The following is a 114,338-nucleotide window of genomic DNA, read 5'->3' as shown; positions in this document are numbered from 1 at the left end:
CACGGCATGATGCGGGACAACGAGGTGTGCGTGCGATGAAGAGCACGTTGCGCCGCTGGGCGGCCATCGCCTTGCCGATCGTTCTGGTGCTGCGCGTCCTGCTGATGATCGTGCAGATGCACGACCGGCACGATGCGCATGACGGGGCGCCGCATGACGAGGCGTCGCATGACGGGGCGAGTCCGATCTCGTTCGCATCGGGCCAGGTGCTGCGTTTCGATCGCGGCGATCCGAACCTCGCGGCGCCGGCTGCTTCCCGGACCTTGACCGTCGCCCTGCTGCGGCAGGACGGGCGCTTCGCCGGCGGGGATGCCGGATGTTCGCTCGACCCTGCCGCCATGGCCGGGGAAGGGGGCGGCACGCTGACGCTGGTGGCCACCGATGGCGACGGGCATTGGGTCGCCGACTGGTCCGGCGGCGCGACCGTTTCGTTGGGGCAGGTGGTGGCCGATCCCGATCCGGACGCGCGATACCGCGCCATGCAGGCGGTGCTGGAGCATGGCGCCGATTGCGGCCGCTCGGCTCAGGTCGAGATGTCGCGCCCCGAACTCGTGGTGTTGTCGGATCTGCTGGCAGGACGGCCGGCGGCGGAGGATGCACCGCCGCCGCGAGAAGGGCTGGGGCTCAGGCTGCCGGGTGCCGCCGCGTCGCCGTGAGGCTCAGCCGCGCCCGCGATAGGTCGGCACGCCCTGGTCCGGCACCCAGACATCCGCCGGCGGGGCGCCCGTCTGCCAGAACACGTCGATCGGGATGCCGCCGCGCGGATACCAGTAGGCGCCGATGCGCAGCCAGACCGGGTCGAGCAGATCGACCAGCGTGGAGGCGATGCGGACGGAGCAATCCTCGTGGAAGGCGCCGTGGTTGCGGAACGAGGTGAGGAACAGCTTGAGCGACTTGCTTTCCACGATCCAGTCGCGGGGGACGTAGTCGATCACCAGATGGGCGAAATCGGGCTGGCCTGTGACCGGGCAGAGCGAGGTGAACTCCGGCGCGGTGAAGCGCACCAGATAGTGCCGCCCCTTATGCGGCGCCGGCACGCGCTCCAGCACCGCCTGTTCCGGGCTGGCCGGCGTTTCCGTATGCCGCCCCAACTGCGTCAGGGCCGAAGAACCATCATCACTCATCGCTTACCCTCGGGGCGCAAACATTCGGGGGTCCAGGGAGCCCAGCTCCCTGGCGGGGTCCGGGGCAGAGCCCCGTTCCCCCTAGCTGATGCTCGAATCCGCCCGCATCCACCACCCCTCCCGCCCCGGCAGCAGCGCCTGCGCCGCTTCCGCCGTGACGGAGACCTCGTTGGTGGGCGTTTCCTCGATGGAAAGTTCGGCACAGCGCAGCAGATCGCCGTCGTCGCGCAGGATCGCCGAGAGCTTGCTCCAGAGCAGGCAGCACATCAGTTCGGTGGTGGGATCGCCCGGCGTCACCACGATGCGCGCGGCGCGTTCGGGTTCGTTGGCACGGAACCAGCCGAGCAGCGGGTCGGCGTCGGACAGCTGGAGCGCGTGGTCGAGCCGGTCGTCCACGAAGCGGTGCCAGCGTCCCTTGGCGCGCTGGAACGAGACCACCATGTTGCCGTGCCCGTCGAGCGGGCGCTGGTCGTTCGCCACCAGGCGCACGCGCACGAACTCGTTGTGGCCGTGCGGCAGGGCGCAGCTTTCCGAGGCGCCGGCGATCAGGCGGTGGCCCATGGAGAAGCGGCGCGTGAAGCGCAGTTCAAGCATCGGAAACGGGACCGGGCGGCAGGGCGCGGGCGGGGCCGCGTTCGGCGCTGTATTGTTCCCAGCCGCGGCGGCGGAGCTCGCAGGCCGGACATTCGCCGCAGCCGCGTCCCCAGTCATGTGCGTGGGTGCGGTCGCCGAGATAGCAGCTATGGCTGTCGTCGCGGATCAGCCCGACCAGATCGTCGCCGCCGAGCCGTTCGGCCAGTCGCCATGTGGCGGCCTTGTCGAGCCACATCAGCGGGGTGTGCAGCACGAAGCGGCTGTCCATGCCGAGATTGAGCGTGGCCTGGAGCGACTTGATGGTGTCGTCGCGGCAATCGGGGTAGCCGGAATAATCGGTCTCACACATGCCGCCGACGATGTGCTTGAGCCCGCGGCGCGTGGCGAGGGCGGCGGCGAAGGTGAGGAACAGCAGGTTGCGGCCGGGCACGAAGGTGTTGGGCAGGCCGCCTTCGGTGAAGGCGATCGCGGCTTCGCGCGTCAGCGCCGTGTCGGATAACTGGCCCAGCACCGGCAGGTCGAGGGTGTGGTCGGGGCCGAGCCGGTCGGTCCAGAGCGTGCGTCGGGCCACCATGCCGGCGCGCAGCGTGTCGCGGCATTCGAGCTCTACGCTGTGCCGTTGGCCGTAATCGAAGCCCAGCGTTTCCACGCGATCGAACCGGTCCAGCGCCCAGGCGAGACAGGTGGCGGAATCCTGTCCGCCGGAGAACAGCACGAGCGCGCCGCCGGGTTGGATCGTCATGTCGGTGCTCATCAGGGGATTCCCAGCAGCTTGTGGGTCTGCAGGCTGAGGCGCCAGCGCGGATGGGCGAGGCAGTAGCGGATCGCCGCCTCGGTGTTGGCCGCCTGCTCCGGCCCGTCCATCGGCTGGAGAAAGAAATGGCTGAAATCGAGCCCTTCCATGTCGGCGGGGTCGATCTCGGTCTGCGGGAAGACGAGCTTCAGCTCGGAACCAGCGCGTTGCTTCAACGGATTGCCGGCCTTGGGGCTGACGCAGATCCAGTCGATGCCGGCAGGGGCGGGCAGGGTGCCGTTGGTTTCCACCGCGACCTCGAAGCCGCGCGCATGCATGGCCTCCAGCAGAGCCGTGTCGAGCTGCAGCAGCGGTTCGCCGCCGGTGAACACCACGTAGCGATGGGCGCGGTTCTCGGGCCAGAGCGCGGCGATGGCGTCGGCCAGGGCTTCGGCGCCGTCGAAGCGTCCGCCGCCTTCACCGTCCATGCCGACGAAATCGGTGTCGCAGAAGCGGCAGACGGCGTCCGCGCGATCCTCCTCGCGCCCGGACCACAGGTTGCAGCCGGCGAACCGGCAGAACACCGAGGCCCGTCCGGCCTGCGCCCCCTCGCCCTGGAGGGTCGCGAACATCTCCTTCACCGCATACGCCATCGTCGTCATGTCGAGCACGGCGGCGGTTTTCGCAACCCCTTCGTTCCGGGGGGCGGCGCTTCGCGCGCGGCATGGATCGTGCAACCGGCTCGATATGACCCGATACGCCATCCCGGAGTTCCCGATGAAACGCCTGCTTCTTTCTGCCGCCCTGCTGCTCTCCGCCGGGGCCGCGCGCGCCGCGCCGATCCCGGTCAAGGTCGTGGTGGTCGCCAACTGGGAGAACGGCGCCGACACGGGCGATGCGCCGGGCGAGTATCAGGACTGGGTCGAACGCGAGCATCTGGACGAGAAAGTGCCGGTGCGCGGCGCGCCCGACGTGGTCCGGCGCAGCAAGGACGGGCTGTACGGGCTGGTTCTGCGCCACGGCGTCACCGATCTCGCCGCCTTCGTGCTCGATCCGCGCTTCGATCTGACCCATGCCTACTGGCTGTTCACCGGCATCTCCGGCGTCGATCCGAACGTGGCGTCGGTGGGCTCGGCGGCCTGGGCGCGCTGGGTTGTGGATGGAGACGAGGCGCGCGAGATCGACGACCGGACCATTCCCGCCGGCTGGCCCTACGGACTCTGGCCGATCGGCGCCAACAAACCGAACCAGCTTCCGTTCGATGCCAACCATTTCGGCTCCGTCACCGACATGAAGCAGCTCGAACGGGCCTATCCGCTCAATCGCAGGCTGGCGCGCTGGGCGTTCGAGCTGACACGCAACGTCCGGCTCGGCGACGACGACGCGGTCCGCGCGGCGCGTGCCCGTTGGGTCGGCTTTCCCGAGGCGCAGAAGCCGCCTTTCGTACTGGAAGGCGAGACGCTCGGTGCGCTGCGCTATTGGCACGGCGCGCCGCGCACGCAATGGGCGCGCGACTGGGTGACGTTGTGGACGCGCGGCCAGGGCCGCTTCGTGATGACCAACATGGAAAGCCAGACCTACCAGAAGGAGATGCGCGCCTTCGCGGCGCAGGGCTTCGTGGATGCCGACCGGATCATGGTGCTGCGCACGGCGTCCAATTTCTCCGAACCGCCGCCGGGGGTGGCCGTCACGGCGTCGATCGGCGACGAAGGGCCGGGACAGGTGCTCGCCTTCGACAGCAACCAGCGCGCCGGGGCCCCGGTGCTGCACGAGCTGTTGGCGCACTGGGATCGGTATCGCGACCGGATTCCGGGGCGGGAGGATACGCCGTAGAGGGGAAGAGATGTTCTTTCTTGAAAGAAAGAACCAAAGAACTTCTGTCCGTTTAGATCGGAAGAGCGGTTCGGTACGGAGCCAAACGGGCAGAAGTCTTTTTGCTTCTTTTTCTTCAGAATAAGGAAGGTTCCTACCGCCCGCGCTCCGGCGAAAACCGCCAGGGCGTCGCGCCGTCCTGGTTCGGATCGATCTCCACGCGGTGCAGCACGGGCGGAAAGGCGCGGTTGCGGCACTGGGGCCGATCGCAAAGCCTGCAGGATAGGCCGATCTCGTTGCGATGGGCGAGATTGAGCTGGTCCACATAGACCAGTTCGGCGGCACGATCGATCGCGCAGCCGATCGTCACCACATGGCGTGGCGGCGGATCGCCGGGGCGTCCGGACGTGCCGGACAACATGCGCGCGATGCAAAGAAAGGCGGCTCCATCGGGCAACTCCGCGACTTCCACGTTCAGCCGGTCGGGCAGGGAGAAGGCGGTGTGCACGATCCAGCGCGGACAGGAGCCGCCGAAGCGCGCGAACGGAAACCCGGCGGCGGAAAAGCATTTGTCGATGTTGCCGGCCGGATCGGTGCGCACGAAGAAGAAGGGGATGCCGGAGGCGCCGGGTCTTTGCAGGGTGGTGAGACGATGCGCCACCTGCTCGAAACTGACGCCGAAGCGTGCCGCCAGAGCATCGACGTCGTAGCGGAGTTCATCCGCCGCCGCGAGCATCGCCGGATACGGCATCAGCAGGGCGCCTGCGGCATAGTTGCAGAGCCCGACACGGATCATTCCGGCGGCTTCGGGTGTGGACGGGCGCGCTTCGGCGATGATCGCATCCACGACCGGCCGGCATTCCAGCAGCATGAGCTGGAAGGCGAGCTGGAAGGCGCGGCTCTCGCGCGGCATGGCTTCGGACAGTTCCAGCAGGCGCGTGTCGGGATCGAAACGGCGCATCATGTCGCTGGCGCCGATCCGTACCCGCACGCCGTGACGCTGTTGCAGCCGGTCCAGGATGAAGCGATCGGTGTCGTCGTTGATCTCTGCGGCGCGCGTCTCCGCGGCTTCCTCGATCGCCGGGAAATGGTTCGAGTATTGCTGGAAGAAATCGCGCGCTTCCTCCAGCGGCAGCAGGATGCGGCGTCCGCTCGGCAGGGCGATGCCGGCGGCGTCCTCGCGGGCCACGCGGAGCGCGCGATACAGCGACACCATGGCGCGCGAGGCGCCGACCAGCCCGGCCATGGTCTGGATATCGCCATCCGGTACCGGCTCGGCGCCGAAGAGCGGGTCGCGCAGCACCTCGCGCAGGGCGGTTTCCGCCTGACGCTCGGTCTCGCCTGAAAGAGCCTGCAGATCGGCATCGAGCGCCGCGCAGAGCTTGATCAGCAGCGAGCCGGTGACGTTGCGCTGCCCGTGCTCGATCAGGTTCAAATAGCTGGCGGAGACGCCCAGGCGGGCGGCCAGACCCTGCTGGGTGATGTTCTTGTCCGTGCGCAAACGCCGCACGGTCCGGCCGATCTGTGATCTCGACACGCTTTTACGACCTTACAACGGGCTCTGTAAAACCTGTGACAGGTTTCGTTCCGATTGACACGATCCCCCCTTTCGGCGGCGGGAGCAAGCGTCCTAACTCGGCGTCACGGATGTTCGCACACGCAGTCATGAAGCGGGCGTCCCAAGGAAACCGGAGATGGCCATGATCCAGATCACCCCGAACCGCGCACCGGATGGCGTTGGCACGACGGCCGCCTGGTCCGGCGTCGATGCCGCCCAGGCCCGGGAACACGGGGCGCAGGCATCGTTCGCCTCCACCGTCGATCCCGAATTCGTGTCGCGGATGCGCAAGCAGAACCGCTTCACCACCGGGCTCGACATCGCGCGCTACACTGCCTCAATCATGCGGGCCGACATGGCGCGCTACGATGCGGATCCGACGCTCTACACCCAGTCGCTCGGCGCCTGGCACGGCTTCATCGCGCAGCAGCAGATGATCGCCGCGCGCAAGCATCTGGGCAGCACCGATCGCCGCTACATCTACCTGTCCGGCTGGATGGTGGCGGCGCTGCGTTCCGAGTTCGGCCCGCTGCCGGACCAGTCCATGCACGAGAAGACCGCGGTGCCGGAACTGATCGGCGAGATCTACACTTTTCTGCGTCAGGCCGATGCGCGCGAGCTGGGCAACCTGTATCGCGCCCTGGATACGGCGCGCGAGTCTGGCGATGCCGAGGAGCAGGACCGTCTCAGCCAGGCGATCGACGGGCATCAGACCCATATCGTGCCGATCATCGCCGATATCGACGCGGGCTTCGGCAATGCGGAAGCGACCTATCTTCTGGCCAAGAAGATGATCGAGGCCGGCGCCTGCGCGCTGCAGATCGAGAACCAGGTCTCCGACGAGAAGCAGTGCGGCCACCAGGACGGCAAGGTCACCGTGCCGCACGAGGATTTCCTGCAGAAGATCCGCGCGATCCGCTACGCCTTCATGGAACTGGGCGTGGAAGATGGCATCATCGTTGCCCGCACGGACTCTCTGGGCGCCGGTCTCACCAAGCAGATCGCCTTCAGCCGCGAGCCGGGCGATCTGGGCGACCGCTACAACAGCTTCCTCGACACGGAGGAGGTGACGGCGGAGACCGCGCGGGACGGCGACGTGCTGATCCGGCGCGACGGCAAGCTGCTGCGTCCGAAGCGTCTGCCGAGCAACCTGTTCCAGTTCCGCTCCGGCACCGGCGCCGAGCGCTGCGTGATGGATTGTATCGCCTCGCTGCAGGGCGGCGCCGATCTGCTCTGGATCGAGACCGAGAAGCCGCATGTGGAACAGATCGCCGGCATGATGGACAAGATCCGCGAGGTGATCCCGAACGCGAAGCTGGTCTACAACAACTCGCCGTCGTTCAACTGGACGCTGAATTTCCGTCAGCAGGTGTTCGATCGCTGGTCGGAGGAAGGCCGCGACGTGTCCGGCTACGATCGCGCCAAGCTGATGGCGGCGAGCTACGACGCGAGCGAGCTGGCGGCGGAAGCGGATCGCTGGATCAGGAACTTCCAGGCGGATGCGTCCAAGCGCGCCGGCATCTTCCACCACCTGATCACCCTGCCGACCTACCACACGGCGGCTTTGTCCACCGACGTTCTGGCGCAGGATTATTTCGGTGCCGACGGCATGCTGGGTTATGTGCGCGACGTGCAGCGCCAGGAGATCCGTCGCGGCGTGGCCTGCGTGAAGCACCAGAACATGGCCGGCTCCGATATCGGCGACGACCACAAGGGCTACTTCGCCGGTGAGGCGGCGCTGAAGGCCGGCGGTGCGCACAACACCATGAACCAGTTCGGCTGAACCGCCGGACACGACCAGGCGGACCGGGCCATTCTTTCGGCCCGGTTTCGCGTTTCTCCCGGTCGGCCATACAGACCGGGCCAGAAGAACGATGGAGGCAACGATGGATACCTTCTCCATGCCGGACCACACCGATCGCGTGCGCCGTTCCGGCCTTTCCGTGGACGCCGCGCTCGCCCGCTTCGTGGAGCACGAGATCCTGCCCGGCACCGCCATCGCGCCGGATGCGCTCTGGGACGGTTTCACCGCTCTGGTCGAGCGCTTCTCGCCCCGGATCGCCGACGCCCTGGCCGAGCGCGATCGCCTTCAGGCGGCGCTGGACGATTATCACCGCGCCGGAAACGGCCGCAGCGGCGCCTCCTCGCTGCCGTTCCTGCGCGAGATCGGCTATCTGGTGCCGGAGCCCGCGCCGTTCTCGGTGGAAACCACCGGGGTGGATGACGAGATCGCCCGCATCGCCGGGCCGCAGCTCGTGGTGCCGGGCTCCAACGCACGTTATGCGCTGAACGCGGCCAACGCGCGCTGGGGTAGCCTCTACGATGCGCTCTATGGCACCGATGCCGTGTCCGAAAGCGATTTTCCGCGCCATGCCGGTCCGGGTCTCGACCCGAAACGCGCGGCGGAGGTGGTGCGTCGCGGCACGCTGATGCTCGACGAATGTTTCCCGCTCGAGGGCGGCAGCCATGCCGACATCGCCCGCTATGCGGTGGAGAGCGGCGCGCTGGTTCTGGACGGCGCGGTGCGCACGGCATTGCGCGATCCGTCGCAGTTCGCGGGCTTCGTCGGCGATTCGGCAGAGCCCAACGCCATTCTTCTGAAGCGCAACGGCCTGCACGTGCATCTGAACTTCGATCGGACGCATCCGGTCGGGCGCGACGCGGCGAGCGGCCTGTCCGACATCGTGCTGGAAAGTGCCGTGTCCACCATCTTCGATTGCGAGGACAGCGTGGCGGCGGTGGATGCGGCCGACAAGATCGCGATCTATCGCAACTGGCTCGGGCTGATGCGCGAAACCCTGACCGCGCGTTTCGAGAAGAACGGCCGCGCGCTCGACCGTCGCCTGTCCGACGAGCGGCATTACACCGCGCCGGATGGCGGCGCGCTGATCCTGCCCGGACGCAGCCTGTTGCTGGTGCGCCATGTCGGCCATCACATGTTCACCGATGCTGTGTCGGGGCCGGACGGCGCGCCGGTGCCGGAAGGGCTGCTCGATGCCGTCGTCACGGTTCTGGCCGCGCTGCATGACCGCGCCCTGCGTCGCAACAGCCGCGAAGGCTCGGTCTATGTGGTCAAGCCGAAGATGCACGGCCCGGCCGAGGTGACGCTGTCGGTCGAGATCATGGGCGCGGTGGAGCAGATGCTCGGCCTGCCCGCGGACACGGTCAAGCTCGGCATCATGGACGAGGAGCGCCGCACCAGCGCCAATCTCGCCGCCTGCATCGCCGCGGCGAAGACGCGTGTTGTGTTCATCAACACCGGCTTCCTCGACCGGACCGGCGACGAGATCCATTCGGCGATGCATCTGGGCCCGGTGGTGGCCAAGGACGCCATGCGCAAGGCGGACTGGATCGGCGCCTACGAGCAGCGCAACGTTGCCATCGGCCTCGCCTGCGGCCTCTCCGGCCGCGGCCAGATCGGCAAGGGCATGTGGGCCGCACCCGACCGCATGGCGGCGATGCTGGCGGAGAAGATCGGCCATCCGCGCTCGGGTGCCAACACCGCCTGGGTGCCGTCGCCGACCGCCGCCACGCTGCACGCGCTGCACTACCTGTCGATTTCCGTGGCCGATCGCCAGCAGGCTCTGGCCGGGGCGGTGCCGGCGCCGCTGGAAACGCTGCTCACCCCGCCGATGCTGGACAACGCCAAGCCGTCGCAAGCGGTGATCGACCGCGAACTGGACCGCAACGTGCAGTCGATCCTCGGCTACGTGGTGCGCTGGGTGGATCTGGGGGTCGGTTGTTCCAAGGTGCCGGACATCGACGATGTCGGGCTGATGGAGGACCGGGCGACGCTGCGCATTTCCTCGCAGTTCCTGGCCAACTGGCTGCTGCACGGGCTGATCGACCGCGACGCGGTGCTCCAGTCGATGCGTCGGGTGATGCGGATCGTGGCGCGTCAGAACGAGGCCGACCCGGAATTCGGCGCCCTGGACACGACGGAGGACGGGCCATCCTTCCGGGCCGCGTGCGATCTGATTTTCGACGGTGCGGAGACCAGCGGCGGCTACACTGAGCCGGCCTTGCATCGCTGGCGCGCGGTGGCGAAACAGCGCACGCCGGTGGCGGCCTGACCCACAGGATCGGGGTGCGGTTGGTCCGCACCCCGGTTCGACATCAGGCCGGCCGGTCTTCCGACACGCCGCGCCACAGATCGATCCCGCCTTCGGTGGCGTGACGGTCGATCTCCTCCAGTTCCTCCTTGCTGAACTCCAGCCGGTCCAGCGCGCCAAGGGAATCGTCGAGCTGCTTGACGTTGCGGGCGCCGATCAGCGCCGAGGTGACGCGCTTGTCGCGCAGCACCCAGGCGATCGCCATCTGCGCCAGGGTCTGGCCGCGCGTCTCGGCGATCGCGTTCAGCGCCCGCACACGCTCGAGATTGTCGCCCGAGATCAGCGACTGGTCGAACGAGGTTCCCTTGGCCGCGCGCGCATCGTCCGGCACGCCCTTGAGATATTTCGAGGTCAGCAGTCCCTGCGCCAACGGGGAGAAGGCGATGCAGCCCGTGCCCAGCTCCTCCAACGTTTGGAGAAGCTCGTCCTCGATCCAGCGGTTCAGCATGGAATAGGACGGCTGGTGGATCAGCAGCGGCACGCCCTCGCTGCGCAGGATCTCCGCCGCCTGACGGGTCCGCTCGGGGCCGTAGGACGAGATGCCGACATAGAGCGCCTTGCCCTGGCGATGGAGCTGCACCAGCGCGCCCATGGTTTCTTCCAGCGGCACGTCCGTGGTCGGGCGGTGCGAATAGAAGATGTCGACGTAATCGAGCCCCATGCGCTTCAGGCTCTGATCGGCCGAGGCGATCAGGTATTTGCGCGAGCCGCCGACGCCGTAGGGGCCGGGCCACATGTCCCATCCGGCCTTGGAGGAGATGATCAGCTCGTCGCGCAGGCCGTTGCCGAAATCCTTGCGCAGGATATGGCCGAAATTCTCTTCCGCCGAGCCGTAGGGCGGTCCGTAGTTATTGGCGAGATCGAAATGGGTCACGCCGCGATCGAAGGCGCGCCGGATCACCGCGCGACCGGTCTCGAACACGTCGTCGCCGCCGAAATTGTGCCACAGCCCGAGCGAGATCGGCGGCAGCACAAGGCCGGACCGGCCGCAGCGGCGGAAGGTGGCGGTCTCGTAGCGGTCGGGGGAGGGGGTGTAGCTCATGGGTGCTCCGAACTTGGTCCGCGGCAACGCCGTTTGGCGATGGGGTGAGTCTGCAACGCCGGTTCATCCGGGCTGTTGCACGATTTGTCCGAGCAACGTGCTTCAGCCTGGCCCGGTGGCGTCGGCGCCGGCGTCATTTTCCAGCATCCAGACGACGCGGCGTTCCTGCGCCGAGGCGATATGGGCACGCATCGCCGCCGCGGCGGCGTCCTGGTCGCGCGTCACAAGGGCCGCGAGCAGAACCAGATGCTCGGCATGGGATTCGGACGCTCTTTCCGGGTCGCCCAGCATGGTCGGCAACAGCGCCATGGTATCGGCCAACTGCGTCACGCCACGCAGCAGATAGCGATTATGCGCGGCGCGGTGGATCAGCGTGTGGATGCTGGCATTGTTGGCCGAGAGCGCCGCTCCGTCGGTCAGCCTGTCCTCTTCCGCGATCAGCCGCTCCAGGGATCGCAATTCGGCGGCGCTGGCATGCTGGGCGGCGAAGCGCGCGGCCGTGCTCTCAAGCACCTCGCGCATGGCGTAGAGTTCGACCACCTGCTGGTGATCCGGCCGCCACACCACCAATCCCCGGCGTGGCTCGTGTGCCAACAACCCCTCGGTTTCGAGCCGGGTCAGGGCCTGGCGCACGGGCGTTCGCGAAACGCCGAGCCGCCCGACCAGCTCCGCCTCCACCACGCGTCCGCCAGGGCTCAGGGCGCCGTCGCGGATCATCGTCCGGATGCGCTCATAGGTTTCGGTTCCGAGGTCGCCCGGCCGGTCGTGGGTTTGCGTCATGGAGCGGCCAGTATCGGCGAAATCCGGGTGTACGGGAACTCGTCGCGGCGTGCCCGCCCAGCCTGGGTGAAGAGCAAATTTCCCGTTCTTGACCACATCGGGACACGATGGGATACTATGGTATCCATTCGAGGTATCCCATGACCGGCGAAGCAGTCCATCTTCTTGTTCTGGAGGGCGACGGGATCGGTCCGGAGATCAGCCGGGCCGCCGTGTCCGTTCTGCGCGAGGCCGCCGTTCGTTTCGGATTCAGGCTCGCGATGTCCCACGCGGATATTGGCTTTGCAGCACTCCGTGCCTCCGGCACCACCTTCCCGGGTCACGTCCTCGATCAGGCGCGCGCGGCGGACGGTGTTCTGCTCGGTCCGGTTTCGCATAACGAGTATCCGCCGGTGGCCGAGGGTGGCCTCAACCCGTCCGGCCAGCTCCGCAAACAACTCGACCTTTTCGCCAACATCCGCCCGGCCCGGTCGCGCGAAGGCTTGCCGCCGCGCTGCGGCCATGGGGTCGATCTGGTGGTGGTGCGCGAGAACACCGAAGGGTTCTACTCGGACCGCACCATGTTCGCCGGCACCGGCGAGATCATGCCGACGCCGGATCTCGCCTTGTCGTTCCGCAAGGTCACGCGCGCGGCGTCCTTTCGCATCGCAGAGGCCGGGTTCGAACTGGCGCGCGAGCGCGGTCGCCACGTCACGGCGGTGCACAAGGCCAACGTGCTGCGCACATCGGACGGCCTGTTTCTCGACTGCGTCCGCGACGTCGCCGCGCGCTACGCGGACGTCCGCTACGATGAGCGCCTGGTGGACGCCATGGCCGCGCATCTGGTGCGCGATGCCAGCGTGTTCGACGTCATCGTCACCACCAACATGTTCGGCGACATCCTGTCCGATCTCGTGTCGGAGATTTCCGGCAGTCTCGGCCTCGCCGCCTCGCTCAATGCCGGACAGGATTACGCGGTCGCGCAGGCGCAGCACGGCTCTGCCCCCGACATCGCCGGGCGAGACGTCGCGAACCCGGCCTCGATGATCGGTTCCGGCGCCATGCTGTTGCGCTGGCTCGGCAAGCGACGCGGCAGCGATGCGCTGGTCGCGGCGGGGAATGCGATCGAGACTGCCATCGACCGCGCCGTCGTCGAGCCCGCCGGACGGACAAGGGATCTCGGCGGCTCACTGGGCACCGAGGCGTTCGCCGCCCGGGTGGCCTCGCTTTTGGCGCAAGGCGACGCTGCGCCGTGACCTCGTTCTGCGACGCGCATCTGCATGTCGTGGCGCCGGTCGGGGAAAGGCCGATGCTGGACGGACGCTCCTATACGCCCCGGCCGGCGGCGCTCGCGCGGTTCCTGTCGCTGGCCCGTCCGCTCGGCATCGATCGCTGCGTGATCGTGCAGCCCAGCTTCTACGGCGACGACAACACCGTGCTGCTGGAAAGCCTTAGTCAGATGGACGGGCACGGGCGCGGCGTCGCGGTGCTCGACCCGCACCGGACCGATCCGTCGCGCCTTCCCTTCCTGCATCGCGCCGGTGTGCGCGGCGTGCGCCTCAATCTTTACAGCCCGGGTGCAGGCATTCCCGCCGCCATCGAACCGGCTTTCGCGGCGCTGGAAGCGCTGGCCGGCACCATGGGCTGGCATGTCGAGGTGCTGGCACCCCTGCCGGTCATCGTCCGTGCCGCCGCGTTGCTGGCGCGCAGCCGGGTGACGGTGGTGATCGACCATTACGGCCTGCCCGGCGACGCGCCGCCGGACGGTCCGGACGGGCGCGCCCTGCTTGCCTTGCTGGGCTTGCCGCATGTCTGGGTGAAACTGTCCGCCCCCTATCGATGCTGGGGCGATTCCGAGACGATCCAGCCGGACCGGCGCTGGCTCCGGGCCCTGCTGGAGGTCGCGCCCGATCGCTGCGTCTGGGGCAGCGACTGGCCGCATACCCCGTCCCATTCCGAACAACGCGCCGAGGAGCAGATCCTCCCGTATCGCCGCATCGATTACGCCCGGCTTCTCGATGCGCTGCGTGCGGCTTTGCCGCGGCATGCCGACTGGGAGCGGATCATGGGACGGCAACCGGCCGCCCTTTACGGCTTCGACGACTGATCTCGATGGCCGGGGAAATCCGCCGCGCCAGCACTGCGAACCCGGCGACAGTTCGGGACCGAAAACATCTCGAGGGAGGAGGCCAGGCATGGCGATCCGTGAACATGCGATCCCGGAGCGGCCGAGACCGGTGGCACCGGATCGGCCCCCGGGCGTCGAGGGCCGATCGCCGGCTGCCGGGATCGGCAGCGTCGCCGGCGATCCCGCGGCGGAGGAGGCGCTGGCCGAACGCGCCTTGCGCTGCGCCGCGTGGCGTTTCGTGCCGATCCTGTTGTTCGCCTATGTCCTGAACTATCTCGATCGCACCAGCCTCGGGTTCGCGGCGCTCACCATGAACAAGGCGCTGGGGTTGTCGCCGGCCCAGCTCGGCCTCGCGGCCGGCCTGTTCTTCGTTGGTTATTGCCTGTGCGAGGTGCCGAGCAATCTGGTGCTGCATGCGGTCGGCGCCCGTCGCTGGCTGGCGCGGATCATGATCAGCTGGGGGCTCGCCTCGGCCGCGACGGCCCTGGTGGTAGGGCCGCGCTCCTTCTACGCGGTCAGGATTCTTCTCGGCGTGGCCGAAGCCGGCTTCTTTCCGGGGGTGGTGTTCTTTCTAGGCTGCTGGTTTCCCCCACGCTATCGCACCCGGATGGTCGCCTGGTTCGTTCTCGGCATTCCGCTGTCTTCCGTTATCGGCGGCCCGATCTGCGGCGCGTTGCTGCAACTGAACGGTCTGCTGGGGCTGCGGGGCTGGAAGTGGCTGTTCCTTGTCGTCAGCCTGCCCTGCGTCGTCATCGGTGTTTTGTTGCCGTTCGTGCTGGCGGACACGCCGCAACAGGCGCGCTGGCTGAGCGCGGAGGAAAAGCAGGCCATCGCCGCGTTGCGCGCGCGAGAAGGCGAGGCGGCAGGGCAGGGGCAGCGCACACGGCTTCGCGACGCAGTGGCCGATGCGCGCGTCTGGCTGCTCGCAGCGGTCCATTTCTGCGTCACCGCAGGCTCCTACGGGATCGGTATTTTCCTGCCGCTGATCATGGCGCAAGGCGGTCTTTCCAGCCTGGCGATCGGCTGGTGGTCTGCAGTGCCCTATCTGGCGGCATCGGCAACGATGCTGCTCTGGGCGTGGCATGTGGACCGCAGCGGCCGGCGCATTCTGAACGTGGGCGTCGGCTGCCTGCTGGGCGCGGCCGGGCTGGCAGGGGCGGTGGTGAAACTGCCCCCCGGTTCCCACGGCTTCGCCTTCGAGATGGTGATGCTGACGATCAGCCTGGTCGGGGTCAGCGGCGCGCGCGCCGTGTTCTGGAGCATTCCGCCCCGCTTCCTCACCGGGCGCGCTTCGGCCGGCGGCCTTGCCCTGATCAACACGATCGGCACCACGGGCGGTTTCGTCGGGCCGCTGCTGATGGGCGGCCTGCGCGGTTGGACCGGGTCGTTCGCGGGCGGCATCGCCGGACTCGGCGTGATGATGCTCCTGGCGAGCTGTTTCGTCGTCGTTCTTTCGGTGCTCGGCCAGCGTGACGCCGCCGCGGCCGGCGGGGGCGGAGTCTGATGCCGGTCGTGGTCTCCGCGCGCCGAACGCCTCCCACCGGATAGGACTCCGGCGCGCCGCCGCCAGCTCAAGACAAAAGAACAGCCCGGTTCCAGCCGTCGGCAAGAACGGCAGGCGAACCCTTCGAGGAATAACGTTCCATGATCGTTACAAGAAGGCGCCGCTGGGGCGCGATCGTTCTCGGCTGCCTGTTTCTTCTCGCCGTTCCGATGCTGGGGGAGGCCCAGACGACCAATGGCGGCGTGGCGATCGGACCATCCTCGCTGGTGGCGACACCTCTGGCGCCGAATCTGCCTTATTTCGCCGTACCGGCCTCGCCGGACCCGGAAACCATCTTCGGCGGCAAGGGCGATTTCCGTCACCGGGTGCGCGATCGCGGCATCGGCTTCGTGGTGGATCTGCGCAACGAGTTTTCCGGCAACGTCGCGGGCGGCACCGCCCGAACGGCGGCGATGGTCAGTCAGCTCGGCGTGGAAAGCGACATCGACTGGCAGAAGCTCGCCGGTCTCAAGGGGTTCTCCACCCATGCCGTGCTGATCAATCTGAGCGGCGGACAAACCAATCGTGGTTTCGGGGACAATCTGGTGCGGTCGCAGGACCTCCTCGTGACCAATGGCGGCGATGTGGCGGTGCATCTGTCCTATGCCTACGGCGAGGAAACCTTTGCCCATGGCCGTTTGGATCTCGCCGCCGGGCGGTTTCCGGTCGGGCTCGATTTCGCGTCGTCGCCGCTCTACTGCCAGTTCATGAGCAAAGGGTTCTGCGGCAATCCCAGGGCATTCAGCGTGGCCCTTAGCGGGTTCACCATCGCGCCGATCTCGAGTTGGGGAGCGCGTCTGCGCATTCGTCCGACCAGGACGTTGTATCTACAATTCGGCCTGTTCTCCTACGAGAACGGAACCAACCAGCTCAAATTCTACCGGTCAGGTTTCAAATTCGACGCATCCGACATCGTGGGGCTGGAATTTCCGCTGGAGGCAGGCTGGGAACCGAGTTTCGGCCGCACCGATCTCGCCGGTCACTACCGGGCCGGCTTCACCTACAACGATGTGCCGCGCCCCGATCTCTACACGGCGGTGACCGGGGCGCCGATCGCGACCAGCGGCAAACCCGCATTGATCCGTCACGGTGCATCGCAATGGTGGGTGCTGTTCGATCAGATGCTGGTGCGGCGCGGCGCCGGACTCAACAACGGTCTCGTCCTGTTCGGCGGTTTCGTCGGCGGCACGCGCAACGTCGATCTGATCGACCGCAACGCCTTCATCGGGCTGGTGGATCGCGGCCTGCTGTCCGGACGCCCGCGCGACGCGGCTGGCCTCGCTTTCACCTATGTCGGTATCAGCCCGCAGCAGACGGCGACGGAGGAACTCGACATTCTTGCCCGCAAGCGGCTTCCCAGCGGCGTCACGGGCATCCGCACGCATGAGCAGGTGCTCGAGGCGTTCTACAACGTCCACCTGTTCACCGGCTTCAACTTCCTGCCGGACGTCCAGTATTTCATACGGCCGAATGGCCAGGGCAACATCCCGGACGCCGCCGTGCTGGGCTTCAAGACCAGGATCACGTTCTGACTGCCCGACCGGAGGGAAGCGAATAACGAAACATCGTGCAGATGTCACTGGAGTGTCGAACAGCACAGCTCCGATCACGGTGGAGGCAGTCTCGCACCATTCCGCTGTCGGGATCGACGATCGGTGACAGCATCCTGGCCGGAACCGCGATCAACGCACCGGGGCCGGGATCGGCGATCGCCATGCACCAGCCCGATGGCGACGAAACGGTTCTCGTTCTGCACGGCCGGGCCTTCGTCGAAATGGACGAAGACCGTCGAACCTCTCTGACGCACCGGTTTCTCGATACCGGTGCGGAGAAGCTACTGCCCATGTACCGGATCGACGAGAAGGCAGATGTCAGTCGCATGCTGATCGCAACTGGAGAAACAGGTCCGGCTTACGCCGAAACCGCGCGGTCAGGACCGTAGGAAGGAGAAGAACGTCGGCGATCTCCGTCACCGACGCTTCCTCCTCGCGTATCTAGAATTTCTGCGCGATCCCGGCCAGGATCGAGCGGCGCAGGCCGTACTGCGGTGCGCCGACGCCGATGCCCGTCCCGTCGCGGATGATGTAGCGGCGATCGAGCAGGTTGAGCACGTCGAGGCGCAGTTCCGTGCCGCGTCCGATCGTGTGTTTCAACGTCTGCACCAGCGAGAAATTCACCACATAGTAGCCGGGCAGGGCGCGTCCGTTGGGAACGTCACCGTCGGCGCGCAGGCCGGAGCCCACCACCAGATCGGCCGATGCGCGCAGCGGATGCGTGCTGCCGTAGAAGAACGAGTAGGCGGCGCCGCCCGAACCGGTCCAGCGCTGGTCGTGATCCAGATGCACCCAGCGATCGGAGATGTAGGACAGGTCGTCGGCGGCGAAGTCGAATTGCGACGAGGTGATGCGCTTGCCGATCGCGCGCGACCAGGCGAGGTTCGCATAAAGCGAGACCGGCCCATGATCGTAGGTGACGCTGGCCTCATAGCCATGCACCTGACCCTTGGCGTAGTTGAAGGCGGAGAGGATGATCGGTGCGCCGGACTGGCCTTCGTCGATCAGGTTGGTCGCCTGCTTGTAGTAGCCGTCGAAACTCACATGCAGGCCGGGCAGGACGATCTGGTCGATTCCTGCATCGAAATAATGGTCGCGTTCCGGTTGCACCTTGGAGTTCTGCGTGACTGCGGACGCGGCGCTGGTGCCCTGGAAGAAGGCGATGCTGTTGTTGGTGACTTCCTCGAACGGCGGCGGCGTGAAGTAGCGCGAGTAGCCGGCATGCAGCGTGGTGGTCCGTGTCGGCCGCCACACGATGTTCACGCGCGGGCTGAACTGCGTTGCCGACACGAACTCGCTGACGCCGTCGAAGCGCGCGCCGTAATTGATCGTGAGCGACGGCAGGATGCGCCATTCGTCCTGAAGATAGGCGCCATAGACCATGCCGGTCTTGCCGGTGCCTTCGTGCAGACCGATCGGCTGGTCGCCGAAGATCGCGTTGCCGTCGTCGTCGGTGCCGATCTGCGGCGACACCACGGAGTCCACCTTGGAAATGGTGCGCTCGACGAAGACCTGCTCGCCGAAACGGATCGTGTGCGTGTCGGATACGTGCCATGCCGCATCGGTCTGCGATCCGCTCGACATCACCGAACGCGCCGCCGTCTGGCTGATGCCGTCGAACAGAAGATCGCCGATCGGATCCGGCGAATAATGCAGAGACGAGTAGCGCGTGAACAGCGAGCTTTGCAGATCCAGTGTGCCGACCGTCTTCTGCAGAGACAGGATCGCGAAATCCGTGATCTCCTTCTGGTGCTCGGTCAGATCGGCGCTGTTGTAGTTGGTGATGCCGTCATACGACAGGCCGAGCGACGGCACCTGCGCCGGATTGTTGGGGATCTGGTATTCCGCGTTCGAGATGCCGCCGATCAGGCTGATGCGCGTGTTCGCGTCCGCCGTGTAGCTCAGTTTCGCCAGGCCGTGATACTGATTGCTGAGATCATGGATGGCGTTGAAGTTGCTGGTCGGGTTCTCGATGCCGACGCGCGTGTGCAGCATGTCGCCGGTCGCGAACAGGTCCCATTTCCCGCTCGACACGCCGTAGGAGAAGGACGGCTGGAAATAGTCGCGCGCACCGCCGTAGAGGGAGATCTCTCCGCCCGGATCGGTGCGGCCGGTCTTGGTGTCGATGTTGATCACCGCGGCCTGCAGAAAGCCGAACTGCGCCGGAAGCGCACCCGTGGTCAGGGACATGTCGTGCGCGATGCGCGTTTGCAGGCTTTGCCCGAACACGGCCAGACCTTCGGGAAGCTGCACGCCGTCGATGCGGAACTGGATCTCGTTATGGTCGCCGCGCACGTGGATCTGGCCGTAGCTGTCCTGCGCCACGCCCGGCGCCTGCAGCAGCGCCTGGTTCAGCGGCACGTTGTCGCCTTGCGGCAAGGTGCTGAGCACGCTGCGCGTCAGACGATAGGTTTCCGCGCCCAGACTCGGCTGCAGGCCCGCGCGCGCCTGATCCAGGCGCACGGTGATCACCTCCGGCTTGTCGGCCACGCCGGACGGCGGCAATGCGGGCGGATTGGCGTTCTCGCGCACCAGACCGCCGCTCTGGGTCGACACCGTCGCGGGCACGGTCTGCGCCAAGGCGAGGCCCGGCACGGCGAGTGTGGCCGCGACTCCGGCAAGGCCGCACAGCGGAACGCGGGAAAGGGCGCGCATGGGCGTCGATCCATGAAATGTTATATTATCCGTTCGTTTACGCACCCGCCCTGCTTCTGTCCACCCCATGCGGTAGCCCTTGCCAGCGGCACGGGGGAATGAAACGACGGGGGCAGATGTCGCGAAAGACCGCTCCCATGCGCCGAACCGGCTCCAGCCTCCTTGCCGTTCTGCTGGCCACCGCCACCGTTCCCGCCCTCGCCCAGACAGCGCAGACCGCGCCGCCGCTCCCGAACGCGCCCGAGGACTGCTTCGCCCAGCTCGCCGCCACGCGCAGCGACACGCTCGGCCTGCCGGTCCATGCCGTGCCGACGCCGGACGGGCGCTCCGTGCTGTTTCTCCGCTCCGGCCCGCGCGACACCACCCTGCATCTGTTCCGCTTCGACGTCGCGGGCGGCGCGCTGACCGAGCTCGCCAAGCCCGCGGACGGAGCGGAGCAGCTTTCCGTGGCCGAGAAGGCGCGTCGCGAGCGCGCCCGCATGACGCTCACCGGCATCACCGATTTCGCCTTGTCGAAGGATGGCCACACGCTTCTCGCCGCGGAGGCCGACCATCTGCTGCGCATCGATCCCGCGACCGGCCGGCGGCAGCAGGTGCCGGGCAACGGCTGGATCGCTCCGCGCCTGTCGCCGGACGGACGTTTCGTCGCCGCCGTGCGCGACAACGACCTGCATGTGGTGGCGCTCGATGGCGGCGGCGACACGCGTCTCACCCACACCGGCAGCGACACGCTCTCTAACGGTCTGAGCGAGTTCGCGGCCGCCGAGGAGCTCGATCGTGCCGACGGTGCCTGGTGGTCGCCTGACAGCCGCACGATCCTGTTCGAGGTGGCCGATACCGGCGGGGTGGAGAAGCATTTCATCGCCGATCCGGGCCATCCCGAACGCGAGCCTGTGGAGTTCCGCTATCCTCGCGCAGGCACCGCGAATGCCAGGGTCTCGCTGATGCTCGCGGATCGCGACGGACACGGCCCGGCGCGAAAGGTGAAGTGGGATTCGGAGAAATTCCCGTATCTGGTGCGCGTCGTCTGGCCCGCCGGCAAGGGACGGCTGTCGATCGTGGTGATGAACCGCGCGGAAACGGAGGAGCGTGTGCTGGCGGTCGATCCCGCCACCGGCGACACCACCGAGCTTCTGCGCGAAACCGATCCGGCCTGGGTGGCGATTGCGCCCGTCGGCCCCGGCACGCGCGCCGGCCACGCACTGCCCTTGCCGCACTGGTTCGCGGACGGCAGCGGCTTTCTCTGGGCCGCCGAAACCAAACAGGGTTGGGAACTGCAACACCGGCGCGCCGACGGCTCTCTCGCGCGCAGCTACGACAAGGCCGCGTTCCTGGGCCTGGAAGCCGCCGATCCGCATCACGCCGTGATCCTGACGGAACCGGACCGCATCGACACGGCCGTGGAACGGCTCGATCTCGACACGGGTGCGGTCACGCCGCTCTCCGCTGCGCCCGGGCTGCACGATGCGACATTCGGCCCCGGCGAGGGAACGGACCGGCCCTTCATCGACGTGCGTGCGGGCGCCGACGGCAGTGCCGCGACCGTGCTGGTGGACCCGTCCGGTCGCACGCTCGCCACCTTGCCCTCCGTCGCCGAACATCCGCGTCCCGTGCGGATCGAATTCACGCAGGCGGGCCCGTCGCGGATGGACGCGCTGATCGTGCGTCCGAGCGATTTCCAACCCGGGCGGCATTATCCGGTGGTGTTGCAGGTCTATGCGGGTCCGGGCGTGAAGACGGTCGAACGGGCGCCATCGCATTTCCTCGAGGATCAATGCCTCGCAGATCGTGGCTTCATCGTCGCCAGTCTGGACGGGCGCGGCACGCCGGGGCGGGATCACGACTGGGAGCGCGCCACCAAGAACGATCTGATCGATCTGCCGCTCGACGACCAGGCGGACGGGTTGAAGGCGCTGGGTGCGCGCTATCCGGAGATGGACATGTCGCGCGTCGGCGTCACCGGCTGGTCGTTCGGCGGCTACTTCACCGCCATGGCCACGATCCGTCGCCCCGATCTGTTCAAGGTCGGCGTCGCCGGTGCGCCCGTCGTGGATTTCCGCGACTACGACACGGCTTATACCGAGCGCTATCTCGGAACACCTCAGGCCGACCCGGACGGCTACACCAAGAGCGACGTGCTGACCTATGCCGCGTCGCTGTCATGTCCGCTGCTGATCATGCACGGTCTCACCGACGACAACGTGTATTTCGAGAACAGCTACAAGCTGACGCAGGCTCTGCTGCAGGCCGGCAAGCCGTATCGTCTGCTGCTTCTGCCCGGCACGCATCTCCTGCCCGATCCGGCGATCCGGACGCGCGTGAGCGAGGCACGGGCCGACTTCCTGAGCGAGGCATTGCATCCCTGAGAGCGGAGGCTGATGGGTGTTCGGCATCGGCGATGCGTATGGACGTTTGAAACGTTCCTGTGAAAATGGGACGTTTCATCCGTTTTCAGGACTCTCCGAAGAAGCTACCGAACAGGAGAGCCAGCGCCTCCGGCTGTTCCTCGGGAATGAAATGTCCGCTTCGTTCGACGGTCTCGCCGCGAATCTCGTCGGCAAAAGGACGCAGCGGAGCAGCCATGTCGGGTATCGAGCCCTGGTCGGCGCTAACGGCCAGAACGGGCATGGCGAGTTTGGCTCCGCTGACGAGCGCCCGGTTCTGTTCGGCGGAAAGACTGGCCGACCGATAAAACGCGAGTCCTGCCCGCAGCGCTCCCGGCATGGAGAAGATGCGGACATATTCATCGAAATCCGCGTCGGTGAAGACGAGAGGATTGGCGGTTTTGCGGCGCAGGAACCAGTCTAGATAGACGCGCTCGCGGCCGGCGATCAGGGCCTCGGGGAGGTCGGGAACGGCGTGGAATGCGAAATGCCATGTCCGCCATGCGCGCTCCGGCGCCGTGGGCAGCATGTCCGGCAACGTGATTCCGGGAATGCCGGCATCGAGGAGAGCCAGATGGGCGACCTCCTGCGGAAACATCAGAGCGTAAGGCAACGCGACCCAGGCGCCGACATCGTGCGCCGCAAGCCCGTAGCGAGACAGGCCGAGGCGTCCGAGCAGGTCGTGAACGCGCCGTGCGACCGTTGCCGTGTCGTAGCCGTCCAGAGGCTTGTCGGAATCGCCCTGTCCCGGGAGGTCGATGGCGATGAGCCGGAAACGCCCGGCCAGGAGCGGCATCACATGCCGCCACGCGAACCAGCTTTGCGGATAGCCGGCAAGCAAAACGAGAGGATCGGCATCCTCCGGGCCGGCCGTCACATAGTGCAGGCGGAGACCGTCGATCGTTTCGAACGCGTGGCGGAACGTGGCGTCGTCACGAGGAAATTCGGCGGAAGCAGGATTGCTCATGATGGGGTTTCTTCCGATCAGTCGAGTGTCTTGAGGGCGATCGCGATCAGGGCGTCGTGATCGGCCAGATCGTGCAGCTTGCCGATGGCGCGAAAGCCTTGCAGCAGGCTCAACAGCAGGTCGGCGCAGGACTCGACGGCCAGATCGCTTCGGATCGATCCGTCCTTTTGTCCGTCGCGAAGAAGGAGGATCAGCGCTTCACGATTCTCGTTCAGCGTCGTCCGGACCGCGGCTTGAAGCGAAGGATCGAGGATGGTCGTCTCGACCAGGCTCCCTAGCACGAGGCAACCCTGCCGCCCTTCCGAGCCCGATGCGGAGTCCAGATAGAAACGCAATGTCTCCGCGATGCGTTCGCGACCGGACAGGGCACCGTCGAGGCGCTCGGACAGCAGGGTTCTTCGCGTTCCGACATAGTGGGCGAACGCCGCTGCGAAGACCTGCTTCTTGTTTGCGAACGCCTTGTAGAGGCTGCCGGCCGTCAGGCCGGTCGCGTCCTTGAGATGGTCGATGGACGTGCCGTCATAGCCGCGCTGCCGGAAGACAAGGACCGCCTGGGCGAGAACGGATCCCATGTCGAAGCTGCGTGGACGGCCCATCGGCCGTCGCTCCGTTGACGAGGCTGGATTGCTCATGGGGGAAACATAGGAAACGACCGTTTCCTATGTCAATCCGGGAAACGGGCGGTCCCCTGAACGCCGCCCTCAGAGACCGGTGGTGTTCTCCGAGAACGCGCTCGGCGTCGTCCACATCTGCCAGTCCTTGGCGATCCAGTCGGGGCTGTCCGTGTTGACGTTGGGGGCCCAGCCCGTGTTGTTGGTGTCGAACATGCCCCAGAAATTCGGAACCGGACTGTTGGAGGATTTGAAGGTCCACATCGTCCAGCTCAGTCCGGCCCGGTCGTAATCGTTGACCGAGTAGGCCCAGTCCGCCGAACCGGTCGTCAACGGGTTGAATTCGCCGATCAGGCCGGGAACGTTCCAGGATGCGTGGTTGTTGAAGTCCGACACCTGCCGGTCCGCGCCGGAACGCGCCGCTTCCGATGTCTGTGCCCACTGGTACTCGTGCATCTCGTAGACGACGTTGGTCCAGCCGTACTGCGCGGGATCGGGCAACTCGTCCCAGTTCCAGTTGCCGTAGCCGCCGAACGCACCTTCCAGAAAGATCATGTGGTCCGGGTCGGCGGAACGCACGGCCTTGTAGAGATCGTTGTAGACGCCCCAGACCTGCTCCTTGCTGCTGGCGCCCCGCGGTTCGTTCAGAAGATCGTAGCCGGCGACGGCGGCGTTGCCTTTGTAGTGGTTGGCGATCTGCCACCAGAGCCATTGCGTGTTGCCCTGGTCGGTGCCGTTGCTCCAGAATCGGTTGGTGCTGCCGTCGCCGCCGCTGCACGGCTGGCCGGTGCCGTCCTCGTTGCCGTTCGGCCCGGCATGGCCGGTGGATTCGTTGCAGCTCTGGCCGCCCGGAGCGCCGTGCAGGTCGATGATGACATAGAGACCCACGGCGCTGGCGGCGTTGACGATGCGATCGAGTTCGTCGAATGCATCCGAGCGGAAACCGCCATTCGAGACGTTGCCGAAGCTGTAGAAATTCGCCCACCAGACCGGAACGCGAACGGCGTTGTAGCCCTTGTTGCGGATCGTCTGGAGATCGTCCCGGGTGATCCAGCTTTCCTGAAAGGCCTTGATCAGCGCCTGCTCTTCGGGTTCGCCGAACCGGTTGATCAGTGTCTGGATCAGCCCGAAATTATCGGTCGGCTGCGCGGGGTCGGTGGTGTTGCTGGTCACCATCGGCGTCAGAAAGCCTTCCATGACGAACAGGCCGCCGAGATTGGCGCCGCGCAGCGTCACGGGCGTGTTGTTGGCATCGACGATGTTGCGACCATCGGCATGCAGCATCCCGTCGGCCAGTGCCGGGCAGGACAGGAGGCTGCCCGCGACGAGCAGGGATGCGAAGAGTTTGCGTGCTGGCACGAGCGGCCCTTTCCTCTACGGCACGCCGTCCGAAAGGCCAGGGCGCTTGCCACGCTCTTGTTTGGCCGACGACGATCGGCACGAGAGGAAAACGAATCGTTCCGGATGGAAAGAACGGAGATGTTCAACAACGCGTGGGTTTGAGCGCGTCGCCTACTCGAACGGCGTCGCCGCGGAAGGCCGGTTCAGCATCGACAACAATTCCTTGCGCGTGTCGGAATTGTTCCTGAACACGCCCAGCATCCGGCTCGTCACCATCGATACGCCAGGACGGTGCACGCCGCGCGTGCTCATGCATTGATGCCCCGCTTCCAGGATCACGGCGACGCCGTGCGGCTGCAACACCTCGTCGATGGTGTTGGCGATCTGCGCCGTCAGGCGCTCCTGGATCTGCAGGCGTCTGGCATAGATGTCGACCACACGCGCCAGCTTGCTGATCCCTACCACGCGCCGCTTCGGCAGATAGGCGACATGCGCGCGGCCGATGATCGGCACCATATGGTGTTCGCAATGGCTTTCGAACCGGATGTCGCGCAGCAGGACGATCTCGTCGTAATCCTCGACTTCCGAGAAGGTGCGCGACAGGATCGCCATCGGATCGTGCTCGTAGCCCTGGAAGAACTCGTTGTAGGAGCGCACGACGCGTCCGGGCGTATCCAGAAGCCCTTCGCGGGCCGGGTCCTCGCCTGCCCAGCGCAGAAGCACGCGCACCGCCTCTTCGGCTTCCTGCTCTGTGGGACGGCCTGCGGTCGATCGGGGGCCGGCCGGAGTGCCGATGGGCTGGTCCATGGGGTCTGCCTTGCTGCAACGAAGAGCGCGTACGGACGGGATCGGTCCGGCGCGCGGGTTATGTCGGCCCGGACCGGCGGCGTGTCCAGTGTGCAACGTTTTAATGCACGATGCCGGGCTGGTGCGGGCTGTCCAGGCTGAAGGTGGGGATGGCCACGTCGAAGCGCTCGTTCGATCCGATCACGGCCATCTGGTAGTGCCCGGTCATGAAGCCGCTGGGCGTGCCGAGCGGGGTGCCGGAGGTGTATTCGAACGCCTCTCCGGGCCCCAGCTGCGGCTGCTCGCCGACCACGCCGTCGCCGGTCACCTGCTCGATGCGTCCGTTGCCGTCGGTGATGCGCCAGGTCCGGCGCAGCAGGCGAACGGTTTCCCCGCCCAGATTCTCGATCCGAATGCGATAGGCCCACAGGAACTGGCGTTCCTCCGGCTGCGACTGGTCTTCCAGGAACACCGTGCGCACGCCGACGCGAATGTTGCGGGTCACGCGCGTGAAGGGGGCGGGGGCGTCGTCCTCGCCCGGAAACTCGTCTTCCGTCCCCATGCCGGGCGGCATCTTGCCCTTCTCCCTCATCGCGCGTTCCCCGTTCAACACCCTATTCGGCAGCGAGTTCTCCCGCGCCGGCGCTTCCGGCGGAGGCGGCACGCAGGCCGCGACGCAGATCGTCCAGCAGATCGCGCACGTCTTCCAGGCCCACGGAGAAGCGGATCACGCCGTCGGTGATGCCGAGCGCCGCCCGTTCCTCCACGCCGATCTTCATGTGCGTGGTGGTGGCCGGATGCGTCACCATCGAGCGGCTGTCGCCCAGATTGTTGGAGATCGCGATCAGTTGCAGCGCGTTCATGAAGCGGAACGCCGCCGCCTTGTCGGCGAGCGCGAACGTCACCAGCGTGCCGCCGCCCTGCATCTGCTTCTGCGACAGGGCATGCTGCGGATGGTCGGTGCGGGTCGGATACCAGACCCGGGCCACCTCCGGCTGATCGGCCAGGAAATCCGCCACCTGCTCGGCATTGCGCGCCATCGCCGGCACGCGGAGCGCCAGGGTCTCCAGCCCCTTCAACAGCACCCAGGCGTTGAACGGCGACATGGCCGGGCCGGTGTTGCGCAGGAAAGGCTGCAACGTTTCCTCGATCCATTGCTGGCGGCCGAGAACGGCGCCGCCCAGGACGCGGCCCTGGCCGTCGATATGCTTGGTGCAGGAATACACCACTACGTCGGCGCCCAGTTCCAGCGGCTTCTGCAGAAGCGGCGTCGCGAACACGTTGTCCACCACCACGACAGCGCCGGCCGCATGCGCCAGATCGGCGATCATGCGCAGGTCGAGCACGTCGAGCATCGGGTTGGACGGCGTTTCCAGCAGCACGCATTGGGTCGGCTTGCTCAGCGCCTCCGCCCAGGCCGCGCGATCGCCGCCATCCACGAACACGCTCTCGATGCCGTAGCGGGGCAGAAGGGTGGACACGATCCAGTGGCAGGAGCCGAACAGGGCGCGCGAGGCGACGATGCGGTCGCCGGCCTTCAGATGCGCCAGAAGTGCCGACGACACCGCGGCCATGCCGGTCGCCGTGGCGCGACAGGCTTCTGCGCCTTCCAGGGCGGCCATGCGGCGCTCGAAGGTGGCGACGGTGGGGTTGCCGAAGCGGCTGTACTGGTAGCGCTGCGCCTGGCCCAGGAAGGTCGCCTCGGCCTGCTCGGCATCGTCGTAGACGAAGCCCGAGGTGAGGAACATCGCCTCGCTGGTTTCGCCGAACGGGGTGCGGTCGGTGCCCTCGTGCAGCAGCAGCGTGGCGGGATGGAACGGGCTCTTGGTGGTCATGAAAACGCTTCCCCGGGGATGTTCACCACGCTCGCGCGATGACTCGAACCCGGCCTGGATGCCGAGAAACGGGCGCGAACGACCGCTCCTGGGCCTCTTTAGCGCGCTTGTTTCACCTCGCCGCAATCCGGCCGGACAAATCACGAGGGCTCCGCCGTCATTTGGGACGCCGGAAGCAAGGTCATGCTAGGAGCCGCCCCCGCCGCGCGTCAACCAAGCGCTGTTGCGGAGCGGGGTTGCGCCGCCTATAACCGTGCTCCCGTCCGACGGGCATGCGGGTGTAGTTCAATGGTAGAACGGCAGCTTCCCAAGCTGCATACGAGGGTTCGATTCCCTTCACCCGCTCCAGAAGCCATTGATTTGGCTGGAAAATCTCTGAGACGTTGGATCTGACGCCGCTGCTGTAGCAGGGAACTTTCGTCTGCCGACGTGGCGATTCCCACGCGTTCCGATGCTGGGTGCGGGAGCCCGTCTCGGCGCGGGTGCGGCATGGGGCCAACGCCTGACTGGGACCGAGATGGGCAACCCGATCGGCTTGGGCGACACACCTCTCGAAGAAGGGTTGCGAGGTCGAGCATAGCGACGCGCAGACAAAGGCTAAGACACTGAGATCCCGATCGACCTCGACGCGACGGGTGTTGCTACCGTCATCGCGCCCGAGCGCAGTCGCGAAAACCGGTGCTAAGCGGCGGACACCTCCACGCGCTCGGAAACCTCGTCGAACGCTGCTTCTCAAGCCCTGAAGCACCGTCGCCGATCGGCAACCCGATACGGCAAGATAGCCGGCAGCCTCCTTGGCTTCATTCGCATCGCCGGATGTCTGCTTTCAACAACCATCGCTTCGTGCCGCCCCGTCCGCGCCGGGCCCGTCGGACCACCTAGATCGCGCTGCACCGAACGCGTCGGCCAGCGCGCGTACTGCCGGGGACATGTAGCGCGCGCGGGGCATGACCAGCTGTATGGGCGCCGCCTCCGGCCGGAAAGCGGCCAGCACCTCGACCAGCGCACCTGACCGGAGCTGGGGGGAAATCTGGTAGTGCAGGGCTGAGACGATGCCCAGGCCTGCCTCGGCGTGGGCGATAGCGGCCTCGGCATTGTTGCTGTGGATGATGGGGTCGACGTTGATCCGGACATTCCGGTCCTCGATCCGGAAGCTCCATACGCGGCGCGGCACGACGCCTGTGGAGCCGATCAGCCGATGCGACGCCAGCTCGTCAGGCGATCGGGGTGTGCCGGCCTTGTTGCAGTATCCGGGGCTTGCTGCCAGCACCACGCCGGTGCTGCCCAGCTTGCGCACCGTCAGCTCCGAGTCGGGCAGAACGCCGATGCGGATCGCGAGATCGACGCGGTCCTCGATCAGCCTCGCGTGCTCGTTGCCGAGGAAAAGCTCGATCCTGGTCTCCGGGTGACGATCCATGAAATCGGCGATGACCGGAGCGGCATGCAGCCTGCCGAAGACGAGAGGCATCGCGATGCGGATGGTGCCCGACGGGGCCGCGCCTTCGGCGCGCGCCGCCTGCTCGGCCAGGGCAGCCCTGTCCAGTGTTTCCCGTGCGAGCGGGCGGTAGACCGCACCGGCCTGGGTCAGACGCACGCTTCGCGTGTTGCGATGGAACAGTTGGACGCCCAACACATCTTCCAGCGCAGAAACGAGCCGCGTGGTGGCCGGCGACGACAGGCCGAGATGTCGTCCGGCAGCCGAGAAGCCGCCGGTGTCGCAGACGGCGAGAAAGGCGCGCATGGCATCGAGCCGGTCGGCGATGGCATCCTCCGCATTTGGTCGCCGGCCGCAGCGGTGTGGTGCGAGGCATGAGACTTATCGCCCCTGCGAACGACACCCACAATACGCCTGTCAGGAGGCGTCAATGACAGGAACCATTCTCGCGGCAGCCGCCGCGGCCACCCTTTCCACAGCCACGATACAAACGGTGCCGTCAACCGCGTCGACCACGACATATCACAAGGTCGCGGTCGGGGGGCTCGACATCTTCTACCGCGAGGCCGGACCGCGGGACGCGCCGACCGTGCTGCTCTTGCACGGTTTCCCGTCCTCCTCGCGTCAGTACGACGCATTGCTGCCCTTGTTGGCCGACCGTTATCACCTGATCGCGCCGGACTATCCGGGCTTCGGCCGGAGCGCCGCGCCGCCACCGTCTCGATACGAATACACGTTCGACAACCTCGCGCGCACCATGCAGGGGCTGATCGAGCATCTCGGGATCAGATCGTACGCGTTGTTCATCCAGGACTATGGCGGCCCGGTCGGTTTCCGCATGGCCATGGCCCACCCCGAACAGGTACGGGCCATCGTGGTGCAGAACGCCAACGCATACGAGCAGGGTCTCGGGCCGAAATGGAAGGGGATAGCCGAATTCTGGAAGGATCCCGCCGGACACCCGGAAACCTTGGACGCCTTCACCTCGCTCGAGGGAGCCAAGCAGCGTCACCTCGGCGATAGTCCGAACCCCGAACGCTATAACCCCGATAGCTGGGCAGACGAGTATGCGATCCTGGCACGGCCGGGCGAGCGGGAGATCCAGTCTGCGCTGCTCTACGACTACCGAACCAACGTCGCCGCCTATCCGATCTGGCAAGCCTGGCTGCGTGCGCACCAGCCTCCCGTTCTGGTGCTCTGGGGGCGCTACGATCCGTCCTTCATCGTCCCGGGCGCGGAAGCCTACAAAACGGATGTGCCTCGTGCGGAGCTGCATATTCTCGATGCTGGCCACTTCGCCCTCGACGAGGCGACGGACCAGGTGGCGCATCTGACGCATGACTTTCTGGATCGCACCATGCGATGAGGCCGGAACGTCGTCCGGGCAGGAGAGCCGGTGACGTCTCTGCCCATCGGGAGGCCGAAGACTTTTCCAGACCAGTCCAGTTCGTCGATGCCGACGACTTCTTTCCAACGCCTGCACGCGAAGCTCGAGCACAGTCGCCGACCGGCAACCCGATACGACAAGCCCGCCGACAGCGACCTTGGCTCGCTCGGCGCCGCGTCAACTCGCTTGTGGATCAGGCGCTGCGTCAACGGGATCTGGCGAGGCGTACGACAAGCAAGCGGCAGCGATCTTCTGCCGTCGGCGGATCGGCATGATTTCAACGAGCCATCTTGCTTCCGGTCACTTCAAGACCGGGCTCGATCCTGCGGAACGACGCCAAGGTCGCCCCGACCTCTCGACCCAGGATGCGGGCGGGGCCCGCTTCCTCCTCAGCCCCCGTCCGCCTGTTTCACCGCCGCCTGATGCCGTTCCACCGATTTCTTCAGGTTGCCGATCGGGGCTGCGGGCATGGTGTCGTGGTAGGCGCCGCCGAACCAGGTCCAGCGATCCTTGTCGCCGACCATCAGGTCGTGCATGCCGCCCGAGCTGGTCGCCAGAACCTTGATCGGTCCGCTGACGGAATCCAGCACCTTCGTCCAGTTGCCGTCATGGCCGAGATAGACCGAGGTGGAGCAGCCGGCAGAGCCGCACAGGCTGGCGGACTGCACCTGCACGAACAGGGCGGCGTCGCCGCGACGGGTGGAGAGCGGGGCGGAGCCGATCAGCACGATCGGGGTTTCGTTGCGCTTTTTGGCGCTGGCCAGATCCTCGGCGTTCAGCTGACGCGCGGCGGTGTCGAGCGCGGTGCCGGGCTGCTGGGTCAGGATCACGGGATTGGCCGAAACGGCGTGGCTCCGGTGCCGGTGATGCGTCGCGGCCCCGCTGGCGGTGGCGGCCAGAAGCACGCAGGAGAAGGCAAGAGGACCGAACAGGCGGCGGGTCATGGTGGTTCCGGGTTCCAGAAGCGCGAGGGTTGGCATCATATCGCTTCCGAACGGGTCCGGCGAGTGAGGCTCCCGCCCTGCGGCCCGGCTTTCCCGGCCGGTCCGGTCAGCCGGAACGCATAGACCGGCAGCGCCACCATCTCGCGCAGGAACGAGGGGATGTCCCTCAATTCGCACCAGCGCGGCCAGGCGCCGGAGACGGGCCGGAACCCGTAGGCGCGCAGCGCCAGCATGGTGCGCGGAAGATGGAACCACTGGCTCACCGCCACCACGGATCGTCCCGGACCCAGCAGGGCCCGCGCGTTCTGCGCCGTCTTCTGCGTGTTGTCGCCGTGCGGGTCCTGCAGGATCGCCGCTTCCGGCACGCCGTTCCGTCTCAGGTAGCGCGCCATGACCTCGGCCTCGTCGATCCCGTTCCAGGGCTCCACGCCGCCGCTGACCAGAATGCGCTTTACCTTGCCGTGCCGGAACAACAGCAGGGCTTCGTCCAGACGGGCGCGCAGACGCGGAGACGGGGTGCCGTCGCGATACACCGCGTTGCCCAGAACGATCGCCACGTCCGAACGCAGGGGGGCGGCGGACAGCGCGGCGCCGGCCAGCGCGAGGGTGTAGAACAGCAGGATCGTGGCACCCCACCGGAGCGTCTCGGCGTTCATGTCGGCAGCGCTCGGTCCGGACGCAGACGCACGCGGCGGCGGCGCAGGCGGCGCAGCAGACGACTGCACGGATCGCGCGGCACGGCATCGCCCGCGGTGACCAGGGCGAACTGGCTCAATCCGCAATTCTCCAGCGCCGCCTCGGGCACGCCGTAATTCGCCGCCAAGGCTGCCCGCATGAAGGGACGCGCGTAATAGAATTGCTGGTCGCTCTGGATCCTGAGCCCGGCCGCGTCCAGCGCCTCGTGGAACGAAAACCGGTCGAACAAGCGAACGGGCAATCCCTGCTCCTGCGCATCGCTCCGGCCGGCGTAGAGGTCGAACGCGTCCCGGGACAACGCCTCGCCACCGAGCTGGGTGGTGAAGCGATGTTCCGGAAAATGGGTGGTCGCGATCAGCGCCACGCCGTTCGGTTTCAGCAGGGCCCGCACGTCGGACAGGATGGCGCGGCACGCGGCGGTGGACACGTGCTGGACCACCATGGACACGGTGATCAGATCGAAGCGGTCGCGACGGGTCCGCGGCAGGGCGGAGGCGACGCCGTTCAGGATCGTGACGTGCCGGAAACCGGCGTTGCGATCGCGGCACAGCGCGAAGCGGGCACGGTCCGGTTCGATCCCCACGAGCTGCCCCGCGAAGGGCTGCAGCATGCCGACTACCCGGCCGAAGCCCGAACCGATATCCAGAAACCGGCCGCCCGCCTTGCAGCACGCCGCCTGGCGGAGGGCACCGTGGAACGCTTCCTCGGTCTCGCCGCTGCCGTCGCCGATCCTGCTGGTGAAGCCGGCATCGAACGCCGCCAGCGCGTCGTCATGCCTGTATGTATACTCGCTCACGCCGTTTCCTCCGGCTTCGGCCTGCTCCGCGTCTTGCGTCGGAGACCCGGGTCCGACCGTGTTCCGGTTCTGCGATAACCGACCCGACCCTGTCCCGCGAGCCCGGCCCGACGGATCGATTCCAGGCTCGACATTGACGGATCGCTCCGATCCGACCCAGGCGTATACGGGAGATTTGTTTTCTCGGGCAAGAATTCGTCGGTCTAGCCGCCGGCTGGCGGATCCCGGTGGGCAAGGCAAAGGCGACGAAACGCGATCGGCGGCGCGCTGTGCTCGCCGCTATGGGTCGCCAGCGCGATCTCGGCGGTCGGCTGCATTCCGTCGATCGCCACCATGCGCAGCGCGTCGCCGTGAACCCCTTCGAGCGAGGCCGGCACGATCGTGATGCCGGCGCCCCCGGCCGCCAGCATCATCGCCGAAGCCTTCTGCGGCGCGTGGTGCACGACGCGCAGGGAGAAACCGGCCTCCGCGCAGGCCGCCATGATCGCGTCGTAGAGATCGGGCGCCAGCGCGCGCTCGAACATGACGACATCCTCGTCCGCCAAAGCCGTCAGCGGCACCGCCGGGCCATCGGCGAAGCGATGGGACGCGGGTACGGCAAGCTTCAAGGGCTCGTCCACCAGCTTGTCGACGCGCAGCCGCTCATAGGCCGGCACCGGCGGACGAATGAATGCCGCCTTGATCCGTCCCGCCGTCACCTCCCGGCACAGGAAATCGGTATCGGCTTCCTTGAACCGCAGCTCGATCCTGGGTGCCTCGGCCCGGAACGACCGCAACAGCTTCGGCAGCAGCGGATGATGCGCCAGCGCCGGAGTGAACCCCAGATGCAGCGTCCCGATGCGGCCGCTCGCCGCCCGCCGGAGCCGCTCGGGAATCTCGGCCGCTTGCGCCAGCAGCGGTTCGGCCTCGGCCAGCAGCACCCGGCCGGCATCGGTCAGTTCCACGTTGCGGGGATGGCGGATGAAGAGCCGTTCGCCGAGCTGCTTTTCCAGCGCCATGATCTGCTGGCTCAAGGGCGGTTGCGCCATGCCGAGCGCCTGCGCCGCCTGCCGGAAACTCGCCGCCTCGGCGACGGCGAGGAAATAGCGGAGCCGGCGCAGATCCGGCAACGACGCGCTCTTCACGACAGCATTCTCCATACCTTCCCATCATTCGCCACAGATCGGAAAACGATATCCAGATCGTCTCGAAACTTCGCTTTCATCCGACGAAAACATCTGTGTCGAACTGTGTTCCTCCGTCAACGGACACAGCCGGCGTGCAACTCCGGCATGCGGCTCCGGTTTTGGAGATGGTTCATGGACAGCACGTCTGGCTTCGCCCTGCTCAGCGACCCCGGCCGCAACAAAGGCACGGCGTTCTCATCCGCGGACCGTGAGAAACGCGGTCTCGAAGGCCTGCTTCCGGCCGCGGTCGACGATCTCGATACCCAGGTGGACCGCGTGATGGGCCATCTCGCCGCCAAGCCGAACGAACTCGAGCAATACATCTATCTTCAGGAACTGTGCGATCGGAACCGCACCCTGTTCTACCGGGTGCTAATGAGCGATCCGGCCCGGTTCGTGCCGATCGTCTACGACCCCACCATCGCCGATGCCTGCCTCACCTACGGCCATATCTATCGCCGCCCGCAGGGCATGTACCTGACCAAGGCGATGAAGGGCCGCTTCGCCGAGGTGCTGCGCAACTGGCCGGTGAAGGATATCCGCTTCATCTGCGTCACCAGCGGCGGACGCATCCTGGGCCTGGGCGATATCGGCGCCAACGGCGCACCGATCCCGATCGGCAAGCTGCAGCTCTACACCGCATGCGCCGCCGTGCCGCCCGACGCGCTGCTGCCGATCCATCTCGATATCGGCACCACCAACGCCAGGCTGCGCGCCGACGCCCTCTACATGGGCCTGCGCGACGTGCCGCCCTCCGATGACGATCTCGACGCGCTGGTCGACGAGTTCATGGAAGCGGCGAACACGGTGTTCCCGGGCGTCTGCGTCCATTTCGAGGACTGGAAGGGCACCGACGCGATCCGTCTGCTCGCGCGCTACAAGAAAAAGTATCTCGTCCTGAACGACGACATCCAGGGCACCGCCAGCGTCACCATCGCCGGCCTCACCACCGCCGTGCAGATCAAGAACGAGACGCTTTCGGACCAGAAGATCCTGTTCGCCGGCGCGGGGTCTGCCGGGATCGGCATCGCCAACATGATCGTCGAGGCGATGCGCGACGAGGGGATGGACGAGGACGACGCCCGTAACCGAATCGCCATGACCGATATCGACGGTCTGCTGGAAACCAGCCGCACCGACCTCAGTCCGTCGCAGAAGCGCTACGCCAAGGATCTGCCGGCGACCAGGAACCTCGCCGACATCGTCAAACGCTTCAAACCGACTGTCCTGATCGGCGTCAGCACCACGCACGGCCTGTTCACCGAGGAGGTGGTGAAGGCGGTCGCCGAGAACACGGAGCGGCCGATCATCTTCCCGCTCTCCAACCCCACCGACAAGGCCGAGTGCACCGCCGAGCAGGCCTATGAATGGACCGGCGGCAAGGCGTTGTTCGCCGCGGGCGTGCAGTTCCCCGACGTCGAGGTGAACGGCAAGACCTACTACCCAGGCCAGGCCAACAACTTCTACGTCTTCCCCGCCTTCGGCCTCGCGATCTACGCCACCAAGCCGAAGCATATCGACGACGAGATGTGGATCGCCGCCGCACGCGGTTCCGCCGATCAGGTCGATCAGGCATCCCGCGACAAGGGCATGCTGTTTCCGAAGCAGTCCGAGATCCTGGAGGTCGAGATCACGACCGCGACGCGCATCGCCGAACACATCTTCGATCGCGGACAGGCGACCGTGGACCGTCCCGACGACATCCGCGCCTGGATCAAGTCGCTGACCTACACGCCGAACTACGACAGCAGCCCGGCCTGACGGATCGCCGTGGCGGCGGCGTTTTATTCCGCCGCCACCTTGAGCCCGAACTGTTCGGCCAGATGGGCGCGATAGGCGCGCTGCTTCATCCGGTCCGCATCCAGCACCGCCGGCTGCTGGCCGACGAGGCGGTGGATGCGGGCGATCTCGCCCAGATGCTTCTGCGCCGCCAGGCGATGCGTGGTGCTGTCGCCATGCCGGCGATGGATGTTCAGCGGATCGGCCACATAGGCCACCTGCGCGCCGTCCTCGCGCAGCAGCTCGATATACAGCCGCCAATCCCCCGCCAGCCTGAACGAGAACAGCGCGTCGCCGAGACGCGCCAGCGCCGCGCGCAGCGCATCGCGACGGAACAACACCCCCGACGCGTTCAGGATCAGGTTGCGCTCGCCCAGACAGGTGCGGACGAATTCCGGCCCGTCATGCAGCCCATCCGTATCCAGCGCCGCCCCGACCGTGGTGGCGTAGTACGGCTTGTAGCTGTCCGAAAGCGGGTTGCCGTCCGCGTCGATCGAGCGGCTGTCGCAGAACGCCATCACCGCGTTCGGCGCGCAATCCAGCGCCTGCGCCAGCGCTTCGAGCAGGCGCGGATCGGCGGAATCGTCGGCCTCGGCGATCCACACCCAGTCCCCGGCTGCTTCGGTCACGGCGCGATGCCATTGCCGGAACACGTTGCCGGAATTGGTCCGCCCCGCCACGACGCGGATCTCGCGGCCCCATTCCGCCGCACCCGCGCGCGCTTCCGCCACGCTGTCGTCGCTCGAGGCATCGTCCAGCACGATCACCTCGGCCACCGGATGGCCCTGCGCGAAGATCGAGGCCAGACGCTGGCGCATGTAGCGGGCGTAGTTGTAGCTCGGCACCACGGCGGAGATCCGGCGCAACTCCGGCCGCGCCAGCCGCAGCAGCTCGCCCACATAGCGGTCGAAACACAAGGCCCGGGCGAAACGCCTGCCGTCCCGCGCACGACGCGCCGTGTCGCGCGCGCGCCCGTCCAGCGCCATGCGCAGCGCGTCGCGCGCCAGCGACGCCACGTCGCCCAGGGGCGACAGCGCGCCGGTCCCGAAACGCTGCAACAGCCCGGGAATGCCGCCGCTATCCGAGAACGCCGCCACGGGAAGCCCGCTCGCCAGCGCCTCCATCACCACGCTCGGCAGCGGGTCCTCGCGCGAGGTCAGCAGAAACGCATCCGCGCCGCTCAGATGGTCCGGGGTGTCGTGCACATGTCCCGGCAGATGGAACGTCCCGGTCGCGATCGCCGCGTCCAGCTCCGTCGCGAGATAGGTGCGCAGACCCGGATCGATCGCGCCCAGCCAGACGCAATGGATGCGCCGGTGGCGGCGGCGCCCGCCGCCCGCGCGGGCGGATAGGAGGCGCCAGCCCTGGAGAAACAGGTCGAACCCCTTGCGCATGTCGCCGTAGCCGACGCCGATCAACAGAACGTCGTCCGCCTCCACCCCGTAGCGGGCCCGGATCGCGGCGCGCTGGCGGGCGCTGAACCGCACATCCGCATACAGACCCTGCGGCAGCAGAACGCAGCGCTCCGCCGACACCGGCAGAAGCGGCTGCACCGCATCGCGCACCGCTTCTGCCGGAAACACGGTGTGGGCCGCGAGCAGCGATGCCTCCCGCAATCCCGGCAGCAGATGCTTCTCGCCCAGAAGCGCCGGCAGCTCGTGCACCAGCAGAACGGAGCGGATGCCGTGTTCGGCCAGAAGACGCGTCACCGGCGCAGAGGCGGCGGTGTTGACGATGGCGCTGGTCAGGCCGGCATCCCGCATCCGTCGCAGCGTTTCCGGCAGGGCCGGGTCCTGCGCCGCCATCACCGTGGTGCGGCCGACGCTCTCGTAGCCGGGCAGCATCGCGCCGCCGCCCAGCAGCAGGAATTCGATCTCCACCCCATGCAGGCGCTTCAGCCGGCGCCCCAGATTCAACAGCAGGGCCTGCGCCCCGGCCTGGAACGCGTCATGCCCGACCAGCAGCACCCGACCCTGGGCGGAAGCGCGCCCGAACCCGGTCACCGCCCGCCCGACCGCGTTCAGATAGGCGCTGCCATGATGCAGATCGGGCTCCAGATAGGCGCCCTCGGCCCATTCGTTCCAGGCATTGATGCAGATGATCGAATCGCCATGGAACGGCTCGAGCTGCGCGCGACGCACCAGACCCTCGACCCAGCGTTCGAATTTCGCCGGCGTCGAACCCTGAAGTACCAGACCGCTGCCCTGGCGACGCGCATCGTTGTCCCAGGACGGCGCGGCCGTGCGGATCAGCGGAAAAGGCGGCGCCGGCGCATCGAGCGCGCCCTGCACCACCTGGTCGTAATCATAGACCTGGCCGTCGAAATCCGTGTCCAGCATGCACAGATCGTTGTTGATGGTCTGCAGCCCGCCCACCAGCTTGTGCGGCGGAAACTCGATCGCGCCGTCGAGACCGTAGGCGCGCGGGTCCTCGTCGCCGAAGCTCTGCGACATCACGAAGAGCGGGTCCTCGTTCGCGCGCGTGCGGAACAAGGTGCGCCAGCGCGCGATCGTTTCCGCCGGCTCCGGGATCACGCCGATGCGGTAGACCATCAGCACCGGACGCCCGCCGACGCGGATATAGCGCGGATCGGCGAAATGACGCGCGAAACAGTCGATCAGCGGCAGCTCGTCTTCCGCGCGGAAATCCTGGCTGATCAGCACGTCCTTGTTCGAACCGTCCCAGCTCCGGGTCCAGTTCTCGTTCGCCCACATCAGGCAGAACGGCAGATCGATCGTGGGATCGGCCAGCAGCGCTTCCAGCGGCCCGTCGAGCAGGCGTTCGCGATTGAACCAGTAGAAATAGAATACGAAGCCTTCGATGCCGGCGGCGCGTGCCATCTCCGCCTGGCGGCGCAGGGTCTCGGTGCCTTCCAGACGGTAATGGCCGAGATCGCGCGGAATGCGCGGCTGGTAGTGCCCGGCGAAGCGCGGCAGACCGCGCGCCACGTTGGTCCATTCGGTGAATCCGTCGCCCCACCAGTCGTCGTTGCGTTTGCAGGCATGGAACTGCGGCAGGTAGTACGCCAGCACGCGTGCGCGGCGCATCGCCGTGTCCGGCAGGGGCTTGCGCTTCTCGAAGAACGGGCCCGGTTTGGAGAACCGTTTCACCTCGCGCGCCACCGTGGTCTCGCCTGCCGGACGGCAGGGATGGATGTCGGCGCGTTCGCGATGGGCGAGATAATGCAGCAGCGGGTTGGCGTCGGTGGAACCGTCCAGATAGCGCTGACGGTAGAAGGCCGGATCGAACCCGGCGAAGGGCCGCCGCGCTTCGCGGAACCCCTGCACCATATAGTGTTCGAGCGGATCGATCCCCGCATCCGCCACGTCCGGATAGGTGCGCAGATAGAACGGCGTGTCGAACTCGGCCATGGCACTCACGGTGCCGCTGCCCCTGTGCTCCAGATAATGCGCCAGCGCGTGCCGCCCGGGCGGCACGCCGTTCTGGGTGCGATACCAGCCCGGATCGAACCAGGGGCCGGGACGCAGGCCCTCGGCCTCGCCGCGAACCAGATAATGCAGCAGCGGGTCGATGTTCTGTCCGGCCACATCGGGGTTCTGCTGCAGATACCAGAGCGGGTCGAAATACAGGTTCGGCTTGCGCCCTTCGCGCCAGCCGTACTGGTGGTAATGCGCCATCGCCTCGTGGCGGAGCGGCTGCATGTCCGGGTTGCAGGCGAGATAATAGTCCAGGTCGAACAGGCCGGACTGCTCGATCAGATGAAGCGCGCCAGCCGGCAGGTAGTGCGTTTCCGCGTGATCCTGACGCAGCGGGGCGGGGCCCGTCCTGGTCTGGTGTCCACCGGCAGCCTGCGTGGTCGCGGCGCTCATTCCAACGGTCCCTAACAAAAAGTTAGGGACGTTAGTCGCCAAACCGTTTCGTAAGCAAGTCGATTATGAGGCGCTCCCTTCCCGTTCCGTCCGGTGGGAACCGCCATGCCATAGCGGAAGGTGACGCCGCGGTCGCCTTGCGGCATGGTGCGACCGCAACCCGATACGAGCATGGACCAGACTCCCTCCACCCCGATCACGCACCAGACAGAGTCCTTTCCCGAAGGGATCGAACTGGACTGCGGCACCGTCCTGGCGCCGCTCGAGGTCGCCTATCGCACCTACGGCACCCTGAACGCGGCGCGCTCCAACGCCGTGCTGATCTGCCACGCCCTGACGGGCGACCAGTACGTGGCCGAGCAGCACCCGGTCACGGGCAAGCCCGGATGGTGGGGCAGGCTGGTCGGACCCGGCCTGCCGGTCGATACGAACCGCTTCTTCGTGATCTGTTGCAACGTGCTCGGCGGCTGCATGGGTTCCACCGGCCCGCGCTCGATCCGGGCCGAGACGGACGCGCCCTGGGGCACCGATTTCCCGCCCGTCACCCTGCGCGACATGGTGCGCGCCCAGTCCATGCTGGTCGCGCGGCTCGGCATCGAGCGCCTGTTCGCCGTGGTCGGCGGCTCCATGGGCGGCATGCAGGTGCTGAGCTGGGCCGCGACCTTTCCGGAGCGCGTCTTCGCCGCCGTGCCGATCGCCACCGCCTCGTTCCATTCCGCGCAGAACATCGCCTTCAACGAGGTCAGCCGTCAGGCGATCTTCGCCGATCCGGACTGGAAGGGCGGACGCTACTGGGAGGAAGGCCGGATCCCCGCGCGCGGCCTCGCGGTGGCGCGGATGATGGCCCACATCACCTATCTTTCCGAGGAAGCGCTCACCCGCAAGTTCGGCCGCAAGCTGCGCCGCGAGCCCGGGACGGCAACGGAAGGCGCCGGCCTGTTCGGAGAGATGTTCGAGGTGGAAAGCTATCTCCGCCACCAGGGATCGAGCTTCGTGCGCCGCTTCGACGCCAATTCCTATCTCACCGTCACCCGGGCGATGGATTATTTCGATCTCGCCGCGGACCATGACGGCGATCTGGCCGCCGCCTTCGCCGGCACGCGCACGCGCTTCTGCGTGGTCTCGTTCTCGTCCGACTGGCTGTTTCCCACGGGGCAGAGCCGCATGGTCGCACGCGCGCTGAACCGCGCCGCCGCCAACGTGTCTTTCGTCGAGATCGATACCGACAAGGGCCATGACGCGTTCCTGCTCGACGAGCCGGATTTCGACCGCACCATACGCGGCTTCCTGCAAGGCTGCGCCGAACATGCGGGGCTCGGCTGATGCGTCTCGACCAGAAGCTGATCGCGGAAATGATCGAGCCCGGCACACGGGTTCTCGATATCGGCTCCGGCGACGGGTCGCTGATCGACCACCTGTTCCGCACACGCAACTGCGACGCACGCGGCATCGAGCTCGACATGGGCGAAGTCACCCGTTCGGTCGCGCACGGCCTGCCGGTGATGCATGGCGATGCCGACAGCGATCTTGCCCATTACCCGGACGGCGCGTTCGACTACGTAGTGCTGCAACGCACCTTGCAGGCGGTGGAGAAGCCGCGCGAGGTGCTGCGGCAGATGCTCCGCATCGGCTCAAGCGCCATCGTCTCCTTTCCGAATTTCGGACATTGGCAGCTGCGCGCGCAGTTGCTGTTCCGCGGCCGCATGCCGATGACGGAAACCTGGGGCAAAGCCTGGTACGAGACCCCCAACATCCACCCCTGCACCATCCGCGACTTCTTCGCCCTCTGTGCGGAAGAAGGCTACGCCATCCGCCAATGGCTGGCGGTGGACGAGAAGGGCGACCGCGCGCCCTGGCGCCGCTCCATGCAGCTTGCCAACCTGTTCGGTGAACAGGCGTTGTTTCTGCTGACCAGGGCTTAACCTGAAGGGCTGTTCTTTCTTGAAAGAAAGAACCAAAGAACTTTTGTTCGTTTGGCTCGGTGCTGACCCGTTCACTTATAAGCTAAACGAATAAAAGTCTTTTTGCTTCTTTTTCTTCAGAAAAAGAAGATTCTTTCTTGTTCTACGCCATGTCCGTGCGAGCTATCCTCGTCGCCAGAGGCAACACATGATCCCGCGTCAACGGCGCCAGAATCAGATCCCTTGGTGCGGCAGGATCGATCCAGCGTATTGCCTCGATCTCCGCACCGGGCGAGACCGGCCCGTCCCAAGGCACCGCGAACAGGGCCGCCTGGACCTGCCAGCCCGGCTCGTTTGCCGCCTCCGCCTCTGCTGCGCCGAGCGGTTCGAGCGTGTTCGCGTCGGGCGAAATCCCCAGCTCCTCCTGCAATTCGCGCAGCAGCGCCCCTTCCGCCGTTTCCCCCGGATCGATCTTCCCGCCCGGCTGCATGAAGGCTCGCGTGCCGCGCTTCCGCACCAGCAGGATCCGCCCGTCCGCGCGCGACAACACGGCGGCGGCGATGCAGATCGTGCTCACAGCCTGTCCAGCACGCTTTCGTTGGACAGATCGGCGTCTGGATGCCGGTCCAGATGCGCCAGGGCCTCCGCCTCGCTCATCGCGTGATCCACCATCATGATCCGCACCAGACGTTGCCGATGCATCCAGCCCTCATCCACCACGCGGCGATTGTTGTTGGCGGGATCGGGCACGATCGCTTGCGCGCGTTCCGACAGCAGCGCCCGGTCGAACGCCTGCAAGGCGCGCGGCGGAAACAGGAAGAACACGCGCCCCGTCACGCGCAGACGCCCGCAACGGGGGCAGTCGTAGTCGATATGCGTCTTCTTCTCGCTGTCCAGGATCGCCTGTTCGCCGCACAGGAAACACGGAACATGGTTCAGGGGGCCGGGCCGGCTCATGCGTCGTCGCCCGGCGCCAGGCGGTTGCAGATCGCGGCGGCCACGAAGCCGAATCCGCTCAGCAGCCCCAGCTTCAGCGCGATCCCGCTCGGGCCATCCTTGCGCGGGCTCGGCATCAGGCCGAGACGCGGCCCGACCACGCCCCAGAACAGCGCGTAATAGCTCGCACCGTACAGCGCCCCGCCGGCGGCGCCGCGGAACGGCGTCCGGCCACGCAGAAGCGCGTAGCCCACGCCCATCAGCGAGGACAGGATCAGATGCAGGCTCTGGTAACGGATCTGCTCGTCCGGTGCGGGCAGGCTGTCCTGGTGCCGGTACGGCGATCCGAGCAGGGTGGCGGTGTTGCGTCCGAGCCGGATCAGTTCGGAGGGCTGCCCGCTGGCACGCTCCAGGGCGAGATAGCACAGGCTCACCAGACCGCCGGCCAGCAAGCCGCCGATGGCGCCGGCCAGCGGGGCCGATTTCATTTCACCATGTAATTTAATGCTCATCGCGCCCCTCCGAACCGATCCCGGGAGTAGGCCCAAGCCCATCCCGCGGCAAGCATGGGACGCAGAACGCGATTGAACGTTCGAATGGGGTCAGTCACGATCGAGACGCGCGTGCGTGGAGGCGGAATGTTCGGATCGGTGGTGCTGGATGTCGCGATCGGGCTGATGCTGCTGTTCCTGTTCGCGAGCCTGATCTGCGCCGCGATCCGGGAAGCGATCGAGACCGTGCTCAACGCCCGTTCCGCCGATCTGGAGCAGGGTCTGCGCGACATGCTCGATCCGCCGGGTGCGCACGCCAATACCGAGGCTCTCTACGCCCATCCGCTGATCTATCCGCTGTATCGCGGCGATTATCGCCCGTCGCTCCTGCGAACGCGCCGTTCGGCCGGCGTCGCGTCGTTGCGCATGAGCCTGGCCGGACGCGCGAACCTGCCCGCCTTCATTCCCCCGGCCGCCTTCGCCCGCGCCTATCTCGACCTCCAGGCGCGCGGCCCGCTCGGCGAGGCCGCCCGGCCCGCACCGGCGCTCACGCCCGACGCCCTGCGGGCCAGGGCGGACGCCATGCCGGACACGGCGCCGAGACGCGTGCTGCTGGTGGCGCTGGACCAGGGCGGCGACGACCTGCATGCGGTGGAGCGGGCGATCCGCGCCTGGTTCGACGGCTGCATGGCGCAGTTGTCCCGCCTCTACAAACGCCGCACCCAGCGGATGCTGTTCCTGATCGGCCTGTGCACGGCGGCGGCGTTGAACATAGACGCGTTCAGCGTCGGGCGGGCCTTGTTCCAGGACGGTGCGCTGCGCGACGCCGCCGTGGCGCAGGCCACCGCCCTGGTCGCGACGGAACGCCCTCCGCAGGGCGCCGAGACCGCCGCGCGCGCGGTGGCCGCCTATGACGCGCTCGGCGGCGAACTCGGCCGGATCCGCTTCCCCACCGGATGGTCGCGCCCGCTGCCGCAGCGCTTCGACACTCTGGGTCATGTGCTCCAGGCGCTCACCGGCTGGCTGATCACCGCCTTCGCCGTGATGCTCGGCGCGCCGTTCTGGTTCGATCTGCTGGGCCGGTTCGTGTCCGCACGCCAGCAGGCGGCGGAGACCGGTGCGTCGCGGTAGCGTCCCCGCCGAGCGTCGCTATCCTGCGGGAATGGTGATCACCGCTCCGGCCGATCCGCTGGTCTTTGCGAGCTGCATCAGCAGCTGGAGCACGGTGAAGGCGACCTTGCTGTCGAAATCGCCGTCCTCGATCCAGAACTCGTGGTTGTGGAACGCGATCGAGACGAAGGCGTCGGCCGGCGCCTTCTGGCCACTGTGCACGATGATCGGGCGCCGGTTCTCGTAGGCGTTCACCGGCATCGACGCGATCGTGGCGCCATGGGCCACGTCTTCCGCCGGCACGTCGATGTCGAAGGCGATGCTGCCCAGGACACCCAGCATCGAGCGTGTCAGCAGCGGGATCTGGCCCGGTGCGGCGGTCAGGCCGTAGACGACCGTGGCGGAGAGCTGGTTCGGTTTCAGGCCGAGGAAGCGGCGCGTCTCCGCTTCCACCGCCTGCATCTCCGGGTCGTGCGCGTGCGAGAAGGTGAGTTCGGTGCCGCTGGGCGCGGGCGGGGTCGTGTGCGCTGGCTTGCCTGGTTTGGCGGCGACTGGTGCGGCGGGTGTCTGGCGCACGCCGAGCAGCCCGGCGATCTGCAGCAGCCGCAGATCATGCGTCAGCCGGAAGAAACCCGCCGAACCCTCCCCCATATTCTGTGCCAGCGCTGTCGAATTGGTTTCTCCGGCGATGGAGCGGATGCTGAGCCGGAACATCACGTCGACCGGCAGGCCGCTTAAGGTGAACGGCAGCAGATCGTCCGGCGACAGCGGCCGGATGAAGCTCTGCGCGAATTGCTCGCCGGCGACGGGCTGGAAGGTGAAGGTGGGGCTTTCCTGCAGCTGCACGGCGCCGCCGCCGTTGATGTAGCTCGACGGGTTGAGCCTGGAGAGCAGTTCGAACCCGCCCGTCACGCTCTTCTGGAGCTGGTAGCCGGAAATGATTTGCGTGGCGTCCAGAAAGGTCGGCGTGTCGCCGTAGCGCAGACGCACGATGTTCAGAAGCGTGCTTCTGTTCTGCGCCGTGGTCAGCGTGCGGGAATAGCCGATCTGGTCCTCGGACAGTTTGGTGGGGCCGAGCCCCAGACAGCCCGCGAGCGGCAGGGCGAGAACCAGGGCGGCGAGGGCGCGGCTTCGCCGCGCGTGTCGTCGAACCGCGCTGCTGCGCCGTCCGGAAGGGAAATCCCGCATCCGAAGTCCCCTTGCTGGCGACACCGATGCGGCAATGTTCCGGATCGGCAACACGAGCGGCGAGGATAGGGGGCGACAACGCCCGGCGGCAAATCGGCCTGCCGCCGGACGGAGGTTCAGTCGGCCAGACGCACCCTGTCCGCGGTCGGGCGGAACGTGCCCTCGCGCAGCGCGCCTTCGATGTCTTCCAGCGACGCGCCCGAGGTTTCCGGCACCAGGAAGCGCACGAACAGCCAGGAGGCGAGGTTCACGCCGGCATAGAACCACATCGTTCCGCCGAGCGTGATGCCCTGCACCAGCGACAGCGCCGTGCCCGTCACCAGCAGATCGCTGCCCCACAGCATCGCCGCGTGCAGGCTGGTCGCCTGTCCACGCATGGCGAGCGGAAACATCTCCGCGCCGAGCAGCCAGCCGACCACCTGGATGCCGCCCGCGTTGAACATCATGAACAGCAGCAGGAAGGCGATCACCAGCCAGCCCTCGATGCCGCCATGCGCGCCCAGCGCGAACATCACGCCGAGACCGATCAGGCTCAGCACGGCGCCCGGCGTCATGATCAGCATCAGGCGGCGACGGCCGATCCGGTCCACAAACAAACAGCCCAGCGTGGTCATGACGCAGTAGACGATCGCCACGCCCAGGCTGGCCAGCAGAGCGGCGTTCTTGCCGAAGCCCACATTGGAAAGAAAGGTCGGGGCGTAATAGATCATCATCTCCAGCCCGCCGCACTGGGTGAAGAACGCGACGCCCAAAGCCGCCACCAGGGCCGGGCGCACCCAGTGCCGGCGGATGCCGCTCCAGCCCTTGTCGCGCGGGTCGGTGTCGCGGGCCACCTGACGGATCTGCTCGACCTCGTCGGTGATCTCGCCGTGGTCCTCGCGCAGCTTGGCCAGAACGTCGATCGCCTCGTTCATGCCCACGTTCTCGGCGACCCATCGCGGGCTGTCCGGCATGAAGATCATCGACACGAACACGATCGCCGCCGGGATCGCCGCGATCACCACCATGGTACGCCAGGACCAGCTGTCGTGCAGAACGAAACCGACGATGTTGGCGAGCAGGATGCCGATGCCGATCGCCACGTTGAACATGGTAACCAGCGTGCCGCGCTTCGCCGCGGGCGCCAGCTCGGAGATATACATCGGCACCACCTGGGTGGAGCCGCCCACGGCGAGACCCAGGAACACGCGCGCCGCGATCAGCGCGTTCACGCCCGGCGACAGGGCGCAGGCGATCGCACCCAGCACGAACAGTCCGGTGACGAGCATCACCGTCGCGCGCCGGCCGAATTTCTCCGAGAACCAGCCCGCGCCGAGCGCGCCGAACACCGCGCCGGCCAGGATGGCGGAGGCCACCAGCTCCTGCGCGGTGTGGCCGAGATGGAATTCCTGGGTGATGAGCAGCAGGGCGCCGGAGATGATGCCGGTATCGTAGCCGTACAGCCCGCCGCAGATCGCGGCGATGAAGGCCGCCATCCACAATCTGCGTTTGTTGTCCGGCGAAAGGTCCAGACTGCGTATGCGGGAGTCGATGGCCTCGTCGCGTTTGCGACGGCGTGCGGATAAGCTCATCGGTTCAGGAACCGCATGTCGCAGTCCGTTTCAACCCTGTGGAGGATCACGGTCGAATACTCAGACAGGCTGGACCGGGTGCGGCGTCGCCTGACGCAGCTTCTCGCGCAGTTGCGGCCAGAGCAGCGTTCCGCCGACCGACAGGGCGACGCCCAGCAGGAAGATCTTGATCAGGGTGGACATGCGGCCGGCTCCGAAATGATAGGGGAAACCAGACGCGCGGGTCGCCGGTCCGGTTCCCCTATTGCCGTCTGAACGTCACCACCAGAACGTCGCGATGCGACGGAACGGAAGGGTCGGTCGGATGCACGGCGGTGACGCCGTGATACACGCGGCCGTCATCCACCAGCGCCGCGTCGAGCGGCTCGGTCAGGGTGAACGAGCCCAGCTCGCGGCCCTGCAGATCATGAATTGTTGTGACGCCGCTTTCGATGTTCACGCGCGACACCAGCAGCACCAGCACCCAGTCCACGCCGTCGCGATGCAGCCCTTCCGGCGTCGGCTTGCCGTCTTCTTCCGTGCTGGGCTCGATGCGGAACTGGTGCAGCTCGACATGCCAGTTCTCCGGACGCTGCCCCGGCGTGGTCAGCGCGTCGAACATGTCGTGACAGGCATGCAGGATCGACAGGAGCACCGGATGGGTGGCGATCGTGTCCTCGACCGGCGTGAACCAGCGTTCGACCCCGCCATTCAGCGCGTTGTAGTCGCGGCTCTGGTAGTGCGGCTGGTGCGGCTTGCGCTCGATCCCGTTGCGCCCGACCGCGAACACGGCATGGCGGCGACGGCGGTAGCGGCCGCCATCGGCCATGTAGCGATCGAGGCCGAGATGGTTCCAGCTTTCCGCGAACCCGTCCCAATGGGCGAGCGCATCGGCATCCAGCAGATCGCGCATGTCGATCGAAGGGACGAAGGCGTAGCCCTCCCTGGACAGGGCCTCTTCGACCGTCTTGCGCGTCATGCCAGCTTTCCTTCCTCGGTACGGTTCTGGGCTTCGCTGTTGCCCGCCGCCAGCAGCGCCGGCAAGGCCGGAACCGCAACGGAGCGGGGCGGCTGCGGCATGGCGATGCCGAGCTGCTCGATCCGCATGCGCAGGCGTCGGTTGAATTCGCGCTGCACCGGCCAGCGGCCGCCCACCGTGCAGCGGATGGTGCCGCTGATCGTCACCGCGTATTCGCCCAGGCTGTCCACGCCGTTCAAACCGAAATCGGCCAGGATCATGTCGGCGAAGGCCGGATCCTCGCGCAGCTCGGCGCCGATCTGGCGCAGCAGATCGTAGATCCGGTCGGTATCCTCCTGGAACGCCACCGACACGGTGATGGAGGCCACGGCGTAGTCGCGGCTCATGTTGGCGACGGTGGAGACCGACGAGAACGGGATAATCTGGATCGAGCCGTCGCCGCCGCGCAGACGCAGCGTGCGGATGGACAGATGTTCCACCGTGCCGCTCACGCCCGCGACGGTCACGCTGTCGCCCACCTGCATCGCGTTCTCCACCAGCAGGAAGATGCCGGTGATGAAATCCTGCACCAGCTTCTGCGAGCCGAAGCCCAGCGCCACGCCGATGATGCCGGCGCCGGCCAGGAGCGGGGCGATGTTCACGCCGATCTCGCCCAGAACGGTGAGCACCAGGATCACGCCGAGCACCACCAGCAGGATCGTGCGCAGGATCGGCAGCAGCGTCTGCAGGCGCACCGCGCGCGCGGCCTGGTTGCCGTCTCGGAACCGGTTGATCTGCCGGTCCAGCGCCCCGTTGGCCAGTTCCCAGACCGCCACGCCGACCAGCAGGGAGATCAGGATGGTGGTGCCTGCCGACAGCATGCGCGTGCCCAGCGTGCCGCGCGTGAAGAAGCTCAGAACCGGCAGGCCCCAGCCCCAGCACAAGGCGATCAGGCAGACGATGGAGAGCAGCCACGTCACCAGACGACGCAGCGCCGGATAGTAGCGCACCGCGCGCCGCTCCAGCCCCGGCATGGTCTCCAGCGCCTGGCCGTCCACGCGGAACATGCGGTCCAGACCGCCCAGCAGCATCACCGTGACGAGGCGGCAGACCAGGACGATCACCAGGGTGTTCAGGAAGAGCTGCCACATCTTGGCGTAGCCGCCTCGGATCTGCGCGGCCCACACCACCCAGAGCGCGGCGTCGAAGAACAAGGCCGCGATCCACCACAGATCGGCCAGACGTGAGACGAGACGGCCCAGCGGCTTCTCGCGCAGACGGCGCGGCGGCTTCAGCGCATGCGCCACCTTGTCGCGCGTCTGCCAGATCAGCACCGCCAGCAGGATGTGTTCCACCAGCACCACGGCGCGCACGATCGCGGCCGCGGCGCGGGACGGCAGATCGAGCACACGGCCCACGTCGGTGATGCACACCGCTACCACCGCCAGCGCCAGCAGCCAGCTCCACCAGCGCGACAGGAAGCGCGCCGTGTCGTTGGTGACCTGGATCAGGCGGACGCCGGGCGCCAGCGGCGCCAGAAGCATGTCGACGAACAACCAGACCGCCCGGCCGATGCCGTAGAGATTGGTGATGGTGATGATTACCAGCTGCGTGGTGTCGCGATCCGCCACCTGGGTCGAGGCAAGATTGCCGATCGCCAGGAAGGCGGCGAGCGGGATCAGCTTCAGAACCAGACGCAGCAATGCGAAGGGGAGGCGCCGGAACAGGCGCAGGGTTCGGCGGCGATGGGCGGCGTCGCGCGAGCGGTTCTCGGCATGCAGCGCGGAGCGGGACACCATCTCTGCCCGTTCCTCCTCGTCCGCCGCGGCCAGGGCCGGGTCGGGCAGGGGCAGGGCGGCGGGCAGGATCGGGCTGCCGGGCAGCGGGTCGCCCGGCACCGGCATCGGCGTGATGGCCGTCTCGCCCTCCGGTTCGGGCGGACCGGCCTGGACCAGACCCGGCACCGGCTGTTCGGCATCCGCTTCCTCGCCCTGTTCGGCGGCGAGCTGGGCGTCCCGGTTCAGGGCGCGCAGGGGCCGGCGCAGGGCCAGGAGCAGGCCGTATTCCACCAGAAGCGCCACGCCCAGCAGCAGGGCGCTGCGCCAGATCGCGTCCAGCAGCTCGGCGCGGCTGGAAGGGTTGACCATCTCGCGATGCAGCCAGGAGCCGGTCAGGGCGATGTCGCCGAACAGGTGGCCGAAGGTGGCTGCCTGCGCCGCCAGCACCGTGCGCAGGCCGGCGACCTGACCCAGCATCTCGCCGGCCAGGCTGTCCGGCGCCAGGCTCACCTTGTCGGTGCTGGCGGCCGGCTTGGCCGCGGCGGCAGGGGCGGAAGCGGGTGCGGCGGCGGGCTTGGCGGCCGGCTGCGTCTTCGGATGCGCGGTCTGTGCGGGCTGGTCCAGCAGCGCGCGCAGACGCACGCGCTGGGCCGGGGTAAGGTCGTCCAGCGGATCGGTGCGTTCGCGCCGTTCCTGTTGCAGCGTTGTCTGGCCCGCACGGGGCGCGGCGCCGGTGCCGTCATCCGGAAGGGGCTGGGCCCGGTCCTGGCCCGGATCCTGGATCGGGGCGGGACCTTGACCCGAGGGCGCCTGCGCGGCGTCGTCCGGCCGCGTCTGGCTCTGCGTCTCCTGCGCGAACGCCGTCCCGATCGGACCCTGCGACCCGGCGCCGCCATTCAGCAGGGCCAGCAGCGGAACCAGCAGCAACAGCGTCCCGAACCGGCGTCCGGCCGTCCGGATCGCCGGTCGGGCAGGGCGGGGCTGGGGCGGTTCCGTGTTGTGCTGCTCGATCGTCCGCTGCATCCGGGTTCCGTCCCCCACTATCGGCCCGCCCCCTGGGAGACGCCCGTCCTATCGTTCCTGGGCCCGCGCACCGACCATGCGCGCGCCGTTTCCGTCAAGCCGGAGCCTGAGCCGTCGGCGCATCCAAACGCGTGCGGGCGCTGAGGGTGGCGTCGTCGAGAAGAAACAGCGCATCGAGCAGTTCGACCTGGAGCGAGCCGGGTCCCCGGCTGCGTTCCGCCGCGATCTCGCCGGCCACGCCGATCAGCACGGTGGCATGGGCCGAGGCCAGCAGCGCGTCCGGTTCCACGGCGAGGCAGGCGCCCAGCAGCGCCGTGGCGGTGCAGCCGAGTCCGGTCACGCGGGTCATCAGCGCATCGCCGTTGCCGATCCGCAGCAGGCGCGCGCCGTCCGTGCAGAGATCCACCGCGCCGCTCACCGTCACCACCGCCCCGGTGCGACGCGCCAGCGTCCGCGCCACCTCCAGCGCCGCCTCGGTTTCGTGCGCGCTGTCCACGCCGCGTTCCGATGCGAGGGTCGCGGCCGCTTCGGGATCGACCAGCCCGGCCAGCGCCAGGATCTCCGACGCGTTGCCCCGGATCGCGGCGGGGCGGTGCGCCAGAAGCTCCACCGCGACGTTGGAGCGGAACGCCAGCGCGCCCACCGCGACGGGGTCCATCACCCAGGGCGTCCCGGCGTCCCGCGCCGCCGCCGTGGCGAGCGCCATGGCGCGGGCTTCGGGGGCGGTGATCGTGCCCAGATTGATGACGAGGGCGTCGGCGATGCGGGCGAAGGCGGCGGCTTCCTCCTCCGCCACCACCATGGCCGGCGAGGCGCCGATCGCCAGAAGCGCGTTGGCGGTGCTGTTGTTGACCACGAGATTGGTGATCGAGTGCACCAGGGGGCGCTTCCGTCGCAGGGCGTGCAGGGTTCGGGCGACGGCGGCGCCCTGTTCGGCATCCACGGCGATCTTCGGCTGAATCGGCATCCGTGCTCTCCCGGTGCATGATCCCGGCCCGTCGCAGCGAGCAGGGTGGTGATGATGAACGATGAACCGTTATGGCTGGTTCGGGCCAGGGCGGTGCAGGCACTGGCGCAGAGCGGCCTCGCCTTCACCCGTGATCCCTACGATATGGAGCGTTATCAGGCCCTGACAGCGCTGGCCGCGGAGATGATGGCCGAGCCCGCCGGCGCCGATCCGGCCGCCTTGCGCACCCTCTTCGAGGCCGAGCGCGGCTATGCCACGCCAAAGCTGGACGTGCGCGGCGCCGTGTTCGATGCGGCGGGGCGGTTGCTGATGGTGCGCGAACTGGCCGACGAGGACCGCTGGACCCTGCCCGGCGGCTGGGCGGACGTGAACCAGACCGCGTCGGAATGCGCCGTGCGCGAGGTGCTGGAGGAAAGCGGCTACAGGGTGCGCGCCGGCAAACTGGCGCTGGTGCATGACCGCGCCCGGCAGGGCCACCATCCGGCCGGCCCGTTCTCGATCTGCAAGCTGTTCTTCCTGTGCGCGCTGTTGTCGCCGGAGCCGGAGCGGCTGGACGGCAATATCGAGACGGCAGATGCACGCTTCTTCGCCGAGGGGGAGATTCCGGAGGACCTGTCCACGGGCCGTGTGCTGCCGCACCAGATCGCCCGCTTGTTCGCGCATCATAGGGCGCCGGAGTTGCCGACCGAGTTCGACTGACAGGGTGGGAATCGAACCGGCGGAGCACCGGCCCGGCGCGGGGCCGGACCGGGCGTCGTGTTCAGCGCAGCGGGCGCGCCGGGGCCGGGGCTACCGGGGCGGTGCCGCGCAGCTCGATTTCGAGCTCGTGGATGCGCTTGCGCACGCTGTCGCGCAGTGCAGGCGCGGTATGGGATTTCATCGAGGCCAGCGTTTCCTTCAGGTCGCGCAGCTGCTTTTGCTTCTCGCCGAGGTTGCGGCGGATCGGCTGGTTGTCGGAAAACTGTCCGTGGAACGCGCGCAATGGTGAACTCCCTGTCGATCCGGGCCGGTTCGGCCGCCTTCTTGATGTCGGCGGCCGGACGCGGCCGTATGACGAGTGTATGACAGGGGGCAGGGCCGGCCAAGCCGGGGCCGGGTCCCGGAGGGTGCCGTTTCCGGTCCGCCGGGGGCGATGCCGGTCTCGTGAACGAGCCGGAACCGATCGGGAACAGCCGCGACGGGCGCGAGGATGTCCGTCGGCGCTGCCCGGACAGGGCAGGGCCTCGCATCCCGTCCGGCTTGCCGGGCGGCGGAGGACGGGTCTTACTGCCGGTGTCGTGAAACCGTCTTCTTCGAGCACCGGAGCGTGAGTCACCACACGCTGCTGCATCGCGCCGTCCGTCCCCTGGTGACCGGCCTGGCCCGCGCCGGCATTTCGCCCGATCTCGTGACCGGTGCCCGCTTCGCCACCGGCCTGATCGCATCCGCCTGCTTTCTCGCCGGGCACGGGCCGCTCATGGTCGCGGGCGCGCTGCTGTGCGTCCTGTCCATGCTGCTGGACCGCACCGACGGCGCGCTGGCGCGACGGACCGGCCGGTTCAGCCGCTTCGGCGCGCGCTTCGATCTTGTGTCCGACTGCCTGTGCACCATGACGCTGTTTCTCGGGCTCGGCATCGGCGTGGGCGCGCTGCCCGGCGGGATCAGCACGCTCACCGGCACGCTGCTCGGCATCGTCGCGGCGGTCGCGGTCGCAGTGACGTTCGTGGCGTTGAACTGGAACGAGCCCGAAGGCGCGGTGCGGCGTGCGTTCGATCCGGACGACAGTCTGCTGGTGGCGCCGGCGTTGATCCTGTGCGACCAGGCGCCGGTTCTGTTGTTTCTTGCCGCCACCTTCGCGCCGGTGGGGGCGATCGTGGCGCTCCGGCAGGCGGTGCAGCGCGCGCGCGGGGATTATCGCGCCAGACGGCCCAGACGCTCGGTCAGCACCTCGTAGACCCCGTCCGCATCCACGCTGCGCAGCACCAGCGCGTTGCGCGGCCGTTCGGTGACGCTCCACCAGTCGATCACCGACATGCCGGCGGTCAGCGCGCTTTCGGTCTCGAAGCAGACGTTCACGGTGCGGCCTGCGTAGAGATCGGGACGCAGCAGCCAGAGAACCGTGTTGGGGTCGTGCAGAGGGCCGCCATCGGTGCCGAATTTCTCCGCCTCGAACCGCTTCTCGAACGCGAACCAATCCGCCACCACCGTGCCGATGCCGTTCGGCAGCGCCCGCAGCTTTTCCATGCGCGCCCGGCTGGTGTGAAGCTGGTGCGTGATGTCGAGCGGCACCATCACGATCGGGATTCCGGCCGCGAACACCAGCGCCGCCGCATCGGGATCGACGGCGGCGTTGAACTCGGCGCAGGGCGTGATGTTGCCCAGCTCAGACCAGGCGCCGATCATCGTCACGATGCGCGCGATCCGTCCGGCGATGCGCGGTTCGCGCTGCAGGGCGCGGGCGATGTTGGTGAGCGGGCCGATGCAGCACAGCGTGATGCTGCCTGGCGGGTTCTCCATCAGCGTTCGCGCCAGGAACGCGTCGGCCGGTTCCTCCTGCGCGCGGATGCGCGGCGCGGGAAGGTCCACGCCCTCGAAACCGGTGCGCCCATGCACATGGCTGGCGTCGATCGGCGCGCGACGCAGCGGCCTGTCCGCGCCGGGATGCACCGGGATCTCCGTCCGCCCGGCCAGTTCAAGCGTCTTGAGCGCATTCTCCGTGGTGTGGGCGAGCGACACGTTGCCGGCCACGGTGGTGATTCCGAGCAGGTCGATCTCCGGCGAGGCGAGCGCCAGGAGAATGGTGACCGCATCGTCCTGACCCGGATCGGTGTCGATGATGATCCGTGTCATGCGCGGCTCCGGTCCTGGCCAAAACAGAAGGCGGCGGCTGCAAGGATGCCGACGGCGTAGAGAACGAGATTGACCGGATCGAACACCCGCCCGAGCAGCAGGATGCCGGGCAGGGTATGCCGGAACGCATCCAGGGGCGCCCAGTGAACGCGCCGCGACAGCTCCAGGAGCAGCGCGATCGTGGCACTCGTCGCGATGGCGCCTGTTCCGGCGCGCCCGTCCCGTCGCAGACACGCGATCAGGCACAGCACCATCCCGCCCCAGAGCACCGAGCCGATGGCGTGGAACCAGAGCCGCGATGTGTCGTGCGGGAACAACACCCAGACCAGTCCGCTGGCAAGAAGGAACGCGGCCAGACCAAGCCGTGCGAGACGCGCGGGCGGTCGCGGCCGTCCGGGCACGAACGGTGCCGCGCCGAGTTGCGCCGCCACGGTCGCGAACGACACCAGCATCAGCAGGAACCAGGAGGACAGCTTGGAGACCGGCACCATCGACCAGCCTGCGCGCTGGTTGGGATAGATCCAGGCGCCGACGCCGGTGCCGATATTCTCCGCGAACCAGATGAACAGCGCGACGAGGCCGAAGCCGAGCAGAAGCGGCATGGATCGGGGCGTGCGCCAGACGGTGAAGAACACGGTGGTGCGACCGAACAGCATCGCGGTGGCGAGCAGCAGCGGATAGCGCAGATCGATCCGCCAGTGATCGGCGAAGAAGTTCGCGTAGATCGCCGCGGCCAGAGCAAGCACGGAGAACAGGGACGGGTAGCGATCGAACCGCAAGGCGAACAGATGCCAGGCGCGCACGAGATAGCTGCCGACCGCGCCGTACATGAAGCCGGTGAACAACGGCACGCCGCCGATGCGCAGCAGGCTGTGTTCCGGATAGATCCAGGACCCGACATGGGTCTTGAACACTTCCATGATCGTGCCGAGCGCGTGGAACAGGAGGATCACCCGCGCTTCGGCCAGCGTTTCCATGCGCAGGACGAGCAGGGCGATCTGGATCGCAACTGCTCCCAGCACCAGCGCATCGTAGCGCGCGACCGGGGCGTGATGCGGATACCAGAGCCTGGTCGCGATCAGCAGTGCCAGCAGCAATCCGCCGAACAAGCAGGCCCAGCCTTGCTTGATGCCGAAACGCAGGAATTCGTAGCCGAACGCGGCGAGGGGGCCGCGCGCCTGTGCGCGGAAGGCCAGCCGCTCCTCTTTCGCGATGAGCCCGGCCAGGACCGGCCAGCGCGACGCGGCGCTGGGACGGTGCCGTTGCAGCATCTCAGTCGCGATTGGCGCGCAGGATGGTGCCGAGCCGCTCCAGGAGCGTGTCGCATTCCGCGTCCGTGCCGATCGTGATCCGCAGATGATCGGCGATGCGCGGCGTCCTGAAATGGCGTACCAGCACGTTCGCCTCGCGCAATTGCCGTTGCAGCGCGGCGCCGTCCCGGTCCGGGTGTCGGGCCAGAACGAAATTCGCCGTGGAGGGCAGGACCCGGAAACCGAGCCGTTCCAGGCCGCCCACCAGCGTCTCGCGGCTGCGGACGATCCGCGCCGTGGTGTCGCGGAACCAGGTCTCGTCCTCGATCGCCGCCGTGGCGCCGGCCTCGGCCAGACGGTCGAGCGGATAGGAGTTGAAGCTGTCCTTCACCCGCACGAGCGCCTCGATCAGTGCCGCATCGCCCACCGCGTAGCCGACGCGCAGCCCGGCCAGAGCGCGCGACTTCGACAAGGTGTGCACCACCAGCAGGTTCGGATGGCGCCCGACCAGGGCGATGGCGGAGTCAGCACCGAAATCGACATAGGCCTCGTCGATCACCACCGGCTGGTCGGGATGATCGCGCAGGATGGTCTCGATCTCGTCGAGCGACAGCGCGATCCCGGTCGGTGCGTTCGGGTTGGCGATGATGATCGCGCCGCAGGTTCGGCGGTAATCCTCCGGGCGGACGCGGAAATCCTCGTCCAGCGGGACGCATTCGTGCGCGATGCCGTAGAGCCCGCAATAGACCGGATAGAAACTGTAGGTGATGTCCGGAAACAGCAGCGGCGCGTCGTGCTTAAGCAGCCCCTGGAAGGCGTGCGCCAGGACCTCGTCGGAGCCGTTGCCGACGAAGACCTGCGACCGGTCCACGCGATGAAGCCGGGCGATGGCATCCCGCAAGGCCGTGCTTTCCGGGTCCGGATACAGGCGCAGCGTGTCGGCGGTGGCGTCCCGGATCGCCTGGAGCGCGCGCGGGCTCGGCCCGTAGGGGCATTCGTTGGTGTTGAGCTTGATCAGCCCCGCCATCTTCGGCTGCTCGCCCGGCACATAGGGCACGAGGTCGTGCGTCGCTGCGCTCCAGAAACGACTCATGACGCGTGCTCCTTGCCGATCCGGGGTTTCGCATAGCCGCCGGGAGCCGGACCGGGCAAGGCGCGCGCACGCTGTCGCGAGCGGCGGAACGCGGCGGGCTCCCTTGCGTCGCACGCAACACGCCATCCGCGAAGGCCCAACCGTCATGCTCGAGAACATCCCGGCCGCGATCGGCCACGCCCTGCACAACGTCCGCAACAGGCCCGAGGATCTGGTTTCGGCCGATCCGGCCTTCGCCGACGTGCCGAACGTCATCCAGCTGTCGTCACCAGCGTTCACCCCCGGCGGCGCGATTCCGGCGGCGCATACGGAGGATGGCGACGGCGTTTCGCCGCCGCTGGAATGGATCGGCGTACCGCCCGAGGCGGAAGCCCTGGTGCTTCTGGTGGAGGACCAGGACAGCCCGACGCCGAAACCGCTGGTGCATGCCATCCTGCCCGGCCTCCAGGCCCGGGATGGCGGGCTCGGCGTCGGAGCGTTGCCGGGAAAGAACGGTCCCGGCACCGTCGAGACGGTCGGCCGGAACTCGTTCTGGCAGCGCGGCTGGCTACCGCCCGACCCGCCTTCCGGCCATGGCCCGCATCGCTACGTCTTCCAGCTCTTCGCCCTGGATCGCGCCATCGACGCCCAGGCGGTGTCCGGACGGGGCGCGCTGGTGAAGGCGCTGCACGGCCATGTGCTGGCGCTGGGCACGCTGGTTGGCACCTACGAGCGGGCCTGATCCTCTTCGAGCAGGTCGCGTAGATAGGCGACGTGCCGGGCGAAGGCCGCGCGCCCCTGGCGGGTCATCTCGACCCGCGTGCGCGGCCGTCGGCCGTTGAAGTCCTTCTGCACGGACACGTAGCCGGCCTGTTCCAGCGTGGTCAGATGGGCGCCGAGATTGCCGTCGGTGATGCCGAGCAGCGCCCGCAGACGGGGAAACTCGATCGGTTCGCCGAGGGGACGCAGCGTCGCCATGATCCGCAGGCGCACGGATTGATGGATGGTCTCATCCGGCAGCAACGCGTCAGGCACGACGCATCACCAGACCGTAGACCACCAGCAGCGCGCCGCAGCCCGACATCCAGGGCAGGAAATGGTCGTGCAGGGCGAACCAGCCGATCAGCGTCATGGCCATGATCAGCAGGCCGGCGGCGGTGATCCGGATCGACCAGGCCAGACCGAGCAGCACGTAGCCCAGCGCCACCGTCAGAGAAAAGAACGCGGCACTCTGCAACGGGTCCGGATGCAGGATGGCGCAGCACGCGCCGACAAAGGCATAGAACGTGCCGGCGGCGATGCCGAGCTGCCGTCCGAGGGTTTTATGGCGGCCCTTGAGGCTCGTCTGCGTCGCCAGGATCGTCGTGCCGGCGATCCCGGCGAAGATGCCTAGCATCCAGGCAGCGCCGCTCCAGTCCGGCCGACGCCAGCCGACGGCGTAGCACACCATCCAGACGGCGCCCCAAAGGATCACGAAACGACCGGCGCGCTCGGCGCGGCTGATGCTCAGGCTGTGCTGCTCCGCGGCGTCGATCTCGGCAAGCAGGAATGCGGGTGTGGCGGCGTGCATGAGGGCCTCCTGGGTTGGTCCTCATCTTCTGCCAGTTCAGACACTCTGCTGTCCAGAGTAATCTGCCGCGAAGGAGGCGAATCGAGGCTCGTCGGCTCCGGCGCATCGTGCCGGAGCCGGCTTTCCAGGTAGGCGCCTTCATCGCCCGGCAACGGGCGCGAAACGAATCGCCGACGAGACACGCCGCAGCCATCCCGTCGATCGGCGCCCGGACAGGCTCGTTGCCCGACCCGTCCGCCAGCCGCGGCCCGCGCCACCGATGCCCGCCCGGTGTCCGACCGGGGCGCGTCATCGCGAAACGGTGCTGATTTCCGGGCGCTGTTTCCGAATTCCGCCGTCCGGCTGTCGATGCCTGTGTTCGGCGACGGGCCGATATCGGCCTGCGCGGGATCGCAGACCGGCCTTCGGGAAGGTTAGACGGAGCCGATCTCGGAACCGCCCTATCGTCCGACCGCGTCGAACATGTGCGCGACGTCGGCAGGGGCGGAGCCGAAATCATGGTTCCTGGATGCCTTGATCAGGCGGACATAGACCGCATTGTCTCGGCCGATCGCCCAAAGAACCTGGTTCTCGCCGCATTCGTGCACCCGGCAGGACCATCCCAGCATGATGCCGTGATGGTCTTCCACGGGAACGGACACGTCCTGATCCGCCTCTGCTTCGCGCATCAGGCACGGCCCGAGTTCGCGAGCGATCGCGTCATGCAGCTGCGGGTCGTGAAACGCGTCCACGCTGTCCGTCATGTGCGGCCGATCCTGTATCCGCGGCGCGGACCCGGAGGCGGACGCACTGGCGCCGACCGGCACGAGGGCCGCCATCACCAGCGCAGGCAGACAGGAAGCAAGGCAGGTTCCAGCTATCATACCGGCTCCGGTTCGGTTGTGTCGGGCACTCGCCCCAGCACGTCGCCGACCGGGCCATGACCGCATGACGGTTTCCGTTCCGGCGGTCTGCAGCGTCTTTTTCCATCTCGCTGCCCCGATCGCCGTTCGCGCTTGACCGCTCGTTCGATCAGGCATGGCGCTGTCGCCGTTGCGGCCGGCTGCCCAGAAGGAGCAGGACGGTGAACAGCCCGCAGGCCAGCGCGATCAGCACGGGCAGCCCTTGTGGTGAAACACCTGTCGCCAGCCCGACCGCGAGCGGCCCGACCAGCGCGCCCAGGCCCCAGAACAAACCCATCGCGCCGTAAAGGCCGACGAGGGTCGAGCCGGAAAAGCGCTCGCCGATATCGGTCAGCATGATCGTGTAGAGACCCACGAAGGCGCCGCCCCAGAGAAACAGGGCCGGATACGCGATCGCAGGCAAAGGCAGCACGAAGGGCCAGGCGATGGCGCCCGCCGTGCAGCCGGTTCCGAGCGCGATCATCAACGTCCGGCGATCGAAACGATCCGCCAGCCAGCCGACCGGCAGTTGCAGGACGATCGCCCCGAACATCAGCACGGCGATCAGCCGCGTGCCGCCCGCCTCGCTCCATCCCAGAGAGCTGGCATAGAGCGGCAGGAACGACAGGCCTGCGGTCTCGACCGCGGCGTTCAGCAGGGTCGTGACCATCGCCAGGGGCGACAGGCGCAGGATCCGATGGAGCGGCAATCCGGGCTCCTCGTCCATGGCGGCCTCGGTCGGCCGGATCAGCACGATCAGCAGGGCCGCGAGGATCGCTGCGGCTGCCCCGGCCGCGAACGGCACCGGGCCCGCCTGCGGCAGAACGGACAACAGTGCCGGCCCCGCCACGAAGCCGAGCGACAGGATGGCGGTGTAGATTGCCATGATCCGCCCGCGTCCGGTCGTCGGGCTGAGTTCGGCGGTCCAGCTTTCCGTGATCACGAAGATCAGCTCCGCACCGATGCCGAGGCCGAACCGCAGCACGAACCATTCGACGATCCCGGGCAGGACCGGAAACAACAGAAACAGCAGCGCGGTGATGCCGAAGGCGAGGAGCAGCGTCGGACGCCGGCCGAAACGGCGGCAGAACAGCGGCAGCACCGGGGCGATCGCCAACACGCCGAGCGCGTGCATGGCCGCGTTCGCGCCGATCACGGCGGAGCCGAATCCCCGGCGCTCCAGGTCGAAGGCGATCAGGGGGCCGGCCAGGCTGTAGTTCAGACCGAACACGCTCGCTGCGGCGATGAGGCCGGCGATGGACAGGCCGCGTCTGCGCAGGGATCCGGTCGTTCCGCCCACGGGGGAGGCCGGTGCGATCGGCAAGGTTCCGGCAATTCGTTCCGACATGGGTGTTCCGCTCCGACGATCCGGCGCTTCCACAAAAGCTCCGAATAACGTATTTTTATCGAAACGACACGCGCGGCGCCATAATCGGCTTCTGGATTTCGACCGATGATCCACATCATCCTGCTTCTGCTGGGTGCCGAGATGATCCGCCGGCACTGGCGGATCCTCGGACTCGTCGGACTCGTCTGGTTTCTGCTCGGTTTCGGCCTGTTCCTCGACGGGCTCGACGGATCGATCTGGGTACGGCCGCATTATCTCGGCCTGCTGATGCTGGCCGAAGGGTGCTTCACGACGATCGCCGGGCTGGGGAGCAGCGGGGCTCCGCAGCGCGTGCGTTTCGCCTACGGCATCATGATGCTCGGGCTCGGAATCCTGGTGATCGACGCGCCCTGGCACAACGACCTGGTGATCGCGCTGATCGCAGGCTGCGGGCTTCTCGCGGACTCGGTCTGGCGTTTCGCGTCCGCCTGGGTGGTACGCTTCGCCGGCTGGCGGACGGCCATCGCCTATGCCGGGTTCGAGTTCGCGCTCGCGGTGTTCGCCCTGGAACCGTGGCCGACCTGGTACAAGGGCGAGGTCGGCGTGCTCACGGGCGCCTTGCTGGTGGTTTCCGGACTGAACCTTGTCCGGATCGCAGCCATGCTCCGGCTGCTCCCGTCCAATGTCCCGATAGGGGCGATCCTGTCGCCCGGCCACGATTCCCTGCTGTTAAGACCGATCGTGCCGGGCACCGCGGGAGAACCGTCCGGTGAGGCCGAAGCCATGCCGGCCGGCATGACCGTCCATGTCTGGGCGCCGGATGGCAGCGTGCGGGCGCCGGTCTACCGGACGGTGTCCCGCTATATCGCCGCGACGGATCGCGCGGGAACGATCTCGACCGGCCATGCCGCGCTGGAACTCGGACCCGATGTCTACATCAGCCATTATCCGGCTGTGGAGATCGATCGGTCGCAGATCGATTTCCGGCGTCAGCTTCGCGGCACGCGCGACAACGACGTGCCGGGCGTGTTCCAGCCGTCTTACGCACTGGAATCCGCGGCCTGGTGCGAGGCATCGTTCCACGTCACGTTCCGCATCTTTGATGCGGAACGTCTGCGGGCGTTCTGGACCGCCTATCGCACCGACATGACCTACAACCTCACGACGCGGAACTGTTCCAGCGTGGTGGCGCAGGCGATCGAGATCTCCGTGGAAGGTCTGCTCGACCGTCGGCGCAAGGCGCTGCCGCCAGTGCTGGCGCTGCTGTTCAGCCCCGAACTCTGGATGGCCGGGCTGATCCGCCAAAGGGCGCAGACGATGGCCTGGACGCCCGGCCTCGTGCTCGATTATGCCCGCGCCCTCAACGCGGTTCTCTCGCCGCCGCCATTGTCGTGGTCCACCCGCGTCGCACGGTCGTTCCGCTGGCTCCGTGCAGGCGGGGCAGCGCGCGAGCGCGTGCTCGAGGGTACGATCGCGGGTTCCCCGGCGGCCTGATCGACAGGGCGGCGCTTCTCCGCTCGTCGAGCATGTCCGCCGGTCGAATGATCACGGGAATCTGGCCAGAGCCCGACATGGATCGGTGATCGTCGCCGATTTCCTCGGGCGCGGCCGCATTCGGCGTTCCGGGAAAGATCATGGCCGGGCTCCGGAACGGATCACGCCAGCAGACGATCGGTTGCTGAACCGAAATTAATGGTTCCTCAATCTTCGCATGCGAAGTATTCGTCGGGCACTCGCGCAGTGTTCGCCGCAATTCAACTGCCGCTTTCTGAAAGAGCCTCGGCCAGTTCGGCATTCCGACACACGGCGTGAACCGCCGAGAACACCGATACGCCACCCCGTCGTCGCCATCCTCCCGCCAGGAATGATCATGTCCGACCGTACGCCGACCGATCCGCTGTTCCAGGACCAGTGGTATCTCGACAATACCGGCCAGTTCGGAGGAACGCCGGGTGTCGATATCGACGTTCTTCCTGTCTGGGCCGACTACACGGGAAAAGGCGTGCGCGTCGCCGTGGTCGATGACGGCACGCAGCTCGACCATCCCGATCTGGTTGGCAATATCGACGCCGCGGACAGCTACGACGCCGTTCTGAACCGGCAGGGCGGCAATCCGCTCTATCCGAACGAAAACCACGGAACGGATGTCGCCGGAGTCATCGCGGCGCGAGCGAATAACGGTATCGGCGGCACGGGTGTCGCCCCCGATGCGACGCTCATCATCGATCGTATTGCTCTACATGACTCGGCAAACGCGGATTATCAGCTGGAGTCGGACGACAAGCAGGGCGATGGCGTCCGGGCCTTTACGTCGGCTCTCTCGGCCGGCGCGGACATCCTCAGCAACAGCTGGGGACCGGAGACAGGCCTGGTGAACGGCCCAGGCGCGTCGGGTGCTCTCAGTGCCATGGAGGCAGTCGCCGCGACATTCGGGCGGGCCGGCAAGGGGAGCATCGTCCTGTTTGCCGAAGGGAACGGTCGTCTCACCGGCGATGATGGCAACCTCGACAACAATGACAACAATCGCTTCGTGATTGCGGTTGCTGCGACCAACAATACCGGCGTCGTCGCGCGATACAGCACGCCGGGCGCCAATATTCTGGTTTCGGCACCGAGCAACACCTACGACGGTACCGAGAGTTCGGCGGTTCCGGGTAAAGGCATCACGACAACCGACCGGACCGGGTCGGATGGATACAACAAGACACCCGGAGATGCCGGGAATTACGACTACGGTTTCGGCGGAACTTCCGCAGCGACGCCGGAAGTTGCTGGTATCGTGGCACTCATGTTGCAGGCCAATCCGAATCTCGGTTACCGCGACGTCCAGGAAATTCTGGCCTACTCAGCCCGGCAAACCGATCCGGGCAATGCCACATGGGTCAACAACGGAGCCGATAGCTGGAATAACGGCGGCCTGCATTTCAGCACCGATTACGGCTTCGGCTTGGCCGATGCCCGCGCCGCCGTTCGTCTCGCCGAAGCCTATTCGGCGCTCGGTTCCACGCCGGCAACGGAGGCAAACCTTGTCACCCTCCAAGCCAAGACACTGCCGGCTGCTCCAGAGGTGATCGACCATAATGGCGTGACGGCGACTTTCGAAGTCGATCCATCGATCATGGTGAATCACATCGATCTCGCTCTCGGCATGGTTGCCCCCGACCCGAGCCATCTTGTCGTCACGCTGGTGTCGCCCAACGGAACCCAGATCGCGATGGTCTCCAACCCGCTGAATGCGACGACCGCGTGGCCAGTCAATTTCACGGTCGGCACGGATGGTTTCTGGGGGGAGAATTCTGGCAACGATTTCGGAATCGGCACCTGGACGGTGAAGATCGTCGATAATGGCCCCAATCCCGGCACCGCATTCTTCACGGGAGCATCCCTTTCTTTGGAGGGAAGCTCCGAACTCCGCCATCGCCAATTCGTCTATACTGACGAATTTGCGAAAGTCGCAGCCGGGTCCCAGAGCCGGCATGTCCTGGACAACATCGGCGGCGTGGCCGACATAGACGCTGCTCCCGTCACCGGAACGGTGATTGTCGATCTTCGGAACGAGACGGCCATCATCGACAACACACCCTTGTCGATCGAACTTGGAACCACCGTCGGCGGAATCGTCACGGGCGATGGTGACGACACCATCATCGGCGACGACGACAATCATATTTATGATGCGGGGCGCGGCAGCAACACGATCGTCATGGGTGACGGAAACGACAGGGTCGTTTCGATCGGCACGGATCGCATCGTTGCGGGGAACGGCTCTTCCACTCTGCAGATCAGCGGTTCGAGCAGCACGGTTCTCGGGAGTGGCGGAGCGCTGGTGATCGACGATGTGTCGGGCCACGGAACGTCGGTAACCGGTGGGGCCGGATCGATCTCGATCCAGGCCGGAACCGATGCTGCGTATTCTCTGGTCTCGACCGCATTCGTCGATTGCTCGCACGGCAACGCGGACACCATCAGCGCGTCCGGCAGCACGACCGTGATCGGTGGCGCCTCGACCGCCGTCAGTTGCTTCGCCGCTGGCAGCCTTCAGTTCACCGCGGCCGCGAACGCCTCGGCTCAGATCGACTCGCACACCGCCAACACGACCGTTTTCGGCGCCGCCGGTTCGGATGTCGCCTTCAACGGCCTGGGCATTCTGGCAGCCGGGGGCGGAAACGAAACCCTGAACGGTGCTGCGAGCGGCACAGGGTTCGCCTGCTTCGCGTCGAACACCGTGACAGGGGCGACGACAGAGCTGCTCGGCGGGACGGGTTCGGACGTTCTGGTGGCCGGATGTGGCACGCAGACCCTGTCGGGCGGCACCGGCGGCGCGAACACGTTCATTCTCGCCGCCAACGGTACGCTGGGGTCCGCATCCATCACCATCAGCGACTTCGATGCGGCGCACGGCAATGTCGTCGGGCTGTTCGGCTATGGTGCGAACGAGGTTGCGACCACTCTGGAGAGTGCGAAGAGCGTGAACGGGTCGGCCAGCATCACTCTGATGGATGGTTCGAAGGTGACGTTCCTGGGTGTCGCGAATCTCGACGTCCGTCAGTTCGTCGGCGGCTGACGCGCGCGATCGACCGGCCGGTCTCGGTGGCCGCTACCCTTCCTGGGGGGCGTCGAGGCTGGTCAGTTCGGGGGTATCGTAGCGCAGCAGGCTCTCCAGATGCGCACCGGCATCGTCCAAAAACAGGGCGCGCGACAAACCGCTCACGAGACGGGCCACGCCGTAGCGCATCCCGCTGATCGACGCGCCGGACAGGCCCATCGACGGCGTCGCCCCGAAGGTGAAGTTGTGGATATGCCGCAGGGCCGGCGTTTCGCCCGGCACGCGCTCCAGAAACTCGAATCCCGCGCCGAGATAGGGATGGCTACCGAGCAGCGCGTCCCGTTCCGCGTCCGGCGGCGTGAAACGGTCGCGCCACAGGGCGATGTTGCCTGAGAAGCGGTTCAGCTCCGGACGCAGGCTCAGATCGACCTGGAAGCCGGTGCCGACGATCAGGAAGTCGAAGCGCAGCGTGCCCTCCGGCGTCTCCACCACGATCTCGTTGCCGTCCATGCGTGCGTCTGTCCAGGGGCATAAGGTGCGCAGCGAGAATCCGGCATGGCGCCGGCAGCGCCAGAACGTGTCCTGTGGCGGCGGTTGGTTCAGATCGAAGATGCGCTTCATGAAACGCCAGCGATCGAGATCGGGCAGGGACGCGAAATGCCCCAGGAAGCCGGCATTCTCCATCCATCGATACGGGTTCACGCGCGGCAGTTCGCGCCGGCGCAGGCACAAGGTCACGCTCGCCGCACCGGCCTCCAGCGCCGTCGCCGCATTGTCGAATGCCGACGCGCCGGCGCCCAGAACGCCGATGCGCGCGCCGCGCAGATGCGCGAAATCGATCGCGCCGGACGTATGCGCCCAGCGATCGGCCGGCACCGCGTCGCGGATGAAACGGGGCACGTGCCATGCGCCGCTGCCGTCGATCCCGGTCGCCAGCACCACCTTGCGCGCCAGACGCGTTTCCGTCCCGTCCGCACTCTCCAGCGTCAGCCGCAGCAGATGGCCATGATCCGTTTCGACCGGCTCGATGGCGCTCACGCTCACGCCAGACCGCACCGGCAGATCGAGCACACGCCGGAACCAGTTCAGGTAATCCTGCCAGTCTTGACGGCTGATCTTGTCCAACGCGTCCCAGGCGTCCGCGCCGTGGCTTGCCTCGAACCAGGATCGCGGCGACAGGCTGGGTATGCCCAGATCCGGCCCGGTCACGTGCTTGGGCGTGCGCAGCGTCACCATGCGCGCGAACGTCACCCAAGGCCCGGCGAACCCGTCCTCGTTGCGGTCGAACACGGCGATGGCGTCGATCTTCTCGCGCTTCAAACCGAACGCGGTCGCCAAACCGCCCTGGCCGCCGCCGACGATGGCGACGTCGAGCACGGGCTCGCCCAAATGCGTGCGCGGCGGCACCCAGGCGCGCGACGGATAGTCGATCAGCGACAGATCGCGCCGCACGCGCGCGTCGAGTTCGCGAAGAGCGCCTTGCGACGCGGACACATGGTTCACGATGGGGCTCCCGGCGCTGGCGGTCCGTATGCTGCAAGTTCCGGGCCGGGCGCGCTCACGGTAGCAGAACCGCCCGGAAATCGTTGACGTTGGTGCCGGTCGGCCCGGTTCGCACCAAATCGCCCAGCGCGTCGAACAGCCGGTAGCTGTCATGCCCGAGCAGAAACGCACGGGGATCGAGACCGGCCCCGGCCGCGCGGCGCAGCGTGTCCGGTCGCACGATCGCCCCCGCCGCGTCGCTGTCGCCGTCGATCCCGTCCGTATCGGCCATCAGCGCCCAGCTTCCGGGGGGAGCGGCGAGCGCGAACGCCAGCGCGGCCTCCGTATTGCGCCCGCCGCGCCCGGAAGAGGCGTCGCCGATCGTCACGGTGGTCTCGCCGCCGCTCAGAAGCACGCAGGGCGCGGGCAAAGGTGCGGCGTGCTCGCGTACCGAACGGGCAATTCCCGCCATTAGCCGCCCGAGTTCGCGGCTTTCGCCTTCCAGCGCGTCGCCCAGGACGATCGGGGCGATCCCGGCTGCACGGGCCATCGCGGCGGCGGCGTCCAGGCTCGCGAACGGCGTCGCGATCAAGCGGATATCCGGCCCCGGCAGGTGTGGCCTTTCCTCAGGCGTACGGTCGAGCCGTGCGCGCACCGCATCCGGCACCGCGATCCGGTGATGCCGCAGGATCCGCAGGGCGGCCGCGCCGTCGCCTGCCCCCGGCAGGGTCGGGCCGGAGGCGATATCCGCCGGATCGTCGCCCGGAATGTCGCTGACCAGCAGCGTCACCACCCGGGCGGGCGCGGCGGCGGCGGCCAGTGCGCCGTTCTTGATCGCCGAAAGCTGTCGGCGCACCAGGTTCATCTCGCCGATCGTCGCCCCGGAGCGCAGCAGGGCGGTCGTCACCGCGCGCTTGTCGTCCAGCGTGATCCCGGGTGCCGGCACGGACAGCAGCGCCGAACCGCCGCCCGAGATCAGCGCCAGCACCAGGTCCTCCGGCCCGAGCCCGCGCACCAGCTCCAGCATGCGTCGTCCGGCCCGTTCGCTGCGCGCGTCCGGTTTGGGATGCGACGCGTCCAGCACGGCGATCCGCGCGCATCCGGCGCGATCCTGCCCGGCGGGTACGGCCACGGCGCCCTCGATCCGTACATCCGGCCAGCATCGCTCCAGCGCCGCCGCCATGCGTGCCGACGCCTTGCCGCCGCCCACCACCACGCAGCGCCCGGAGCGCGGCTTTTCCGGCAGATGCCGCGCCAGGGTCGTTGCCGGATCCGCCGCCGCCACTGCCGCGTCGAACAGGGCGCACAGAAACGCGGCTTCGTTTGTCGCCGCCATCAACTGCCGCGATAGGTGCTGTAGCCGAACGGCGACAGGATCAGCGGCACGTGATGATGCGCGCCCGGATCGCCGACCACGAAGCGGATCGGGATGGCGTCGTAGAAGCCGGGCGCCTCGCCGCGCCATTCGCCGACATGGAACACCAGCTCGTGCGGTCCGGCCCGCATCGCCTCACCCTGGAGCAGCGGCGCGTCGCAGCGCCCGTCCGCATTGGTGCGGAACTCGCCCAGGGCTTCGCGTCCGGCGTCGCCGATGCGAAACAACGAAAGGCGCAGCCCCGCACCGGGGCGCCCGGTGGCGGTGTCGAGCACATGGGTGGTGAGTCGGCCTCCGGCTTGCATGGGCGCTCCCGTCTCAGGCGATGATGGAAGGAACAGCATGCCGGCTCCGAACGCGACCGAAAAGCGCCACGAGGCCGGCACCGTGCTGATGCAGCGTCTCGACGCCCTCGCCGAATGCTCGGACGAGTCCGGCGCGCTGACCCGCTTGTTCCTGTCGCCTGCGCACAGGCGGGCGATCGACCGCGTTTCCGGCTGGATGCGGGAGGCTGGCCTCGCCGTGTCGCTCGACGCCGCCGGCACCCTGATCGGCGATTGGCCTGCCTCCGATCCCGGTGCGCCCGTGCTGCTGCTTGGCTCGCATCTCGACACGGTGCGCGATGCCGGGCGCTTCGACGGCGCGCTGGGCGTTCTCGCTGCCCTGGACGCGATCGCGTCGCTGCGCGAGGCCGGCGTGTCGCTGCCGTTCGCCGTGCGCCTGCTCGCCTTCGGGGATGAGGAGGGGGTGCGTTTCCCCGTCACCCTGACCGGCTCCCGCGCTTTGGCCGGCACGCTCGATGCCCACACGCAGCTTGGGGCCGCCGACGCGGACGGGATCACGCTCGGCGATGCCCTGCGCGATTTCGGCCTCGATCCCGCCGGGCTGGACCGGGCCCGGTTCAGCGGGCGCGCGCTCGCCTTCGTCGAACTGCATATCGAGCAGGGCCCGGTGCTGGAGCGGCTCGACCGTCCGCTCGGGATCGTTTCCGCCATCAACGGCGCTGCGCGCTACCGGATCGGCGTGCAGGGCGAGGCCGGCCATGCCGGCACCGTGCCGATGGCGGGGCGACGCGATGCGCTGGCCGCGGCGGCGGAGATGATGGTGGCGATCCGCCGGATCGGTCTGGCGCATCCCGGCGTCACCGCCACGGTGGGCCGGATCGACGCGTTTCCCGGCGCGGTGAACGTGATCCCGGGGGGCGCTCTGTTCACGCTCGATCTGAGGTCTCCGTCCGATGCCGTGCGTGCGGCGGCGTGGGGCGAGATCGACGCGACGGTGGAGCGCATCGCCGCAGAGCACGACGTCGGGATCGTCATCGAGCGCACGCACGAAGCCCCGGCTGCGCCCTGCGATCCGGCATTGATGGACGCCCTGTCCCGCGCCTGCGCATCCGTCGGGGTGGAGGCCCCGGTTCTGCCCAGCGGTGCCGGTCACGATGCGATGGCGATGGCCGCTCTGTGCCCGATGGCGATGCTGTTCGTGCGGTGCCGTGGCGGGATCAGCCACAACCCGGCGGAATCGGTCCGGCCGGCCGATGCCGCGCTGGCCGTGCGCGCCCTGGCCGGGCTCATCCGGAATTTCGTCACCGAGGGGATCTCGTCTTGACCGCTTCCGGTCAGCGTTGCGTGTTCGGGGCGCTGGCGCCCGGACGGCCCGAGGTCGGCGAGACGCCCGTGATGCGCTTGAAGGCGCGGCTGAAGGCGGCCTGCGAGGTGTAGCCGAGGCGTTCGGCCAGCACGTCGATCGGCACGCGTTCGGCCGAAAGCCACCGCGTGGCGAGTTGCATGCGAAGCTCGGCGGCATAGCGCAGCGGCGTGACGCCGAGAACGGTGCGGAACCGTTCGGCGAACACGGAGCGCGAGCTGTGGCTTTCCCGCGCCAGTTCGGCCAGGCTCCAGTTGCGGCCGGGATCGCGGTGCAGGGCGAGAATGGCGCGGGACAGGCGGGGTTCGCGCAGCGCCGCGACCAGCCCCTCCGCCCCGTCGCCGCCGCATTCGATCCATCCCCGGACGATGGTGGTGGCGACCACGTCGGCCAGCCGCGCCATGATGCCGGCATAGCCGGCGCGCTGCTGGCAGGCTTCGCGTTCCAGCGCGGACAGGATCGGCAGCAGCTCCGGGTGGTGATCGGACACGCTGCCGACCAGCATCGCTTCGGGCATCAGCGGGACCAGACCCTGCATGCTGCCCAGTTCGAACTCCAGGCAGCCGGTGAACAGGATGGTGTCGGCCGGGCCCTGAAGATGCCGGCGCGTGTCGACGGCGCTCACCTGATCGCACAAGGGCGCGCTCTGGAACGAGGAGATGTCGCGGCAGGAGCAGGCCGGCTCGCCCGAGGAGCGGAGCGTGTGCGCCCGCCCATGCGGCAGGAAGGCCGCGGCGCCGGTCGGAAGGCGATGGGCGGTGCCGTCGTCTAGGCAGAGCAGCACCTCGCCGGCGGCGACGAAATGGAAGCGCGCCGAACGGGCCGCCTTGTCGAAGCGCAGCGCCAGCGGCGGGGCGGCCTGTACGCGCTGATAATGCGCGTCGCGCAGGCGCATGCCGAGCAGCAGCTCGCTGAGCAGATCGGAGGCCGGGCGTGACGACATTGCGGGACTTTCGATCATGTGATCCGGCCTCGGTGACATAGGACGTCCGCGCCGTGCTTCCCAGTTGTCTGGGAACGATGTCCGGAAGGAGCGGCGATGAGCGATTGTGTGTGTGGCGAAATGGCCCTGGAGACGGATGTGAAACCGGCTTGGGCGGCGGTGTTCTCGATGACGCTGGGCGTGTTCGCGCTGGTCACGGCCGAGTTCCTGCCGGCCAGCCTGCTGACGCCGATGGCGGCGACGCTCGGCGTCTCCGCCGGAATTGCCGGGCAGGCGGTGACGGTCACGGCGGCGATGGCCTTGCTGGCGGCGTTGCTCGTGACCGGGCTCACGCAGGGGATCGACCGGCGGGCGCTGATGATCGTCTTCTCGGGAATGCTGATCGTGTCCAACGCGTTGGTCATGCTGGCACCGTCCATCGGCGTTCTGCTGCTTGCCCGCGTTCTGCTGGGCCTTGCCCTGGGCGGGTTCTGGAGCATGGCGACGGCCATCACCATGCGGCTCGTACCGCCGGCGCTCGTGCCGCGGGCGCTGTCGGTGCTGTTCAGCGGCGTTTCGGTGGCGACGATCGCCGCAGCGCCGCTGGGAAGCACCCTGGGGGCCTGGTTCGGCTGGCGGAGCGCTTTCCTGTTCGCTGCCCTGATCGGCGTTCTCGCGCTGCTGTTTCAGATCTCGGCCCTGCCGTCGCTGCCTTCTGCCGGTACGGCCCGGTTGCGGACGCTGGCGGAGGTGGCGGTGCGGCCCGGCGTCCGGATCGGCATGGTCTGCGTCGTGCTGGTGTTCGGCGGCCATTTCGCCTTGTTCACCTATGTCCGTCCGTATCTGGAGCGGATGGCCGGTGTGGGTGCGGGCGGATTGTCGCTGCTGCTGCTGGTGTTCGGTGTGGGCAGTTTCGTCGGCACATTCCTGGCCGGCCTGCTGCTGGAGCGGACGATGCGCGGAACGCTGGTGCTGGTGCCGGTGCTGATCGGCGCGTCCGGCCTCGCCCTTGCCGCGCTGCATGATGCGCTGGCGGCGCAGGCCGCTCTGGTGGCGGTGTGGGGCATGGCGTTCGGCGGGTTGCCTGTGGGCTGGTCGACCTGGCTCGCGCGCGCGGTGCCGGATCAGACCGAAAGCGCCGGCGGATTGCTGGTGGCGGCGGTGCAGCTGGCGATCGCCGCCGGCGCTGCGGCGGGCGGGCTGATCTTCGATCGGCTCGGGATCGCCGGGGTGTTCGTGTGGAGCGGGGCTCTGCTGCTGGGAGCGGCGCTTCTGGTAGGGGTGCGGGTGAGAGCCGTCGCGTAGAACCGGCCCAAGGGCGGGGGAGGGCGACCTCCCCCGCCGGAACCGCGCTTACTGCTTCAGGGTGAACGGCGCCACGAAGTCGCCGGCGTTCTTCTTGGTGATCAGAACGCAGTTGAACAGCTGCTTCTCGCTCGACGCGCCGGTCTTGCCGGTCTTGAGGAACTCGTCGGCCTCGTCCACCGCCTTCTTGGCGAACACGGCCACCGGCTGCAGCACGGTGTATTGCAGCTCGCCCGACTTCACCGCCTCGACCGCGTCCGGCGAGCCGTCGAAACCGCCGACCTTCACGCTCGACAGCTTGCCGGCTTCCTTCAGCGCGGCGATCGCGCCCAGCGCCATGTCGTCGTTGCCGCTGATCACGCCGATGATGTCCGGATGCGCCTGCAGCAGGTTCTGCATCTTGTCGTGACCCTGGGTGCGATCCCAGTTCGCGACCTGCTGACCCACCTTCTTCAGGTCGGGATACTGGTTCAGAACCGTCGCATAGCCGTTGGAGCGGGTCGCGGCGTTGTTGTCGGAGGGCGCTCCGAGCAGCTCGACATAGTTGCCCTTCTGCCCGACATCCTTGACCCAGCGCGTGGCGCCCAGCGCCGCGCCCTGCGCGTTGTTGGACACGAGCTGCGCCTTGGCGAGACCGGACTGGTTGATCTCGGCGTTCACCAGGAACACCGGGATGTTCGCGGCGATCGCCTTTTTCACCGCGCCGACCGAGCCGTTCGCATTGGCCGGATCGAGAATGATCGCCACCGAGTGGTTGGTGATGGCGGTGTCGATCAGGTTGCTCTCGGTGTTGGTGTCGCCCTTGGAGGCGCTGACGCTGGTGGTGTAGCCGAGCTTCTGCGCTTCGGCGTCGGCCACCTTGCCTTCGGTCAGCCAGAACGGGTTGGACGGGTCGTTGACGATGATCGTCATCAGGCCGCCGGCGGCCTGCGCCTGGCTGGGGGCCGCCAGGGCGACGGCGCCCATCGACAGGGCGGTGACCGCCAGCAGTGCGAACTTCTTCATGGAACGTTTCCTCGTTTGTTTGTTGGTCGGAACCAGCCGGCTCAGGCGGGAATGGCCGTCTTGGCGGGCGCCTTGGGACGCTTCTTGTACTGCACAGCGTTTAACAAAACGGCAAGAACGATGACCGCGCCGGTGAAAACCGTCTGCCAGTAGGAAGAAATTCCGACGATCACCAGACCGTCGGACAGGAAGCCGATCACGAACGCGCCCAGCATGGTGCCGCGCAGCGTGCCGCGGCCGCCGGTCAGCGCCGCGCCGCCGATCACCACCGCCGCGATCGCGGTCAGCTCGTAGGACAGGCCGGCGGTCGGGCCGGCGGAGGTCAGCTGCGACGACAGGATCAGGCCCGCGATCGCGGCGCACAGGCCGGACAGCGCGTAGACCGAGACCTGCACGCGCTTGACCGGCACGCCGGCCAGCTCCGCCGCACGCTCGTTGCCGCCCGAGGCATACAGCCAGCGGCCGAAGGCGGTGCGCGCCAGCGCGAGATTGGCGACGAGCGCGATCACCAGCAGCACCAGCACGCCGATCGGAATGCCGAACAGGTGGTTGAAGCCCAGCCAGTCGAAGCCGGTGTTGCCGAGGGCCGGCTGGCCGCCGAGATTGTTGTAGGTCAGGCCGTTGGTGATCAGCAGCGCCGCACCGCGCGCCACGTACATCACGCCCAGCGTCGCCACGAAGGCCGGCACGCGGAAACGCGCCACCAGCACGCCGTTCACCAGACCGACCAGCGCGCCGAACGCGCAGGTCAGCACCGCCACCACCCAGACCGGCGGATAGAAGGTGTAGCCGCCCAGCGACACGCCCTGCATCAGGAAGCCGGCGACCACGCCGCACAGGCCGAGCGTGGAGCCGACCGACAGGTCGATGCCGCCGTTCAGGATCACCAGCAGCATGCCCACCGCCAAGATGCCGAAGATCGCGACATGCGAGGCCATGGTGAGGAAATTGCCGAGCGAGAAATAGTTCGGCGATAGGAACGAGAACACCGCGACGATCACGATCAACGCGAAGAAGGCGCGGCCTTCCAGCAGCAGCCGTCCGATCTCGATGTTGCGCAGGCCGCCCGAAGCCGGTTCCGCCTTGCTTTTCTGCATGTTTGTCATGGACGCAAACTCTGTTCGGGGTCGGTTTCGGTCAGTGGGTCACGGCTTCGCCGGAAGCGGCCATGATGTCTTCCTTCGGAACATCCGGCCCGAACTCGGCGGAAATCCGGCCCTTGCTCATCACGATGATCCTGTGGGCGATCGACAGGCATTCCTGGACCTCGGAGGTGGAATAGACCACCGCCAGACCCTCCTTCGCCTTTTCGCCCAGCAGGCGGAACACTTCGGCCTTGGCGCCGATGTCGATGCCGCGCGACGGCTCGTCCAGCAGGATCACGCGCGGCCCGGTGGCCAGCATCTTGCCGATCACCACCTTCTGCTGGTTGCCGCCCGACAGCGAGCCGATCGCGGCACGGCCGCCGGCGGTCTTGATGTGCACGTCGCGGATCTGGTCCTGCACGATCTGCTTCTCGCGCGCGGGCTGGGTCAGCATCCGGCGCACGAAGCTGCCGATGCTGGCCAGCGTCAGGTTCTCGCCCACGGTCATGGTCTGCACCAGACCGTCGCGCTGGCGATCTTCCGGCACCAGAACCAGGCCGCGCTCGATGCGTGCGGCGATCGACAGCCCGTCCACGGAGCGGCCTTCGAGCTTCACGTCGCCGGCCGCCAGCTTCACGCGTCCGGCCACCGCTTCCAGAAGCTCGGTGCGTCCGGCGCCCATCAGGCCGTAGATGCAGACGATCTCGCCGGCGCGCACGTCGAGCGACAGGTTGTCGACCAGCAGCGCGCCTTTGTTCTTGTCCTCGACGCAGGCGCCGGAGACGGACAGAACCACCTCGCCGAAATCGTAGCCGCCGGGCGGGGAGCCGCGATCGTAATGGTCGCCCACCATGTGGCGTACGATCCATTCCAGATCGATCGCGCTGCGCTCGGCATTCGCCGTCATCGCACCGTCGCGCAGTACCACCGCGTAATCGGTGATCTGCAGCGCTTCTTCCAGATGATGCGAGATGTAGACGATGGAAACGCCGCGGCTGGTCAGGTCTCGGATCACCTTGAACAGCACCTCGACCTCGCTCGCCGACAGGGCGGAGGTGGGCTCGTCCATGATCAGGATGCGCGCGTTCACGGACAGGGCACGCGCGATCTCGACGATCTGCTGCTGGCCGAGACGAAGCTCCTCGACCAGCGTATTCGGGTCGATCTCTTCTTCCAGCTCGCGCATCAGCGCGGCGGCCTGTTTCGTCTCCTCGGCGTAGTCCACGCCGGTGGCGTTGCGGATCTCGCGACCCAGGAAGATGTTGTCGCGCACGCTCATGTTGGGCGCGAGGCTCAGCTCCTGGTGGATGATCGACACGCCGCGATCGCGGGCATCCACGGTGGAGGAGAACACCACCGGCGCGCCGTCCAGCACGATCTCGCCGGAGGTCGGCGTGGTCACGCCGGACAGGATCTTCATCAGCGTCGACTTGCCGGCGCCGTTCTCGCCGAACAAGGTCGTGACCTTGCCGCGATGGATCGCGAAGTTCACGCCCTTCAGCGCACGGGTGGCGCCGTAGGTCTTGACGATGTCGCGCGCTTCGAGAACGACGCTGTCCGCCACAGCGCCGCTCATTTCACGTCCATCTCGACCGGCGTCACCGTCCAGGCGGTCGGATCGGACAACTGGAATGCGCCCACGACGGTCACGGTCTTTCCGGCCAGATCCGCGTCGCCGATCTTCGCCAGGACCGCCTTCTTCATGGCGGTGTTCAGTGCGGCGCCCGCGTTCTGGTAGTCGATCTGGTTGGAGAACTGGCCGAACTGGATCTTGCCGGTGGCATCGCGCAGATCGGTGCCCATGATGGCAGGACCGGTCTGCACGGAGATCTTCGGCGTGTCGCCCAGCCCGTCGATGGTGAACGGAACGGTGCCGCTATCGTCGTCCTTCTTGCCGGCGACGCCGGTGAAGCGAACGGCGTATTCCGCCGCGCCATCGGTCACCACGGCATATTGCTTCTGCGCCGCGTCGGGATCTTTCTTCAGGGCGTCGGCGAGAACCTTGGCGTCCACCGCCTTGGCGATGATGGCCTCGCGCACTTTCGGGAATTCGGTCTCGCCGTAGCGTGCGGCGGAGAACACGCCGGGCTGCGCGGCACCGGGCGCGCCGTTGCGCACCACCTTGGTGTCGAGCGCCATCGCCGCCAACAGCACGACAGCGGCGCCGGCCACGAGAACGGTTCTGAGTGGGGGACTGGTCCGCTGCTTGGTCATTGATTATGTCGCCGCGCCCGGCGAGGGACCGAAATCCCTTGCCGCGCGCGTCCTCCCTCGGGTCTGAACGAATTCGAACTGCGTCGGGCGCAGGTCTTATTCAGGGATCAGGACGATCTTGATCGAGCCGTCGCCCTTCTTCATCAGGTCGAAGCCTTCCTTGAACTTCGACAGCGGCAGCTTGTGCGTCACCACGCCTTCGGTCGGCAGACGGCCGTCGGCGATGCCGGCGATGGTCAGCGGGTAGCAGTACGGGCCCAGATGCGCGCCATAGAGATCGAGCTGCTTGCGGTCGGAGATGATCGACCAGTCCGCCGTCACCTCGTGGCCGAACACCGAGAACTCGACGAACCGGCCCAGCTTGCGGATCATGTTCAGACCCTGGGTGACGCTGGATTCGTGGCCGGTCGCCTCGATATAGACGTCGCAGCCATAGCCGTCGGTCAGGTCCTTCACCTTCTGGACCACGTCCTCCTTGAACGGGTTCATGACGATGTCGGCGCCGAACTTCTTGGCCAGCTCCAGGCGGTCGTCCTTGCCGTCGAGCACGATCAGCTTGGACGGGTTCTTCAGGCGGGCAGCGCCCACCATGCCGAGGCCGAGCGGGCCGGCGCCGGACAGGACCACCACGTCGTCGAGCTGGATCAGGCCGCGATTCACCGCATGCACCGAGCAGGCATACGGCTCGGCGAGGATGATCTTCTCCATCGGAACGTCGTCGGGCAGGCGGTGCGTGCGGCTTTCCTTGGGAAAGCGCATGTATTTCGCCATGCCGCCGTTGACGTTGTTCTGGAAGCCGTAGACGTCGTGCTTCTCGCACATCCAGTATTCGCCGCGACCGCAATAGCGGCACTTCTCGCACGGCACGATCTGTTCGGAGATCAGACGGTCGCCGATCTTGTACTGGCCGGCGGCGGCGACGTTGGCGCCGATCTCGACGGCGCGGCCGATGAACTCGTGGCCCGGGATCATCGGCGCCTTCACGTAGCGCGCCTGGCCCTTGTTGTCGCCCCAGAAGGACGGCGCCCCCTGGAAGGTCTTGATGTCGCTGGCGCAGATTCCGCAGGCCTCGACCTCGATGATGATGTCGTCCGGACCGGCGCGCGGCACGTCGACTTCCTCGAGACGATAGTCGCCCGGCTCGTAGGCGACGACGGCCAGCATCTTTTCAGGCAGGGTGGTCATGATTGCGGTTCTCTCAGGAGAGACGCTCGCTCAGCCCATTGGCCAGCGTGCGCAGGATCAGTTCGCAGGAAGCGGCGCCGGCATCGAGCACGCCGCGGGAGCGTTCGCCGAGGCGGGCGGCACGGCCGCGCTTCGCCACCAGATCGCGCGTGGATTCGAGCCCCGTCGCCGCGGCCTCGCGGACGGCGGCGAGGGCGGCCACCAGGGTCTCGCCGGCGGATGCCGCCTTCTCGGCGGCCTCGCGCGACGGCACCAGCACGTCCATCAGGGTCTTGTCGCCGACCTTGGCGTCGCCGAGATCGGCGATGGCGCCTTCGGCGGCCTTCAGCATGGCGGCCAGCGTCGGCACGTCGATCGCGTCGCGCCCGTCGAGCACGTCGGACATCTCGGTGAAGAGCGAGCCGTAGAGCGGGCCCATCGAGCCGCCGATATCGGACAGGAGCGTGTCGCCCACGGTGGCGAAGCCCTGGCGCAGATCGTAGGTCTGCCCGTCCAGGCGCTCCAGCACCATGCGGAAGCCCTTGGCCATGTTCACGCCATGGTCGCCGTCGCCGGTGGCGCCGTCGATCTCGGACAGATGGTCGCGCGCGTCGATCACCGCCTGGGCGATCTCCGGCACCACGGGGGCGGCGTCGGAAAGAGTGATGCTGTCAGCCATGGATTCTTCCTTCAGCCGGCGACGGACAGGCCGATGGAGCGCGCGGGCGCCCGCAGCAGACGGTCCAGCTCGGCATCGAGACGGGTCACGGTCAGCGAAACGCCCATCATCTCGAGCGAGGTGAAGTAGTTGCCGACCAGACGGTAGGAGGGGGTGATGTCGCGGGCGCGCAGCATCTCGTCGATGTGGCCGTAGAGCACATACAGCTCCATCAGCGGGGTGGCGCCGAGGCCGCTGACCAGGACGGCGACGTTCTCGCCGGTGTAGTCGAGATCGCCGAGGATCTTCTCGAGCATGATCCCGGCCATCTCCTTGGCCGGCGCGGTCGGCAGGACGGCGATGCCGTGTTCGCCGTGATGGCCGATGCCGACTTCCATCGTGCCGGGCTCGATGGTGAAGTTCGGCTTGCCGTTGGCCGGAATGGTGCAGGCGGACAGGCCGATGCCGATCGAGCGTGTGTTGTCGATCGTCTTGCGCGCGGCGGCGATCACGTCTTCCAGATCGGCGCCTTCGGCGGCACGGGCGCCGCCGGCCTTCCACATCAGGATCTCGCCAGCCACGCCGCGGCGATGCTCGGGCTGATCCGGCGGAGCCGACGCGCAATCGTCGTTGGCGACCACGGTCTCGACGCGGATGCCGTCCTTGGCGGCCAGCTTCACCGCCATCTTCACGTTCATGTTGTCGCCGGCATAGTTGCCGTAGAGGCAGGCGACGCCGCGGCCCTGATCGGCCTCGCGGAAGGCGGCATGGAAGCTCTTGGCGGTGGGGGAGGCGAACACCTCGCCGATCGCCACGGCATCGCACAGGCCGGGACCGACATAGCCGAGAAAGGCCGGCTCGTGGCCGGAACCGCCGCCGGTGACGAGACCCACGCGCGGCTCGGCGCTGCGGACGGCGCTACGCATCACGCGGGGATGGTCGGTCGCCACCAGCAGGTCGGGATGGGCGGCCAGGACGCCGGTCAGGCTGTCTTCGGTCACCCGGTCGGGATCGTTGATGACGCGGTTCATGGACATTCCTCGAATTCCTCCAGTCGCGCTCCCGATTCTTTTGTCGGGTTATTCGCTCGATCTGGGCGCAAGATGCTCCCGAGCCTGCACCAATGTCAAACGCTCGAGCACTTGCTCACATACTTTTTCTTCAAATAGGCTAGAAGCATTGAACGGATGCGTTCTGAGTGTGAGAATATGTTCACTACACCGTGCATTGTGCGGTGCAATAAAAAGGGTTGGGCGATGGGCGTTCCGGGGCCGCGCTATCAGGATCGCGGTGAGGTCAGGGTGGAAACGCTGATCGAGATCGCGACGCTGTACTATTACGAGGACGTGACGCAGGAGGAACTGTCGCGCCGGTTCTCCATGTCGCGCCCCAAGATCAGCCGCCTGCTGCAAAGGGCGCGCGCCGAAGGGCTGGTGGAGATCCGGGTGCATCAGCCGAGTTCCGTCGGCGCTGAACTGGAGCGCTTCTTCATCGACCGGTTCGGCATCGACCGGCTTCTGGTCTCGGTGGATCATCGCGACCCGGATGCGCAGCGCAACGCGGTCGCCCGTCTGGTCGCGGCGCATCTGGAAAAGACCCTGGTCGCCGGCAAGACGGTCGCGGTCGGCATGGGCCGGAACGTGGCCGCGGTGGCCGATGCGCTCGTCACCCCGCCGCGCGGCGGGGTGACGTTTGTGTGCGCGATCGGCGGCTCGCTGCGTGCCGGCGAATACATGAACCCGGACCATATCTGCCGCCGTCTGGCGGCGCGCTACGGCGGCGAAAGCGAAACGCTCTACGCGCCGGCCCTGGTGACGAACACGATGCTGCGCGAAGAGCTCTACCGGAACGACACGGTGAAGCAGACGCTGGACCGTGCGCGACGCGCCGACATCGCCCTAATCGGAATCGGCGACCTTTCAGAAGACAGCAACATGGTTCGCATGGGCTGGTTCTCGCCGCAGGAGATCGCGGAGGCGCGTCTCGCCGGCACGATCGGCGACACGATGGGCTACGATTTCATCGACATCCAGGGGCGCCCGGCCAATACCGGCATGCAGGGTCGGGTGATCGGCCTGTCGCGCGAGGATCTGGCCCGCATCCCCGACGTGATCGCCATCGCCGCCGAGAACACCAAGGCACCGGCGATCCTGGGCGCGCTCCGAACCGGCGCGATCAACACGCTGGCGACCTCGTTCACCAACGTGCACACCATCCTGCGTCTGGACGAGGCCACCCGGCCGCGCGACTGACCTCTCAGTCGAGCGTTTCCGCGTCGAAGGCAGCGCGTGCGGCGACGATCGCCGCATGGTGCCGGTCGGCCCAGGCCACCAGATGCGCCAGCGGTTTCAGAATGGTGCGGCCGAGCGGGGTGAGGCGGTATTCCACCGCCGGCGGTTTGGTCGGAAACACCTCCCGCCCGACCAGCCCGTCGCGCTGCAGATCGTGCAGGGTCTGCGCCAGCATGCGCTTGGAGATATCCGGGATCGCACGCTGCAACGCGCTGAACCGGTGCGGCCCGTGCGCCAGGAGACTCAGCAGCAGCGTCGACCATTTGTCGCCGATCCGGTCGAGAACGTTGCGAACCGGACAATCCGGGGCGGGCGGCCAGGAGACCGGCCGCAGCATCGCGTCCGGGACGGTTCTTTCCACCTCACCTTGTGCCAAAAACCTGCCTCCTTCCGTCCCGCATCGGTCTCTTCTAGTTACCACGTCTCGATGGATTGCCTGAGGAGGATGCGATGACGACAAGCGGAAAAATCCTGGTCACGGGTGCCACCGGACAGTTCGGCGGTCTGGCGCTCGACGCCCTGTCGGGCAGCGTCCCGCCCGAACGGCTGGTCGCCGGCGTGCGCGATCCCGGCAAGCCGGCCGCCATCGCCCTGGCCGAGCGCGGCATTGCGATCCGAACCGCCGACTACGCCCGCCCCGACACGCTCGTCGCCGCCCTTGAAGGCGTGGACAGCCTTCTGCTGGTGTCGGGCAGCGAGATCGGTTCCCGCGTCGCCCAGCATCGCAACGTCATCGACGCTGCCAGGAATGCCGGCGTTTCGTTGATCGCCTATACCAGCATCCTGCACGCCGACCGCTCGCCCCTGTTCCTGGCCGAGGAGCATCGTGCCACCGAAGCGATCCTGCGCGAGTCCGGCGTGCCGTTCGTGCTGCTGCGCAACGGCTGGTATTCCGAAGTCTTCACCTGGCGCCTGCCTCTCGCGGTGTCGCGCGGCGCGCTGATGGGCGCGGCGGGGGCGGGTCGCATCGCTTCCGCCGCCCGCGCCGACTACGCCAGCGCCGCCGCCGCCGTGCTGACCACGAACGACCACGCCGGCCGTACCTACGAACTCGCCGGAGATACGGCTTTCACGCTCGCCGAACTGGCCGCCTTCGTGTCGTCCCGCACTGGCCAACCGTTCCCTTACCGCGACATGACCCGTGCGGCGTTCCATGACGCACTGGTGGAGGCAGGCGTGCCGGAGCTGTTCGCGACCATCCTGTCGGACACCGATGCCGGCATCGAACAGGGAGCGCTGTTCGACGGGGAGGGCGCGCTGTCGCGGCTGCTCGGCCGTCCGACCGTGCCGTTCGAGCGGACGATCGGCGATTTCATTGCATGATGTAATTTAATCGCCGGAAACGCCGGAGTCCATGCGCTCGGCCAGCGCCGTGTTGCCCTGGCGCTCCGCCAGGGAGCGGGCGCTGTTGCCTTCGCCGTCGCGCCGGAACGGATCGGCGCCGTGCTCGAGCAGCAGCTCCGCCACCGCGCCGCGCCCGAACATCACCGCGAACATCAGCGGCGTGCGCCCGACATTGTTGGGCTTGTCCACCGAGGCGCCATGCTGGAGCAGCAAGCGCACGATCTCGATCTCGCCCTTGAAGGACACGCCAGAGAGCGCGGTGCTGCCTTTCTCGTCGGCGAGATCGGGCTGTGCGCCGCGGGCCAACAGAAGCGCGGTGGCGGCGAGGTGGCCGTTATAGGAAGCCAGGATCAACGGCGTGTAGCCGCGCGCATCGACCCGGTTGGGGTCGGCGCCGGCGTCGAGGAACTGTTCAAGCAGATCGTCCTGGCCTTCGCGGGCGGCGTTGAAATACAGCGCCTCGATCTGCTCGTGGGTGAAGCCGGCCGGCGGGGCCGGGACGGTGTCGTCCTGGTCGGTCATGATCGCGCTCCATCCGGGAAGGGGAGCGCGATCATAGGGACCGGGCCGGGTCGTGTCATCCGGCCGGTTGCAGCACCGCCACCGGAAGGATGTCGAACACGGACGTCAGCGCGACCGTGCCGCCCTCGATCGTGCGACCGGTGAGCAGATCCTGCCAGCGGCCGGCGGGAAGTTCGGCGCTGGTGCCGTTCCAGTCCGGGTCGGTGTCGCGCAGGCCCGGATAGCGGGCGGCCAGCACCACGAGGCGGTCTTCGCCTTCTGTGCGGGAGAAACCGATCGCGCGTTCGGCCTTGGCGCCGTCGATCGGAAGCGGATCGTAGGAACCCTCGGCGAACAGGGCAGGTTTCCCGGCGCGCAGCGTCAGGAGAAGATGGGTGAGGGCCAGCTTGATCCGGCCGTCCTGCCAGTTCTCCAGCAGGCCGCGCATGAGATCGGCACGGCCTTCGGTGTTCTCCAGTCGCGCGTGCAATTCGCCCAGGGCGGCTTCGCGCACCGGGTAGTCGACCGGACGGCGGTTGTCCGGATCGACCAGGCTCAGATCCCACATCTCGCTGCCCTGGTAGATGTCCGGCATGCCGGGCAAGGTCAGCTTCATTGCGGTCTGGAACAGGCTGTTCTGCACGCCGAGACGGGCGATGCGCCCTGCGAAAGGCAGGAAGTTGGCCAGAAAGGCGTCCCGGCTCGGATCGAGCGCAGCGCTGGCGAAATCCTGCATCGCGCTCTCGTAGTCCTTGTCCGGCGCGGTCCAGCTCGAATGCAGCTTGGCTTCGCGCATGGATTTCTCCAACGCGCCGGCGATGCGTTCGCCGTAGATGCGCATCGCCTCCTCGTCGGTGCGATCGAGCAGTTCCACCGGCCAGGAGCCGACCAAAAGCTGATAGAGCAGGTATTCGTCGTTGCGATCGGGGGGCGCGCCGCCGGCCAGGTCGCCCTGGCGAGCGCGGAGCAGACGGGTCCAGGTGGAGACCTGACGGGTCCATTCCTCCGGAAGGTCGGACAGCACGGCCAGACGGGCGCGCGTATCTTCGCCGCGCTTTGTGTCGTGGGTGGACGTGCCGAGCATGGCATGGGGCCAGTTGCGCGCGCGCTGCGCGTTGGCCTTGTGGAAGGCCTGGGCGGTGATGCCGAAACGGTGCGGCTCGCCGCCGACCTCGTTCAGCGCCACATGGCGGTTGTAGCGGTAGAAGGTCGTATCCTCGAGGCCCTTGGCCATCACCGGGCCAGAATATTGCTGCAGCTTCATGGCGAAACGCAGCACGGCGATCCGGTTGAAACCGCTCTGCGGCCTGGACACGATGTCGCCGGACAGCACCTCGTGCAGGAAGGCGAACACGGACGGGTCGAGCGTCGGATCGGCGCGGCGCGCCTGGGCGATGGCCCAGTCGAGATCGCGTCGGTCGGCGGCCTCCTGGCTGCCGTCCATGTCGATATAGGTGCGGTAGACCGGGAAATGCGCGACGATCTGCTTGATCGCGCGCTGGAGGATGTTGCGGGTGAAGTCCGCGGTCATCGGGTTCTGACGGGCGATGCGGCCGGCATCGCGGCCGAGCACGTTCAGCTCGCTCGCCATCTCGTTTTCCATGATGCGGATCTTGCAGTCGCGGACGATCTGCTCGAACGGCGTGGAAAGCCCCGTGAACGAACGGTAGAACTCGGTGAAGGCGGCCTCGGCGGCCGGGTCGACCATCGCGCCCAGCACCAGATTGGTGAAATCGTAGCCGGTGGTGCCTTCGACCGGCCAATCCTCGCGAAGCTGCTCGTGCCCTGCCAGGATCTTCTCGATCACTAGATAGAAGGGCCGCTTGGTGGCGGCGCGCAGATCCTCGAAATAGCGCTTCGGGTCGAGCAGCCCGTCGACATGGTCGAGACGGATGCCGTCCAGCGTGCCGTCCTCGATCATCGGCACGATGCGGGCATGGGCGTGACGGAACACCTCCGGCAGTTCCATGCGCACGCCGGCGAGATCGTTGATGTTGAAGAAGCGGCGATAGTTGATGTCGTCTCCGGCGACGCCGTAGAAGGCGACGCGCCAGAACTGCTTCTGGATCAGCGCGTCCAGCGCCTGCCAATCGGCGTTCAACGCGGCGATGCGCTTGTCCAGCGCGGCGCGGGAGGACGGGATTTCCCGTGTCAGCATCGCCAGATCGGTCTTAAGAACGCGTGCGCGCTCGGCCACCTGCGGCCGCCACATCGGCAGATCCGAGAACAGGTCGCTGTAGCGGTCGAGGCCGGGATCGTCATGGCCCAGAACCTGATCGTAGAACAACGGGCAGACCGGCAGCTTGTGGCTGTCATAGGCCCAGATCGCCAGCGCGCCGTCATCCTCGTCGTATTTGAGAACGAGATTGCCGGCCTTCAGCTCGACGCCGTACTGGTTGCCCAGGAACGGCACCAGCAGCTTGTTCAGCAGATAGCGACGGTCCGGATCCCAGTCGATGTCGAACCAGCCGGCATGATCGCTGTCCGGACCCCATTCCAGCACGTCGAGCCAGAGCGGATTGTCCGCGCCACCGACACCCATGTGGTTGGGCACGAAATCGAGGATCTGGCCGAGACCGTTCTGCCTGAACGCCGCCACCATGGCCGCGAAATCGTCCTCGGTGCCGAGTTCCGGGTTCAGCGTCAGATGGTCGGTGATGTCGTAGCCGTGCGTGCTGCCGGGACGGGCCTTGAGATAGGGCGAGGCGTAGACATGGCTGACGCCGAGACGCCCGAGATAGGGCGCCAGGGCGGTGGCGTGTTTGAAGCCGAAATCCTTGTGGAATTGCAGCCGGTAGGTCGCGCGCGGAACGGGGATCATTGCGTCTCCAGGGTCCAGCGGACCGACCAGGGGCCAAAGGTGGAACCGGTATCGCCCTGCTGCCAGATCGGCGTGCCGCCGACCGGCGGCATCCCGACAGGCTGGCCGGACAGGTTGGCCTGCAGGCAGAGCGTGCCGCCGGCGGTCTTCCAGCGCACGATCACTGCGCCGTCGGCGATCGTTTCCGCTTCGCCGCCTTTGGTGATGCCGGGCAGGAGCGGGACGATCTTCTCGCGGCGCGTGGCGATCAGGTCTTGGTAGAAGCGCAGGTGATCGGGGTCGATCCTGCTCCAGTCCAGCTTGGCGGACTCGAAGGTCTTCTCGGCCAGGGGATCGGGGATCTTCTCGCGCATCTCCGGGTCCTGGAACTCGGGGAAGCGCTTGAATTCCTCACGCCTGCCGTTGCGTACGGCGTCTGCGAGATCGCCCTCGAAATCGCAGAAGAACGGGAACGGCTCACGCGCGCCCCATTCCTCGCCCATGAACAGCATCGGCGCTTGCGGCAGCAGCAGATAGGTCGCGGCCAGAGCGCGCAGGCTGTCCGGCGAGGCTGTGTGCAGCAGGCGGTCGCCGAAGGCGCGGTTGCCGATCTGGTCGTGGTTCTGGATGAAGGCGACGAAGGCACCGGGGGGCAGATAGGCGGACGGCTCGCCACGCGGGCTGCCGCGATAGGGCATCATCTGCCCCTGATAGCCGAAGCCTTCCGCCAGCGCCTTGCCGAGCAGATCGGTGTCGCCCTGGTAGTCGGCGTAGTAGCCGTTGCGCTCCCCCGTGGCCGCGACATGCAGCACGTGATGCACGTCGTCGTTCCATTGCGCGGTGTAGTGCGTCGGTTCGCCGTTCTCGCGGCCGAGACGGGACGGATCGTTGTCCTCGTTCTCCAGGATCAGATGGATCGGCCGGTCGACGCAGCCGCGCAGGCGTCGGGCCATCTCGTCGAGAACATGCTCGGCGCTGTCGTCCATGATCGCGTGGACCGCGTCGAAGCGTAGACCGTCGAGATGGAATTCCTCGATCCAGCTCAGCGCGTTCATGATGATGAAATCGCGTACCGGGCCGGACTGCTTGCCATCGTAGTTCACGCCAGCGCCCCAGGGCGTGTGGTGGCGCTCGGTGAAGAATTGCGGGGCGTAGCAGGGAAGGTAGTTCCCGTCCGGGCCGAAATGATTATAGACCACGTCGAGAAGAACGGCGATGCCGCGTTCGTGCGCGGCTTCCACCAGCGCCTTCAGATCGTCCGGTCGGCCATAGGTGGAGTCCGGCGCGTAGGGCAGCACGCCGTCATAGCCCCAGTTGCGCTTTCCCGGAAAATCCGAGATCGGCATGATCTCGATCGCGGTGATGCCGAGCGCCTTGAGATGGTCGAGCTTGCCGATCGCAGCGCGGAAGGTGCCTTCCGGAGTGAAGGAGCCGACATGCAACTCGTAGAGCACCACCTCGTGCCAGGGCAGTCCGGCCCAGTTCTCGGTCCAGCGATAGGCGTTCCGGTCGATCACCTCGCTGGGGCCGTGGACGTCCTGCGGCTGAAAACGCGAGGCGGGATCGGGCACTTTGAGGCCGTCGGGCAGCACGAAGCGGTACAGCGTGCCGGGGCCGGCGTTCTTCACCAGAACGGAGTGGAAGCCCTCGGCGTCGCGCTGCATCGGCACGGTCTCGCCGGACGAGTCCAGCAGCAGGTCGATCTTCTCGTGCGCCGGCGCCCACAGGCGGAACTCGACGCCGTCGGGCCGCGATTGCGGCCCGTGCAGGGTTTCGGTCATGGCGCGTTCCCCGCCACCAGTTCGAACATCAGGAACGAGCGGCCGGTGACGCCGTAGGTCTGGCCGGGCGCGAATACCGCATCCTCGCGTTCTTCTTCCTCTTCCGACAGGTTGGTGTCGATCAGAAGCTTCCAGTGCTGGTTGGTGACGTCCGGCAGTTTGAATTCCACCAGATCGCGCCAGGCGTTGAACACGAGCAGCAGCGTCGCGTCCTCGCCGCGTTTGCGGATGCCGGTGGGCTGCGCGCGGCCGTCGAGGATCAGGCCGAAGCACTGCGCGCCGTCCCAGTCGCCCGGCTGCATCTCGCCGCCGTTGGCGTTGGCCCAGGTGAGCTCCTTGATGTCCAGTTCCTCGTTGTAGGCGTCGGTGAGGAACCGGTTGCGCCGCAGGATCGGGAAGCGGCGGCGCAGGGCAGAGAGACGGGACACGAAGCGGATCAGGCTTTCGCCCTTCTCCTCGATGTTCCAGTTCACCCAGGAAATCTCGCTGTCCTGGCAGTATGCGTTGTTGTTGCCGTTCTGGGTGCGCGCGAATTCGTCGCCCGCGACCAGCATCGGCGTGCCTTGGCTCAACAGCAGCGTGGACAGCATGTTGCGGATCTGGCGTGCGCGCACGGCCTGGATCGCCGGGTCGTCGGTCGGGCCTTCGACGCCGTAATTGTCGGACCGGTTGTCGGAGGACCCGTCCTTGTTGTCCTCGCCGTTCGCCTCGTTGTGCTTCTCGTTGTAGGTGACGAGATCGTTCAGCGTGAAGCCGTCATGCGCGGTGAGGAAGTTGACGCAGGCCCAGGGCTTGCGGCCCTGGTTGTCGAATTCGGACGGGCTCGCCAGCAGACGCGGGGCCAGAACCGACGCCGCGGCCTCGCCCTTCCAGAAGTCCCGGAAGGTATCGCGCGACTTGTCGTTCCATTCGGCCCAACCGGGTGGGAATTCTCCGACCTGATAGCCGCCGGGACCGCAATCCCAGGGTTCGGCGATCAGCTTGACGGTGCCGAGCGTCGGGTCCTGGGAACAGGCCTTGAGGAAGCCGGAGCGGTTGTCGAAGCCGTTCGGCTCGCGCGCCAGGATGGTGCCGAGATCGAAGCGGAAGCCGTCCACATGGGTCTCGTCCGCCCAGTAGCGCAGGCTGTCCGTGACCATCTGGATCACGCGCGGATGGCTGAGATTGACCGTATTCCCGGTGCCGGTGTCGTTGACGTAGAACCGCTTCTGGTCCGGCAGCAGGCGATAGTACGACGCGTTGTCGATGCCCTTGAAGGACAGGGTCGGGCCGCGCTCGTTGCCCTCGGCGGTGTGGTTGTAGACCACGTCCAGGATGACCTCGAGACCGGCGTCGTGGATGCCGGCGACCATCTCCTTGAACTCGCGCAGCGACTGTTCCGGCTCCCACGCGTAGCGCGGGTCGGGCGCGAAGAAGCCGATCGTGTTGTAGCCCCAGTAGTTGGTGAGGCCCTTCTCGAGCAGCTGGCTGTCGTTGACGAAGGAGTGGATCGGCAGGAGCTCGATCAAGGTGACGCCGATCCGCTTGATGTGCTCAAGCACGTCCTTGTTGGCGAGGGCGCCGTAGGTGCCGCGCAGGTGCTCCGGGACCTTCGGGTTGAGCTTGGTGTAGCCCTTGACGTGGGTCTCGTAGATGACCGTGTGATCCCAGGGGATCGGATTGCGCTGCTTCTGTCCCTTCCAGTCGAAATTGGCGTCGACCACGACCGATTTCTGCACGAACGGCGCGCTGTCGCGCTCGTCGAAGGACAGGTCCTCGTCCGGATGGCCGATGGTGTAGCCGAACACGGCCGGATCCCAGACCAGCTCGCCCACATGGGCGCGGGCATAGGGGTCGAGCAGCAGCTTGTTCGGGTTGAAGCGGTGACCGTTCTCGGGCTCGTAGGGCCCGTGGACGCGATAGCCGTAGACCTGTCCGGGGCCGAGATCGGGTAGCCAGCCATGGAAGATCTGGTCGGTGTATTCCGGCAGCGTGATGCGCTCGATCTCGCGCTCGCCCTTCTGGTCGAACAGGCACAGCTCGACCTTGGTGGCGTTGGCGGAGAACAGGGCGAAATTGACGCCCTTGCCATCCCACGTGGCACCCAGCGGATACGGCAAACCTTCCTTGAGCCCGTGCTTGATGTCGCCGGCCATATCAACCCCGTCTGGAATGGTGTTCCTGTCCCGTTCGACCGACGGGATCATCGCGGCCATGAACCCTTTCCATGTGGGAGGGTTCCGTCCGGTCGGGGCGGGATTCGGATGGCGGGTTCCCGGCGTTGCGGCGGCGGCACGGCCGGTCCGGAGTGGCGGGCCGGGGCGGCGTTCCGGGGTGGGGCCGTCTACGGTCGCTATTGCCAGGGGCGGTCGTGCGGGCGGATCAGGAAGCGGCGGGCGATCTCGCGGTAGCCAGCATAGACCAGGCCGTCGTTGCGACGCAGATAGTCGCCCCGCCCGGCGCGATAATCGGCGGGGATGCGATACCAGGCGAGGCCGGGCCGGGCGTGATGCACCACGTGCAGATTGTTGTGCAGGAACAACAGGCCGAGCAGCGGGGTCTTCTCGACGATGGCGGTGCGGTGATCGTGCGCATCGGCGGCGCGGTGCTCGGCGAACGAGCGGAGCAGGGCGAGCGAGAAGCCGGGATACACGAACAGCAGCGCGAACCGGGCCAGGGACAGGTGGCAGACCAGAACGAGCCAGCCGAGCACCAGAACGAGGCCGGGCACATGCAGGAGCCAGTCGCGCAGCGCCTCGCGGTCGCCGCGCAGAACGGCCCGGGCGTCGCGGGCGAGGAAGGCGGCGATGCCGAGGGCGGGGCCGATGGTGAGGCGGCCGAGCAGGGTGGCGTTGAGGTTCAGCATGGCGCGCCGGACCGGACCGGCGGCGGCGAAGCGTTCGGCGGTGATATAGTGGCTTTCCGGATCGTCGAGCGGATCGGTGAGCAGGCCGGCGTGATGGCCCAGATGGCTGCGTTTGTAGCGTTCGTAGGGGAGCCAGAGGCTGAGCGGGATCGCGCCGATCAGGTCGTTGAGGCGTGACCAGGGGGTGGGGTGGCCGTGGATCACCTCGTGCTGGAGCGACATGTGCCAGGCGGTGAGCCAGGCGCCGAGCGGCAGCACCAGCCACCAGGGCAGGGTGGCGGCATGGACGGTGAGCAGCATCCAGCACCCGTAGATCAACGCGGCGAGGGCCACCGAAGGCCATTCGACCGTACGGGGCGTGGGACGGGGTGGGGAGATGCTTGCCGCGACCATGCCCGGGAGCTTAGCGGGAATTTGTGTGGTTTCAAGAAATACCGCATCTTCGACGTGATAGAGGGTGAAGGAGCGCTGTGAATCGTCTTTCTGCCAGTCTGCCGATGTACGATCTGCCGGAGTTGCGGGCGGAAACGGATGCGTTGTGGGCGGCGATCGCGGCGCGGCTGCCGGGAGATGCGGGGACACCGGCGGTGCTCGAGCGGCCGGACGATCTGGAGTCGCATTGGCGCGATCCGGCGCTGCTGCTGTCGCAGACCTGTGGGTTGCCGTTGCTGGCGCTGGGGCCGGGGGTGCGCGTGGTGGCGACGCCGTCCTATTGCGCGGAAGGGTGCAGGGACGGGTTCTACCGGAGTGCGCTGGTCGTGCGGCGGGACGATCCGGCGCGCACATTGGCCGATCTGCGCGGGCGACGGGCCGCGATCAACGGATGGTGCAGCAATTCGGGCATGAACCTGCTGCGGGCGAGCGTGGCGCCGCTGGCGCGTGGCGGGCGGTTCTTCGGCATGGTGTCGGTGTCCGGCAGTCACGTTGCCAGCATGGCGATGGTGTCGGCAGGCGAAGCGGATCTGGCGGCGATCGACGCGGTGACGCTGGCGCTTCTGCGTGCCGTGCGGCCGGACGCGCTCGCGGCGCTGCGTGTGTTGGGCTGGACGGCCGACGCGCCGGGATTGCCGCTGATCACGGCGCAGGGCGCGGCGACGGGCGAGAGGCTGCACGCGGCGTTGCGGTCGGTCGCGCGCGATCCGGCCGTGCGACGGGTGCTGGCGGTTTTGCGGATCGAGGGCTTCGCGGTTCTGCCGGACGATGCGTATGCGCGGATCGGCGCGCTGGCGCGGCAGGCCGCCGAGGCGGGTTATCCCGTGCTGCGCTAGAAGCTGACGCCGACCGAGCCGAAGAACTGTCTTGGCGCGCCCATCAGGAAGGTCTGGTAATCGCCGGAGAGCGAATTGCCGTTCTCGCCCGTGGTGGCGACGTAGCGCGTGTTGAACAGGTTGTAGGCGTTGAACTGAACGTCGACGCGGCTGAGCGGGCCGTGGTCGGCCAGCACGTAGCGTGCGCCGAGATTGGCGATGAAATAGCCCGGTACCGAGGCGTCGTTGGTGTAGCTGATATAGCGATGCGCGTAGTAGTTGCCGTCGATATGGGCGTTCAGACGGCCGAGCTGATAGGCGATGCTGCCTTTGTACATCAGCGTCGGATAGTTCGGCACCGACTTTCCGCGCAGGTTCGAGGTGCCGGCGGATGTCGTCAGGTCGTCGTCGAAGGTGGAGCGGTTGTAGGAGATCGAGTTGTAGATCGACAAATGCGGCACCGGGTAGAGCGTTCCGCTGAGTTCGACGCCGTTCGTGGTGACGCCGCCGACATTCTGCACGGCGGTGGTCGGGCTGATCACCGGGCCGAACGAGATGGTTTGCAGGCGGTTCGAAAAGTCGACGTGGTAGAGCGAGAGAAGCGCGACCAGGGGGCGGGTGGTCAGGCGGTAGCCGCCTTCGTAGACCCAGTCGGTTTCGGGTTTGAGCGTGTTCTGGATCTGCCGGAATCCGGCCTCGTTGGCGCTCCAGGGGGTGTTGGAACTGTTGGTGCCGAAACCGTCCTCGGGAAAGCTTCGCATGTTGTGCGAGATGTCGGCGAAGAGCTCGTTGTGCGGGGCGAAGCGCCAATTGGCGCTGAACTGCGGCAGGAAGGCGTTGGAGGCGGTGAGGGCGCCGGTGCCGACGCGGGTGCCGCCATTATAGGCCGGGTCCTGCTGCGTCGCCTCGTTTCCCGTGTGGACCACGAGGGATCGGAAACCGGCATTCAGCGTCAGGCTCGGCAGGATGCGCCATGTGTCCTGCAGATGGAACTGGACGGTGTTGGTGTTCCAGATCTCCGCCCAGGGCACGGCGAACGGATTGTCGGGTGTATGATCGTTGAGATCGCCGAGCGTGCCCTGGCCGAGCAGCGGCGCTTGCGAGAAATAGCGCGCTTCTGTGAACTGGCCGTATTCGTACCATAGGCCGGTTTCCACCGTGTGCCGTCCGATGCTCCAGTTCAGCGCGGAGAGTAGGCCGTAGCGGGTGATTCCCGGTTGCTGCGTGCGGACGGAAAGTGGCGCGCCGTTCGGGGACGGGGTGTAGGGCGTGGTCCAGGTGGAATAGCCGTTATCGCCATGGCCGTAGACCGTGCTCTTCCAGTTCAGCGTATCGGCGAGCTGGGTGTCGTAGGTGGCGGCGGAGAGGAAATCCTGACGGCGTGCGGTGCCGGAATAATAGGAGACGTCTGTGGGATCGGCGGTGAGCTGTTCGTTGTTGGTGAAGATGCCTTCGGCGGCGCGATAGGCGGCGGCGTAGTTCGGGTAGTAGTTGTCGACCCGGCCGCCGAGCGTGCGCAGATAGTCCAGCGACTCGTCCTGGTAGTCGAACTGGCTGATGCGGCTCCAGTCGAAGAACACCGTCACGCTGGAAAGCGGGCCGAGCGGTTGCAGCAGCTTCGCGTTGACCTGATCGCTCCTGTTGTAGCCGGCGCCTTTCCATTTATCGAGTTCGGTGTGCGCGAAGGAGGCGGTGATGCGTGTTCCGGTCGGGTTCAGCGTGCCGGTCTCGACGCGGGCATAGGTGCGGAAGGTGTCGTTGCTGCCGAAGGTCTGTTCGAGACGGCCGCCCGGTTTCTCCGACGGATCGGCGGAGAAAAACTGCAGCGCGCCGCCCAGATTCGAGGAGGATGCGATCGCGACGCTGCCGGCGCCCTGCGAGACGCTGGCGCGGGCGACGTTGTCGCTGATGATCGCGCGGGTGATGCTGAGGCCGTTGTAGTTGTTGAAGGCCTGATCGCCGAGCGGAATGCCATCCAGGGTGAAGCCGAGCTGCGATTGTGCGAAGCCGCGCACGAACACGCGGGCCGACCATTCGTAGGCGCCGAACGGATCGGCGGACTGGAAATCCACGCCGGGCAGTGTCGCGAGCGCCTTGATCGGGTTGGTGCCAGGGGCGGCGGCCTGGATCGTCTTCGCCGTGATCTGCGTCATCTGCCGGGTCGAGCCCTGACCGAACACGGTGACGGCTTCGGGCGCGGTCTTGTCGGTTTTCGTGTTCGCCGTCTGCGCGTGGGCCGGAACGGAGACGGCACCCCCGATCGCGGCCAGCACGGTGCAGGAGAGAAGCCACAGCCGATCGAGGCGGCGGAAAGACGACGACATGGGCAGATCCGCTCGAACAAGCAACGACCACACGACCCTAGTCCGGGGTCCGGGCGAATGACTATCGGGGGAACGGCATGTCTGTGAATAAACGGATATCGTGTGACAATAATGTATCACACGACGCACTGATGTGGATAAAGGCGTGGTTTCAGGGTCTTGGACCAGGCTTGCCGGTGATGATGCGTGCGCCGCGGGCGTAGGTGAGCCAGGCGGCGACCCACTGGATATAGGTGACGAGGCGGTTGCGGGTGCTGATCAGCAGCATCAGATGCACGGCGCTCCACAGGAACCAGGCCGGGCGTCCGGTGAGTTTGATCCAGCCGAAATCGGCGACGGCGGTGGAGCCGCCGATCATCGCGAGCTGGCCCCAGTCCTTGTAGCGGAACGGGGGCGGGTTCGGCCGATCCGACAGGCGGGCGTCGATCACCTCCGCGACGTAGGCGCCTTGCTGCTTGGCGACCGAGCCGAGGCCGGGAAGGGGATGTCCTTTCGCGTCGTCGAGCGAGGACGCGTCGCCGATCACGAAGATGGACGGATCGGCTGGCAGGGAGCAATCCGGCTTCACCGGCACGAGGCCGCGCTTGTTGCCGTCGACGCCGAGCCAGCGTGCGACCGGCGTCGCCTGCGTGCCGGCGGCCCAGAACACGCAGTCGGCGTCGATGCGTTCGTTGCCGGCCTGCACCCCGGCTTCGTCGAGCGTGGAGACGCCGGCGCCCAGATGCAGCTCGACCCCCATGGTGCGCAGTCGCCTGGCGGCATAGGCCGAAAGGCGTCGCGGAAAGGTCGCCAGCACGCGATCGCCGGCATCGCACAGGACGATGCGCGAATGTTGCGGGTCGATGTGGCGGAAATCGCGCTTCAGCGTCGTGTGCGCGAGTTCGCTGATGGCGCCTGCCAGTTCGACGCCGGTGGGGCCGGCGCCGATCACCACGAAGGTGAGCAGACGGCGCCGCGCCTCCGGGTCGGGTTCGCGTTCCGCGCGTTCGAAGGCGAGCAGCAGCCGGTCACGCACCGCGAGGGCGTCGGCGGCGCTCTTAAGGGCCGGTGCGCGCTGCACCCAGTCGTCATGGCCGAACCAGGAGTACACCGCGCCCGTGGCGAGGATCAGCGTATCGAACGGGACCGGTTCGCCGTTCTCCAGCAGCACGCGCCGGTTTTCGCGATCGACCCCGGACACGGTGGCCATCAGCACGGTGGCGCCGGGCATCCGGGCCAGCATGGAGCGCAGCGGCACGGCGATGGTGGTGTCGTCGAGCGCCGCGGTCGCGACCTGATACAACAGAGGCTGGAACAGGGTGTGGTTGGTGCGATCGATCAGCGTCACGGTGCAGCGCCGGTGGCGAAGCGCCGAGCGCAGGCCGAGTGCCGCGTTCAGGCCGCCGAACCCGCCGCCGACGATCACGACGCGGTGAACGCCGCCGGAGGGTACGTGTGTCGCGGAAACGGAAGCGGGGTTCTGGGCTGATTCGAACGATGTCATGGGGCGTCCACCGTGATCGGCCGGCAACGTGCTGCAATGCGGGAGGTTGCCTGACCGGGGCGTGGCCGGGTAATGACCGTATGGTCAGCGTTCGATCGGAACGCGGCACCGGCGCCCGATCGGCGTGCGGGTCGAAGCAAGGACGACAAGAATGGCGCTCGAACCCGTTTCCGTTTCGGCCCGTGCGACTGGCCTCGGCCTGCTTCTTGCCGGACTTCTGTCCGGAACCACCTTCGCGGCCATGCCCGGACAGCCGAACCGGCCGCCGGTGGTGGGCGTGCAGCCCGTGGGGCATGAGGACGTCACCGCCAGTTCCGACTATATCGGCCGCATCCAGGCGATCGACCGGGTGGCGCTCGTCCCGCGCGTGACCGCCTTCCTGGAGAAGCGCCTGTTCGACGAAGGCTCCGAGGTGAAGAAGGGCGATCTGCTCTATGTGCTGGAGCAGCCGCCGTTCCAGGCCTCGGTTCTGGCGCAACAGGGCGCTCTGGCGCAGGCGCAGGCCAACGTGGCCAATGCCGGGATCACCTTCGAGCGGCAGAAGGCGCTGCTGAGCACGCCGGCCGGCCAGAAGCAGTCCTACGACAACGCGCTCGCATCCGCGCGCTCCAATGCCGCCGCGGTGACCACGGCGCAGGCCAATCTTCAGAATGCGCAGATCCAGCTCGGCTATACCGAGATCAGGGCGCCCGTGGATGGCCGCATCTCGGCCACCTCCGTGAACCAGGGCAACGTGGTGAGCCCGTCTTCCGGCACGCTGGCGACCATCGTGACGCAGGACCCGATGTATGTGGTGTTTCCGGCCGCCAGCCGCGACGTGCTGATGCTGCAGAAGAAGTACCAGGGCGTCGGCGGCATCAGCCAGGCGGCGGTGAAGCTGACGCTCGGCGACGGATCGCAATACGACCAGATCGCCAAGCTCGACTACGTGTCGCCGACCGTGTCGCAGAACACCGACACCATCACGTTGCGGGCCACCGTGCCCAACCCGAAGCGCGGCGATGCGAACAGCGACGGCGTGAGCACGCGCGAGCTGGTGGACGGCGAGTTCGTCACCGTGACGGTGGCCGATCCGCATCCGGTCAACCATCTGGTGGTGCCGCGCGCGGCGGTGCTGTCGGACCAGCAGGGCAACTACGTGTTCCTGTTGGCGCAGGGCAACAAGGCCAAGCGCCAGGACATCACGCTGGGCGAGACCGTGGGCAGCAACGGCGTGGTGCTGTCCGGGCTCAAGGACGGCGACAAGGTGATCGTGGACGGCATCCAGAAGCTGCATGACGGCATCCAGGTGACGCCGGCCGAGCCGCAGGCGGTGGTGCCCGATCCGGGTGCCAAGGCGGCGGAAGCGGAAACGCAGCGCACCAACGGCATCGGCGGCGCGAGCGGGACCGGGGCGCCCGCCGCCCAGGGCGGCACCCCGCCTGCCGGCGGCGGCCAGCACTGATCCCCGTCCTGATCCTGTTTCACCTTCCAGCGGCCCTGGCCGTGCGGGGAGCCAAGCGATGATTTCCGGCGTCTTCATCGACCGTCCCAGGTTGGCGATCGTGATCGCGATCGTCATCACCCTGGCCGGTCTGGTCGGGCTGACCCGAATCCCGGTCGCCCAGTTCCCCGACATCGTGCCGCCGCAGGTGCAGGTGGCGGCGACCTATCCGGGCGCGTCGGCCACCGTGGTGGAGGAAAGCGTCGCGCAGCCGATCGAGGCCCAGGTCGTGGGCGTCGACAAGATGATCTACATGCGCTCGGTCAGCGGCAATGACGGGTCCTACAACCTGACCGTGTCGTTCGAGCTGGGCACCAACCCGGACGTCAACACGGTGAACGTGCTGAACCGGGTGCAGACCGCCAATGCCGAATTGCCCTCCACCGTGCAGGCCGAAGGTCTCACGGTGCAGAAGCGTTCGTCGGCGATCCTGATGTTCGTGAACTTCTACAGCCCGTCCCGGAAGTTCGACCCGCTCTTCATCGCCAACTACGCCACCATCAACGTCATCGACGTGATCTCCCGTACACCGGGCGTGGGCCAGGCGGCGCTGCTGTCGCGCCAGAAATACTCGATGCGGATCTGGTTCGACACCAACCGGCTGACCAATCTGGGTCTGTCGCCGTCGGACATCACGAGCGCGGTGTCGGCGCAGAACACGGTGGCGGCGGTGGGGCGCATCGGTGCGCGCCCGGTGGGGCCGGACCAGCAGTACCAGTTCAACGTGCAGACCCAGGGGCGTCTCGTCACGCCCGAGCAGTTCGGCAACATCGTGGTGCGGGCCAACCCGGACGGGTCGGTGCTGCGTCTGCGCGACGTGGCGCGGATCGAGCTCGGCGCGCAGACGCTGGATTCCGAATCGCGCTTCGACGGCGTGCCGTCGGTGGCGCTGGCGATCTATCTGTCGCCCGGCGCGAACGCGCTGGATACCGCGTCTGCCGTCAAGCAGCATCTGGCGTCGCTCGGAGAGCGTTTCCCGCCCGGCCTTGCCTACAACGTCACCTATGACAGCACCGACTTCGTGCACGACACGGTGCACGAGGTTCTGCGCACCATCGTGGAAGCCTTCGTGCTGGTGGTGCTGGTGGTGTTCCTGTTCCTGGGCAGCCTGCGCGCCACCATCATTCCCACCATCGCCGTTCCGGTGAGCCTGATCGGCGCGTTCGCCGGCATGAGCGCGCTGGGGTTCTCCGCCAACACCGTGTCTCTGCTGGCCATGGTGCTGGCGATCGGCATCGTGGTCGACGACGCCATCGTGGTGGTGGAGAACGTCGAGCGGGTGATGGAGGAGGAGCCGGACCTGTCGCCGCCCGAGGCGGCGCGGAAGGCGATGACGCAGATCACCGGGCCGATCATCGCCATCACCCTGGTTCTGCTGTCGGTGTTCGTGCCGATCGCCTTCATTCCCGGCCTGTCCGGCGTTCTGTTCCGGCAGTTCGCGGTGACGATCTGCATCGCGATGCTGATCTCGGCCCTGAACGCCCTGACCCTGTCGCCGGCCCTGTGCGGCGTGTTCCTGCGCCATTCCGGCGAGCGTCGCGGCTTCGTCGGCCGCATCCTCCAGCGCATCCTGGGGCTGATCGACACGGTGCGCGACGGCTATGCGCGGATCGTGGCGCGTCTGCTCGGGTTCGCGATCGGCGGCGTGGTGGTGGTTCTCCTGTGCGGCGCGATCATCGCCTTCATGCAGCGTTCCATGCCGGTGGGCTTCCTGCCGGAGGAGGACCAGGGCGGCTTCTTCATCAACGTGCAGCTTCCCGACGGCGCGTCCGTGTCGCGCACAAGCGGCGTGGTGGCGCAGGTGGAGAAGCTGGCCAAGAACCTGCCCGGCGCCGCGCATACCTTCGGGGTGATCGGGTATTCGTTCCTGGATACGGTGCAGGAGCCGAACGCCGGCTTCGTGTTCGTGCGCCTGAAGCCGTTCGCGGACCGCACCACGGAACAGACCAACGCGATGGTGCTGATCGGCCATCTGTTCGGCGAGACCAGCCAGATGCGTCAGGCGACGGTGTTTCCGTTCAACCTGCCGCCGATCATCGGTTTGTCGCCCGGCGGCGGTTTCGAATACGAGCTGGAAGCGCTGGAAGGCCAATCGCCGTCCGAATTGTCGTCGCAGATGCAGGGTCTGCTGGCGGCGGCGAACCAGACCGGCCTGCTGGCGCGGGTGTTCACCACCTTCACCGCGACCACGCCGTCGCTGTATCTCGACATCGACCGCGCCAAGGCGCAGGCGCTCGGCGTCAACGTGGCCGACATCTTCAGCAGTCTGCAGACCACGCTGGGCGGATCGTACGTCAACGACTTCAACCTGTTCGGCCGCGTCTGGCAGGTGAACGTGGAAGGCGAAGCGCGCGACCGCGACAAGATCGACGATCTGTGGCGGCTGTATATCCGCAACAATACCGGCGGGACCGTGCCGCTGCGTGCGCTCGCGACGCTGCGCTACATCACCGGGCCGCAGGCGATCACGCGCTATAACAACTATCGCGCCATCACCATCAACGGCACGCCGGCGCCGGGCGTCTCGTCCGGCACCGCCCTGGCGGCCATGGCCGACGTGTCCAAGAGCACGCTGCAGAACGGCTACAACTACGAGTGGACCAGCACGGCGTATCAGGAGGTCCAGGCGGCCGGAAAGACCGGCATCATCCTGGCGATGGCGCTTCTGTTCGCCTTCCTGTTCCTGGTGGCGCTCTACGAGAGCTGGATCATTCCGATCCCGGTGTTGATGTCTGTGGCGGTGGGCGTGCTGGGGGCGTTCATCGGCATCCGGCTCAGCGGGCTGTCGCTCGATCTCTATGCCGAGATCGGTCTGGTGGTGCTGATCGCGCTCGCGGCCAAGAACGGCATTCTGATCATCGAATTCGCCAAGGAGCGGCGGGAAGCCGGGGAAAGCATCCGCGATGCGGCGATCCAGGGCGCCAGCATGCGGTTCCGCGCCGTGATGATGACGTCGTTCGCCTTCATCCTCGGTCTGGCGCCGCTGGTGACGGCGACGGGTGCCGCTTCGGTCAGCAGGCGCGACGTGGGCACGCCGGTGTTCGCCGGGATGCTGGCGGCGAGTTTCGTCGGCATCTTCATCATTCCGATGCTCTACGTGACGTTCCAGACGATCCGGGAGTGGCTGCACCGGCAGTTCGGAATCGCCGATCGCGGGCTGACGCGATCCGGGTCAAGCCATTCGGACAACACAACGCAGCACTGAGAAAAAAGCACCGGTTCTGACGCGAGGGAAACTTCGACGGGCCCGGTGCATTTAGCCTCGACGGCTTGCCACGATCCCGCGTTCGTGACGAAGCTGCATGCCGTTTACAGGCACTCCGGTGCGTTGCTGCCCGGGTTGCACCGTCAACACGAGGTTGGCATGGTGCGGCGCAGCAATAACCGGTTCGTACGGGCAGTTCGGGAGGCTCATTTCATGCGGTCCATTCAAGGCGACTTCACGCGAGCTCCCGATGGCGGAAACGCCGGTGGCGCGTCCATCGAGGACCTCTGCGTCAACACGATGCGCACCCTGGCGATCGACGCCGTCCAGAAGGCGAAGTCCGGCCATCCGGGCACGCCTATGTCGCTGTCGCCGGCCGCCTATGTTCTGTGGAACGACCTGCTCCGCTACGATCCGAAGCAGCCGTCCTGGCCGAACCGCGACCGGTTCGTGCTGTCCGTCGGCCATGCGTCGATGCTGCTCTATTCGCTGATCCACCTGTCGGGGATCGTCGAGAAGCCGGGTTCCGACAAGCCTTCGCTGACGCTGGAGGACCTGACCCAGTTTCGCCAGATGAACAGCCGCACCCCGGGCCATCCGGAATACCGCTTCACCTCCGGCGTCGAGACCACCACCGGTCCGCTCGGCCAGGGCTGCGGCAACTCGGTCGGCATGGCTATGGCGCAGCGCTGGCTGGCCGAGCGCTACAACAAGCCGGGTTTCTCGCTGTTCGACTACCATGTCTGGGTGTTCAGCGGCGACGGCGACAACATGGAAGGCGTGGCCTCGGAGGCCGCCTCTCTCGCCGGCCACCTGAAGCTGTCCAACCTGACCTGGCTGTATGATAGCAACCAGATCAGCATCGAGGGTTCGACCGACCTCGCCTTCACCGAAGACACCCATAAGCGTTTCGAGGCCTATGGCTGGAACGTGCTGGAGGTGAAGAACGCCGAGGACCGTGCGTCGCTCAAGCGGCGCTTCGAGGAAGCCCGCGCCCAGGACGGCGCCGACGGCGGCAAGCCGACCCTGATCGTCGTGCACAGCCAGATCGCGTTCGGCGCGCCGACCAAGGCCGGCACCGCCGCTGCCCACGGCGAGCCGCTCGGCGACGAAGAGATCAAGGGCGTGAAGCGCTTCTTCGGCTTCCCCGAGGACAAGCAGTTCTACGTGCCGGACGGCGTGCTGGGTCACTTCCAGGACGGCCTCGGCAAGCGTGGCGCGGCGCTCTCGGCCGAGTGGTTCGAGATGCTGGAGCGCTACCGCAAGGAATATCCGGAGCTCGCCGCCGAGCTCGACATGATCGGCCACCATGCGCTGCCGGCCGGCTGGGACAAGGACATTCCGTCCTACCCCGCCGACGCCAAGGGCATCGCCTCGCGCGAAAGCTCGGGCAAGGTGGAAAACGCGATCGCGCTGAACGTGCCGTGGATGATCGGTGGCGCGGCCGATCTGGCGCCGTCCACCAAGACCAATCTGACCTTCCAGGGTGCGGGTTCGTTCAATCCCGGCACCTATGGCGGCCGCAACCTGCATTTCGGCGTGCGCGAGCATGCGATGGGGTCGATCTGCAACGGCATCGCGCTGTCCGGCGTGCGTCCGTACTGCTCGGGCTTCCTGATCTTCTCCGACTACATGAAGCCGCCGATCCGTCTCTCCGCGATCATGGAGCTACCGGTCATCTACATCTTCACCCATGACAGCATCGGCGTGGGCGAAGACGGGCCGACCCATCAGCCGATCGAGCAGCTGGCGCAGTTGCGCGCCACCCCGGGCATCATGACGATCCGTCCAGGCGACGCGAACGAGGTGGCGGAAGCCTGGCGCGTGATCATGCCGCTGACCGAGCAGCCGGCGGCGCTGATCCTGAGCCGTCAGGCGCTCCCGACGCTGGACCGCAGCAAGTATGCGCCGGCGTCCGGACTCGCCAAGGGCGCGTATGTGCTGGCGTCCTGCGAGGGCACGCCGGACGTGATCCTGATGGCGACGGGCTCCGAGCTGCATCTGGTGGTGGGCGCCTACGAGACGCTGACCGCCGAGGGCATCAAGGCGCGCGTGGTGTCGATGCCGTCCTTCGACCTGTTCGAGCAGCAGGACGAGGCATATCGCGAAAGCGTGCTGCCGGCTGCGGTGCGGGGTCGCGTGGCGGTGGAGCAGGCCTCCTCGTTCGGTTGGGATCGTTATGTCGGTCTGACCGGCACCATCATCGCGATGCACAGCTATGGCGCTTCCGCCCCGCTGAGCGCGCTTCTGACCAAGTTCGGCTTCACGCCGGAGAAGGTTCTGGAAGCCGCCCGCGCGCAGGCGAAGAAGAGCCAGGCGTAACCGTCCCGGAACTGGGCCGGCTTCGGGCCGGCCCCCAAGCACGACAATCGAACCGAGGAGCAGGCCATGAGCGTGAACCAGTCGACGCCGGGGGCAGACAATGCCGGCAATCCGTTGCAGCAACTGGGAAAGTTCGGGCAGTCGCCTTGGCTGGATTTCATCCAGCGTTCGTTCATCGAGAATGGGGGTCTGCAGAAGCTGGTCCGTGAGGACGGCCTGAAGGGCGTGACCTCCAACCCGGCCATCTTCGAGAAGGCCATGGGTCACGGCACCGATTACGACGCGCAGTTCAAGCAGATCGTCGAGTCCGGCAACACGGACGCCTCTGAGATCTACGAGACCCTGGCGATCGACGACATCAAGGCCGCGGCCGACGTGCTGAAGCCGGTCTGGGACGAGACCAAGGGCGTTGACGGCTATGTCAGCCTCGAAGTGTCGCCTTATCTCGGCATGCATACCGAGCCGACCATCGTGGAAGCACGCCGTCTGTGGAAGGCGGTCGACAAGCGCAATCTGATGGTGAAGATCCCCGGCACCGAGCCGGGCGTTCCTGCCATCCGTACCGCGATTTCCGAGGGCATCAACGTCAACGTGACGCTGCTGTTCTCGCTGGATGCCTACAAGGCCGTTCTGGAGGCCTATATTGCCGGTCTCGAGGATCGCAAGGCGAAGGGCGAGAGCGTGTCCGGCATCGCCTCGGTCGCGTCCTTCTTCGTCAGCCGCATCGACGGACTGATCGACAAGAAGATCGACGATCGGGTGAAGGCGGGCGACAGCGAGAGCGAGACCCTGAAGGCGCTGCGCGGCAAGGTCGCCATCGCCAACGCCAAGCTGGCCTACCAGCATTATCTCGACGTGTCCGCCAGCCCGCGCTGGAAGGCGCTGGAAGAGGCCGGCGCGGCGCCGCAGCGCCTCCTCTGGGCGTCGACCGGCGTGAAGGACAAGGCTTATGCCGACACGCTGTATTGTGACGAGCTGATCGGCGCCGACACCGTCAACACCATGCCGCCGGCCACCATGGACGCGTTCCGCGACCACGGCACCGCCGCCGACACGCTGGGCGCCAATATGGATGCGGCCCGCAAGGTTCTGGCCGATGCGGATCGTCTTGGCCTCGACCTGCCGGGCGTGACCGCGAAGCTGGTCAAGGATGGCGTGGACGCGTTCGCGGACTCGTTCGACGCGCTGCTCGGCGCGGTCGCGGCGAAGAAGGCGGCGATGGCCGGCGATCTGGTCGCCACCTCCAAGTTCTCGATCCCGGCCGAGCTCGACGGCAAGGTGAACGAGGCGCTGGAAAGCTGGCGCAAGGCCGGTACCGTTCGCAAGCTGTGGGACCGCGACGCGTCGGTCTGGACCGGCAAGGACGAGGCGAGCTGGCTGCGCTGGCTCGACATCGTTGATGACCGCATCGCGCATCTGAGCGAACTCACCGCGTTCCAGGACGAGGTGAAGAGCAAGGGCTTCACCGACATCCTGCTGCTCGGCATGGGCGGTTCGAGCCTCGGCCCGGAGGTTCTGGCGGAAACGTTCGGCCAGCGCGCCGGCTTCCCCAAGCTGCATGTTCTGGACAGCACCGATCCGCAGCAGGTCGCCTCGTTCGAGAAGGCGGTCGATCTGGCGAAGACGCTGGTGATCGTGTCCTCCAAGTCGGGCGGCACGCTCGAGCCGAACATCCTGAAGGCCTATTTCTTCGACAAGGTGAAGAAGGTTTCGGGCGACAAGGCCGGTTTGCAGTTCGTCGCCGTGACCGATCCCGGCTCGCACATGGAGCAGGTCGCGCAGAAGGACGGTTTCTGGAAGATCTTCCACGGCGAGAAGCAGATCGGCGGCCGTTATTCGGTGCTGTCGAATTTCGGCATGGTGCCGGCCGCGGCGATGGGCCTCGACCTGAAGGAGTTCCTGAGCAACGCAGAGCGGATGGCGAAGGCCTGCTCCGCCGCGACCCCGCCGAAGGAGAACCCGGGCGTTCTGCTGGGCGCCTTCCTGGGTGCCGCTGGCAACGCTGGTCGCGACAAGGTGACCATCGTCGCCTCGCCGGGCATCCACGATCTGGGCGCGTGGCTGGAACAGCTGATCGCCGAGTCGACCGGCAAGGACGGCAAGGGTTTGGTGCCGATCGACGGCGAGACCCCGGCCTCGCCGGAGCATTACGGCAGCGACCGTGTTTTCGCCTATCTGCGCCTGTCCGACAGCCCGGACGCGGCACAGGATGCGGCGATGAAGGCGCTGGAGGCAGCTGGCCAGCCGGTGGTGCTGATCTCGCTCGCCAACACCATGCAGGTCGCGCAGGAGTTCTTCCGCTGGGAGTTCGCCACCGCCGTCGCCGGGTCGATCCTGGGCATCAACCCGTTCGACCAGCCGGATGTGGAAGCCAGCAAGATCGAAACCAAGAAGCTGACCGACGCCTACAACCAGAGCGGTTCGCTGCCGGGCGAGACGCCGTTCGCGATCGATGGCGATTTCAGCTTCTTCGCCGACGAGACCAACGCCAAGTCGCTGGGCGAGGGCGATCTGGACGCGATCCTGAAGGCGCATCTGTCGCGCGCCAAGGCGGGCGACTACGTGGCGCTGCTGGCCTATGTGGAGCGCGATGCCGCCACCATCGGCTGGATCCAGAATGCGCGTCTGGCGATCCGTGACGCGCTGCACGTGGCGACAGCGGCCGAGTTCGGCCCGCGTTTCCTCCACTCCACCGGCCAGGCCTACAAGGGTGGTCCGGCCAGCGGCGTGTTCCTGCAGATCACCGCGGACGATGCGGCGGATCTGGCGGTGCCGGATGCCCGCTACACCTTCGGCGTGGTGAAGGCGGCCCAGGCCCGCGGCGATTTCGACGTGCTGGCCGAGCGCGGTCGCCGTGCCCTGCGCGTCCACATCAAGGGCAATCTCCAATCCGGTCTGGAGCGTCTCGGCGCTGCGATCCAAAAGGCCGTTTCGGCCTGAACCCCGGAACGCCCGGCGCCATGGCGCCGGGCGTTTTCTTGTTCTCTCCGTTCAGAACCGCCGCCGCGACGCGGTTCTCCCCATCACAGGAAACATCGACATGCAGATCGGCATCATCGGGCTCGGACGCATGGGCGGAAACATCTCCGCGCGCCTCGCGAAGCATGGCCATGACGTGGTCATCTACGACCGCGATCCGGAGGTCGTCTCGAAGGTGGCCGCCCGTGCCGAGCGCAGCCAGGGCGCGTCCGGCCTGAAGGACATGGTCGAGAAGCTGGCCAAGCCGCGCGCGATCTGGGTGATGCTGCCCGCCGGTCGCATCACCGAGGACACGGTCGAAGAGCTGGCCGGCATGATGGATGCCGACGACATCATCATCGATGGCGGCAACAGCTACTACAAGGACGACATCCGCCGCGCCCATACGCTGGCGAAGAAGAACATCCACTACGTCGATGTCGGCACCTCGGGCGGCGTCTACGGCCTCGATCGCGGCTACTGCATGATGATCGGCGGCTCGGACGAGGCGGTGAACCGTCTGGACCCGATCCTGTCCACCCTGGCGCCGGGCATCGGCACCGTGGAGCGCACCCCGGGCCGCGACAACGAAGGTCTCGATCCGAAGGCGGAGCAGGGCTACCTGCACACCGGCCCGGCCGGTTCGGGCCATTTCGTGAAGATGGTCCATAACGGCATCGAATACGGCATGATGCAGGCCTTCGCGGAGGGCTTCGACGTCCTGCGCAACAAGAACTCGAAGGACCTGCCGGAAGAAGAGCGCTTCGACCTGAACATGGCCGACATCGCCGAGGTGTGGCGTCGGGGCAGCGTGGTCTCGTCCTGGCTGCTCGACCTCTGCTCCAACTCGCTGGCGAAGGACGGCACCTTGTCCGACTTCACCGGTCAGGTGGCGGATTCCGGCGAAGGCCGCTGGACCATCGAGGCGGCGATCGAGGAAGCCGTGCCGGTGCCGGTGCTGAGCCAGGCGCTCTACACCCGCTTCCGGTCGCGTTCGGGCAACAATTTCGGCGAGAAGCTGCTGTCCGCGATGCGCTTCCAGTTCGGCGGCCATGTCGAGCAGCACGACACCCAGCACAAGCACGGTGCGGATGCGCCGCTGACGACGAACTGAGCCCATGTCGGAGACGCTGGAGCTTCAGCCGGGCCCGCTCGACGGCGGCGACGCCCAGGGGAGCACCGACGGGCGCGGCCCCCGACGCAGCCAGCCCTGCACCATGGTCATCTTCGGCGGCGGCGGGGATCTTACCCGCCGCCTGCTGGTGCCGGCCATCTACAACCTGGTCGGCGCCGGATTGCTGGACGAGGGCTTCTCCATCATCGCGGTGGATTGGTCCGACCTGGACAGCGAACGTCTGCGCGAGCAGCTCGGCCAGACCATGCGTGAGTTCGTGGCGAAACGCCGCGCCAGCGCGTCGGCGCTCAACGAAGAGAACTGGGACTGGCTGAGCCAGCGCATCTCGTTCCTGCGCGGCGCGTTCGATGATTCCAAGACCTATCAGACGCTGTCCTCGCTGTGCGGCGTCGGGAATTGCGTGTTCTATCTCGCGGTCGCCGCTCGCTTCTTCGCGCCGATCGTGGCGCAGCTTGAAGCCGCCGGCCTGACCCGGGAAACCGAAAGCCGCTTTCGCCGCGTGGTGGTGGAGAAGCCGTTCGGCTCCGATCTGGCGTCGGCTAAGGCGCTGAACGCCCAGCTCCTGAACGTGCTGGACGAGAGCCAGATCTACCGGATCGACCATTATCTCGGCAAGGAAACGGTCCAGAACATCCTGGCGCTTCGTTTCTCCAACGGCTTCTTCGAGCCGCTCTGGAACCGGCAGAACATCGACCACGTGCAGATCACTGCCGCCGAAACGGTCGGCGTGGAAAAGCGCGGGCGGTTCTACGAGACCACCGGCGCGCTGCGCGACATGGTGCCGAACCACATCATGCAGCTTCTGGCCATGGTGGCGATGGAAGCGCCGATCTCGTTCGATGCCGATGCGGTGCGCGACGAGAAATCGAAGGTGCTGGCCGCCGTGCATGAACTGGCGCCGGGCGATGTGGTGCGCGGGCAATATGCCGAGGGCTCGATCGCCGGCCGGCCGATGCAGGGTTACCGGGCCGAACCGGAGGTGGCGCCGGAATCCGAGACCGAAACCTTCGTCGCGATGAAGCTGACGATCGACAACTGGCGCTGGGCCGGCGTGCCGTTCTACGTCCGCACCGGCAAGCGCCTGACCACGCGCAAGACCGAGATCGCCATCCATTTCAAATCGGCGCCCTATGCGTTGTTCCGCGATACGCCGGTGGAACAGCTCACGCCGAACATCATGGTGATGCAGATACAGCCCTCCGAAGGCGTGACCATGCAGTTCTCGGCAAAGGTGCCGGGACCGACGGTCAAGCTCGGCGGCGTGCGGATGAAGTTCGACTATGCCGACTGGTTCCAGGAAGGGCCCAGCACCGGCTACGAGACGCTGATCTATGACTGCCTGATCGGCGACGCGACCTTGTTCCAGCGCGCGGACAACGTGGAAGCGGGCTGGGCGGTGGTGCAGCCCGCTCTGGATGCGTGGAACGATGGGCACAGTACCTTGCACCCCTATGCGGCCGGCAAGGCCGGTCCCGATGCGGCCGATGCGCTGCTCGCCCGAGACGGGCGCCATTGGTTGAGGCTGAACGGATGAGCATGGGTGCGATCAGGCTGCTGGTCTCCGATATCGACGGCACGCTGATCGGCAGCGACAAGCTGCTCGCCCCGGCTACCATCCAGGCGGCGAAGGCGTTGCGCGAGGCGGGCATCAGGCTCTGCCTCGCCAGCAGCCGGTCGGTGGAAGGGATGCGCCAGTATCTCGATGCGCTCGGGCTGGATACGCCGGCGGCCGGGCTGAACGGCGGCGAGATCCTCGCCCCGGACGGCTCGGTGCTCGACCGTCGCAACCTCGATCCCGAGGTGGCGAAACTGACTCTGGAGACGCTGGAACGCCACGGCATCGAAAGCTGGGTGTTCACCGGCACGGAATGGCTGGTCGCCGACGCGGCCGGCCCGTTCGTGCCGCGCGAGCAGGCGGCGGTGAAGATCGAGCCGATCGAGGTGCCGAGCTTCGCACCCTATCTCGACCGCGTCGGCAAGATCATGGGCGCCACCACGGATTATCCGTTGCTGGAGCGGGTCGAGATCCAGCTCGGTGCCATGTTCGGCGACCGCGTCAACGCGCATCGTTCCTCGCCCTGGTATCTGGACGTGACCCACCCGGATGCCAACAAGGGTGCGGCGGCGGTGCGTCTGGCCGGGTTGCTGGGGATCGATCCGGCCGAGATGGCCTGCATCGGCGACATGGACAACGACATCTCCATGCTGAAGGCGGCGGGGCTGTCGATCGCCATGGGCAATGCGCCGGAGCACGTTCAGGCTGCGGCGCAACACGTGACGGCCGGAAACAACGAGGATGGCTGGGCGAAGGCTGTGAACGCGCTGGTGCTGCCGCGCGCGCCCGGGCGAACGAACGGAGTCTGAGCGATGACGGAAGCGCGCAAGGTATCCCTGGTGCTGGCCGATGTGGACGGCACGCTGGTCACCAAGGAAAAGCTCCTGACCGAGCGCGCGATCCGCGCCGTGAAGCAGCTTCGCGAGCGGGGCATCCGCTTCGCCATCACCAGCGGCCGCCCGCCGCGCGGCATGGCGATGGTGATCGAGCCGCTGGAGATCAGCGAGCCGATCGCCGGCTTCAATGGCGGGCTGTTCGTGAAGCCCGATCTGTCGATCATCGAAGCCAGGACCCTGCGGCGCGACGTCGCAGAGCAGACGGTGGAGATGCTGAAGAAGGCCGGCGTCGACGTCTGGGTCTATAGCGGTGAGGACTGGCTGGTGCCGGATGCCGACGGCCCGCATGTCGCACGCGAGAAATGGACGGTGAAGTTCGATCCGAAGGTCACCGACGATTTCGGCAAGGCACTGGAGAGCGCCGTGAAGATCGTCGGCGTGTCCGACGACGAGGCGCTGCTGAAGAAGGTCGAGGCCGAGGTGCAGAAGGCGCTTGGCGAGCACGCCTCGGCTGCCCGGTCGCAGCCCTATTATCTCGACGTGACCCATCCCCAGGCCAACAAGGGCGGGGTGGTGGACAGCCTGGTCAAGATGCTGGGCATTCCGGCCGACGAGATCATGACGATCGGCGACCAGCCCAACGATGTGTCGATGTTCAACAAGAGCGGCGTTTCGGTCGCCATGGGGCAGGCCAGCGACGAGGTGAAGCAGAAGGCCACCTTCGTCACAGACTCCTCCGAGGAGGAAGGCTTCGCCAAGGCGCTCGAACGCCATGTTCTGGGAGAGAAATGATGCCGACCGATGCAACCACCGGACGCGTCGACATCTCGGCCGATGCCGAGGCCGTGGCGCAACGCGCCGCTTCCCTGATCGCCGAGAAGGTGCGTGGGTCGAGCGGCCCGTTCGTGATCGCCCTGTCCGGCGGGTCCACGCCGAAGCGCCTGTATCAGATCCTGGCGTCCGACTACGCCGACCTGCCCTGGGAACGGATGCAGTTGGTGTTCGGCGACGAGCGTTTCGTTCCGGCGGACGATTCCTCGTCCAACTACCGCATGGTGAGCGAGGAGCTGCTGTCCAAGGTTTCCGTGCCCAGCGCCAACGTGCACCCGATGCCGACCGACGGCACGCCGGCCGATGCGGCGCTGCGCTACCAGGGCGTGCTCCAGCGCATCCATGGCGGCGACACGCTGGAGCCCGGCAAGCCGTTGTTCGACATTGTTCTGCTGGGCCTAGGCGAGAACGGCCACACCGCCTCGCTGTTTCCGGGCACGGACGTGCTGAACGAGCACAAGGCGTGGGTGAGCTTCTGTACGCCGCTCGATGCGCCGCATGATCGTCTGACGCTGACCTATCCGGCGATCCGGAGCAGCAAAACGGTGATGTTCCTGGTGGCCGGCGCGTCGAAGGCCGAGATCGTCGCTCGTGTGCGTGGCGGCGATGCGGACCAGCCTTCCACCCATATCAAGACCGATGGCGAGCTGATCTGGCTGCTGGACAAGGCGGCCGCGGCCGATCTCGGCCATGCCGGCTGACGCCGAGGCGCTGAAGCGTCTGGTCGGCGCCGCCGCGGCGGAGCTGGTCGAGGACGACATGGTGGTGGGGCTGGGCACCGGCTCCACCGCGAACTGCCTGATCGACAGCCTGGGGGAGCGCGTCCGGAACGGCCTGCGCTTCATCGGCATTCCGACGTCGAAGCGCAGCGAGGAGCGCGCGCGCGCACTCGGCATCACCATCGAGGGTTTCGACCGGCACGACCGGATCGATCTGTGCATCGACGGCGCCGACGAGATCGCGCGCGGCTCGCTGCATCTGGTGAAGGGGCTCGGCGGCGCGCTTCTGCGCGAGAAGATCGTCGCCGCCGCCGCCGACCGCATGGTGGTCGTGGCGGACGAGAGCAAGCTGGTCGATCATCTCGGCACCCATTCGCCGGTGCCGGTCGAGGTGTCGTCCTTCGGCTGGGAGTCCACCGTGCGTCAGCTCGGCCTGCTCGGCGCGCGCCCGACGCCGCGCCGCGACCGCAGCGGCGCCCTATTCGTCACCGATGGCGGCAACATGATCGTCGATTGCGCTTTCGCGCCGATCGACAATCCCGAAGCTCTGGAAGCCTCCATCCGCGCCATCGTCGGTGTGTTCGAGTGCGGCCTGTTCATTTCCCGTGCCGAATGCGCTCTGGTGGCTGGTGCCGACGGCGTGGTGCGGATCGACCGAGGATAGAGTTCTATGGATCGTGCACCGAGCATTCTGGTCATCATGGGCGTGTCGGGTTGCGGCAAGTCCACCATGGCGGAAGGGCTGCACAAGAAACTCGGCTGGGTATTCCAGGAAGGCGACGCGCTGCATTCCGCCGCCAACGTCGCCAAGATGTCCGCCGGCATTCCCCTCGACGATGCCGATCGTGCGCCGTGGCTTGCCTCTTGCGCGCGCTGGATCGCCGATCTGCACGAGCGCGGTGAACCCGGCATCCTGACCTGTTCCGCGCTCAAGCGCTCCTATCGCGAAACGCTGTCGCAGGGCTTTCCGGAAGTCTGGTTCGTGTATCTCGAAGTTCCGGAAGCGGTGATCGCCGATCGTTTGGCGCATCGTTCCAACCACTACATGCCGAGCAGCCTGCTGCCGACGCAGCTTCGCACGCTCGAAGTGCCGGGCAGCGACGAGCAGGTGATCCGTGTGGCGGCGAACGGCGATATCGAGCAGACCGTGCAGGCGGTGATCGAGGCTTTGCCGGGCCGATGAACGCGCCTGCCCGCGTCCGCGTTTTCGTGGACGCCGATGCCTGCCCGGTGAAGGCGGAGATCTTTCGTGTCGCCGACCGCTACAGACTGCACTGCTTCGTCGTCTCGAACAGCCTGATCGCGGTGCCGCCCTCCACGCTGATCGAGCGGGTGGTGGTGGAGGCGGGGCCGGACGTGGCGGACAACTGGATCGCCGAGCGAGCCGTGCGCGGCGACATCGTCATCACCTCCGACGTGCCGCTCGCGGCGCGCTGCGTGAAGACCGGCGCCACGGTTCTGGCACCGACCGGCCGCCTGTTCGACGAAGATTCCATCGGCATGAGCCTCGCCACGCGCAATCTGATGGACGAGTTGCGGTCGTCCGGGCAGATCACCGGCGGCCCGAAGCCGTTCGGACCCAAGGACCGTTCCGCCTTTCTGAGCGCGCTGGATACCGCCGTGGTGCGGTTGCGGAAAGCCGGCTTCGCCGTCGGCTGACGCGCCGTTTCGCACGGGTTGCGTGCGATCAAGGCAATCCTGCCACGTATGAGGTGTTGTTGTGGCAGCGAAACCAGCATGCCGCCTGCGCTGTTGTCCGGTGCAAGATCGTCCGGGACGTGACGGTCATATGGAAGGACAGTTTCCCATGCGCATCACCAAGTCTCTTGGCGCCGCCGCCGTTCTCGCCCTGCTGGCTGGTCCGGCCCTGGCCCAGACCACCGGCAACGGTGCGGCGACTGCGCCCAACGGCACCAGCGCCACCGAGAAGACCAACGCCACCAACAGCGACACCAGCAAGGTGACGACGGACGGCTATCTGCGGTCTTCCAAGATCGTCGGTTCGGACGTCTACAACAGCCAGGATACGTCGATCGGCAGCGTGGACGACCTGCTGATCGGCACGCAGCATGGCAAGACCACCGACGCGGTTCTGTCGGTCGGCGGCTTCCTGGGCATCGGCTCCAAGCTGGTCGAGGTGCCGTTCTCCAAGCTGAAGATCAACAAGGAAGGCCATCTGGTTCTGGCCGGCGCCACCAAGGAAAGCCTGACCAGGCTGCCGGCCTACGAATACAACAAGTAAGATCGGCGTCTTCGCGAACGATCCCGGGCCTCGCGCCCGGGATTTTTCGTTTGTGCGCGCGGTTCAGCCGCGCAGCGGGAAGTGGCAGGCCGCTTCCCGCCCTTGTCCCAGATCGCGCAGGATCGGTGCCATCGTGCTGCATAGGGCCGCGGCGGATGGGCATCGCGTGTGGAACCGGCAACCGCTCGGTGGCGAGACCGGGCTCGGTACGTCGACCGCGAGCGTGATCCGGCGCGCCGTGTCGCCCACCACCGGTTCCGGCACCGCGGAAATCAGCGCCGCCGTGTAGGGATGCGCGGGGGCGTGCAGAACCGTGTCGGCCGGCCCGATCTCCACCACCGCGCCCAGATACATCACCGCCACACGGGTCGCGATCTGACGCACCACGCTGAGGTCGTGCGCGACGAAGACGTAGGTGAGACCGAGCGATTCCTGGAGATCCATGAACAGGTTCACGATCTGCGCCTGGATCGACACGTCGAGCGCCGAGACCGGTTCGTCCGCGACGATCAGTTCCGGCGAGAGCGCCAGCGCACGCGCGATGTTGATCCGCTGGCGCTGTCCGCCGGAGAATTCGTGCGGGTAGCGTTGCAGCGCCGTCTCGGGCAGGCCGACCAGATGAGCCAGCGTGGCAAGACGCTCGGCGATCTCGGTTTCGGTACGCCGCGTGCCGTCGGGGTGCGCGTGTATCCGCAGCGGCTCCGCGATCAGATCGCCGACGCGCCGGCGCGGATTGAGCGAGGCGTAGCTGTCCTGGAACACCATCTGCATGCGCGGACGCAGCGGGCGGAGCTGTTTGTCGCTGTCTCGCGAGATGTCGCGTCCGTCGAACAGGATCTGTCCGTCGGTGATCTCGGTCAGGCGCAGCATGCAGCGTCCGAGCGTCGATTTGCCGCAGCCGCTTTCGCCCACCAGGCCGAGGATCTCGCCGCGTTCGACGCTGAGGCTGATGCCGTCCACCGCGCGCAAGGTGCGATAACCGCGCAGGGCCGAGCCGATGCGATAATGCTTGGCAAGCGCGCGTGTTTCCAGAAGCGTGCTCATGCTGCGGAGACCGTGCGCGCAGGCAAGGCGCGTCCTTCAGCCGGCAACACGCAGGCGACCTGTTGCGAACCGAGCGCCATCAAAGGCGGGCGCGTTTCGCAGGATCCGTGGCGGTAACCGCAGCGCGGCTGGAACGGACAGCCGACAGGGCGCGCGGACGGTGCCGGCGGTGCGCCGGGAATGGAGGGCAGGCGCCGGGGGCGCACGCCGCGCAGAGGCGGAATGCTGTCCAGCAGCGCCGCCGTGTAGGGATGGGCCGGCCGGCGGAACAGCGCCTCGGTCGGGCCGTGCTCTGCGACGTTGCCGGAATAAAGCACGGTGGTGCGGTCGCAGGTTTCCGCCACCACGCCCATATCGTGGGTGATCAGCAGGATCGACGAGCCGAAATCCCGACGCAGGCGACGGAGAAGATCGAGAATCTGCGCCTGCACGGTGACGTCGAGCGCCGTGGTCGGCTCGTCGGCGATCAGCAGGGACGGGTTGCAACTCAGCGCCATGGCGATCATCGCGCGCTGACGCAGACCGCCGGACAGCTGATGCGGATAGCGATCGGCGGCGCGTCTCGGATCGGGCACGCCCATCTCGCCCAGCAGTTCCACCGTGCGCGCCCGCGCGCCGGCACGCGACAGCGGCTGATGCGCGCGCAACTGTTCGTCGATCTGCCAGCCAACCGTATGCACCGGGGTGAGCGCCGTCATCGGGTCCTGGAAGATCATGGCGATCTCCGCGCCGCGCAGGGCGCGCAGGCTGCGGCGATCGAGTCCGAGCAGTTCCCGTCCGCGGAACCGGATCGAACCGGCGATCCTGGCGCCGGGCGCATCGATCAGTCCCATGATCGCGAGCGCGCTCATGCTCTTGCCGGAACCGCTCTCGCCCACCAGACCCATGATCTCGGCGCCGCCGAGCCGGAACGACACGTTCTCGACGATGTTCACCATGCGGCCACGCCCGGCGGGCAGGGCGATCGTCAGGTTCTCGACCGACAGCAGGGGCGTTTCAGCGTCCATCGCGCACCCTCGGATCAAGCAGAAGATAGAACAGATCGACCACGGCGTTCGCCACTACCACGAACACCGCCGAATACATCACCGTCGCCATGATCAGGGGCAGATCGAGATTCACCAGGCCCTGATAGGTAAGTCGTCCGACGCCGCCGAGGCCGAACACCACCTCGGTGAGCAGCGCGCCGCCGCCAACGAGCTGGGCGAAGTCGAGCCCGAACAGGGACACGAAGGTGATCATCGAGGTGCGCAGACCATGGAACAGCATCACGCGCGTTTCGCTGAGCCCCTTGGCGCGCGCCGTGCGCATGAAATCCTCGCCGGAGGACGCGACGAGATCGGCGCGCAGCACGCGTCCGTAGAGACCGATGAACAGAACCGCCAGCGTGCACCAGGGAATGATCAGATGCGACGCCCAGGCCCAAAGCCCGTCGCGCAGCGGCACGTAGCCGAGCGGCGGCACCCAGGAGAACATCCAGCTGGTATGGAAGCGGCTCTGGGTGATGAGATTGGCGACTTCGCCGAGCCAGAACACGGGTATCGAGATGCCGACCAGCCCGGCCATCATCAGCGCGCGGTCCAGCACC

At 67.1% G+C, this 114,338-nt stretch carries 97 protein-coding genes, 1 tRNA gene and 1 riboswitch (1 of these 99 cut by a window edge); of the genes, 39 read left to right on the top strand and 59 right to left on the bottom strand.

Going from position 1 to position 114,338, the window contains the following annotated elements; all coding sequences use genetic code 11:
- The first annotated feature begins 35 nt into the window (after positions 1–35).
- The gene (locus tag ACZ5BM_RS06275; RefSeq protein WP_498910675.1) at positions 36–656 is read left to right on the top strand and encodes a hypothetical protein; all 621 of its coding nucleotides are present in this window, start codon (positions 36–38) and stop codon (positions 654–656) included.
- A 3-nt stretch (positions 657–659) separates the two neighbouring features.
- Here the strand turns inward: ACZ5BM_RS06275 and queF are convergent, their stop codons facing one another.
- The 4 genes from queF to queE all read right to left on the bottom strand — a co-directional run bounded on the left by queF (position 660) and on the right by queE (position 3,104).
- Positions 660–1,124, bottom strand: a complete 465-nt coding sequence (queF, locus tag ACZ5BM_RS06270; protein ID WP_498910673.1) for a preQ(1) synthase — start codon at positions 1,122–1,124, stop codon at positions 660–662.
- An 81-nt stretch (positions 1,125–1,205) separates the two neighbouring features.
- Positions 1,206–1,718, bottom strand: coding sequence for a 6-pyruvoyl trahydropterin synthase family protein (locus tag ACZ5BM_RS06265; RefSeq protein ID WP_498910671.1), 513 nt, complete (start codon positions 1,716–1,718; stop codon positions 1,206–1,208).
- Entirely contained in the window at positions 1,711–2,472 is a 762-nt protein-coding gene (gene queC, locus ACZ5BM_RS06260) for a 7-cyano-7-deazaguanine synthase (RefSeq protein WP_498910669.1), read from the bottom strand. The genes ACZ5BM_RS06265 and queC overlap by 8 nt, the downstream gene beginning before the upstream one ends.
- Positions 2,472–3,104: a 7-carboxy-7-deazaguanine synthase QueE gene (gene queE, locus ACZ5BM_RS06255; protein ID WP_498911519.1), complete on the bottom strand. Its 633-nt coding sequence runs from the start codon at positions 3,102–3,104 to the stop codon at positions 2,472–2,474. The genes queC and queE overlap by 1 nt, the downstream gene beginning before the upstream one ends.
- Positions 3,105–3,228: 124 nt before the next feature.
- On the opposite strand from queE, the gene ACZ5BM_RS06250 reads away from it, so the two are divergent.
- The gene (locus tag ACZ5BM_RS06250) at positions 3,229–4,284 is read left to right on the top strand and encodes a purine nucleoside permease (RefSeq protein WP_498910667.1); all 1,056 of its coding nucleotides are present in this window, start codon (positions 3,229–3,231) and stop codon (positions 4,282–4,284) included.
- A gap of 133 nt (positions 4,285–4,417) precedes the next feature.
- On the opposite strand, the gene ACZ5BM_RS06245 is transcribed toward ACZ5BM_RS06250, so the two are convergent.
- Positions 4,418–5,800: a helix-turn-helix domain-containing protein gene (locus ACZ5BM_RS06245; RefSeq protein ID WP_498910666.1), complete on the bottom strand. Its 1,383-nt coding sequence runs from the start codon at positions 5,798–5,800 to the stop codon at positions 4,418–4,420.
- 163 nt (positions 5,801–5,963) lie between these two features.
- On the opposite strand from ACZ5BM_RS06245, the gene ACZ5BM_RS06240 reads away from it, so the two are divergent.
- Positions 5,964–7,604: an isocitrate lyase gene (locus tag ACZ5BM_RS06240; protein WP_498910664.1), complete on the top strand. Its 1,641-nt coding sequence runs from the start codon at positions 5,964–5,966 to the stop codon at positions 7,602–7,604.
- Between the two features lie 103 nt (positions 7,605–7,707).
- Positions 7,708–9,894: an aldolase/citrate lyase/malate synthase family protein gene (locus ACZ5BM_RS06235; protein WP_498910663.1), complete on the top strand. Its 2,187-nt coding sequence runs from the start codon at positions 7,708–7,710 to the stop codon at positions 9,892–9,894.
- Between the two features lie 43 nt (positions 9,895–9,937).
- Here the strand turns inward: ACZ5BM_RS06235 and mgrA are convergent, their stop codons facing one another.
- Both mgrA and ACZ5BM_RS06225 read right to left on the bottom strand, forming a co-directional pair.
- The gene (gene mgrA / locus ACZ5BM_RS06230; RefSeq protein ID WP_498910661.1) at positions 9,938–10,975 is read right to left on the bottom strand and encodes an aldo-keto reductase family protein; all 1,038 of its coding nucleotides are present in this window, start codon (positions 10,973–10,975) and stop codon (positions 9,938–9,940) included.
- 102 nt (positions 10,976–11,077) lie between these two features.
- Positions 11,078–11,755 (bottom strand): GntR family transcriptional regulator, encoded by a 678-nt coding sequence (locus tag ACZ5BM_RS06225; RefSeq protein WP_498910660.1) that lies wholly within the window; start codon positions 11,753–11,755, stop codon positions 11,078–11,080.
- A 140-nt stretch (positions 11,756–11,895) separates the two neighbouring features.
- On the opposite strand from ACZ5BM_RS06225, the gene ACZ5BM_RS06220 reads away from it, so the two are divergent.
- The 5 genes from ACZ5BM_RS06220 to ACZ5BM_RS06200 all read left to right on the top strand — a co-directional run bounded on the left by ACZ5BM_RS06220 (position 11,896) and on the right by ACZ5BM_RS06200 (position 17,347).
- Entirely contained in the window at positions 11,896–12,990 is a 1,095-nt protein-coding gene (locus ACZ5BM_RS06220; protein ID WP_498910659.1) for an isocitrate/isopropylmalate dehydrogenase family protein, read from the top strand.
- Positions 12,987–13,841: an amidohydrolase family protein gene (locus ACZ5BM_RS06215; protein WP_498910657.1), complete on the top strand. Its 855-nt coding sequence runs from the start codon at positions 12,987–12,989 to the stop codon at positions 13,839–13,841. Before ACZ5BM_RS06220 ends, ACZ5BM_RS06215 begins: the two co-directional genes overlap by 4 nt.
- A gap of 88 nt (positions 13,842–13,929) precedes the next feature.
- Positions 13,930–15,366 (top strand): MFS transporter, encoded by a 1,437-nt coding sequence (locus tag ACZ5BM_RS06210; protein ID WP_498910655.1) that lies wholly within the window; start codon positions 13,930–13,932, stop codon positions 15,364–15,366.
- A gap of 140 nt (positions 15,367–15,506) precedes the next feature.
- A complete protein-coding gene (locus ACZ5BM_RS06205) occupies positions 15,507–16,937 on the top strand; it encodes a carbohydrate porin (protein ID WP_498910653.1) in 1,431 nt (476 codons plus the stop codon).
- Between the two features lie 35 nt (positions 16,938–16,972).
- Positions 16,973–17,347 (top strand): hypothetical protein, encoded by a 375-nt coding sequence (locus tag ACZ5BM_RS06200; RefSeq protein ID WP_498910651.1) that lies wholly within the window; start codon positions 16,973–16,975, stop codon positions 17,345–17,347.
- 52 nt (positions 17,348–17,399) lie between these two features.
- Here the strand turns inward: ACZ5BM_RS06200 and ACZ5BM_RS06195 are convergent, their stop codons facing one another.
- On the bottom strand, positions 17,400–19,613 hold the full coding sequence (locus ACZ5BM_RS06195) for a TonB-dependent receptor (protein ID WP_498910649.1): 2,214 nt from the start codon (positions 19,611–19,613) through the stop codon (positions 17,400–17,402).
- A gap of 137 nt (positions 19,614–19,750) precedes the next feature.
- Here ACZ5BM_RS06195 and ACZ5BM_RS06190 point away from each other — a divergent pair, with 137 nt between their 5' ends.
- Positions 19,751–21,979, top strand: a complete 2,229-nt coding sequence (locus ACZ5BM_RS06190; protein ID WP_498910647.1) for a prolyl oligopeptidase family serine peptidase — start codon at positions 19,751–19,753, stop codon at positions 21,977–21,979.
- Between the two features lie 85 nt (positions 21,980–22,064).
- Here ACZ5BM_RS06190 and ACZ5BM_RS06185 read toward each other — a convergent pair whose 3' ends face one another.
- From ACZ5BM_RS06185 to metZ, 6 genes are all read right to left on the bottom strand, one after another.
- Entirely contained in the window at positions 22,065–22,964 is a 900-nt protein-coding gene (locus ACZ5BM_RS06185) for an alpha/beta fold hydrolase (protein ID WP_498910645.1), read from the bottom strand.
- 17 nt (positions 22,965–22,981) lie between these two features.
- Complete coding sequence (locus tag ACZ5BM_RS06180; protein WP_498910644.1) at positions 22,982–23,560, bottom strand: TetR/AcrR family transcriptional regulator; 579 nt, start codon at positions 23,558–23,560, stop codon at positions 22,982–22,984.
- 105 nt (positions 23,561–23,665) lie between these two features.
- The gene (locus ACZ5BM_RS06175) at positions 23,666–24,934 is read right to left on the bottom strand and encodes a glycoside hydrolase family 5 protein (RefSeq protein ID WP_498910642.1); all 1,269 of its coding nucleotides are present in this window, start codon (positions 24,932–24,934) and stop codon (positions 23,666–23,668) included.
- Between the two features lie 153 nt (positions 24,935–25,087).
- Positions 25,088–25,723 carry a GTP cyclohydrolase I gene (gene folE / locus ACZ5BM_RS06170; protein ID WP_498910640.1) on the bottom strand — a complete coding sequence of 212 codons (636 nt, stop codon included), beginning with the start codon at positions 25,721–25,723 and terminating at the stop codon, positions 25,088–25,090.
- A 100-nt stretch (positions 25,724–25,823) separates the two neighbouring features.
- Complete coding sequence (apaG, locus tag ACZ5BM_RS06165; protein ID WP_498910638.1) at positions 25,824–26,294, bottom strand: Co(2+)/Mg(2+) efflux protein ApaG; 471 nt, start codon at positions 26,292–26,294, stop codon at positions 25,824–25,826.
- A gap of 22 nt (positions 26,295–26,316) precedes the next feature.
- Entirely contained in the window at positions 26,317–27,537 is a 1,221-nt protein-coding gene (gene metZ / locus ACZ5BM_RS06160) for a PLP-dependent aminotransferase family protein (protein ID WP_498910635.1), read from the bottom strand.
- A 77-nt stretch (positions 27,538–27,614) separates the two neighbouring features.
- Positions 27,615–27,694: riboswitch (SAM riboswitch) on the bottom strand.
- 117 nt (positions 27,695–27,811) lie between these two features.
- On the opposite strand from metZ, the gene ACZ5BM_RS06155 reads away from it, so the two are divergent.
- A tRNA-Gly gene (locus tag ACZ5BM_RS06155) sits at positions 27,812–27,885 on the top strand.
- 478 nt (positions 27,886–28,363) lie between these two features.
- On the opposite strand, the gene ACZ5BM_RS06150 is transcribed toward ACZ5BM_RS06155, so the two are convergent.
- Positions 28,364–29,278: a LysR family transcriptional regulator gene (locus ACZ5BM_RS06150; protein ID WP_498910633.1), complete on the bottom strand. Its 915-nt coding sequence runs from the start codon at positions 29,276–29,278 to the stop codon at positions 28,364–28,366.
- A gap of 187 nt (positions 29,279–29,465) precedes the next feature.
- On the opposite strand from ACZ5BM_RS06150, the gene ACZ5BM_RS06145 reads away from it, so the two are divergent.
- Positions 29,466–30,338 (top strand): alpha/beta fold hydrolase, encoded by an 873-nt coding sequence (locus ACZ5BM_RS06145; protein WP_498910631.1) that lies wholly within the window; start codon positions 29,466–29,468, stop codon positions 30,336–30,338.
- A 410-nt stretch (positions 30,339–30,748) separates the two neighbouring features.
- On the opposite strand, the gene ACZ5BM_RS06140 is transcribed toward ACZ5BM_RS06145, so the two are convergent.
- From ACZ5BM_RS06140 to ACZ5BM_RS06125, 4 genes are all read right to left on the bottom strand, one after another.
- Positions 30,749–31,303, bottom strand: coding sequence for a hypothetical protein (locus tag ACZ5BM_RS06140; RefSeq protein ID WP_498911517.1), 555 nt, complete (start codon positions 31,301–31,303; stop codon positions 30,749–30,751).
- A 35-nt stretch (positions 31,304–31,338) separates the two neighbouring features.
- Positions 31,339–31,959, bottom strand: coding sequence for a YdcF family protein (locus ACZ5BM_RS06135; RefSeq protein ID WP_498910629.1), 621 nt, complete (start codon positions 31,957–31,959; stop codon positions 31,339–31,341).
- On the bottom strand, positions 31,956–32,795 hold the full coding sequence (locus ACZ5BM_RS06130; protein WP_498910627.1) for a class I SAM-dependent methyltransferase: 840 nt from the start codon (positions 32,793–32,795) through the stop codon (positions 31,956–31,958). The genes ACZ5BM_RS06135 and ACZ5BM_RS06130 overlap by 4 nt, the downstream gene beginning before the upstream one ends.
- A gap of 203 nt (positions 32,796–32,998) precedes the next feature.
- Positions 32,999–33,934 (bottom strand): LysR family transcriptional regulator, encoded by a 936-nt coding sequence (locus ACZ5BM_RS06125; protein WP_498910625.1) that lies wholly within the window; start codon positions 33,932–33,934, stop codon positions 32,999–33,001.
- Positions 33,935–34,093: 159 nt separating this feature from the next.
- On the opposite strand from ACZ5BM_RS06125, the gene ACZ5BM_RS06120 reads away from it, so the two are divergent.
- Complete coding sequence (locus tag ACZ5BM_RS06120; protein WP_498910623.1) at positions 34,094–35,722, top strand: NAD-dependent malic enzyme; 1,629 nt, start codon at positions 34,094–34,096, stop codon at positions 35,720–35,722.
- Positions 35,723–35,745: 23 nt separating this feature from the next.
- Here the strand turns inward: ACZ5BM_RS06120 and ACZ5BM_RS06115 are convergent, their stop codons facing one another.
- Positions 35,746–39,570, bottom strand: coding sequence for a glycoside hydrolase family 99-like domain-containing protein (locus ACZ5BM_RS06115; protein WP_498910621.1), 3,825 nt, complete (start codon positions 39,568–39,570; stop codon positions 35,746–35,748).
- A gap of 171 nt (positions 39,571–39,741) precedes the next feature.
- On the opposite strand from ACZ5BM_RS06115, the gene metX reads away from it, so the two are divergent.
- Both metX and metW read left to right on the top strand, forming a co-directional pair.
- A complete protein-coding gene (metX, locus tag ACZ5BM_RS06110; protein ID WP_498910619.1) occupies positions 39,742–40,893 on the top strand; it encodes a homoserine O-acetyltransferase in 1,152 nt (383 codons plus the stop codon).
- Entirely contained in the window at positions 40,893–41,492 is a 600-nt protein-coding gene (metW, locus tag ACZ5BM_RS06105; RefSeq protein WP_498910617.1) for a class I SAM-dependent methyltransferase, read from the top strand. The genes metX and metW overlap by 1 nt, the downstream gene beginning before the upstream one ends.
- A gap of 142 nt (positions 41,493–41,634) precedes the next feature.
- Here the strand turns inward: metW and ACZ5BM_RS06100 are convergent, their stop codons facing one another.
- The 3 genes from ACZ5BM_RS06100 to ACZ5BM_RS06090 are packed head-to-tail and all read right to left on the bottom strand — an operon-like array spanning position 41,635 to position 42,919.
- Positions 41,635–42,048 (bottom strand): NUDIX hydrolase, encoded by a 414-nt coding sequence (locus ACZ5BM_RS06100; RefSeq protein WP_498910615.1) that lies wholly within the window; start codon positions 42,046–42,048, stop codon positions 41,635–41,637.
- Positions 42,045–42,428, bottom strand: coding sequence for a hypothetical protein (locus tag ACZ5BM_RS06095; RefSeq protein ID WP_498910613.1), 384 nt, complete (start codon positions 42,426–42,428; stop codon positions 42,045–42,047). Before ACZ5BM_RS06095 ends, ACZ5BM_RS06100 begins: the two co-directional genes overlap by 4 nt.
- The gene (locus ACZ5BM_RS06090) at positions 42,425–42,919 is read right to left on the bottom strand and encodes a hypothetical protein (RefSeq protein ID WP_498910611.1); all 495 of its coding nucleotides are present in this window, start codon (positions 42,917–42,919) and stop codon (positions 42,425–42,427) included. The genes ACZ5BM_RS06095 and ACZ5BM_RS06090 overlap by 4 nt, the downstream gene beginning before the upstream one ends.
- A 126-nt stretch (positions 42,920–43,045) precedes the next feature.
- Here ACZ5BM_RS06090 and ACZ5BM_RS06085 point away from each other — a divergent pair, with 126 nt between their 5' ends.
- Positions 43,046–44,029 carry a hypothetical protein gene (locus ACZ5BM_RS06085; RefSeq protein WP_498910609.1) on the top strand — a complete coding sequence of 328 codons (984 nt, stop codon included), beginning with the start codon at positions 43,046–43,048 and terminating at the stop codon, positions 44,027–44,029.
- Between the two features lie 18 nt (positions 44,030–44,047).
- Here ACZ5BM_RS06085 and ACZ5BM_RS06080 read toward each other — a convergent pair whose 3' ends face one another.
- The 6 genes from ACZ5BM_RS06080 to thiM all read right to left on the bottom strand — a co-directional run bounded on the left by ACZ5BM_RS06080 (position 44,048) and on the right by thiM (position 51,472).
- Complete coding sequence (locus ACZ5BM_RS06080) at positions 44,048–45,196, bottom strand: hypothetical protein (RefSeq protein WP_498910607.1); 1,149 nt, start codon at positions 45,194–45,196, stop codon at positions 44,048–44,050.
- Between the two features lie 116 nt (positions 45,197–45,312).
- Entirely contained in the window at positions 45,313–46,767 is a 1,455-nt protein-coding gene (locus ACZ5BM_RS06075) for an MFS transporter (RefSeq protein ID WP_498910605.1), read from the bottom strand.
- Between the two features lie 60 nt (positions 46,768–46,827).
- Positions 46,828–46,950: a hypothetical protein gene (locus tag ACZ5BM_RS06070; protein ID WP_498910603.1), complete on the bottom strand. Its 123-nt coding sequence runs from the start codon at positions 46,948–46,950 to the stop codon at positions 46,828–46,830.
- Positions 46,951–47,008: 58 nt separating this feature from the next.
- Positions 47,009–47,725 (bottom strand): 2OG-Fe dioxygenase family protein, encoded by a 717-nt coding sequence (locus tag ACZ5BM_RS06065; RefSeq protein WP_498910601.1) that lies wholly within the window; start codon positions 47,723–47,725, stop codon positions 47,009–47,011.
- Entirely contained in the window at positions 47,722–50,505 is a 2,784-nt protein-coding gene (locus tag ACZ5BM_RS06060; RefSeq protein ID WP_498910599.1) for a mechanosensitive ion channel family protein, read from the bottom strand. The genes ACZ5BM_RS06065 and ACZ5BM_RS06060 overlap by 4 nt, the downstream gene beginning before the upstream one ends.
- A gap of 94 nt (positions 50,506–50,599) precedes the next feature.
- Positions 50,600–51,472, bottom strand: a complete 873-nt coding sequence (gene thiM / locus ACZ5BM_RS06055) for a hydroxyethylthiazole kinase (RefSeq protein WP_498910597.1) — start codon at positions 51,470–51,472, stop codon at positions 50,600–50,602.
- A gap of 54 nt (positions 51,473–51,526) precedes the next feature.
- On the opposite strand from thiM, the gene ACZ5BM_RS06050 reads away from it, so the two are divergent.
- Positions 51,527–52,171: an NUDIX hydrolase gene (locus tag ACZ5BM_RS06050; RefSeq protein ID WP_498911516.1), complete on the top strand. Its 645-nt coding sequence runs from the start codon at positions 51,527–51,529 to the stop codon at positions 52,169–52,171.
- 61 nt (positions 52,172–52,232) lie between these two features.
- Here ACZ5BM_RS06050 and ACZ5BM_RS06045 read toward each other — a convergent pair whose 3' ends face one another.
- Positions 52,233–52,454: a hypothetical protein gene (locus ACZ5BM_RS06045; protein ID WP_498910595.1), complete on the bottom strand. Its 222-nt coding sequence runs from the start codon at positions 52,452–52,454 to the stop codon at positions 52,233–52,235.
- A gap of 324 nt (positions 52,455–52,778) precedes the next feature.
- Between ACZ5BM_RS06045 and ACZ5BM_RS06040 the strand changes: the two genes are divergently transcribed.
- Entirely contained in the window at positions 52,779–53,405 is a 627-nt protein-coding gene (locus ACZ5BM_RS06040; RefSeq protein ID WP_498910593.1) for a CDP-alcohol phosphatidyltransferase family protein, read from the top strand.
- Here the strand turns inward: ACZ5BM_RS06040 and ACZ5BM_RS06035 are convergent.
- From ACZ5BM_RS06035 to hisC, 3 genes are read right to left on the bottom strand one after another with little or no spacing between them, the layout of a single operon-like run.
- Positions 53,363–54,301 carry a nucleoside hydrolase gene (locus tag ACZ5BM_RS06035; RefSeq protein WP_498910591.1) on the bottom strand — a complete coding sequence of 313 codons (939 nt, stop codon included), beginning with the start codon at positions 54,299–54,301 and terminating at the stop codon, positions 53,363–53,365. The two genes, ACZ5BM_RS06040 and ACZ5BM_RS06035, sit on opposite strands and share 43 nt — an antisense overlap.
- Positions 54,298–55,572 (bottom strand): DUF817 family protein, encoded by a 1,275-nt coding sequence (locus ACZ5BM_RS06030; protein WP_498910590.1) that lies wholly within the window; start codon positions 55,570–55,572, stop codon positions 54,298–54,300. Before ACZ5BM_RS06030 ends, ACZ5BM_RS06035 begins: the two co-directional genes overlap by 4 nt.
- Position 55,573: 1 nt before the next feature.
- On the bottom strand, positions 55,574–56,644 hold the full coding sequence (gene hisC, locus ACZ5BM_RS06025; protein ID WP_498910588.1) for a pyridoxal phosphate-dependent aminotransferase: 1,071 nt from the start codon (positions 56,642–56,644) through the stop codon (positions 55,574–55,576).
- A gap of 145 nt (positions 56,645–56,789) precedes the next feature.
- Between hisC and ACZ5BM_RS06020 the strand changes: the two genes are divergently transcribed.
- Positions 56,790–57,365 carry a YbhB/YbcL family Raf kinase inhibitor-like protein gene (locus tag ACZ5BM_RS06020; protein WP_498910586.1) on the top strand — a complete coding sequence of 192 codons (576 nt, stop codon included), beginning with the start codon at positions 56,790–56,792 and terminating at the stop codon, positions 57,363–57,365.
- On the opposite strand, the gene ACZ5BM_RS06015 is transcribed toward ACZ5BM_RS06020, so the two are convergent.
- From ACZ5BM_RS06015 to ACZ5BM_RS06000, 4 genes are all read right to left on the bottom strand, one after another.
- Positions 57,350–57,658, bottom strand: coding sequence for a winged helix-turn-helix domain-containing protein (locus ACZ5BM_RS06015; protein ID WP_498910585.1), 309 nt, complete (start codon positions 57,656–57,658; stop codon positions 57,350–57,352). The two genes, ACZ5BM_RS06020 and ACZ5BM_RS06015, sit on opposite strands and share 16 nt — an antisense overlap.
- Entirely contained in the window at positions 57,651–58,193 is a 543-nt protein-coding gene (locus ACZ5BM_RS06010; protein ID WP_498910583.1) for a hypothetical protein, read from the bottom strand. The genes ACZ5BM_RS06015 and ACZ5BM_RS06010 overlap by 8 nt, the downstream gene beginning before the upstream one ends.
- A gap of 440 nt (positions 58,194–58,633) precedes the next feature.
- Entirely contained in the window at positions 58,634–58,936 is a 303-nt protein-coding gene (locus tag ACZ5BM_RS06005; RefSeq protein WP_498910582.1) for an Ivy family c-type lysozyme inhibitor, read from the bottom strand.
- A 268-nt stretch (positions 58,937–59,204) separates the two neighbouring features.
- Positions 59,205–60,422: an MFS transporter gene (locus ACZ5BM_RS06000; RefSeq protein ID WP_498910580.1), complete on the bottom strand. Its 1,218-nt coding sequence runs from the start codon at positions 60,420–60,422 to the stop codon at positions 59,205–59,207.
- Between the two features lie 105 nt (positions 60,423–60,527).
- Between ACZ5BM_RS06000 and ACZ5BM_RS05995 the strand changes: the two genes are divergently transcribed.
- Together ACZ5BM_RS05995 and ACZ5BM_RS05990 are read left to right on the top strand one after the other, a co-directional pair.
- The gene (locus ACZ5BM_RS05995) at positions 60,528–61,895 is read left to right on the top strand and encodes a protease (RefSeq protein WP_498910579.1); all 1,368 of its coding nucleotides are present in this window, start codon (positions 60,528–60,530) and stop codon (positions 61,893–61,895) included.
- Between the two features lie 376 nt (positions 61,896–62,271).
- On the top strand, positions 62,272–64,965 hold the full coding sequence (locus tag ACZ5BM_RS05990; protein WP_498910577.1) for a S8 family serine peptidase: 2,694 nt from the start codon (positions 62,272–62,274) through the stop codon (positions 64,963–64,965).
- A 33-nt stretch (positions 64,966–64,998) separates the two neighbouring features.
- Here the strand turns inward: ACZ5BM_RS05990 and ACZ5BM_RS05985 are convergent, their stop codons facing one another.
- Genes ACZ5BM_RS05985 through uraH form a run of 3 tightly spaced genes read right to left on the bottom strand, consistent with a single transcriptional unit; the run spans position 64,999 to position 68,109 of the window.
- Complete coding sequence (locus ACZ5BM_RS05985; protein WP_498910575.1) at positions 64,999–66,450, bottom strand: NAD(P)/FAD-dependent oxidoreductase; 1,452 nt, start codon at positions 66,448–66,450, stop codon at positions 64,999–65,001.
- Positions 66,451–66,505: 55 nt separating this feature from the next.
- Positions 66,506–67,765: a glycerate kinase type-2 family protein gene (locus ACZ5BM_RS05980; protein WP_498910573.1), complete on the bottom strand. Its 1,260-nt coding sequence runs from the start codon at positions 67,763–67,765 to the stop codon at positions 66,506–66,508.
- Complete coding sequence (uraH, locus tag ACZ5BM_RS05975; RefSeq protein WP_498910571.1) at positions 67,765–68,109, bottom strand: hydroxyisourate hydrolase; 345 nt, start codon at positions 68,107–68,109, stop codon at positions 67,765–67,767. The genes ACZ5BM_RS05980 and uraH overlap by 1 nt, the downstream gene beginning before the upstream one ends.
- A gap of 37 nt (positions 68,110–68,146) precedes the next feature.
- Here uraH and ACZ5BM_RS05970 point away from each other — a divergent pair, with 37 nt between their 5' ends.
- Positions 68,147–69,412: a M20 family metallo-hydrolase gene (locus ACZ5BM_RS05970; RefSeq protein ID WP_498910569.1), complete on the top strand. Its 1,266-nt coding sequence runs from the start codon at positions 68,147–68,149 to the stop codon at positions 69,410–69,412.
- A 10-nt stretch (positions 69,413–69,422) separates the two neighbouring features.
- On the opposite strand, the gene ACZ5BM_RS05965 is transcribed toward ACZ5BM_RS05970, so the two are convergent.
- Positions 69,423–70,412 carry an AraC family transcriptional regulator gene (locus tag ACZ5BM_RS05965; protein WP_498910568.1) on the bottom strand — a complete coding sequence of 330 codons (990 nt, stop codon included), beginning with the start codon at positions 70,410–70,412 and terminating at the stop codon, positions 69,423–69,425.
- Between the two features lie 78 nt (positions 70,413–70,490).
- Here ACZ5BM_RS05965 and ACZ5BM_RS05960 point away from each other — a divergent pair, with 78 nt between their 5' ends.
- Positions 70,491–71,678, top strand: a complete 1,188-nt coding sequence (locus tag ACZ5BM_RS05960; RefSeq protein ID WP_498910566.1) for an MFS transporter — start codon at positions 70,491–70,493, stop codon at positions 71,676–71,678.
- 48 nt (positions 71,679–71,726) lie between these two features.
- On the opposite strand, the gene ACZ5BM_RS05955 is transcribed toward ACZ5BM_RS05960, so the two are convergent.
- From ACZ5BM_RS05955 to ACZ5BM_RS05925, 7 genes are all read right to left on the bottom strand, one after another.
- Positions 71,727–72,683: a D-ribose ABC transporter substrate-binding protein gene (locus ACZ5BM_RS05955; RefSeq protein WP_498910564.1), complete on the bottom strand. Its 957-nt coding sequence runs from the start codon at positions 72,681–72,683 to the stop codon at positions 71,727–71,729.
- Positions 72,684–72,724: 41 nt separating this feature from the next.
- The gene (locus tag ACZ5BM_RS05950; protein ID WP_498910562.1) at positions 72,725–73,789 is read right to left on the bottom strand and encodes an ABC transporter permease; all 1,065 of its coding nucleotides are present in this window, start codon (positions 73,787–73,789) and stop codon (positions 72,725–72,727) included.
- A gap of 31 nt (positions 73,790–73,820) precedes the next feature.
- Positions 73,821–75,344: a sugar ABC transporter ATP-binding protein gene (locus ACZ5BM_RS05945; protein WP_498910560.1), complete on the bottom strand. Its 1,524-nt coding sequence runs from the start codon at positions 75,342–75,344 to the stop codon at positions 73,821–73,823.
- Positions 75,341–75,940: a DUF2291 family protein gene (locus tag ACZ5BM_RS05940; protein WP_498910558.1), complete on the bottom strand. Its 600-nt coding sequence runs from the start codon at positions 75,938–75,940 to the stop codon at positions 75,341–75,343. The genes ACZ5BM_RS05945 and ACZ5BM_RS05940 overlap by 4 nt, the downstream gene beginning before the upstream one ends.
- A 138-nt stretch (positions 75,941–76,078) precedes the next feature.
- Positions 76,079–77,167: an MDR/zinc-dependent alcohol dehydrogenase-like family protein gene (locus ACZ5BM_RS05935; RefSeq protein ID WP_498910556.1), complete on the bottom strand. Its 1,089-nt coding sequence runs from the start codon at positions 77,165–77,167 to the stop codon at positions 76,079–76,081.
- 13 nt (positions 77,168–77,180) lie between these two features.
- A complete protein-coding gene (gene dhaL / locus ACZ5BM_RS05930) occupies positions 77,181–77,825 on the bottom strand; it encodes a dihydroxyacetone kinase family protein (protein ID WP_498910554.1) in 645 nt (214 codons plus the stop codon).
- 11 nt (positions 77,826–77,836) lie between these two features.
- Complete coding sequence (locus tag ACZ5BM_RS05925) at positions 77,837–78,835, bottom strand: dihydroxyacetone kinase subunit DhaK (RefSeq protein WP_498910552.1); 999 nt, start codon at positions 78,833–78,835, stop codon at positions 77,837–77,839.
- A 225-nt stretch (positions 78,836–79,060) separates the two neighbouring features.
- Between ACZ5BM_RS05925 and ACZ5BM_RS05920 the strand changes: the two genes are divergently transcribed.
- Positions 79,061–80,056 (top strand): sugar-binding transcriptional regulator, encoded by a 996-nt coding sequence (locus ACZ5BM_RS05920; protein WP_498910550.1) that lies wholly within the window; start codon positions 79,061–79,063, stop codon positions 80,054–80,056.
- Positions 80,057–80,060: 4 nt separating this feature from the next.
- Here the strand turns inward: ACZ5BM_RS05920 and ACZ5BM_RS05915 are convergent, their stop codons facing one another.
- Positions 80,061–80,456, bottom strand: a complete 396-nt coding sequence (locus ACZ5BM_RS05915; protein WP_498910548.1) for a winged helix-turn-helix transcriptional regulator — start codon at positions 80,454–80,456, stop codon at positions 80,061–80,063.
- An 89-nt stretch (positions 80,457–80,545) separates the two neighbouring features.
- On the opposite strand from ACZ5BM_RS05915, the gene ACZ5BM_RS05910 reads away from it, so the two are divergent.
- Positions 80,546–81,418 (top strand): Rossmann-fold NAD(P)-binding domain-containing protein, encoded by an 873-nt coding sequence (locus tag ACZ5BM_RS05910; protein ID WP_498910547.1) that lies wholly within the window; start codon positions 80,546–80,548, stop codon positions 81,416–81,418.
- A gap of 6 nt (positions 81,419–81,424) precedes the next feature.
- On the opposite strand, the gene ACZ5BM_RS05905 is transcribed toward ACZ5BM_RS05910, so the two are convergent.
- From ACZ5BM_RS05905 to ACZ5BM_RS05885, 5 genes are all read right to left on the bottom strand, one after another.
- Positions 81,425–81,961, bottom strand: coding sequence for an ankyrin repeat domain-containing protein (locus ACZ5BM_RS05905; protein ID WP_498910545.1), 537 nt, complete (start codon positions 81,959–81,961; stop codon positions 81,425–81,427).
- 55 nt (positions 81,962–82,016) lie between these two features.
- Positions 82,017–84,761: a malto-oligosyltrehalose synthase gene (gene treY / locus ACZ5BM_RS05900; protein ID WP_498910543.1), complete on the bottom strand. Its 2,745-nt coding sequence runs from the start codon at positions 84,759–84,761 to the stop codon at positions 82,017–82,019.
- Positions 84,758–86,521 (bottom strand): malto-oligosyltrehalose trehalohydrolase, encoded by a 1,764-nt coding sequence (gene treZ / locus ACZ5BM_RS05895; protein WP_498910541.1) that lies wholly within the window; start codon positions 86,519–86,521, stop codon positions 84,758–84,760. Before treZ ends, treY begins: the two co-directional genes overlap by 4 nt.
- A complete protein-coding gene (gene glgX / locus ACZ5BM_RS05890; RefSeq protein ID WP_498911514.1) occupies positions 86,518–88,656 on the bottom strand; it encodes a glycogen debranching protein in 2,139 nt (712 codons plus the stop codon). The genes treZ and glgX overlap by 4 nt, the downstream gene beginning before the upstream one ends.
- A 197-nt stretch (positions 88,657–88,853) precedes the next feature.
- Positions 88,854–89,699, bottom strand: a complete 846-nt coding sequence (locus ACZ5BM_RS05885) for a fatty acid desaturase family protein (RefSeq protein WP_498910539.1) — start codon at positions 89,697–89,699, stop codon at positions 88,854–88,856.
- Between the two features lie 137 nt (positions 89,700–89,836).
- Here ACZ5BM_RS05885 and ACZ5BM_RS05880 point away from each other — a divergent pair, with 137 nt between their 5' ends.
- Positions 89,837–90,634, top strand: a complete 798-nt coding sequence (locus tag ACZ5BM_RS05880) for a phosphate/phosphite/phosphonate ABC transporter substrate-binding protein (protein ID WP_498910538.1) — start codon at positions 89,837–89,839, stop codon at positions 90,632–90,634.
- Here ACZ5BM_RS05880 and ACZ5BM_RS05875 read toward each other — a convergent pair.
- Both ACZ5BM_RS05875 and ACZ5BM_RS05870 read right to left on the bottom strand, forming a co-directional pair.
- Complete coding sequence (locus tag ACZ5BM_RS05875; protein WP_498910537.1) at positions 90,631–92,937, bottom strand: TonB-dependent receptor; 2,307 nt, start codon at positions 92,935–92,937, stop codon at positions 90,631–90,633. The two genes, ACZ5BM_RS05880 and ACZ5BM_RS05875, sit on opposite strands and share 4 nt — an antisense overlap.
- 151 nt (positions 92,938–93,088) lie before the next feature.
- Positions 93,089–94,420, bottom strand: coding sequence for an NAD(P)/FAD-dependent oxidoreductase (locus tag ACZ5BM_RS05870; protein WP_498910535.1), 1,332 nt, complete (start codon positions 94,418–94,420; stop codon positions 93,089–93,091).
- Positions 94,421–94,571: 151 nt separating this feature from the next.
- On the opposite strand from ACZ5BM_RS05870, the gene ACZ5BM_RS05865 reads away from it, so the two are divergent.
- The 13 genes from ACZ5BM_RS05865 (at position 94,572) to ACZ5BM_RS05805 (ending at position 111,706) form a co-directional block, all read left to right on the top strand.
- Positions 94,572–95,864: an efflux RND transporter periplasmic adaptor subunit gene (locus ACZ5BM_RS05865; RefSeq protein ID WP_498910533.1), complete on the top strand. Its 1,293-nt coding sequence runs from the start codon at positions 94,572–94,574 to the stop codon at positions 95,862–95,864.
- Positions 95,865–95,922: 58 nt separating this feature from the next.
- A complete protein-coding gene (locus tag ACZ5BM_RS05860; RefSeq protein ID WP_498910531.1) occupies positions 95,923–99,108 on the top strand; it encodes an efflux RND transporter permease subunit in 3,186 nt (1,061 codons plus the stop codon).
- 213 nt (positions 99,109–99,321) lie between these two features.
- Entirely contained in the window at positions 99,322–101,430 is a 2,109-nt protein-coding gene (gene tkt / locus ACZ5BM_RS05855; protein WP_498910529.1) for a transketolase family protein, read from the top strand.
- Between the two features lie 66 nt (positions 101,431–101,496).
- Positions 101,497–104,370: a bifunctional transaldolase/phosoglucose isomerase gene (locus ACZ5BM_RS05850; protein ID WP_498910527.1), complete on the top strand. Its 2,874-nt coding sequence runs from the start codon at positions 101,497–101,499 to the stop codon at positions 104,368–104,370.
- 100 nt (positions 104,371–104,470) lie between these two features.
- On the top strand, positions 104,471–105,502 hold the full coding sequence (gnd, locus tag ACZ5BM_RS05845) for an NADP(+)-dependent, decarboxylating phosphogluconate dehydrogenase (RefSeq protein ID WP_498910525.1): 1,032 nt from the start codon (positions 104,471–104,473) through the stop codon (positions 105,500–105,502).
- A gap of 103 nt (positions 105,503–105,605) precedes the next feature.
- Positions 105,606–107,057, top strand: coding sequence for a glucose-6-phosphate dehydrogenase (zwf, locus tag ACZ5BM_RS05840; RefSeq protein WP_498911512.1), 1,452 nt, complete (start codon positions 105,606–105,608; stop codon positions 107,055–107,057).
- A gap of 2 nt (positions 107,058–107,059) precedes the next feature.
- On the top strand, positions 107,060–107,887 hold the full coding sequence (locus tag ACZ5BM_RS05835) for a Cof-type HAD-IIB family hydrolase (protein ID WP_498910523.1): 828 nt from the start codon (positions 107,060–107,062) through the stop codon (positions 107,885–107,887).
- Between the two features lie 3 nt (positions 107,888–107,890).
- On the top strand, positions 107,891–108,706 hold the full coding sequence (locus ACZ5BM_RS05830) for a Cof-type HAD-IIB family hydrolase (protein ID WP_498910521.1): 816 nt from the start codon (positions 107,891–107,893) through the stop codon (positions 108,704–108,706).
- Positions 108,703–109,446, top strand: coding sequence for a 6-phosphogluconolactonase (gene pgl / locus ACZ5BM_RS05825; RefSeq protein WP_498910520.1), 744 nt, complete (start codon positions 108,703–108,705; stop codon positions 109,444–109,446). The genes ACZ5BM_RS05830 and pgl overlap by 4 nt, the downstream gene beginning before the upstream one ends.
- Positions 109,436–110,128, top strand: coding sequence for a ribose-5-phosphate isomerase A (rpiA, locus tag ACZ5BM_RS05820; protein ID WP_498910518.1), 693 nt, complete (start codon positions 109,436–109,438; stop codon positions 110,126–110,128). The genes pgl and rpiA overlap by 11 nt, the downstream gene beginning before the upstream one ends.
- A gap of 6 nt (positions 110,129–110,134) precedes the next feature.
- Complete coding sequence (locus ACZ5BM_RS05815; RefSeq protein WP_498910516.1) at positions 110,135–110,647, top strand: gluconokinase; 513 nt, start codon at positions 110,135–110,137, stop codon at positions 110,645–110,647.
- On the top strand, positions 110,644–111,123 hold the full coding sequence (locus tag ACZ5BM_RS05810) for a YaiI/YqxD family protein (protein ID WP_498910514.1): 480 nt from the start codon (positions 110,644–110,646) through the stop codon (positions 111,121–111,123). Before ACZ5BM_RS05815 ends, ACZ5BM_RS05810 begins: the two co-directional genes overlap by 4 nt.
- Before the next feature lie 148 nt (positions 111,124–111,271).
- Positions 111,272–111,706: a PRC-barrel domain-containing protein gene (locus ACZ5BM_RS05805; protein WP_498910512.1), complete on the top strand. Its 435-nt coding sequence runs from the start codon at positions 111,272–111,274 to the stop codon at positions 111,704–111,706.
- Positions 111,707–111,769: 63 nt separating this feature from the next.
- Here ACZ5BM_RS05805 and ACZ5BM_RS05800 read toward each other — a convergent pair whose 3' ends face one another.
- The 3 genes in view from ACZ5BM_RS05800 to ACZ5BM_RS05790 are tightly spaced (each overlapping or abutting the next) and all read right to left on the bottom strand, a layout consistent with a single transcriptional unit that may run on beyond the window.
- Positions 111,770–112,750, bottom strand: a complete 981-nt coding sequence (locus ACZ5BM_RS05800) for an ABC transporter ATP-binding protein (protein ID WP_498910510.1) — start codon at positions 112,748–112,750, stop codon at positions 111,770–111,772.
- A complete protein-coding gene (locus tag ACZ5BM_RS05795) occupies positions 112,747–113,757 on the bottom strand; it encodes an ABC transporter ATP-binding protein (protein ID WP_498910508.1) in 1,011 nt (336 codons plus the stop codon). The genes ACZ5BM_RS05800 and ACZ5BM_RS05795 overlap by 4 nt, the downstream gene beginning before the upstream one ends.
- Positions 113,747–114,338: the 3' portion of an ABC transporter permease gene (locus ACZ5BM_RS05790; protein WP_498910506.1), read on the bottom strand. The gene runs 383 nt beyond the window's last position; 592 of the gene's 975 nt are visible here — the last part of the coding sequence; its start codon lies beyond the right edge, outside the window — the gene reads right to left on this strand; it ends in the stop codon at positions 113,747–113,749. Before ACZ5BM_RS05790 ends, ACZ5BM_RS05795 begins: the two co-directional genes overlap by 11 nt.

Source organism: Lichenicola sp. GTC18331 (assembly GCF_055386855.1).
The sequence above is the reverse complement of the archived record's forward strand: the minus strand, read 5'-3'. Positions and strand labels throughout refer to the sequence as shown.

Coding starts and splice junctions, on each gene's coding strand:
- ACZ5BM_RS06275 (WP_498910675.1), top strand. CDS start 36: ATGAAGAGCACGTTGCGCCGCTGGGCGGCCATCGCCTTGCCGATCGTT.
- queF (WP_498910673.1), bottom strand. CDS start 1,124: ATGAGTGATGATGGTTCTTCGGCCCTGACGCAGTTGGGGCGGCATACG.
- ACZ5BM_RS06265 (WP_498910671.1), bottom strand. CDS start 1,718: ATGCTTGAACTGCGCTTCACGCGCCGCTTCTCCATGGGCCACCGCCTG.
- queC (WP_498910669.1), bottom strand. CDS start 2,472: ATGAGCACCGACATGACGATCCAACCCGGCGGCGCGCTCGTGCTGTTC.
- queE (WP_498911519.1), bottom strand. CDS start 3,104: ATGGCGTATGCGGTGAAGGAGATGTTCGCGACCCTCCAGGGCGAGGGG.
- ACZ5BM_RS06250 (WP_498910667.1), top strand. CDS start 3,229: ATGAAACGCCTGCTTCTTTCTGCCGCCCTGCTGCTCTCCGCCGGGGCC.
- ACZ5BM_RS06240 (WP_498910664.1), top strand. CDS start 5,964: ATGATCCAGATCACCCCGAACCGCGCACCGGATGGCGTTGGCACGACG.
- ACZ5BM_RS06235 (WP_498910663.1), top strand. CDS start 7,708: ATGGATACCTTCTCCATGCCGGACCACACCGATCGCGTGCGCCGTTCC.
- mgrA (WP_498910661.1), bottom strand. CDS start 10,975: ATGAGCTACACCCCCTCCCCCGACCGCTACGAGACCGCCACCTTCCGC.
- ACZ5BM_RS06225 (WP_498910660.1), bottom strand. CDS start 11,755: ATGACGCAAACCCACGACCGGCCGGGCGACCTCGGAACCGAAACCTAT.
- ACZ5BM_RS06220 (WP_498910659.1), top strand. CDS start 11,896: ATGACCGGCGAAGCAGTCCATCTTCTTGTTCTGGAGGGCGACGGGATC.
- ACZ5BM_RS06210 (WP_498910655.1), top strand. CDS start 13,930: ATGGCGATCCGTGAACATGCGATCCCGGAGCGGCCGAGACCGGTGGCA.
- ACZ5BM_RS06205 (WP_498910653.1), top strand. CDS start 15,507: ATGATCGTTACAAGAAGGCGCCGCTGGGGCGCGATCGTTCTCGGCTGC.
- ACZ5BM_RS06195 (WP_498910649.1), bottom strand. CDS start 19,613: ATGCGCGCCCTTTCCCGCGTTCCGCTGTGCGGCCTTGCCGGAGTCGCG.
- ACZ5BM_RS06190 (WP_498910647.1), top strand. CDS start 19,751: ATGCGCCGAACCGGCTCCAGCCTCCTTGCCGTTCTGCTGGCCACCGCC.
- ACZ5BM_RS06185 (WP_498910645.1), bottom strand. CDS start 22,964: ATGAGCAATCCTGCTTCCGCCGAATTTCCTCGTGACGACGCCACGTTC.
- ACZ5BM_RS06180 (WP_498910644.1), bottom strand. CDS start 23,560: ATGGGCCGTCCACGCAGCTTCGACATGGGATCCGTTCTCGCCCAGGCG.
- folE (WP_498910640.1), bottom strand. CDS start 25,723: ATGGACCAGCCCATCGGCACTCCGGCCGGCCCCCGATCGACCGCAGGC.
- apaG (WP_498910638.1), bottom strand. CDS start 26,294: ATGAGGGAGAAGGGCAAGATGCCGCCCGGCATGGGGACGGAAGACGAG.
- metZ (WP_498910635.1), bottom strand. CDS start 27,537: ATGACCACCAAGAGCCCGTTCCATCCCGCCACGCTGCTGCTGCACGAG.
- ACZ5BM_RS06150 (WP_498910633.1), bottom strand. CDS start 29,278: ATGCGCGCCTTTCTCGCCGTCTGCGACACCGGCGGCTTCTCGGCTGCC.
- ACZ5BM_RS06140 (WP_498911517.1), bottom strand. CDS start 31,303: ATGACCCGCCGCCTGTTCGGTCCTCTTGCCTTCTCCTGCGTGCTTCTG.
- ACZ5BM_RS06135 (WP_498910629.1), bottom strand. CDS start 31,959: ATGAACGCCGAGACGCTCCGGTGGGGTGCCACGATCCTGCTGTTCTAC.
- ACZ5BM_RS06125 (WP_498910625.1), bottom strand. CDS start 33,934: ATGGAGAATGCTGTCGTGAAGAGCGCGTCGTTGCCGGATCTGCGCCGG.
- ACZ5BM_RS06120 (WP_498910623.1), top strand. CDS start 34,094: ATGGACAGCACGTCTGGCTTCGCCCTGCTCAGCGACCCCGGCCGCAAC.
- ACZ5BM_RS06115 (WP_498910621.1), bottom strand. CDS start 39,570: ATGAGCGCCGCGACCACGCAGGCTGCCGGTGGACACCAGACCAGGACG.
- metX (WP_498910619.1), top strand. CDS start 39,742: ATGGACCAGACTCCCTCCACCCCGATCACGCACCAGACAGAGTCCTTT.
- metW (WP_498910617.1), top strand. CDS start 40,893: ATGCGTCTCGACCAGAAGCTGATCGCGGAAATGATCGAGCCCGGCACA.
- ACZ5BM_RS06095 (WP_498910613.1), bottom strand. CDS start 42,428: ATGAGCCGGCCCGGCCCCCTGAACCATGTTCCGTGTTTCCTGTGCGGC.
- ACZ5BM_RS06090 (WP_498910611.1), bottom strand. CDS start 42,919: ATGAGCATTAAATTACATGGTGAAATGAAATCGGCCCCGCTGGCCGGC.
- ACZ5BM_RS06085 (WP_498910609.1), top strand. CDS start 43,046: ATGTTCGGATCGGTGGTGCTGGATGTCGCGATCGGGCTGATGCTGCTG.
- ACZ5BM_RS06080 (WP_498910607.1), bottom strand. CDS start 45,196: ATGCGGGATTTCCCTTCCGGACGGCGCAGCAGCGCGGTTCGACGACAC.
- ACZ5BM_RS06075 (WP_498910605.1), bottom strand. CDS start 46,767: ATGAGCTTATCCGCACGCCGTCGCAAACGCGACGAGGCCATCGACTCC.
- ACZ5BM_RS06070 (WP_498910603.1), bottom strand. CDS start 46,950: ATGTCCACCCTGATCAAGATCTTCCTGCTGGGCGTCGCCCTGTCGGTC.
- ACZ5BM_RS06065 (WP_498910601.1), bottom strand. CDS start 47,725: ATGACGCGCAAGACGGTCGAAGAGGCCCTGTCCAGGGAGGGCTACGCC.
- ACZ5BM_RS06060 (WP_498910599.1), bottom strand. CDS start 50,505: ATGCAGCGGACGATCGAGCAGCACAACACGGAACCGCCCCAGCCCCGC.
- thiM (WP_498910597.1), bottom strand. CDS start 51,472: ATGCCGATTCAGCCGAAGATCGCCGTGGATGCCGAACAGGGCGCCGCC.
- ACZ5BM_RS06050 (WP_498911516.1), top strand. CDS start 51,527: ATGAACGATGAACCGTTATGGCTGGTTCGGGCCAGGGCGGTGCAGGCA.
- ACZ5BM_RS06035 (WP_498910591.1), bottom strand. CDS start 54,301: ATGACACGGATCATCATCGACACCGATCCGGGTCAGGACGATGCGGTC.
- ACZ5BM_RS06030 (WP_498910590.1), bottom strand. CDS start 55,572: ATGCTGCAACGGCACCGTCCCAGCGCCGCGTCGCGCTGGCCGGTCCTG.
- hisC (WP_498910588.1), bottom strand. CDS start 56,644: ATGAGTCGTTTCTGGAGCGCAGCGACGCACGACCTCGTGCCCTATGTG.
- ACZ5BM_RS06020 (WP_498910586.1), top strand. CDS start 56,790: ATGCTCGAGAACATCCCGGCCGCGATCGGCCACGCCCTGCACAACGTC.
- ACZ5BM_RS06010 (WP_498910583.1), bottom strand. CDS start 58,193: ATGCACGCCGCCACACCCGCATTCCTGCTTGCCGAGATCGACGCCGCG.
- ACZ5BM_RS06005 (WP_498910582.1), bottom strand. CDS start 58,936: ATGACGGACAGCGTGGACGCGTTTCACGACCCGCAGCTGCATGACGCG.
- ACZ5BM_RS06000 (WP_498910580.1), bottom strand. CDS start 60,422: ATGTCGGAACGAATTGCCGGAACCTTGCCGATCGCACCGGCCTCCCCC.
- ACZ5BM_RS05995 (WP_498910579.1), top strand. CDS start 60,528: ATGATCCACATCATCCTGCTTCTGCTGGGTGCCGAGATGATCCGCCGG.
- ACZ5BM_RS05990 (WP_498910577.1), top strand. CDS start 62,272: ATGTCCGACCGTACGCCGACCGATCCGCTGTTCCAGGACCAGTGGTAT.
- ACZ5BM_RS05980 (WP_498910573.1), bottom strand. CDS start 67,765: ATGGCGGCGACAAACGAAGCCGCGTTTCTGTGCGCCCTGTTCGACGCG.
- uraH (WP_498910571.1), bottom strand. CDS start 68,109: ATGCAAGCCGGAGGCCGACTCACCACCCATGTGCTCGACACCGCCACC.
- ACZ5BM_RS05970 (WP_498910569.1), top strand. CDS start 68,147: ATGCCGGCTCCGAACGCGACCGAAAAGCGCCACGAGGCCGGCACCGTG.
- ACZ5BM_RS05965 (WP_498910568.1), bottom strand. CDS start 70,412: ATGATCGAAAGTCCCGCAATGTCGTCACGCCCGGCCTCCGATCTGCTC.
- ACZ5BM_RS05960 (WP_498910566.1), top strand. CDS start 70,491: ATGAGCGATTGTGTGTGTGGCGAAATGGCCCTGGAGACGGATGTGAAA.
- ACZ5BM_RS05955 (WP_498910564.1), bottom strand. CDS start 72,683: ATGAAGAAGTTCGCACTGCTGGCGGTCACCGCCCTGTCGATGGGCGCC.
- ACZ5BM_RS05950 (WP_498910562.1), bottom strand. CDS start 73,789: ATGACAAACATGCAGAAAAGCAAGGCGGAACCGGCTTCGGGCGGCCTG.
- ACZ5BM_RS05945 (WP_498910560.1), bottom strand. CDS start 75,344: ATGAGCGGCGCTGTGGCGGACAGCGTCGTTCTCGAAGCGCGCGACATC.
- ACZ5BM_RS05935 (WP_498910556.1), bottom strand. CDS start 77,167: ATGACCACCCTGCCTGAAAAGATGCTGGCCGTCGTCGCCTACGAGCCG.
- dhaL (WP_498910554.1), bottom strand. CDS start 77,825: ATGGCTGACAGCATCACTCTTTCCGACGCCGCCCCCGTGGTGCCGGAG.
- ACZ5BM_RS05925 (WP_498910552.1), bottom strand. CDS start 78,835: ATGAACCGCGTCATCAACGATCCCGACCGGGTGACCGAAGACAGCCTG.
- ACZ5BM_RS05920 (WP_498910550.1), top strand. CDS start 79,061: ATGGGCGTTCCGGGGCCGCGCTATCAGGATCGCGGTGAGGTCAGGGTG.
- ACZ5BM_RS05910 (WP_498910547.1), top strand. CDS start 80,546: ATGACGACAAGCGGAAAAATCCTGGTCACGGGTGCCACCGGACAGTTC.
- ACZ5BM_RS05905 (WP_498910545.1), bottom strand. CDS start 81,961: ATGACCGACCAGGACGACACCGTCCCGGCCCCGCCGGCCGGCTTCACC.
- treY (WP_498910543.1), bottom strand. CDS start 84,761: ATGATCCCCGTTCCGCGCGCGACCTACCGGCTGCAATTCCACAAGGAT.
- treZ (WP_498910541.1), bottom strand. CDS start 86,521: ATGACCGAAACCCTGCACGGGCCGCAATCGCGGCCCGACGGCGTCGAG.
- glgX (WP_498911514.1), bottom strand. CDS start 88,656: ATGGCCGGCGACATCAAGCACGGGCTCAAGGAAGGTTTGCCGTATCCG.
- ACZ5BM_RS05875 (WP_498910537.1), bottom strand. CDS start 92,937: ATGTCGTCGTCTTTCCGCCGCCTCGATCGGCTGTGGCTTCTCTCCTGC.
- ACZ5BM_RS05870 (WP_498910535.1), bottom strand. CDS start 94,420: ATGACATCGTTCGAATCAGCCCAGAACCCCGCTTCCGTTTCCGCGACA.
- ACZ5BM_RS05865 (WP_498910533.1), top strand. CDS start 94,572: ATGGCGCTCGAACCCGTTTCCGTTTCGGCCCGTGCGACTGGCCTCGGC.
- ACZ5BM_RS05860 (WP_498910531.1), top strand. CDS start 95,923: ATGATTTCCGGCGTCTTCATCGACCGTCCCAGGTTGGCGATCGTGATC.
- tkt (WP_498910529.1), top strand. CDS start 99,322: ATGCGGTCCATTCAAGGCGACTTCACGCGAGCTCCCGATGGCGGAAAC.
- ACZ5BM_RS05850 (WP_498910527.1), top strand. CDS start 101,497: ATGAGCGTGAACCAGTCGACGCCGGGGGCAGACAATGCCGGCAATCCG.
- gnd (WP_498910525.1), top strand. CDS start 104,471: ATGCAGATCGGCATCATCGGGCTCGGACGCATGGGCGGAAACATCTCC.
- zwf (WP_498911512.1), top strand. CDS start 105,606: ATGGTCATCTTCGGCGGCGGCGGGGATCTTACCCGCCGCCTGCTGGTG.
- ACZ5BM_RS05835 (WP_498910523.1), top strand. CDS start 107,060: ATGGGTGCGATCAGGCTGCTGGTCTCCGATATCGACGGCACGCTGATC.
- ACZ5BM_RS05830 (WP_498910521.1), top strand. CDS start 107,891: ATGACGGAAGCGCGCAAGGTATCCCTGGTGCTGGCCGATGTGGACGGC.
- pgl (WP_498910520.1), top strand. CDS start 108,703: ATGATGCCGACCGATGCAACCACCGGACGCGTCGACATCTCGGCCGAT.
- rpiA (WP_498910518.1), top strand. CDS start 109,436: ATGCCGGCTGACGCCGAGGCGCTGAAGCGTCTGGTCGGCGCCGCCGCG.
- ACZ5BM_RS05815 (WP_498910516.1), top strand. CDS start 110,135: ATGGATCGTGCACCGAGCATTCTGGTCATCATGGGCGTGTCGGGTTGC.
- ACZ5BM_RS05810 (WP_498910514.1), top strand. CDS start 110,644: ATGAACGCGCCTGCCCGCGTCCGCGTTTTCGTGGACGCCGATGCCTGC.
- ACZ5BM_RS05805 (WP_498910512.1), top strand. CDS start 111,272: ATGCGCATCACCAAGTCTCTTGGCGCCGCCGCCGTTCTCGCCCTGCTG.
- ACZ5BM_RS05800 (WP_498910510.1), bottom strand. CDS start 112,750: ATGAGCACGCTTCTGGAAACACGCGCGCTTGCCAAGCATTATCGCATC.
- ACZ5BM_RS05795 (WP_498910508.1), bottom strand. CDS start 113,757: ATGGACGCTGAAACGCCCCTGCTGTCGGTCGAGAACCTGACGATCGCC.